This is a genomic window from Bacillus sp. Cr_A10 (assembly GCF_029222665.1).
In the GTDB taxonomy this organism is placed as follows: domain Bacteria; phylum Bacillota; class Bacilli; order Bacillales_A; family Planococcaceae; genus Psychrobacillus.
This window is the reverse complement of record NZ_JARHXR010000013.1, coordinates 1-115,343: the sequence shown is the minus strand read 5'-3', so window position 1 is coordinate 115,343 and position 115,343 is coordinate 1. Positions and strand designations below refer to the sequence as shown.

The 115,343-nt window shown below is 35.0% G+C and carries 116 protein-coding genes, 3 pseudogenes, 1 riboswitch and 1 other annotated feature (1 of these 121 running past the window's edge); of the genes and pseudogenes, 76 read left to right on the top strand and 43 right to left on the bottom strand.

Annotated elements, in window-relative coordinates:
* From P2Q73_RS14665 to P2Q73_RS14655, 3 genes are all read left to right on the top strand, one after another.
* Window positions 1-153: the 3' end of a PrkA family serine protein kinase gene (locus tag P2Q73_RS14665; RefSeq protein WP_275788571.1), read on the top strand. Its footprint begins 1,743 nt before the window's first position; the window shows 153 of its 1,896 coding nt (coding positions 1,744-1,896); the start codon falls outside the window, past its left edge; it ends in the stop codon at window positions 151-153.
* Between the two features lie 107 nt (window positions 154-260).
* Window positions 261-1,415, top strand: a complete 1,155-nt coding sequence (yhbH, locus tag P2Q73_RS14660; protein ID WP_056828590.1) for a sporulation protein YhbH — start codon at window positions 261-263, stop codon at window positions 1,413-1,415.
* A 17-nt stretch (window positions 1,416-1,432) separates the two neighbouring features.
* Entirely contained in the window at window positions 1,433-2,836 is a 1,404-nt protein-coding gene (locus tag P2Q73_RS14655; protein WP_056828588.1) for a SpoVR family protein, read from the top strand.
* A 77-nt stretch (window positions 2,837-2,913) separates the two neighbouring features.
* Here P2Q73_RS14655 and P2Q73_RS14650 read toward each other — a convergent pair whose 3' ends face one another.
* Window positions 2,914-3,543: a nitroreductase family protein gene (locus P2Q73_RS14650; protein ID WP_275788565.1), complete on the bottom strand. Its 630-nt coding sequence runs from the start codon at window positions 3,541-3,543 to the stop codon at window positions 2,914-2,916.
* Window positions 3,544-3,675: 132 nt separating this feature from the next.
* Here P2Q73_RS14650 and P2Q73_RS14645 point away from each other — a divergent pair, with 132 nt between their 5' ends.
* Window positions 3,676-4,026, top strand: coding sequence for a winged helix-turn-helix transcriptional regulator (locus P2Q73_RS14645; RefSeq protein WP_275788562.1), 351 nt, complete (start codon window positions 3,676-3,678; stop codon window positions 4,024-4,026).
* A gap of 59 nt (window positions 4,027-4,085) precedes the next feature.
* On the opposite strand, the gene P2Q73_RS14640 is transcribed toward P2Q73_RS14645, so the two are convergent.
* Window positions 4,086-4,472 carry a winged helix-turn-helix transcriptional regulator gene (locus tag P2Q73_RS14640; protein ID WP_056828582.1) on the bottom strand — a complete coding sequence of 129 codons (387 nt, stop codon included), beginning with the start codon at window positions 4,470-4,472 and terminating at the stop codon, window positions 4,086-4,088.
* Between the two features lie 190 nt (window positions 4,473-4,662).
* On the opposite strand from P2Q73_RS14640, the gene P2Q73_RS14635 reads away from it, so the two are divergent.
* Window positions 4,663-5,862, top strand: coding sequence for an MFS transporter (locus P2Q73_RS14635; protein ID WP_275788559.1), 1,200 nt, complete (start codon window positions 4,663-4,665; stop codon window positions 5,860-5,862).
* Window positions 5,863-5,931: 69 nt separating this feature from the next.
* Window positions 5,932-6,771, top strand: a complete 840-nt coding sequence (locus P2Q73_RS14630) for an aldo/keto reductase (RefSeq protein ID WP_275788556.1) — start codon at window positions 5,932-5,934, stop codon at window positions 6,769-6,771.
* Window positions 6,772-7,250: 479 nt separating this feature from the next.
* Here P2Q73_RS14630 and P2Q73_RS14625 read toward each other — a convergent pair whose 3' ends face one another.
* Window positions 7,251-8,132 (bottom strand): SDR family oxidoreductase, encoded by an 882-nt coding sequence (locus P2Q73_RS14625; RefSeq protein WP_275788553.1) that lies wholly within the window; start codon window positions 8,130-8,132, stop codon window positions 7,251-7,253.
* 160 nt (window positions 8,133-8,292) lie between these two features.
* On the opposite strand from P2Q73_RS14625, the gene P2Q73_RS14620 reads away from it, so the two are divergent.
* The 3 genes from P2Q73_RS14620 to P2Q73_RS14610 all read left to right on the top strand — a co-directional run bounded on the left by P2Q73_RS14620 (window position 8,293) and on the right by P2Q73_RS14610 (window position 10,523).
* Window positions 8,293-9,012: a gamma-glutamyl-gamma-aminobutyrate hydrolase family protein gene (locus tag P2Q73_RS14620; protein WP_275788549.1), complete on the top strand. Its 720-nt coding sequence runs from the start codon at window positions 8,293-8,295 to the stop codon at window positions 9,010-9,012.
* Window positions 9,013-9,182: 170 nt separating this feature from the next.
* Entirely contained in the window at window positions 9,183-10,292 is a 1,110-nt protein-coding gene (locus P2Q73_RS14615) for a threonine aldolase family protein (protein ID WP_275788545.1), read from the top strand.
* A 45-nt stretch (window positions 10,293-10,337) separates the two neighbouring features.
* Window positions 10,338-10,523, top strand: a complete 186-nt coding sequence (locus P2Q73_RS14610) for a hypothetical protein (RefSeq protein ID WP_053590762.1) — start codon at window positions 10,338-10,340, stop codon at window positions 10,521-10,523.
* 37 nt (window positions 10,524-10,560) lie between these two features.
* Here P2Q73_RS14610 and P2Q73_RS14605 read toward each other — a convergent pair whose 3' ends face one another.
* On the bottom strand, window positions 10,561-11,823 hold the full coding sequence (locus tag P2Q73_RS14605) for an Nramp family divalent metal transporter (RefSeq protein ID WP_275788540.1): 1,263 nt from the start codon (window positions 11,821-11,823) through the stop codon (window positions 10,561-10,563).
* A 283-nt stretch (window positions 11,824-12,106) separates the two neighbouring features.
* Between P2Q73_RS14605 and P2Q73_RS14600 the strand changes: the two genes are divergently transcribed.
* The 3 genes from P2Q73_RS14600 to P2Q73_RS14590 all read left to right on the top strand — a co-directional run bounded on the left by P2Q73_RS14600 (window position 12,107) and on the right by P2Q73_RS14590 (window position 14,374).
* The gene (locus P2Q73_RS14600) at window positions 12,107-12,979 is read left to right on the top strand and encodes a patatin-like phospholipase family protein (RefSeq protein WP_275788539.1); all 873 of its coding nucleotides are present in this window, start codon (window positions 12,107-12,109) and stop codon (window positions 12,977-12,979) included.
* A gap of 82 nt (window positions 12,980-13,061) precedes the next feature.
* Window positions 13,062-13,475, top strand: a complete 414-nt coding sequence (locus P2Q73_RS14595; protein ID WP_275788537.1) for a pyridoxamine 5'-phosphate oxidase family protein — start codon at window positions 13,062-13,064, stop codon at window positions 13,473-13,475.
* A gap of 290 nt (window positions 13,476-13,765) precedes the next feature.
* A complete protein-coding gene (locus P2Q73_RS14590; RefSeq protein WP_275788534.1) occupies window positions 13,766-14,374 on the top strand; it encodes a protein kinase family protein in 609 nt (202 codons plus the stop codon).
* Between the two features lie 24 nt (window positions 14,375-14,398).
* On the opposite strand, the gene P2Q73_RS14585 is transcribed toward P2Q73_RS14590, so the two are convergent.
* Complete coding sequence (locus tag P2Q73_RS14585; RefSeq protein ID WP_275788531.1) at window positions 14,399-15,202, bottom strand: EcsC family protein; 804 nt, start codon at window positions 15,200-15,202, stop codon at window positions 14,399-14,401.
* Window positions 15,203-15,347: 145 nt separating this feature from the next.
* On the opposite strand from P2Q73_RS14585, the gene P2Q73_RS14580 reads away from it, so the two are divergent.
* The 4 genes from P2Q73_RS14580 (at window position 15,348) to ptsP (ending at window position 20,928) form a co-directional block, all read left to right on the top strand.
* A complete protein-coding gene (locus P2Q73_RS14580; protein WP_275788529.1) occupies window positions 15,348-16,814 on the top strand; it encodes a spore germination protein in 1,467 nt (488 codons plus the stop codon).
* Between the two features lie 25 nt (window positions 16,815-16,839).
* Window positions 16,840-17,919, top strand: a complete 1,080-nt coding sequence (locus P2Q73_RS14575; protein ID WP_275788527.1) for a GerAB/ArcD/ProY family transporter — start codon at window positions 16,840-16,842, stop codon at window positions 17,917-17,919.
* Entirely contained in the window at window positions 17,916-19,028 is a 1,113-nt protein-coding gene (locus P2Q73_RS14570) for a Ger(x)C family spore germination protein (protein ID WP_275788524.1), read from the top strand. The genes P2Q73_RS14575 and P2Q73_RS14570 overlap by 4 nt, the downstream gene beginning before the upstream one ends.
* A 178-nt stretch (window positions 19,029-19,206) precedes the next feature.
* Window positions 19,207-20,928: a phosphoenolpyruvate--protein phosphotransferase gene (ptsP, locus tag P2Q73_RS14565; RefSeq protein ID WP_275788521.1), complete on the top strand. Its 1,722-nt coding sequence runs from the start codon at window positions 19,207-19,209 to the stop codon at window positions 20,926-20,928.
* A gap of 25 nt (window positions 20,929-20,953) precedes the next feature.
* Here ptsP and P2Q73_RS14560 read toward each other — a convergent pair whose 3' ends face one another.
* The 11 genes from P2Q73_RS14560 to P2Q73_RS14510 all read right to left on the bottom strand — a co-directional run bounded on the left by P2Q73_RS14560 (window position 20,954) and on the right by P2Q73_RS14510 (window position 33,686).
* Entirely contained in the window at window positions 20,954-21,118 is a 165-nt protein-coding gene (locus tag P2Q73_RS14560) for a YfhD family protein (protein WP_156316804.1), read from the bottom strand.
* 103 nt (window positions 21,119-21,221) lie between these two features.
* Window positions 21,222-22,514, bottom strand: coding sequence for a sensor histidine kinase (locus P2Q73_RS14555; RefSeq protein ID WP_275788516.1), 1,293 nt, complete (start codon window positions 22,512-22,514; stop codon window positions 21,222-21,224).
* A gap of 45 nt (window positions 22,515-22,559) precedes the next feature.
* Window positions 22,560-23,771 carry a histidine kinase dimerization/phospho-acceptor domain-containing protein gene (locus P2Q73_RS14550; RefSeq protein ID WP_275788514.1) on the bottom strand — a complete coding sequence of 404 codons (1,212 nt, stop codon included), beginning with the start codon at window positions 23,769-23,771 and terminating at the stop codon, window positions 22,560-22,562.
* A 176-nt stretch (window positions 23,772-23,947) separates the two neighbouring features.
* Complete coding sequence (locus P2Q73_RS14545; RefSeq protein ID WP_275788511.1) at window positions 23,948-24,376, bottom strand: hypothetical protein; 429 nt, start codon at window positions 24,374-24,376, stop codon at window positions 23,948-23,950.
* A gap of 210 nt (window positions 24,377-24,586) precedes the next feature.
* Window positions 24,587-25,957, bottom strand: coding sequence for a DL-endopeptidase inhibitor IseA family protein (locus P2Q73_RS14540; protein ID WP_275788508.1), 1,371 nt, complete (start codon window positions 25,955-25,957; stop codon window positions 24,587-24,589).
* 628 nt (window positions 25,958-26,585) lie between these two features.
* On the bottom strand, window positions 26,586-27,683 hold the full coding sequence (locus P2Q73_RS14535; protein WP_275788506.1) for a hypothetical protein: 1,098 nt from the start codon (window positions 27,681-27,683) through the stop codon (window positions 26,586-26,588).
* Between the two features lie 121 nt (window positions 27,684-27,804).
* Window positions 27,805-28,107: a nucleotide pyrophosphohydrolase gene (locus P2Q73_RS14530; protein WP_275788503.1), complete on the bottom strand. Its 303-nt coding sequence runs from the start codon at window positions 28,105-28,107 to the stop codon at window positions 27,805-27,807.
* Between the two features lie 180 nt (window positions 28,108-28,287).
* Complete coding sequence (locus P2Q73_RS14525) at window positions 28,288-29,166, bottom strand: DMT family transporter (RefSeq protein WP_053590750.1); 879 nt, start codon at window positions 29,164-29,166, stop codon at window positions 28,288-28,290.
* A gap of 428 nt (window positions 29,167-29,594) precedes the next feature.
* Complete coding sequence (locus P2Q73_RS14520; protein WP_275788499.1) at window positions 29,595-30,809, bottom strand: amidohydrolase; 1,215 nt, start codon at window positions 30,807-30,809, stop codon at window positions 29,595-29,597.
* Window positions 30,806-32,053 (bottom strand): amidohydrolase family protein, encoded by a 1,248-nt coding sequence (locus P2Q73_RS14515; RefSeq protein ID WP_275788496.1) that lies wholly within the window; start codon window positions 32,051-32,053, stop codon window positions 30,806-30,808. The genes P2Q73_RS14520 and P2Q73_RS14515 overlap by 4 nt, the downstream gene beginning before the upstream one ends.
* A gap of 58 nt (window positions 32,054-32,111) precedes the next feature.
* Window positions 32,112-33,686, bottom strand: a complete 1,575-nt coding sequence (locus tag P2Q73_RS14510) for a glutathione ABC transporter substrate-binding protein (RefSeq protein WP_275788494.1) — start codon at window positions 33,684-33,686, stop codon at window positions 32,112-32,114.
* Window positions 33,687-33,881: 195 nt separating this feature from the next.
* Between P2Q73_RS14510 and P2Q73_RS14505 the strand changes: the two genes are divergently transcribed.
* The 9 genes from P2Q73_RS14505 to P2Q73_RS14465 all read left to right on the top strand — a co-directional run bounded on the left by P2Q73_RS14505 (window position 33,882) and on the right by P2Q73_RS14465 (window position 42,204).
* Window positions 33,882-34,784, top strand: coding sequence for an ABC transporter permease (locus tag P2Q73_RS14505; RefSeq protein WP_275788492.1), 903 nt, complete (start codon window positions 33,882-33,884; stop codon window positions 34,782-34,784).
* A 14-nt stretch (window positions 34,785-34,798) separates the two neighbouring features.
* The gene (nikB, locus tag P2Q73_RS14500; RefSeq protein WP_053590745.1) at window positions 34,799-35,719 is read left to right on the top strand and encodes a nickel ABC transporter permease; all 921 of its coding nucleotides are present in this window, start codon (window positions 34,799-34,801) and stop codon (window positions 35,717-35,719) included.
* Window positions 35,720-35,730: 11 nt separating this feature from the next.
* Window positions 35,731-36,744 (top strand): ABC transporter ATP-binding protein, encoded by a 1,014-nt coding sequence (locus tag P2Q73_RS14495; protein WP_275788487.1) that lies wholly within the window; start codon window positions 35,731-35,733, stop codon window positions 36,742-36,744.
* Window positions 36,741-37,742 (top strand): ABC transporter ATP-binding protein, encoded by a 1,002-nt coding sequence (locus P2Q73_RS14490; RefSeq protein ID WP_275788485.1) that lies wholly within the window; start codon window positions 36,741-36,743, stop codon window positions 37,740-37,742. The genes P2Q73_RS14495 and P2Q73_RS14490 overlap by 4 nt, the downstream gene beginning before the upstream one ends.
* A gap of 82 nt (window positions 37,743-37,824) precedes the next feature.
* Window positions 37,825-38,577: a sensor histidine kinase gene (locus P2Q73_RS14485; RefSeq protein ID WP_275788482.1), complete on the top strand. Its 753-nt coding sequence runs from the start codon at window positions 37,825-37,827 to the stop codon at window positions 38,575-38,577.
* Between the two features lie 47 nt (window positions 38,578-38,624).
* A complete protein-coding gene (locus tag P2Q73_RS14480) occupies window positions 38,625-39,332 on the top strand; it encodes a response regulator transcription factor (protein WP_275788480.1) in 708 nt (235 codons plus the stop codon).
* Window positions 39,329-40,627, top strand: coding sequence for an SLC5/6 family protein (locus P2Q73_RS14475; protein ID WP_275788478.1), 1,299 nt, complete (start codon window positions 39,329-39,331; stop codon window positions 40,625-40,627). Before P2Q73_RS14480 ends, P2Q73_RS14475 begins: the two co-directional genes overlap by 4 nt.
* A gap of 49 nt (window positions 40,628-40,676) precedes the next feature.
* A complete protein-coding gene (locus P2Q73_RS14470; protein WP_275788475.1) occupies window positions 40,677-40,982 on the top strand; it encodes a monooxygenase in 306 nt (101 codons plus the stop codon).
* Between the two features lie 226 nt (window positions 40,983-41,208).
* Complete coding sequence (locus P2Q73_RS14465) at window positions 41,209-42,204, top strand: YecA family protein (protein ID WP_275788472.1); 996 nt, start codon at window positions 41,209-41,211, stop codon at window positions 42,202-42,204.
* 769 nt (window positions 42,205-42,973) lie between these two features.
* Here P2Q73_RS14465 and P2Q73_RS14460 read toward each other — a convergent pair.
* Both P2Q73_RS14460 and P2Q73_RS14455 read right to left on the bottom strand, forming a co-directional pair.
* Window positions 42,974-46,684, bottom strand: a complete 3,711-nt coding sequence (locus P2Q73_RS14460; RefSeq protein ID WP_275788898.1) for a S8 family serine peptidase — start codon at window positions 46,682-46,684, stop codon at window positions 42,974-42,976.
* A gap of 249 nt (window positions 46,685-46,933) precedes the next feature.
* A complete protein-coding gene (locus tag P2Q73_RS14455; RefSeq protein ID WP_275788469.1) occupies window positions 46,934-47,122 on the bottom strand; it encodes a hypothetical protein in 189 nt (62 codons plus the stop codon).
* A gap of 156 nt (window positions 47,123-47,278) precedes the next feature.
* On the opposite strand from P2Q73_RS14455, the gene P2Q73_RS14450 reads away from it, so the two are divergent.
* From P2Q73_RS14450 to P2Q73_RS14420, 7 genes and pseudogenes are all read left to right on the top strand, one after another.
* Window positions 47,279-47,500, top strand: coding sequence for a hypothetical protein (locus P2Q73_RS14450; protein WP_053590736.1), 222 nt, complete (start codon window positions 47,279-47,281; stop codon window positions 47,498-47,500).
* 72 nt (window positions 47,501-47,572) lie between these two features.
* Complete coding sequence (locus P2Q73_RS14445) at window positions 47,573-48,007, top strand: YusW family protein (RefSeq protein ID WP_275788466.1); 435 nt, start codon at window positions 47,573-47,575, stop codon at window positions 48,005-48,007.
* Window positions 48,008-48,340: 333 nt separating this feature from the next.
* Window positions 48,341-48,562: pseudogene (locus tag P2Q73_RS14440) on the top strand (IS5/IS1182 family transposase); the annotation flags it as partial.
* 119 nt (window positions 48,563-48,681) lie between these two features.
* Window positions 48,682-49,029: a PadR family transcriptional regulator gene (locus P2Q73_RS14435; protein WP_275788463.1), complete on the top strand. Its 348-nt coding sequence runs from the start codon at window positions 48,682-48,684 to the stop codon at window positions 49,027-49,029.
* Window positions 49,016-50,014, top strand: coding sequence for an HAAS signaling domain-containing protein (locus P2Q73_RS14430; RefSeq protein WP_275788461.1), 999 nt, complete (start codon window positions 49,016-49,018; stop codon window positions 50,012-50,014). The genes P2Q73_RS14435 and P2Q73_RS14430 overlap by 14 nt, the downstream gene beginning before the upstream one ends.
* A gap of 210 nt (window positions 50,015-50,224) precedes the next feature.
* On the top strand, window positions 50,225-51,058 hold the full coding sequence (locus tag P2Q73_RS14425; RefSeq protein ID WP_275788457.1) for a YflT domain-containing protein: 834 nt from the start codon (window positions 50,225-50,227) through the stop codon (window positions 51,056-51,058).
* A 97-nt stretch (window positions 51,059-51,155) separates the two neighbouring features.
* Window positions 51,156-52,067: an exonuclease domain-containing protein gene (locus P2Q73_RS14420; RefSeq protein ID WP_275788454.1), complete on the top strand. Its 912-nt coding sequence runs from the start codon at window positions 51,156-51,158 to the stop codon at window positions 52,065-52,067.
* A 433-nt stretch (window positions 52,068-52,500) separates the two neighbouring features.
* Here P2Q73_RS14420 and P2Q73_RS14415 read toward each other — a convergent pair whose 3' ends face one another.
* The 3 genes from P2Q73_RS14415 to argS all read right to left on the bottom strand — a co-directional run bounded on the left by P2Q73_RS14415 (window position 52,501) and on the right by argS (window position 55,484).
* Complete coding sequence (locus tag P2Q73_RS14415; protein ID WP_275788451.1) at window positions 52,501-53,079, bottom strand: collagen-like triple helix repeat-containing protein; 579 nt, start codon at window positions 53,077-53,079, stop codon at window positions 52,501-52,503.
* Window positions 52,986-53,510: a hypothetical protein gene (locus P2Q73_RS14410; RefSeq protein WP_275788448.1), complete on the bottom strand. Its 525-nt coding sequence runs from the start codon at window positions 53,508-53,510 to the stop codon at window positions 52,986-52,988. The genes P2Q73_RS14415 and P2Q73_RS14410 overlap by 94 nt, the downstream gene beginning before the upstream one ends.
* Window positions 53,511-53,819: 309 nt before the next feature.
* Entirely contained in the window at window positions 53,820-55,484 is a 1,665-nt protein-coding gene (gene argS, locus P2Q73_RS14405; RefSeq protein WP_275788446.1) for an arginine--tRNA ligase, read from the bottom strand.
* A 42-nt stretch (window positions 55,485-55,526) separates the two neighbouring features.
* Window positions 55,527-55,746, bottom strand: a binding site (T-box leader).
* A gap of 129 nt (window positions 55,747-55,875) precedes the next feature.
* Between argS and P2Q73_RS14400 the strand changes: the two genes are divergently transcribed.
* The 6 genes from P2Q73_RS14400 to P2Q73_RS14375 all read left to right on the top strand — a co-directional run bounded on the left by P2Q73_RS14400 (window position 55,876) and on the right by P2Q73_RS14375 (window position 59,806).
* The gene (locus P2Q73_RS14400) at window positions 55,876-56,721 is read left to right on the top strand and encodes an MBL fold metallo-hydrolase (protein WP_481747162.1); all 846 of its coding nucleotides are present in this window, start codon (window positions 55,876-55,878) and stop codon (window positions 56,719-56,721) included.
* 104 nt (window positions 56,722-56,825) lie between these two features.
* Window positions 56,826-57,671, top strand: coding sequence for a DUF1028 domain-containing protein (locus tag P2Q73_RS14395; RefSeq protein WP_275788441.1), 846 nt, complete (start codon window positions 56,826-56,828; stop codon window positions 57,669-57,671).
* Window positions 57,672-57,959: 288 nt separating this feature from the next.
* The gene (locus P2Q73_RS14390) at window positions 57,960-58,331 is read left to right on the top strand and encodes a VOC family protein (RefSeq protein ID WP_275788439.1); all 372 of its coding nucleotides are present in this window, start codon (window positions 57,960-57,962) and stop codon (window positions 58,329-58,331) included.
* Window positions 58,332-58,472: 141 nt separating this feature from the next.
* Entirely contained in the window at window positions 58,473-58,817 is a 345-nt protein-coding gene (locus P2Q73_RS14385; RefSeq protein ID WP_275788436.1) for a hypothetical protein, read from the top strand.
* Window positions 58,804-59,142 carry a hypothetical protein gene (locus P2Q73_RS14380; protein ID WP_275788434.1) on the top strand — a complete coding sequence of 113 codons (339 nt, stop codon included), beginning with the start codon at window positions 58,804-58,806 and terminating at the stop codon, window positions 59,140-59,142. Before P2Q73_RS14385 ends, P2Q73_RS14380 begins: the two co-directional genes overlap by 14 nt.
* 160 nt (window positions 59,143-59,302) lie before the next feature.
* Window positions 59,303-59,806 carry a HEAT repeat domain-containing protein gene (locus tag P2Q73_RS14375; RefSeq protein WP_275788431.1) on the top strand — a complete coding sequence of 168 codons (504 nt, stop codon included), beginning with the start codon at window positions 59,303-59,305 and terminating at the stop codon, window positions 59,804-59,806.
* 212 nt (window positions 59,807-60,018) lie between these two features.
* On the opposite strand, the gene P2Q73_RS14370 is transcribed toward P2Q73_RS14375, so the two are convergent.
* On the bottom strand, window positions 60,019-61,215 hold the full coding sequence (locus tag P2Q73_RS14370) for an MFS transporter (protein ID WP_275788428.1): 1,197 nt from the start codon (window positions 61,213-61,215) through the stop codon (window positions 60,019-60,021).
* A 604-nt stretch (window positions 61,216-61,819) separates the two neighbouring features.
* Here P2Q73_RS14370 and P2Q73_RS14365 point away from each other — a divergent pair.
* Window positions 61,820-61,978, top strand: a complete 159-nt coding sequence (locus P2Q73_RS14365) for a hypothetical protein (protein ID WP_275788425.1) — start codon at window positions 61,820-61,822, stop codon at window positions 61,976-61,978.
* A gap of 388 nt (window positions 61,979-62,366) precedes the next feature.
* Here P2Q73_RS14365 and P2Q73_RS14360 read toward each other — a convergent pair whose 3' ends face one another.
* A complete protein-coding gene (locus P2Q73_RS14360) occupies window positions 62,367-63,128 on the bottom strand; it encodes an MBL fold metallo-hydrolase (RefSeq protein WP_275788422.1) in 762 nt (253 codons plus the stop codon).
* A gap of 131 nt (window positions 63,129-63,259) precedes the next feature.
* Between P2Q73_RS14360 and P2Q73_RS14355 the strand changes: the two genes are divergently transcribed.
* Complete coding sequence (locus P2Q73_RS14355; RefSeq protein ID WP_275788419.1) at window positions 63,260-63,670, top strand: Lrp/AsnC family transcriptional regulator; 411 nt, start codon at window positions 63,260-63,262, stop codon at window positions 63,668-63,670.
* A gap of 99 nt (window positions 63,671-63,769) precedes the next feature.
* Here the strand turns inward: P2Q73_RS14355 and P2Q73_RS14350 are convergent, their stop codons facing one another.
* Entirely contained in the window at window positions 63,770-64,609 is an 840-nt protein-coding gene (locus P2Q73_RS14350) for a tyrosine-type recombinase/integrase (protein ID WP_275788416.1), read from the bottom strand.
* A 149-nt stretch (window positions 64,610-64,758) separates the two neighbouring features.
* On the opposite strand from P2Q73_RS14350, the gene P2Q73_RS14345 reads away from it, so the two are divergent.
* The 8 genes from P2Q73_RS14345 (at window position 64,759) to P2Q73_RS14310 (ending at window position 70,794) form a co-directional block, all read left to right on the top strand.
* Window positions 64,759-65,631, top strand: coding sequence for a hypothetical protein (locus P2Q73_RS14345; RefSeq protein ID WP_275788413.1), 873 nt, complete (start codon window positions 64,759-64,761; stop codon window positions 65,629-65,631).
* A gap of 131 nt (window positions 65,632-65,762) precedes the next feature.
* Window positions 65,763-65,927 carry a hypothetical protein gene (locus P2Q73_RS14340; protein ID WP_275788410.1) on the top strand — a complete coding sequence of 55 codons (165 nt, stop codon included), beginning with the start codon at window positions 65,763-65,765 and terminating at the stop codon, window positions 65,925-65,927.
* Between the two features lie 109 nt (window positions 65,928-66,036).
* Window positions 66,037-66,480, top strand: coding sequence for a WapI family immunity protein (locus P2Q73_RS14335; RefSeq protein WP_275788408.1), 444 nt, complete (start codon window positions 66,037-66,039; stop codon window positions 66,478-66,480).
* Between the two features lie 126 nt (window positions 66,481-66,606).
* Complete coding sequence (locus P2Q73_RS14330; RefSeq protein ID WP_275788405.1) at window positions 66,607-66,957, top strand: Imm32 family immunity protein; 351 nt, start codon at window positions 66,607-66,609, stop codon at window positions 66,955-66,957.
* Window positions 66,958-67,070: 113 nt separating this feature from the next.
* A complete protein-coding gene (locus tag P2Q73_RS14325) occupies window positions 67,071-67,403 on the top strand; it encodes a hypothetical protein (RefSeq protein WP_056831965.1) in 333 nt (110 codons plus the stop codon).
* 301 nt (window positions 67,404-67,704) lie between these two features.
* Complete coding sequence (locus P2Q73_RS14320) at window positions 67,705-68,877, top strand: PucR family transcriptional regulator (RefSeq protein WP_275788401.1); 1,173 nt, start codon at window positions 67,705-67,707, stop codon at window positions 68,875-68,877.
* A gap of 91 nt (window positions 68,878-68,968) precedes the next feature.
* A complete protein-coding gene (locus P2Q73_RS14315) occupies window positions 68,969-69,847 on the top strand; it encodes a DMT family transporter (protein ID WP_275788398.1) in 879 nt (292 codons plus the stop codon).
* A gap of 578 nt (window positions 69,848-70,425) precedes the next feature.
* Window positions 70,426-70,794, top strand: coding sequence for a hypothetical protein (locus P2Q73_RS14310; RefSeq protein ID WP_275788395.1), 369 nt, complete (start codon window positions 70,426-70,428; stop codon window positions 70,792-70,794).
* 279 nt (window positions 70,795-71,073) lie between these two features.
* Here P2Q73_RS14310 and P2Q73_RS14305 read toward each other — a convergent pair whose 3' ends face one another.
* Complete coding sequence (locus tag P2Q73_RS14305) at window positions 71,074-71,217, bottom strand: hypothetical protein (protein ID WP_275788392.1); 144 nt, start codon at window positions 71,215-71,217, stop codon at window positions 71,074-71,076.
* A 601-nt stretch (window positions 71,218-71,818) separates the two neighbouring features.
* On the opposite strand from P2Q73_RS14305, the gene P2Q73_RS14300 reads away from it, so the two are divergent.
* Both P2Q73_RS14300 and P2Q73_RS14295 read left to right on the top strand, forming a co-directional pair.
* Complete coding sequence (locus tag P2Q73_RS14300; protein ID WP_275788389.1) at window positions 71,819-72,091, top strand: hypothetical protein; 273 nt, start codon at window positions 71,819-71,821, stop codon at window positions 72,089-72,091.
* Between the two features lie 99 nt (window positions 72,092-72,190).
* Window positions 72,191-72,277, top strand: a complete 87-nt coding sequence (locus P2Q73_RS14295) for a YjcZ family sporulation protein (protein WP_082461056.1) — start codon at window positions 72,191-72,193, stop codon at window positions 72,275-72,277.
* Window positions 72,278-72,994: 717 nt separating this feature from the next.
* Here P2Q73_RS14295 and P2Q73_RS14290 read toward each other — a convergent pair.
* Window positions 72,995-73,645, bottom strand: a complete 651-nt coding sequence (locus P2Q73_RS14290; protein ID WP_275788386.1) for a DUF2268 domain-containing putative Zn-dependent protease — start codon at window positions 73,643-73,645, stop codon at window positions 72,995-72,997.
* A gap of 536 nt (window positions 73,646-74,181) precedes the next feature.
* On the opposite strand from P2Q73_RS14290, the pseudogene P2Q73_RS14285 reads away from it, so the two are divergent.
* The 7 genes and pseudogenes from P2Q73_RS14285 to P2Q73_RS14255 all read left to right on the top strand — a co-directional run.
* Window positions 74,182-74,424: pseudogene (locus P2Q73_RS14285) on the top strand (helix-turn-helix domain-containing protein); the annotation flags it as partial.
* 63 nt (window positions 74,425-74,487) lie between these two features.
* Window positions 74,488-75,450, top strand: a complete 963-nt coding sequence (locus P2Q73_RS14280) for a helix-turn-helix transcriptional regulator (protein WP_275788384.1) — start codon at window positions 74,488-74,490, stop codon at window positions 75,448-75,450.
* A 75-nt stretch (window positions 75,451-75,525) separates the two neighbouring features.
* Complete coding sequence (locus P2Q73_RS14275; RefSeq protein WP_056828476.1) at window positions 75,526-76,158, top strand: type 1 glutamine amidotransferase family protein; 633 nt, start codon at window positions 75,526-75,528, stop codon at window positions 76,156-76,158.
* A gap of 144 nt (window positions 76,159-76,302) precedes the next feature.
* Complete coding sequence (locus P2Q73_RS14270) at window positions 76,303-76,530, top strand: ClbS/DfsB family four-helix bundle protein (RefSeq protein WP_481747159.1); 228 nt, start codon at window positions 76,303-76,305, stop codon at window positions 76,528-76,530.
* 240 nt (window positions 76,531-76,770) lie between these two features.
* On the top strand, window positions 76,771-77,400 hold the full coding sequence (locus tag P2Q73_RS14265) for a pentapeptide repeat-containing protein (protein WP_275788381.1): 630 nt from the start codon (window positions 76,771-76,773) through the stop codon (window positions 77,398-77,400).
* 235 nt (window positions 77,401-77,635) lie between these two features.
* Entirely contained in the window at window positions 77,636-78,268 is a 633-nt protein-coding gene (locus P2Q73_RS14260; protein WP_082460757.1) for a CatA-like O-acetyltransferase, read from the top strand.
* A gap of 217 nt (window positions 78,269-78,485) precedes the next feature.
* Window positions 78,486-78,857 (top strand): VOC family protein, encoded by a 372-nt coding sequence (locus P2Q73_RS14255; RefSeq protein ID WP_043931838.1) that lies wholly within the window; start codon window positions 78,486-78,488, stop codon window positions 78,855-78,857.
* Between the two features lie 367 nt (window positions 78,858-79,224).
* Here the strand turns inward: P2Q73_RS14255 and P2Q73_RS14250 are convergent, their stop codons facing one another.
* Window positions 79,225-80,082, bottom strand: a complete 858-nt coding sequence (locus tag P2Q73_RS14250) for a LysR family transcriptional regulator (protein WP_275788890.1) — start codon at window positions 80,080-80,082, stop codon at window positions 79,225-79,227.
* Between the two features lie 141 nt (window positions 80,083-80,223).
* Here P2Q73_RS14250 and P2Q73_RS14245 point away from each other — a divergent pair, with 141 nt between their 5' ends.
* The 5 genes from P2Q73_RS14245 to P2Q73_RS14225 all read left to right on the top strand — a co-directional run bounded on the left by P2Q73_RS14245 (window position 80,224) and on the right by P2Q73_RS14225 (window position 83,816).
* Window positions 80,224-81,192 carry a DMT family transporter gene (locus P2Q73_RS14245; RefSeq protein WP_275788375.1) on the top strand — a complete coding sequence of 323 codons (969 nt, stop codon included), beginning with the start codon at window positions 80,224-80,226 and terminating at the stop codon, window positions 81,190-81,192.
* A gap of 368 nt (window positions 81,193-81,560) precedes the next feature.
* Window positions 81,561-81,743, top strand: a complete 183-nt coding sequence (locus P2Q73_RS14240; RefSeq protein WP_275788372.1) for a hypothetical protein — start codon at window positions 81,561-81,563, stop codon at window positions 81,741-81,743.
* A 352-nt stretch (window positions 81,744-82,095) separates the two neighbouring features.
* Complete coding sequence (locus tag P2Q73_RS14235; RefSeq protein WP_275788370.1) at window positions 82,096-82,626, top strand: RNA polymerase sigma factor; 531 nt, start codon at window positions 82,096-82,098, stop codon at window positions 82,624-82,626.
* Complete coding sequence (locus tag P2Q73_RS14230; RefSeq protein ID WP_275788367.1) at window positions 82,604-83,317, top strand: hypothetical protein; 714 nt, start codon at window positions 82,604-82,606, stop codon at window positions 83,315-83,317. Before P2Q73_RS14235 ends, P2Q73_RS14230 begins: the two co-directional genes overlap by 23 nt.
* Window positions 83,318-83,462: 145 nt before the next feature.
* On the top strand, window positions 83,463-83,816 hold the full coding sequence (locus tag P2Q73_RS14225; protein WP_275788364.1) for a YunG family protein: 354 nt from the start codon (window positions 83,463-83,465) through the stop codon (window positions 83,814-83,816).
* Between the two features lie 185 nt (window positions 83,817-84,001).
* Here the strand turns inward: P2Q73_RS14225 and P2Q73_RS14220 are convergent, their stop codons facing one another.
* From P2Q73_RS14220 to P2Q73_RS14190, 7 genes are all read right to left on the bottom strand, one after another.
* Window positions 84,002-87,733 (bottom strand): DUF6359 domain-containing protein, encoded by a 3,732-nt coding sequence (locus tag P2Q73_RS14220; RefSeq protein ID WP_275788362.1) that lies wholly within the window; start codon window positions 87,731-87,733, stop codon window positions 84,002-84,004.
* Between the two features lie 274 nt (window positions 87,734-88,007).
* The gene (locus tag P2Q73_RS14215; protein WP_275788359.1) at window positions 88,008-88,913 is read right to left on the bottom strand and encodes a hydroxymethylglutaryl-CoA lyase; all 906 of its coding nucleotides are present in this window, start codon (window positions 88,911-88,913) and stop codon (window positions 88,008-88,010) included.
* A gap of 17 nt (window positions 88,914-88,930) precedes the next feature.
* Window positions 88,931-90,286 (bottom strand): tripartite tricarboxylate transporter permease, encoded by a 1,356-nt coding sequence (locus P2Q73_RS14210; protein ID WP_053590687.1) that lies wholly within the window; start codon window positions 90,284-90,286, stop codon window positions 88,931-88,933.
* Entirely contained in the window at window positions 90,283-90,735 is a 453-nt protein-coding gene (locus P2Q73_RS14205) for a hypothetical protein (protein WP_056828464.1), read from the bottom strand. The genes P2Q73_RS14210 and P2Q73_RS14205 overlap by 4 nt, the downstream gene beginning before the upstream one ends.
* 1 nt (window position 90,736) lies before the next feature.
* On the bottom strand, window positions 90,737-92,005 hold the full coding sequence (locus P2Q73_RS14200) for a hydroxymethylglutaryl-CoA reductase, degradative (RefSeq protein WP_275788353.1): 1,269 nt from the start codon (window positions 92,003-92,005) through the stop codon (window positions 90,737-90,739).
* A gap of 223 nt (window positions 92,006-92,228) precedes the next feature.
* Window positions 92,229-92,774: a helix-turn-helix domain-containing protein gene (locus P2Q73_RS14195; RefSeq protein WP_275788887.1), complete on the bottom strand. Its 546-nt coding sequence runs from the start codon at window positions 92,772-92,774 to the stop codon at window positions 92,229-92,231.
* Window positions 92,775-92,921: 147 nt separating this feature from the next.
* A complete protein-coding gene (locus P2Q73_RS14190) occupies window positions 92,922-93,353 on the bottom strand; it encodes a hypothetical protein (RefSeq protein ID WP_275788350.1) in 432 nt (143 codons plus the stop codon).
* A gap of 155 nt (window positions 93,354-93,508) precedes the next feature.
* Here P2Q73_RS14190 and P2Q73_RS14185 point away from each other — a divergent pair, with 155 nt between their 5' ends.
* From P2Q73_RS14185 to P2Q73_RS14145, 9 genes and pseudogenes are all read left to right on the top strand, one after another.
* Entirely contained in the window at window positions 93,509-94,903 is a 1,395-nt protein-coding gene (locus P2Q73_RS14185) for a bifunctional metallophosphatase/5'-nucleotidase (RefSeq protein WP_275788348.1), read from the top strand.
* Window positions 94,900-95,946 carry a P1 family peptidase gene (locus P2Q73_RS14180; RefSeq protein WP_275788345.1) on the top strand — a complete coding sequence of 349 codons (1,047 nt, stop codon included), beginning with the start codon at window positions 94,900-94,902 and terminating at the stop codon, window positions 95,944-95,946. Before P2Q73_RS14185 ends, P2Q73_RS14180 begins: the two co-directional genes overlap by 4 nt.
* 68 nt (window positions 95,947-96,014) lie before the next feature.
* Window positions 96,015-96,119, top strand: a riboswitch (TPP riboswitch).
* 96 nt (window positions 96,120-96,215) lie between these two features.
* Window positions 96,216-97,493 (top strand): acetylornithine deacetylase, encoded by a 1,278-nt coding sequence (locus P2Q73_RS14175; RefSeq protein WP_275788342.1) that lies wholly within the window; start codon window positions 96,216-96,218, stop codon window positions 97,491-97,493.
* A 21-nt stretch (window positions 97,494-97,514) separates the two neighbouring features.
* Window positions 97,515-98,198, top strand: coding sequence for a thiaminase II (gene tenA, locus P2Q73_RS14170; RefSeq protein ID WP_275788339.1), 684 nt, complete (start codon window positions 97,515-97,517; stop codon window positions 98,196-98,198).
* Window positions 98,199-98,215: 17 nt separating this feature from the next.
* On the top strand, window positions 98,216-98,737 hold the full coding sequence (thiW, locus tag P2Q73_RS14165) for an energy coupling factor transporter S component ThiW (RefSeq protein ID WP_275788336.1): 522 nt from the start codon (window positions 98,216-98,218) through the stop codon (window positions 98,735-98,737).
* Complete coding sequence (thiD, locus tag P2Q73_RS14160) at window positions 98,706-99,512, top strand: bifunctional hydroxymethylpyrimidine kinase/phosphomethylpyrimidine kinase (protein WP_275788334.1); 807 nt, start codon at window positions 98,706-98,708, stop codon at window positions 99,510-99,512. Before thiW ends, thiD begins: the two co-directional genes overlap by 32 nt.
* 14 nt (window positions 99,513-99,526) lie before the next feature.
* A complete protein-coding gene (thiM, locus tag P2Q73_RS14155) occupies window positions 99,527-100,336 on the top strand; it encodes a hydroxyethylthiazole kinase (protein WP_275788331.1) in 810 nt (269 codons plus the stop codon).
* The gene (gene thiE, locus P2Q73_RS14150; RefSeq protein WP_082460751.1) at window positions 100,326-100,940 is read left to right on the top strand and encodes a thiamine phosphate synthase; all 615 of its coding nucleotides are present in this window, start codon (window positions 100,326-100,328) and stop codon (window positions 100,938-100,940) included. Before thiM ends, thiE begins: the two co-directional genes overlap by 11 nt.
* Before the next feature lie 208 nt (window positions 100,941-101,148).
* Window positions 101,149-101,554 (top strand): annotated as a pseudogene (locus tag P2Q73_RS14145) (GNAT family N-acetyltransferase).
* Window positions 101,555-102,457: 903 nt separating this feature from the next.
* On the opposite strand, the gene P2Q73_RS14140 reads toward P2Q73_RS14145, so the two are convergent.
* Window positions 102,458-104,605, bottom strand: coding sequence for a type IA DNA topoisomerase (locus tag P2Q73_RS14140; protein WP_275788327.1), 2,148 nt, complete (start codon window positions 104,603-104,605; stop codon window positions 102,458-102,460).
* Between the two features lie 128 nt (window positions 104,606-104,733).
* Complete coding sequence (locus tag P2Q73_RS14135) at window positions 104,734-105,054, bottom strand: YflT domain-containing protein (RefSeq protein ID WP_056828441.1); 321 nt, start codon at window positions 105,052-105,054, stop codon at window positions 104,734-104,736.
* A gap of 150 nt (window positions 105,055-105,204) precedes the next feature.
* Here P2Q73_RS14135 and P2Q73_RS14130 point away from each other — a divergent pair, with 150 nt between their 5' ends.
* Window positions 105,205-105,702 carry a flavin reductase family protein gene (locus P2Q73_RS14130; RefSeq protein ID WP_275788323.1) on the top strand — a complete coding sequence of 166 codons (498 nt, stop codon included), beginning with the start codon at window positions 105,205-105,207 and terminating at the stop codon, window positions 105,700-105,702.
* Between the two features lie 223 nt (window positions 105,703-105,925).
* Here the strand turns inward: P2Q73_RS14130 and P2Q73_RS14125 are convergent, their stop codons facing one another.
* From P2Q73_RS14125 to P2Q73_RS14110, 4 genes are all read right to left on the bottom strand, one after another.
* Window positions 105,926-106,435 (bottom strand): hypothetical protein, encoded by a 510-nt coding sequence (locus tag P2Q73_RS14125; RefSeq protein ID WP_275788319.1) that lies wholly within the window; start codon window positions 106,433-106,435, stop codon window positions 105,926-105,928.
* Window positions 106,436-106,607: 172 nt separating this feature from the next.
* Entirely contained in the window at window positions 106,608-107,345 is a 738-nt protein-coding gene (locus tag P2Q73_RS14120; protein ID WP_275788316.1) for a metallophosphoesterase family protein, read from the bottom strand.
* A gap of 134 nt (window positions 107,346-107,479) precedes the next feature.
* The gene (locus tag P2Q73_RS14115) at window positions 107,480-108,226 is read right to left on the bottom strand and encodes an SDR family NAD(P)-dependent oxidoreductase (protein WP_275788313.1); all 747 of its coding nucleotides are present in this window, start codon (window positions 108,224-108,226) and stop codon (window positions 107,480-107,482) included.
* Window positions 108,227-108,348: 122 nt separating this feature from the next.
* Window positions 108,349-109,038, bottom strand: coding sequence for a TVP38/TMEM64 family protein (locus P2Q73_RS14110; RefSeq protein WP_275788310.1), 690 nt, complete (start codon window positions 109,036-109,038; stop codon window positions 108,349-108,351).
* Between the two features lie 151 nt (window positions 109,039-109,189).
* Here P2Q73_RS14110 and P2Q73_RS14105 point away from each other — a divergent pair, with 151 nt between their 5' ends.
* Together P2Q73_RS14105 and P2Q73_RS14100 are read left to right on the top strand one after the other, a co-directional pair.
* Entirely contained in the window at window positions 109,190-109,840 is a 651-nt protein-coding gene (locus P2Q73_RS14105; protein WP_275788307.1) for a YdeI/OmpD-associated family protein, read from the top strand.
* Window positions 109,840-110,571, top strand: a complete 732-nt coding sequence (locus P2Q73_RS14100; protein WP_275788305.1) for a class I SAM-dependent methyltransferase — start codon at window positions 109,840-109,842, stop codon at window positions 110,569-110,571. The genes P2Q73_RS14105 and P2Q73_RS14100 overlap by 1 nt, the downstream gene beginning before the upstream one ends.
* A 42-nt stretch (window positions 110,572-110,613) precedes the next feature.
* Here P2Q73_RS14100 and P2Q73_RS14095 read toward each other — a convergent pair whose 3' ends face one another.
* Window positions 110,614-111,099, bottom strand: a complete 486-nt coding sequence (locus P2Q73_RS14095; RefSeq protein WP_275788302.1) for a hypothetical protein — start codon at window positions 111,097-111,099, stop codon at window positions 110,614-110,616.
* A 131-nt stretch (window positions 111,100-111,230) separates the two neighbouring features.
* Between P2Q73_RS14095 and P2Q73_RS14090 the strand changes: the two genes are divergently transcribed.
* Window positions 111,231-112,511 carry an erythromycin esterase family protein gene (locus tag P2Q73_RS14090; RefSeq protein ID WP_275788299.1) on the top strand — a complete coding sequence of 427 codons (1,281 nt, stop codon included), beginning with the start codon at window positions 111,231-111,233 and terminating at the stop codon, window positions 112,509-112,511.
* 16 nt (window positions 112,512-112,527) lie between these two features.
* Here P2Q73_RS14090 and P2Q73_RS14085 read toward each other — a convergent pair whose 3' ends face one another.
* Complete coding sequence (locus tag P2Q73_RS14085) at window positions 112,528-113,193, bottom strand: DUF1129 family protein (protein ID WP_275788297.1); 666 nt, start codon at window positions 113,191-113,193, stop codon at window positions 112,528-112,530.
* The gene (locus P2Q73_RS14080) at window positions 113,180-113,524 is read right to left on the bottom strand and encodes a PadR family transcriptional regulator (RefSeq protein WP_275788295.1); all 345 of its coding nucleotides are present in this window, start codon (window positions 113,522-113,524) and stop codon (window positions 113,180-113,182) included. Before P2Q73_RS14080 ends, P2Q73_RS14085 begins: the two co-directional genes overlap by 14 nt.
* Window positions 113,525-113,834: 310 nt before the next feature.
* Between P2Q73_RS14080 and dacB the strand changes: the two genes are divergently transcribed.
* Window positions 113,835-115,322: a D-alanyl-D-alanine carboxypeptidase/D-alanyl-D-alanine endopeptidase gene (gene dacB, locus P2Q73_RS14075; protein WP_275788292.1), complete on the top strand. Its 1,488-nt coding sequence runs from the start codon at window positions 113,835-113,837 to the stop codon at window positions 115,320-115,322.
* Window positions 115,323-115,343 lie beyond the last annotated feature (21 nt).

Sequence of the window (115,343 nt, the reverse complement as noted above, 5' to 3'; positions counted from 1 at the left end):
GTTGTGAAAATAACCACTTCTTCTAAAACCCCAGATGAGACTCAGCTGAAGAAAGTAAATGAGGTTGTTGCAAGACTAATAGATGAACATGGCTATAATTCCACTTCAGCAAACGAGTTATTGCGGTATGTAGGTAGTCTACTCAACAGGTAATAAAGAAGAACAAGACTGATTTTTATATTGGTCTTGTTTTTTTATATACATTGGCAATAACTTTGAGTAGCTGGCATATGATAAACAATAGGTAGGTGTTGATGAAAATGAATGAAAAACAAGAGAATCATTACGTCATCTCACAGGAAAACTGGTCATTGCACCGTAAAGGTTACCAAGATCAGCAACGTCATATGGATAAAGTGAAAGAAGCTATTAAAGACAATTTACCAGACTTGATCAGTGAAGAAAGCATTATTATGTCAAATGGACGAGAAGTAATTAAAATACCAATTCGTTCATTGGATGAATATAAGATTCGTTACAACTATGATAAAACCAAACATGTCGGCCAAGGGGATGGCGACAGTCAGGTAGGAGATGTGATTGCTCGTGATTCCGGTGAAGGAGAACAGGCTTCCGGTCAAGGAAAACAAGCTGGAGATAAAGCAGGAAAAGACTATTACGAGGCAGAAGTGACTATAGCAGAATTAGAAAGCGTACTTTTTAAAGAGATGGAATTACCGAATTTACAGCAAAAAGAACAGGCAAACATTATAACGGATAAAGTCGAATTTAATGATATACGTAAAAAAGGACTTATGGGAAATATCGATAAGAAGCGTACAATAATGACTGCTATTAAAAGAAATGCGATGAAAGGGAAAGCAGAAATTTCACCACTTCATAATGATGATTTACGTTTTAAAACATGGGATGAAGTGACAAAACCAGAGTCAAAAGCAGTTGTCCTTGCGATGATGGACACGAGTGGATCGATGGGTGCTTTTGAGAAGTATTGTGCAAGAAGTTTCTTTTTTTGGATGGCCCGATTTTTAAGATCGAAATATAAATCCGTAGATATTGAATTTATAGCACATCATACGGAAGCTAAAGTTGTAACGGAAGAGGCGTTTTTCTCGAAAGGTGAAAGCGGTGGAACAATTTGTTCATCTGCATATTACCAGGCACTAGCACTGATAGAAGAAAAGTATAGTCCTAATCAATTTAATATTTATCCTGTTCACTTTTCAGACGGTGAAAATATGACAAGTGACAATGAAAAATGTATGAAGCTTGTAACCCAACTAATGGAAGTATCTAGTATGTTTGGGTATGGAGAAGTGAATCCCCATAGCCGATATTCTACGTTAATGAATACGTATAAAACAATTAATGACCCAAAGTTCCGCCATTATGTATTAAAGGATAAAAAAGATGTATATGAAGCTTTGAAAAGTCTTTTTAAAGTGCCAAAATAACAGAAAGGAGACAATGAATGGATACGAAGCTTCATCATGCAATTGCGGAGATTACGGAAATTGCCTCTGGATTTGGCCTTGATTTTTATCCGATGCGCTATGAAATCTGTCCTGCTGATATTATCTATACATTTGGAGCATACGGCATGCCAACTCGCTTTACGCATTGGAGCTTTGGAAAGCAATTTCACAAAATGAAGATCCAATACGATTTTGGATTAAGCCAAATTTATGAGCTAGTTATTAATTCGAATCCTTGTTATGCATTTTTGCTTGATACGAATAGTTTAATACAAAATAAACTTATTATCGCCCATGTGCTAGCGCATTGTGACTTTTTTAAAAATAATGTTCGTTTTTCTAACACAAGAAGAGATATGGTTGAAAGTATGACAGCAACAGCAGAAAGAATTGCGAATTACGAAATGATTTATGGGAAAGAAGAAGTAGAAAGCTTTCTTGATGCAGTATTGGCTATACAAGAACATATTGATCCATCCATTATTAGACCTAAACTGCCGGAATATGATTTGCAAGAAGAAGAGGAAGAAAAAGAAGACCTACGCAGAACACCTTATGATGATTTATGGAATATAGATCAATCATCCGTTAATAAAAAACCTTTAAATATTAAGAGAAAAAAGTTTCCCCCTAATCCTGAAAAAGATTTATTGTTGTTTATTCAAGAGTACAGTCGAGAATTGGAGGATTGGCAAAGGGATATTTTAACAATGATGCGAGAAGAAATGCTTTATTTCTGGCCGCAATTAGAAACGAAAATTATGAACGAGGGTTGGGCTTCTTATTGGCATCAACGAATTTTAAGAGAAATGAATTTAACTACAGATGAAACGATAGAGTTTGCTAAATTAAATGCAAACGTAGTCCAGCCATCAGCGACGACTATTAATCCATACTATTTAGGGTTGAAAATTTTTGAAGACATTGAAAAGAGATATAATCAGCCATCAGAGGAAATGAAAAGATTGGGGATTAAGCCTGATTCGGGGAGAGAAAAGATTTTTGAAGTAAGAGAAATCGAATCGGATATTTCGTTTATACGAAATTACTTAACGAAGGATTTAATGAAGCAGGAAGATTTATATTTGTTTGAGAAAAAGAATGGGAACTATCAAATTACGGATAAAGATTATGAACATGTACGAGATCAACTAGTTTCCATGCGAGTTAATGGAGGCTTTCCATACATTGTGGTGGAAGATGGTGATTATTCACGAACTGGAGAACTGTACTTAAAGCATGGATATGAGGGGATGGAGCTAGACCCTCACTATTTAGAAAATGTATTACCTTATATTTATCAACTATGGGGGCGTGCTGTATTTTTGGAAACATATGTAGAGGAAAAGCCAACCCTCTATTCATATGATGGAAAAAAGGTTTCTAGAAGTACTATATAAATTAAAAACAAAATAATCATTTAAAAACGAGATTCCATTAATTTGGAATCTCGATTATTGTTGCATAAATGCTTTTCTTAAATGAATTGAACAAACTCATTTAGTGGTAGACGGGATGAACCATATGCTGGTGCAGCTGCCTTACCTATTGCAATAAGAACAACAGGAAAAATGTGCTCGGGTAAATCGAATCTTTCTACAAATTTTGTTTTATCAAATCCACCCATAGTAACGGTGTCATATCCTTTTTCTTTTGCGACTAACATTAGCTGCATGGAAATGAGACCTGCGTCAAAGGTTGCTATATTTTTTCTGACTTCGAGTGAAGCATATGGATAAGATCGATTTGTGCTAGTGATCATTATATCCTTCGTAGTCACATCCATATGACCTTCAGCTACATTTTGGGAATATATTTGTTCCACGTTTTTGTACATTTCAGCATTCCCTAGTACTGCTATAACTGCAGAAGAAGTTTCAACTTGTTCTTGGTTATTCGCTATCGCACGAAGCTCTACTTTTGTTTTGTCATCTTGAATGACAAGGAATTTCCATGGCTGGAGGTTACTAGAAGAAGGAGCGGTTGTCGCCTCTTTAATAATTTCTTCAAGTGTTTTCTGTGGAATTTTATGAGTGGGATCGTACACTCTAACTGATTTTCTTGCATGCATAATTGTATACAAATTTGAATCTTTTACTGTAGACATATTGTTTCCTCCTGAAACTTACTATTAGTAAGTTTATTCGAAAGTAAGCTTACCATTAGTAAGTTTATGCGTCAACTATAAAATCTTATATGATACAATAAAGTAAAAGTGATAATAATGGAGGGTTTTTCATTGGATAAACCTAAAGATATATGTAGCAACTATTGTAGCAACTATCATCAGGCGATTGAATTTATGGGCAAGCGTTGGATGGGGATGATTATTTACACATTATTATCAGGCTCCAAACGCTACAACGAAATTCTCGCTAATATTCCAGGCATTTCTGATCGATTACTTACAGAAAGACTAAATGATTTAGTGGAGGCCAAGTTAGTAAATAAAAAATTTCTCGAATCCTCAACCAAAAAAGTGGAATATGAGCTAACTGCAAGCGGTATTGCCTTTAAAGAAGTGATTGGATCATTACAGAAATGGATTGAAATTTGTGAAATTGAAAAGCAAACTCAAAATTCAAAGTAAAAGTACTAAACCAGTGTAGCTTATTACTTTGGACAATTCGGATAAAAAACGAGATTCCATTAAGTTGGAATCTCGTTTTTAAGTTTGTCATTTAATATACTGTCCTCCAAGACAGAAAATTTATCTCCATATACTTTTGTAATATGAACCTCTCCCCAGGCACATAATGCATCTAAAATACTCCCAAGGCTTTGACCATACTCACTCAATTCATACTCTACCTTTGGTGGTACTTGATTGTAAGCAATACGATTAATTACCCCATCGGCTTCAAGTTCTCTTAACTGCTGCGTTAGCATTTTCTGTGTAATGTCAGGCATAAGACGTTTCAATTCACTTGTCCTTTTCTTCCCATGAGTAAGATGGCAGAGAATAACACATTTCCACTTCCCTCCGATTACTTCTAATGTTGCTTCAACGGATATATTATATTTCTTTTTTTTCATTCAATACCTCTTTCTAAAGGAACTAAAAAGTACCTATATAACTTTTGGGTGTCTATATTACTTGAAAGTGCGTACTTTTCTTTTGAATCTCTATGAACCATAATAACATCTGCTGGTGTATTTACACTATGTTTATATTTTGTTCTCCGGAGATTTATTCATACAGCACACTCAAGAAAGGAAGAGAGAAATGAGTTTAGATAAAAAAAGAAGTATGTTTGCACTTCTAGCACTTGCAATTAGTGCATTTGCGATAGGGACAACAGAGTTTGTTAGCGTTGGACTCTTGCCTCTTATTTCTAAGGACTTGGATATATCACTTACAACAGCAGGTTTGACTGTTTCGCTTTATGCATTAGGTGTAATGATAGGAGCTCCAGTTTTAACATCCCTAACTTCAAAAATTCCTCGCAAATCGTTACTGCTATGGATTATGATAGTCTTTATCATAGGGAACAGTATTGCGGCAAGTGCAACAAGTGTTACGGTCTTATTAGTTGCCCGAGTAATTTCGGCGTTATCACATGGAATATTTATGTCGATAGGTTCAACTATTGCCGCAGATTTGGTTCCTGAAAATCGTAGGGCAAGTGCAATTTCCATCATGTTTACGGGACTAACCGTTGCTACGATAACCGGAGTTCCGTTTGGTACATTTATCGGTCAACAGCTTGGCTGGCGTTTTGCATTTGTCCTAATCATTGTCATTGGTGTAATTGGTTTTATCGCAAATAGCGTTCTTGTTCCGTCCGATTTACGACAAGGTACTGTAACAACAATACGAGATCAGTTTAAGCTCATAACAAACGGACGTTTATTATTAGTATTATTTATTACAGCCTTAGGGTATGGTGGAACATTTGTTGTATTCACCTACCTAACTCCATTACTACAAGCTGTAACCGGATTTAAACAAGGCACAATAGCAATTATTTTGCTTGTATATGGTATTGCAATTGCAATAGGAAATATGGTTGGAGGGAAGCTCTCGAATAAAAATCCAATTGGTTCTTTATTTTATATGTTTGTAGCACAAGCAATCGTGCTTCTAATTCTAACTATTACTGCACCATTTAAAATTGCTGGATTAATAACAATTATATTAATGGGCTTGTTTGCATTTATGAACGTGCCTGGACTTCAAGTATACGTTGTAATACTAGCAGAACGTTTTGTACCAAGTGCTGTTGACGTTGCTTCAGCAATGAACATAGCTGCTTTTAATGCAGGGATAGCAATTGGTTCGTATATAGGGGGAGTAGTGACAGATTCAATAGGGTTAATCCATACTGCTTGGATTGGAGCAATAATGGTTATAATAGCTGCAATTTTAACTGCTGTTAGTCGATTGCTGGAAACAAAAGATAAAAAACGACTAAACATATTGTAATAAGGGTAACTTTATATAGGTTTGAATGAACTTTGGCTGAAAACAAAAAATATCGGAGGTAATAATACAATGAAAAATTTACAATCTACTACGACTTTGAATAACGGTGTGGAAATGCCTTGGTTAGGACTGGGAGTATTTAAAGTAGAAGAGGGACAAGAGCTAGTAAATGCAGTAAAAACTGCAATTACTCATGGCTATCGTAGTATTGATACTGCTGCTGTATATGGTAATGAAGTCGGGGTTGGACAAGGTATCCGTAAAGCAATAGAAGAAGAGGGTGTTGCAAGAGAAGACCTTTTTGTTACTTCGAAAGTTTGGAACTCGGAGCTAGGATATGAAAAAACAATTGAAGCCTATGAAGAGAGCTTAACTAAACTAGGCTTAGATTACTTAGATTTATACCTTATTCATTGGCCGGTAGAAGGCAAATATAAAGATGCATGGAGAGCATTAGAAAAGCTTTATAAAGATGGACGAGTTAAAGCGATCGGTGTAAGTAACTTCCATATACATCATTTGAAGGATTTATTAACAGACGCAGAAATCAAACCTATGGTGAACCAAATAGAATATCATCCACGATTGACTCAAAAAGATTTACAAGTATTCTGTGAGCAACAAAATATTCAGTTAGAAGCATGGTCGCCGCTTATGCAGGGACAATTACTCGACAATGATGATTTGAAAAACATAGCGGCTAAATATGAAAAATCGGTGGCACAGGTTATTTTACGGTGGGACTTACAAAATGGAGTTGTTACAATTCCAAAGTCAACGAAGGAACATCGAATTGTTGAAAATGCAAACGTTTTTGATTTTGTATTAACAACAGAAGACATGGAGCGCATTAATCGTTTAAACCAAAATCATAGAGTAGGACCAGATCCTGATAATTTTGATTTTTAGGAAGCAATAGAAAGAAGTCTTTTCTTAGTAAAAAGACTTCTGAGGTTTTCGACCAATGGATAAATGAAGGAGAAATCAATCGTCAGCATCTCTATCTGTTCATGTTCATTAATTTGGTTTTTAATCATCATGATATTCAACACTTCAACGTTTTATAAGATTTAGAAACTCAACACTTTATAAATTTGCCAACACTAGTCGATTGGAGTGGAAGGCGCGAAGACTCCTACGGGAACAGCACGAGTCGAAGCACCCGGACTGAGCGTAGCGAAATTAATTTTTGCGACGAGCTTGCGCAGGAGCAAGGGAGAAGGCTGAGGCCGTGCCCGTGGAAAGCGTAGCGCCTAAAACGGAAATCGACGATTTCTTACTATGTATTGTAAATAAAAAAAGACTATAGACAATTTCAAATTTCTTTGAGTTTGTCTACAGTCTGAGAAGTCTTTTCCATAGGAAAAGACTTCTTTTTGTTCTTATTCTTATGAGCCGACAAAGTCACCGCCATCTACATGGATGGTCTGTCCAGTCATATAGCTGGAGTCGGAGGAGGCTAAAAATACATATGCTGGCGCGTTTTCAGCTGGTTGACCTCGTCTGCCTATCGGGGTATTGTCCCCATGCTCTTCCACTTTCTTTTTATCAAAAGTTGCTGGAATAAGCGGCGTCCAAATTGGTCCTGGAGCAACAGCATTTACACGTATTCCTTTCTCGACTAAGTTAAGTGCAAGTGACCGTGTGAAGGAAGTAATAGCCCCTTTTGTCGCTGAATAGTCAATAAGTTCCGGAGAACCATTATATGCAGTGATAGAAGAGGTGTTGACAATAGTATCTCCCTTTGTCATATGAGGGAGTGCAGCCTGTGTTAAATAAAACATGGCATAAATATTTGTAGAAAACGTTTCTTGTAATTGATCTGGCGTTATCTGTAAAAAGTCTTTTGTAGGAAACTGTTTTCCAGCGTTATTTACTAAGACATTTATCTGTCCAAATTTTTGAATCACTTGATCTACAACATTTTGACAATTCTCATCATCACTTAAATCTGTTTGTATTCTAAATGCTTTTACTCCGTATTCCTCTATATGCTTTATGGTTGTTTCAGCGTCATCTTGTTCATTTTCATCCAAATAAACAATGGCGACATTAGCTCCTTCTTTAGCAAAGGCTATAGAAACTGCTCGTCCAATCCCGCTATCACCACCTGTAACGAGCGCGACTTTCCCTTTTAATTTACCGGAACCTTTATAGCTTTTGTCGTCAAAAATAGGAGCAGGAGTCATTTCTTCCTCTACACCAGGTTGTTGCTTCTGAGTTTGTCCAGGGACTTCTTCATGAATTTTTTCATATTTATCCTTAGTCATTGGAATCCTCCTTCTAAATGTTATCTATCATATTCTTCCCTTAAAGCACTAAAACAAACTTATAATCAGCAAATAATTGGAAGGTAAATTTCGTTTTTATTAAATAAATAGGGGGTATATTAAATTAATGTAGTACATATGAAAGAACGGAGAATATTATATGAAACCAATCATTGGTATAACGGTAGAAGTAAAAGAGGATGGAAATTATTTTATGCCCTCAGTATATGGTCAAGCGATTTCACAAGCTGGAGGTATACCCGTATTAATTCCTCTAATTCCAGATATGGATATAGATGAGCTTTGTGAAAAAATCGATGGACTTTTTCTTACGGGGGGAGAAGATATAGACCCATCCTATTATGGTGCGGAACCAATAGTTCATCTAGGTAGAATCACACCCAAACTCGATGCAATGGAGTTTGCAACGGTACAGAAAATACTGGAGCTAAATAAACCTTATATAGGAGTTTGTCGGGGATTACATATGCTGAATATAGTTTCTGGAGGAACTCTATACCAGTCGATTCACTCGCAGCGAAAGGAACCTGTTATTCAGCATTTACAAAAGGCTGAGCGAACACATAGATCGCATACTGTAAATGTAGAAAAAGATAGTCGTTTATATGAATTAGTGCAAGAAGAGGAATTTAAGGTGAATTCTTTTCACCACCAAGCAGTAAATGAAATAGGAAAAGATTTACGAGTAGTTGCAAAAGCAACGGATGGGATTATTGAATGCGTGGAAAGCACGAAGCACAATTTTGTATTCGGCTTTCAATGGCATCCCGAGGAATTTGCAATGGATGGGGACGAAGCCTCAAAAAGAATTTTCGAAGCATATATTCAAGCTGCATTAAAACGACAAGGCGAAAAGTAAACCTTTGAAAGAGAGATATCACTTAAAAAAGTGATATCTCTCTTTATTTTCTTATATGATAAAACTAGCAACAAGATAGAGAATTAGTGACAAACTAATGGTTTGATGATTTTTACAATATATTTATATAGAATTGTATGAATAAATAAAATAAAAGGGTGGAATTTAAAATGACGAAAATAAATAATCTGTTTGAATCATTCAGACAAACACAGTATCAGATAAATGGACATGGAAAAAGAAATATACACGTTTTAAAAGAAGCGTTCCAAGAGGTAGACGACCATTTAGAGAGTGATATTTATGGGAATGGAAAGATTATTATAGATTTTCAAGAAAAGATGGCATCTTATTTAGGGAAAGAAACGGCTGTATTTTTCCCCAGTGGTACAATGGCCCAACAAATTGCATTACGTATATGGTGTGATGAAAAAGAATTGAAAAAAGTTGCCTATCATCCTTTATGCCATTTAGAGATTCATGAGGAAAACGGCTTAAAGGAATTACATCATATTGAACCTATTTTGTTAGCGGATAAAAATAGACTAATCAAATTAGATGATGTAGTAGATATGCAGCAGGATATTGCTTGCTTATTATTAGAACTGCCACAACGAGAAATCGGCGGTCAATTACCTGATTTCGAAACACTTGAAGAAATTTCTAACTATTGTCGTAAAAAAGGGATTAAGCTACATTTAGATGGAGCAAGACTTTTTGAGGTTCTTCCTTTTTATAATAAAACAGCTGCTGAAATTTGTAGTCTTTTTGATAGTGTGTACGTTTCTTTTTACAAAGGTATCGGGGGTATTGCTGGAGCTATTCTTGCTGGGGAAAAGGACTTTACAGATGAATCTAAGATTTGGAAAAGACGACATGGTGGTGATTTAATAAGCTTGTATCCTTATATTATAAGTGCGGATTATTATTTCAAAGAAAAATGTCCAAAAATGGAGCAGTATTACGAAGATGCAAAGGAGTTAGCTTCTTTTTTTAACTCATGTCAAGCAATTTCTACAATTCCAAGAGAGCCTGTGTCTAATATGTTCCATGTCTACTTCCAGGCACCTAAAGTGGATATGGAAAAGGTTTTAATAAATGTATATGAACAAACGGGCATTGGTTTAACTGGGTATGTAAATAAAAAAACGAATAAAACTTGCTATTTCGAAGTGAATATAGGGGATCAATATGCAATGCTTCCAAAAGAAAAAGTGAAAAAAGTAATTCAAATGATCGATGAGCAGATAATACGTTCTACATTCACTGAGATGGAATAAAAACCTGTCATTTGCACAAGTTATTCTTCATGGAGGTGAAAATTCATGACAAACAATAACAAAAACAAAAATAAACTTAAGAAAAGTAATACATTAGATCGGGAAGAATATGGATACGGGTACGATTTAAGTCCGGATGATTTAGATGTAAGAGGCATTAATGATGAGGCAGAGACAATTGCAGACAGTGAAAACAAAGTAAAGCCAACGAATAATAATCGTCATAAATAAAAGAAAACCCGTTTATATACAATAAACGGGTTTTCCGTTACATAAATTTAGAGAATAGCTTAACTAACTCTTGTATTCCAAGATAGCCAAACATAATTAAACAACCAGTTAACACAGCATTTGGTACCCATTTGTTTCTAGACTCTATTGCTATTGTTTTTGAATTTAATAGGAGCAGTAAAGAAAGTGCTAAAAATGGCATGAATATAGCTCCAAGTGCTCCATAAAGAATGATCAGCTCAACTGGCTTCCCAAAGTAGAATAAAATCATCGGTGGGAAAGTAAGCCAGAATAGATAAAAGCGGTATGCTGGATCTTTAACAGATACTTCTTGTTTATTTTTTCGGATTGTTTTGATGAAATCCGCAAACAGATAGGGAACTCCATTCCATACTCCAAGCAGTGACGAATAGGCAGCGGACCAGAAAGCCACTAAGAACATCCATCTCATTGGTGTACCAAACTCAGCTCCTAGCATTTCGGAAAGTTTTATTAATCCTTCGTCATCTCGAATACTTACACCCGTTCCAGCTAAAAATTGTGCACCAATAATGAGACCTGCAAGAGTAAATAAACCAGTTAGAAAATATGCAATTTTTGCATCTGTACGCATTGCTGCGATCCACTGTTTACCGTTCCAACCTTTTTCACGTAACCAATATCCATAGGAAGCCATCGTGATAGTTCCACCTACACCACCAATCAATCCAAGCATTAGGATGAAAGAACCTTGTGGAACTCGTGGCACGAAGCCAAATGCAAAGTCACCGAAGCTTGGTAAAAATAAAGCTGCTGTACCGATAATCGTGACAAACATAACAGCGATTAGAGCCGTCATAACTTTTTCAAAAAGAAGATATTTTCCTACCCAAATTAAAATAAATCCTACAATTGCATGAATGATAGACCAGGCCCAAACTGGCATAATAGGAAACATTGCGTGCATTGCCATGCCTGAAGTGGATGCGGCAGCAGCACCATAAACAAAGCCCCAAATGATTGAGTAGACTCCGAAATATCCTGTAGCCCACTTACCTAACTGTTGCCAGCCGTCTAAGATTGTCTGACCTGTTGCTAAATACCATCTTCCTACGCCTTCATTTAGAAAGTATTTTAAAACAGATCCAACAATAATTGCCCATACAAATGTCATACCAAATTGAGTGCCGAGTACAAGAGAAGTGATTAGATCTGCTGTTCCGGCTCCTGTAGCGGCAACGACAATTCCTGGGCCAATGTTTTTTAATTTTTCACCAAAAGTTCTAGGTGGAATTAGCTGTTGATTAATTTCCATTGTCATGTATGTTCCCCCTTTAGTTCATGTAACCCCTTACATTTCTCTAATGACAAAAACATTTGCATTAAAAAGTAGATTCATATTTTGTACGTATATCGTACAAAAGTACGCTTTTCGATAATAGATTTATTATAACGAAGCAAATAAATAATATCAATTAAAATTTTTAAATTAGTTAGATTTATCTAAAAGTGATGGAGTTGCAGATGTTTCAACAATTTTAGTTCTATTATTCCTATTTTTCTCTTAAAGTGTAACAACACCAAGAAAAAAGGGGGATAAAGATATGTTAATAGATGGGGTGTTTTCAGGAGGTGGATTAAAGGGTTTTGCCCTAGTCGGCGCATATCAAGTGTTAGAAGAGAAAGGTTACCGTTTCAAACGAGTTGCTGGAACAAGTGCGGGATCAATTCTAGCTGCTTTTATCGCTGCTGGTTTTTCAAGTAAAGAAATAGAAAATTTACTAGATGAGCTGGATACAAACACTCTACTGGATCCTCGAAAAACACTTCTTCCTATTCCGTTTATGAAATGGTTAAACTTGTATTGGCGTATGGGATTATATCAAGGAAAAGCATTAGAAAACTGGTTTTTAGAAAAACTTGCAATAAAAGGTGTTTATACATTTTCTGATTTACAACCAGGTTCACTAAAAGTAGTTGCCTCGGATCTGACGAATGGCAAAATGATTGTGATTCCTGACGACTTAGGAGATTATGGAATATCTGCTGACAGTTTTCCTGTTGCTCGAGCTATACGAATGAGCTGCGGGATTCCATTTTTCTTTGAACCGATCAAATTAAAGACAGGAACTGGAGATACAATAGTAGTGGATGGTGGAGTGTTAAGTAACTTTCCCATGTGGATATATGATAATGGTAATAAGGAACGACCGGTCCTTGGTTTAAAGCTAAGTGGAAACTCTGAGGACGTTCCGGGACATACAATAAACAATGGTCTACAGTTGTTCGAAGCTCTATTTTCAACAATGAAAAATGCACATGATGAAAGATACATTTCAAGAAAAATTGAAAAGAATATAATTTTTATTCCAGTGGAGGATTATAGTGCTACGCAATTTGATATGACGGAAGAAATGAAAAAGGATTTATTGGAAAAGGGACGTCAACGAGCTATTCAATTTCTGAAAATATGGTAATATTTCATTTCAAAATCAATGTTTAATTAAGATTATTTAAGGAATAATAAAAAGGAGATGAGTGGAAGGAGACGATTTATTTATGGCAAAAGAATTAGCACTTAAAATCTTAAACGATAGCAAAATTGGTACAATGGCGACTATACAGCAAAATAAACCACACTCCCGCTATATGACTTTCTTTAACGATGAATTTATCCTGTACACTGCGACTAGTAAAAAGACACACAAAGTGGAAGAGGTTCAAAAAAATCCGAACACGCATATTCTAATTGGGTATGAGGGTAAAGGACTAGGAGATTCTTTTTTAGAAATTGAAGGTACTGTAGAGGAATCCGATGAAGAAAATGTAAAGGAAAAAGTGTGGAATGCTGATTTAAAAGGTTGGTTTACAGGTCCGGATGATCCTGATCTGACTATCTTAAAAATAACTCCTACACAAGTTAGGGTAATGAACACAAAAGGGGAAGAGCCCCAGGTAGTCGAATTCAAATGATTGACTCTCCATTTGGAAACGCATATACTAAGCCTACAAAATAAAAATATCTTCCGTTAAGGGGAGTAGCTATACGGCAAAGTCGTCAATACAGGAATAGATTCCTCGGCTTTGTTGGCAACGAAAGTTGTTAGCGAGACCTTACCAATTATTTGGTTAAGGTTTGTCTAAGAGACGATATGACCAAATATTGGTTATGTCGTTTTTTTTTTTACGATTAGAAGCTACTTCCTCAGGTTGAGGAGATGAAGGAGTATTATTCCTTTTTAATATTTATTGGGGGTCACAGCTTGAATAATTATTATGTACTCGCGAGTTCAGTTATTATAAACGAAGAAAATCGACTTATTTCATATGATCAATCCTTAGAGCTTGTAGGGGTAGGAAGAAGTGCATTTGTTTTCAGAATAATATCAACAAAAATTGCAATTAAAGTGTACTATCCAAACTTAATATTTGTTGCACAAGAGGAAGCAGAAATTTATCAACTGCTTCAAGGAATTGACTATTACCCTATTCTTTATGATTCAGGGGTCAATTATATAGTAATTGATTTCATTGAAGGTGATACGATATTTGAGAATGTTACCCTTGGAAATGAAATAACCGCAGCCCAAGTAAAAGAAATTGATCTAGCACTATCGTTAGCTTCGAATAAAGGATTGAATCCCTCTGATATTCACTTACGTAACATTATTATTACACCAAATGGGGACATTAAGATTATTGATGTTGCTCGTTATAGACAATCAAAAGAATGTATGCGTTGGAATCATCTAAAAAAATTCCATAGACAGTTTTATAGAAAACGTTATTTTCCAAAGAAATTATCTGCTAGATTACTAGATGGTATTGGTATTTTATATAAAAAAGGACTTATACCATTTTATAGAGATTAAATGGCATAAGTCTTTGACTAGTTATTATAAATGATCGTTATTGTTTAGCCTCTCGCTGATTCTTCTTTTACGGTAAAGCATAATGCCGGCTTCTGCAATATCCTTGACAGCGGAACGGTTGATAAAGGCACCAAAGACTAGTCCGGCTATTGGAATCATTTGAAATAACTTTTTCCAACCGAATTGATCTCTATAAGCAAAAACTACCTCACGCCAACCTTGCATCTCTGAAACAACCTCTCTTTTGATGGTCTCATCGTGATGATCAAACTTCGATAATTGTGAAATAATAGTTTGTTTTCCAACAATATCAGCGGACACAAATTGTAAGCATTTTATAATAAATAAACGTTCTTTTTTGTCATTAGGATCGTAACCATAGCTAATGGCTATGTCCTGTAAAGTTTTTAACTGTAAACCTAATAGGAGCGGAATATCCAATGTAAGTGTAAAAATTCCTCCAATGCCGGTTCCAGCACCTTGAATGGTTGCGATGTTTTTTCTATTTTTCGTAAGATTGGCTACTGATTTGTCCATTAGAGAGACAGATAGTTTTTGTACATCTTCTAATGTTTCAACTCCTAAATCAGGATAATAAGATGGGACCTTAGATACAGAACTTAAATAGTTACCACCAGTTTGAACGTACTGACCAAGCTCGTCCAAAAGTACCCCTATTTTGTTTTGTATAAATTTAGGTGTCCATTTATCAATCATTTTAAAAGGGATACGTCCGAGCTTTTCCCAAAACCATAAATCACTTTGATCTTTCTCCCAAGCCTCTACCTTTGTTAGTTCTTCTGTTAACCATTCTTTCGAATCTTTCACTTGACCGCTCGCCTCTTTCTTTTCTTATTTACTTGAACGAAATTCGTATGAAAAAGTTCTCAATTCACTTTTAGATATTATGGAATACTATTATTTAAAATGGATAAACTAGTCATTAAAGCTTGTAGAAGGGTATGTGGTACGAATGAAAAATCGTAAGTTGGTACGTACCACAATAGGTCGTCCATCTCAAAAAAGAGAAGAAAATAAAACTAAAGCTCAATCGGAACCGGAACAACCGATTGAAATAATCAAGCAGTATACCAGTCAAATTAATGATGTTATATATAAAAAAATACCTACCGATGAGGGATTAGTTACAGTTATTTATAGCAAATCACTTGTAGAGAAAATGACGTTACAAGCAATGGTTTTGATTCCGCTTGCCAATCATTTAAATCAAATTCATCAAGTATCTGAAAAGTTGGATGCATCCAATGCCTCTGAGGTCACGTCTAAACTCACTTCAGGTTATACACTTTTGTATTTTCACGAAACAAAATTGTTGGTAAATATAGATACTTATAGTGCACCTACTCGGGCTATTACAAATACCGAGACAGAATCAACTGTTATAGGGCCACAAGATGCGTTTACGGAATCATTGGAAACAAATATATCATTAGTAAGAAGACGTATTCGTAATCCAATGTTAAAGAATGAAGATAGAACGATTGGATCGGAAACGAATACAAAGATTTCTATTCTATATATGGAGGACATCGTAAATAAAGAAAATCTTGAAAAGGTAAGAGGCAGAATTGATAAAATAAACCATCCTTCTTTCACTGATATTTCTATATTAAAACAGCTTATAGAGGATAATCCATTTTCACCTTTTCCACAGTTCTATATGTCGGTTAGGCCTGATAGCATAACACATTATTTGGTCGATGGAAGAATTGCGATATTTATGGATAATAGCCAATCGGCACTTATTTGTCCTACATCCTTTTTAGAGATGTTTGTTTCCATTGAAGACTATTATAATCGTTGGACAACAGCTACTTTACTTCGTTTCCTTCGATTTTTTGGTTTTTTCTTAACCATAATGATAACTCCTATGTATGTATCGATATTAACGTTTCACCCAGAAATTTTTCCCTATGAACTTTTATTGAATTTACAGGAGTCTAGGGCAAAAGTTCCTTTTCCTCCTCTTTTTGAAGTTTTGTTTCTCGAGTTAATTATAGAAGTACTAAGGGAGGCTGGATCTAGAATGCCTGCAAAAGTTGGACAAACGATAGGTATCGTAGGAGGTATTGTTATTGGTACAGCTGCAGTGGAGGCAGGACTAATAAGTAATATTCTAATTGTATTAGTAGCAATCTCCGCATTACTATCATTTCTTCCTCCTATCTTTTTAATGAGTAATACAAGTAGATTTGTTCGATATATCTTTATTATTTCGGCAGGGATGTTTGGGTTAATGGGTCAAATGCTTGCGTTTGCTTGGTTATTCGCTCATCTACTAAGGTTAAATTCCTTAGGAACTCCTTTTATGTCACCGATTATACCAAGAAAAGCAGGGGACTTAAAGGATGGCATTTTTAGGTTTCCAATAGCTTTCCTTAAAAATAAAACAGGAATAGCAAGATCACAGAAAAAGTAAAATCAATTTGGAGAGGTAGGTTAGGGTGAGTACAAACAAACGAAAGCTTTTGAATGATTATCATGTAGTTTTCTTGGCGCAAAGTGCAATGTTTGGTACTGGAATCCTTTCACTTCCTCAACGGCTAAGTTCTTTAGGTTACAGTGAGGCATTTTTTCCATTAGTGCTAGGTATAATTGCAAGTTTAACATTATGGCCAATGATATGGATTATGTCTAAATTTCCAAATGAAAATTTGTTTCGAATAAACGAGCTTTTGCTAAGTAAATGGATTGGCAAAAGTATAAATATATTTTTTGTTCTACAATTTACTTTGTTTCTAGCTGCAATCATCAGTAACTATATGCAGCTTATTCAAACTACTGCCCTGCCGGAACAAAAAATTACTGCCCCTATATTTTTATTAATTTTGATTCTAATATACATTGTTAAAGGTGGTATAAAATCTATTGCACGATTTTGTATGATGGCATTTTTTTTAACATTACCTTTGCTATATTTTTTACGATGGTCAATTGAAAAAGGAGATGTAAGTCACATTTTCCCTTTATTTAATTACAATTTCAAAGAAATGTTTGAAGCTTTACGAAAAGGATATTTATCTATTCTTGGGTATGAAACAATCTTGTTTTATTATCCCTATATTGTGAATCAAAAAAAGGCATTTAAACATGTATCTATTGGAATATGGATAAGTATAATTCTATGTCTCATAACAACATTTGTAAGTGTTATGTATTATTCAGAATGGCAATTAAAGAATGTCGAGTTTTCCGTGTTGCAATTGTTTAAAGCAGGTGAGCTTACTTTTATAGAAAGAATAGATATTATTGGAATGACGATGTGGGTATTTTTAGTTTTGTCGACAATGGCAATATACCTTTGGAGTGCGAAGAAAGGATTGGATTCCATTCGATCAAAAAAAAATAAACTTCATGTATATATCATTGCAACCGTTGTTTTTTTGATCATTATCTTCCCTTATTCTAATGAAATGAAGCAAAAACTATATGAGGTAAGCTTTTATGCAGGTTATCTGCTGGTAGTTTGGCCAATATTTTTGAGTATTGTACATGTACTTAGAAAAAAGAAGGTGCAACAATGAAAGGAAAATTAAAATTGCTTGCAATTACTTTCTGCTTTATATTCTTAGCAGGTTGTACAGAAAAAGAATTAAAAATACCTCTTGAAGATGTAGGCATGGTAGGAGTCTTAGCATTTGACTATATAGATGATGAGCAAACACAGATAACGGTAGCCATTCCGCAATACGATCCAGAAGCGAAGGAGCACACACAAATCTTCAGCGTTTCCACTGATTTGATATCAAAAGGAATAGTGGAAATAGAAGCACTTTCTGATAAAAAGATAGTACTAAATCAATTACGGGTTGTTCTTGTTAATGAGCAATTTGCACTTCAAGGGGATGTTCGTAATGCAATTCAACAGCTATATAGAAACGCTGAAGTTGGTAACAAAGTACTCATTGCAGTAGTTAAAGAAAGTGCAGAAGATATGCTGAAACAAGAATATCCAGATAAACCTAGCGTAATAATGTATTTAAACGATTTATTACAACCTAGTGTTAATACAGCATTTAATCCAAATACGAATATTCATGATTTTATGTATACACAAACCAACCCTAATTTTGACTCTATCGTTCCATTCCTAAAAACTAAAGACGGGAAAATAGATATTGATGGCATTGCTTTATTTAAAGAAAAAAGCATGCTCAAAAGTTTATCTACAAATGAAGGGTTAATCATACAGGCGTTGCAAGGAAGAAAAAAACTGGCACCACTAAATATCGAGCTTAACAATGAAAACCAAAAAGAAAAATTATTGATTGACTTGATTGATAGCAAAATAAAAATTAGAAGTAATAAAGATTTAAAAGCACCCAAATTGAACATTGTGCTAAAAATGTCAGGTACTTTAATAGAATATAGAGGCGAGAGAGAAAACAAGTTAAAAAGTATAGATAACATCGTTGACCTGGAAAAAGATGTGAATAAAAAAGTAGAACAAGACATTAGTAATTTTTTGGAGGAAATTAAAAAACTAGAAGTGGACCCAATAGGTTTAACTGAAAATTTTCGAATGCACTACAAAGGAAATTGGGATAAGGAATTAACAAATGAAACCATTAGTAAGTTAGAGTGGGATATTCAAGTGGATACTTCTATTTTGAGTACTGGAATTTTAAGATAATTTGTAAGAGAAGTACTAAATATCAACAGTAGGAAAAGTTCGGTTAAAACAATCCGGGCTTTTTTCTTTTTTAAGAATAAGTATTGTATTGCTTTACTATGATGGTAATAGATTTTATAGCAAGAAGGGGACGATCGATGTTTAGAACAATCAATATAATAATTCTCAGGACTACTACATGGTGAATTTAAAAGGGATAGCTGCATCCACTGGAATTGCCATTGGGAAGGCTTTTTTGCTAGTGGAACCTAATCTTACAGTCATTAAAAAAGCCATTACTAGCATGGAGGAAGAAATTACTCGTTTTCACTCCGCTTTACAAGAGGCAAAAAGAGAGATACAAAAAATCAGAGATCGTACCGCAGATGGTATAGGAGAAGAACATGGTGCAATTTTTGATGCTCATTTGCTAATTCTGAGTGATCCAGAGCTATTGGGAACAATTGAGAATAAAGTAAAAGTAGATAATGTAAATGTAGAGTTTGCATTGCAAGAAACTACGGATGCTTTAATCGAGATGTTTGAGCAATTGGATAACGAATATATGCAGGAGCGTGCCGCAGATATTAGAGATGTCACAAAAAGACTATTAGCAAAGCTATTGAAGTTAGAAATCCCTAACATAGCAATGATTGATGAAGAGGTAATAATAGTTGCAAAAGATTTAGCTCCTTCTGACACTGCACAACTAAATAAGAAATACGCTAAGGGATTTACAACTGACATGGGGGGACGAACATCCCATTCTGCTATTATGGCCCGATCTTTGGAGATTCCCTCCGTTGTAGGTACATCAAAGGCAACCTCATCTATAAAAAATGGGGATTTACTAATTATTGATGGAGATAATGGAGAAGTTTTTATAAATCCATCTAAAGAAAAGATTGATTTATATATAGAGAGACGAAACATGCTAGAACTTCAAAAGAAAACATTAACATTACTTAAAAATAAACGAACGATCACGTTAGATGGTAAACAAGTTGAAGTTGCTGCTAATATTGGTTCGCCACGGGACATCGAAAGTGTCATTGCACATGGAGGGGAGGGAGTAGGCCTTTACAGAACTGAATTTCTTTATATGGAAAGAGATACTTTTCCTACAGAGGAAGAACAATTTCAAGCATATAAACAAGTCCTAGAAAAGATGGAAGATATGCCAGTGGTCGTTAGAACATTGGATATTGGGGGAGACAAAAAGCTTCCTTATTTGAACTTATCTAAGGAGTTAAACCCATTTTTAGGTTTCCGTGCAATTCGTCTTTGTTTAGCAGAACAAGAATTATTCCGAGTTCAATTACGTGCTTTGCTCCGAGCAAGTAATTTTGGAAATCTTAAAATAATGTTCCCAATGATTGCAACTCTAGAAGAATTCCGAGAAGCCAAGCGGCTTTTGTTAGATGAAAAAGCAGTTCTTTTAAAGGAAGGATTCGAGGTAGCTAATCATATCGAAATTGGAATAATGGTAGAAATCCCTTCTACAGCAATAGTGGCTGATCAATTTGCAAATGAAGTTGATTTTTTTAGTATAGGAACGAATGATTTAATCCAATATACAATGGCAGCGGATAGAATGAACGAGCATGTATCTTATTTGTACCAACCATATCATCCTGCAATCTTAAGATTAGTCAAAATGGTCATCGACGCTGCACATGCAAAAGGAAAGTGGGTAGGGATGTGCGGAGAAATGGCTGGGGATTCCATAGCGATTCCATTATTGCTAGGGCTAGGATTAGATGAGTTTTCTATGAGCGCACCATCCATGTTAAAAGCTAGAAATCAAATCAATCAGTTGAAGGAAAGTGAAATGAAGGAACTTGTAGATAAAGCCTTGTTTTTGCAGACATCTGAACAAGTAATGCAATATGTTAAAGAAAGGATAAATCCCACTAGTTGAAATTCTAGTGGGATTGTTTTCACAATTAGCTCTTCTTATTATTTAACTTGTTTGTTCCATTTTCTCTGAGTTCAGCAAATTCACGTGAAAACTCTTCTTGAATTTCATTTGGCTTTATCTTTTGGTTTTTTGGGGTCTGTGGTAGCGAATCTTTATTTTTACTTTTTCCTTGCTTATTGTCTCTTCCCAAGTGAATTCTCCTTTCTCCTATTAACGTTCTTTACTAATATGGCTTATTAAACTCAATTTAATCATAAAAAAGCACTGAGCTATTAGCTCAGTGCGTGACATGTTTAACTTAAAACATATTCCTTCTTATTTTCGAGGATTTCTATTTGTTCTAAAGACTGAGATAATAAGGGGAACGTAAACTTAAAGGTCGTACCCGAATTTATTTCACTTTCCACATGGATTGTTCCATTCATAGCACTTACGATACTATAGACTACCATCAGACCGAGGCCTGTCCCTTTATTTCCCTTTGTGGAATAATAAGGCTCTCCTAAACGTACCAATTGATCAGGTGTCATGCCTGTTCCTGTATCTTTAATTAGAATGTTAACTGCTGAAGAGGTAGACTCTGTTTCAATGGTCAATGTTCCTCCTCTAGGCATTGCTTCGATTCCATTCTTCATAATGTTTATGAAGCATTGATGAAACTTTTGCTTGTCACCAATTATCACTAAATCATTTGAGAAGAATGTTTTGATCTTGATGGACTTTTTCTTTGCAGTTAATTGCAGTGCTTGAACAGCTTGCATGAGCTGATCATGAACATGAATAGTTTCTGTTAAAAAGTCTTCCGTTTTAGAAAAAGTTAGATAATCTTGAATAACCCTTTCTGCTGATTTTAGTTCTTTTTTTATAATCGAGAGATACTGAGCACGACTCTCCATAGAAATATTCTCACTCTGCAAAAGTTGAACAAAACCAATCGCTGCAGTCAATGGATTGCGAATTTCATGCGAAATAGAAGCCCCCATTTGTTCAACTGCTTCCAGCCTTTTTGAATTTAAAAGATGCTGTCGCAACAGGATGGTTCTAGTAATTTCTTCTATAAAATATGCAATCATTCCAACTCCTAAAGGCTGTATAAATAAAACAGCAAAATACAAATCATATTTAGGATATGGTAGATGCAAAAATTCCAATACTGTTTGTATTAAACTGAAGAGAAAAGTTAGTCCGACAGAAAAATATATGCGTTGATTAGAAGATAGTTTTAAAAAAACTGGAGAAAGTCGCCATAGCGAAATTGTTATTACACCATAAAGTGTAAAAGTCACCCAAAAAGAATCGTTAATTCCATAAAATGCTTTAATGCAGATGGTTAGTAACCCTAATAAAGGTCCTAGCCCCATATAGAGACCGCTTATAATGAGGGGAATATTTTTTAAGTCAAACAGAAAGCCATCATGTATTGGATAGCTAAATGCAAAACATAGGAAGAAGCTAACAACAAAATATAGAATGGCAATCTGTTGAATTTGTAGTAAATTATTTAACCGTTCAACCCATAATACACAAAAAAACATTAATACAATCAATAAAGATAAATTGAAAAAAAAGTGCTCTGTTAAATCCAAAGAAATACCTCTCTTCAACAACGGTTTAGGTAGAGAATTTTATAATTAATATTTTATTGATTTAAAGGAAAATCTGAAAATAGTATCCTTTCCATTTCGACTCCTAATATCTATTGCTCCTTTCAAATCACGTACAATATTGAAGGCGGCTGTCATTCTGCAAGTCAAAGTAGATAGTTGTTCTCCATTTAACACACCATCATTTGTAATTGAGATTAAAATACTCGTTTTGGTATCAACAGTTTCTATTAATAAGGTGCCACCGTGTGGCATGCAATCGATATAGTTTTTAATAATATTGATAAATGCTTGTTGAAATTTCGAACGATCAGCTTCGATAAATTGAGTTGATGAGAAATGGGTAATAATTTTCACAGAATGAAGATTTGCTAAAGGCTTAAGCAACTTTAAAGTATGAGTAAGTTCAGTATCGATTTGCAGTTTTTCATCTGATTCAACTATTGGTTTAGAAAAGGTTAGATAGTCTTGGATAATTCCTTCTGCTGCATCCAATTCTTCTTTTAAAATAGAAAGATATTGAACTCTTTTATTATCCTTTAGTGAGTTATTGGAAAGCAGTTCCACAAAACCAATTGCAGTTGTTAATGGATTTCGTATTTCATGGGAAATTGCTGCTCCCATTTGTTCTACTGCTTCTAATTTCTCTGCTTTTATTATTTGTTGATGCAATTGAATATTTTTTTCTGTTGCCTCGATGATATATGCAATCATTGCAACACCAAGTGGAGGAACAATAATATAGGCAAATATCAAATCCCATGTATGACCAGCCGATGATTCATATAAAACTACTATTAATATACCTACACTTATGAATATAGATATTCCCATCAATAAAAGAATTCGATGTTTGGACGCTAGCTTTAGAAACCATGGGGAAATAAACCATAATATAGGGCTAATAATAGAATAAATTAATAGTCCGAAAAAGAATCCGAAATCAATTCCGTATAACCCACGACTGACAATAATTACTACAAAAAGTATATGGCTTACTCTCAAGTAAAGCGATCCTATTAAAAAAGGAACAATTCTCAGATCTAAAACAGCTTCATCGCCTAATTGATAGGAATAGAGGAAACAGAGTATTAAAGAAATAACACAATAAAGTAAACCTGTTCGCTTGAAGTTAAAAATACTTTTACTACTCATTGTACGAATAATGGTCAAACTAACGAAAAGTAAAAGGATTAATAAGGAAAGATTAAACAGAAAATGCATGGTTATATTTTCCAATGTTGTACCTCTTCTAATCTACTTTTATAAATTAATAGTAACTAGTAAGAAAGAAATATACAATGCCTTTTATAAAATATTTTGAACATTCTTTTAATATAATATTTTTTTAAGACAATGAAAAAAGCACTTAAATCTCTAACCGATGGATAGAAGATTTAAGTGCTTCTTTACTTTTATTTATTGAAAAATGAAATCAACTGTTTATTAGATGGAGCTTGAATTTTATACATCAATGATCGATCTTCACTATTTACAATTTTTGGTACAATAGATTCAATTACATTGAACTTCCAAAAGGAAGGCTTACTCTTTGTGCTTTTTTCCGTTTCCATAGTCATCATTTTTCTTTGAAAAGGATGAAGTTTTGCCATAAGGAACTTATCTTTAATACGAATAAGCAAGTATCCTTCAACTTTATCAGGATTGTATTTTTTCATAAGCGAGTCACCCAGTTCAAACGAATTTGATTTGTTTTGAACAGAGGGAGAAATGATAAAAAAATGTTCTTTTTGAAATATGGAAGTATTGGATACTTGACGAAAACCTAAATCATTTATAAGAAAATCAAGATTTACTTGTGAAGCGGCACTAGCGACTGACATATACATACCTCCTATACGTAATAAAACACATCACATATTTTAAGTATACCCTAATTCGTCTAAAATCACTTCAAAATTAGGAATATTTTCTTAATTCATGTTTGTAGAAGTTATAAAAGCCATCGCCAATTAAACGCTGTAAAACAAAAGGTAATATTAATAACCTTAGCTTTTAAAACTTTACCATTTTCTCAGGAGAAACTAGTGTAACTAATACATGTTTACAATGCCGACTTGGTCGATTTTAAATTCCATGTAACCGGACGGTTGCACGGTAAATAACATTTTATTTAATCCGTTTGTTAAAGGACCATTATAATTATTTTCTACTTCCACTTTTATCGTAACTAGAAATTCAACTTGAGAATTGTTTCTTTCTGTTTCTTTTAGATTTACGAACTCAAGTTTTTTGATGCCTTTTTTAAATTCGGTCACATCAAAAGTAGAATGAGGTAGGAACTGATTTTGAGCAACTTTAGAATCAATTAGTAAATAATTGAAGAGAACATAAATAGGGTTTACATTTCCCGGAATATCTAATTCCCAATAAGGCTTTTTGCTAACTCGCCAACCAACATTATTTACATTTTGATATTCTACAATATACACTTGTTTTTCATTCGTGTTTCCAATAGGAACAATCACTTTATAATACGTGGAGTTTTTATCCTTTTTGATTAGCTCCGCAGTTGCTTTATTCCATTGTGCTAAAGTACCACCATCTGCTTCAATTTGTGCGAGTTTTCCTTTGTAATCGATGATTCCAAGGTCTTTTATAAACTGCTCAGCAGCAACTTGTGTCATGGATTGCATTAAGTAGCTCAGTAACTTAGCTTTTGTGTCAATTTTGCTTGAAAGGTAACGATAGGTAGAACCGTTATGAAGAAATGTTTTGTATTCTCCTGGACTATATTCTCCGCCAGCCTGCACATAGAGTGTAGCCTGTGCAAATTTAGCTGCTAGTTCAACTGCTACTTTATCCGTAAGATCAGTATTCTTTTCTTGAATTGGTTCTTTACTGATTTTCCATCCAGCTTTGTTGTTTACAAATTGATATTCAATGAGAAAGTTTTGTTTTTCGTTTGTATTCCAGACAGGTACAGTTAGACGGTATTGAAGATTATTTTTATTTTTCTTTACAAACTGAGCAGTTGCCTTTTCCCATTGTAATAAGGAACCACCATCTGCTTCTACTTGTGCTAATTTTCCTTTATATTCAATAATTTCTCTACTTTTTATAAATTGCTCTGCTTCAGCAGGTACTAAAACCTTTTCTAAGTATGCTTTTAGTTCTTTTTTAGTATCGATAGAACTCGATAAATAGCGATAGGTTTTTTTGTTGTAAGTAAAGGTTTTATATTCCCCTTTCTTATAATCTCCTCCGCGTTGAATATAACTAGCTATTGTGTTAAATTCCTTTGCTAAATCTATCACTTTTTTTGTAGACAGTTCATTTTGTTTCGCTTTTTGGTCGACTTTTGTTTGTTCTTTTGCAAGGACGTTAGTATTTTGTGAAAATGGTACAGATAATAGTCCGATGGTTAAACCTGTGATTAGTAGCTTTTTTGCACTTCTAGTCATTTCATAACCCCCAAAAAATGTTTTATTTTCTAACATTTGATTAGACGTCGCATACTATCATGCTGTTACATCTAAAAAAATTGCTCCATCTTATTTATAGTAGAAGTTAATTGTATTTATTCATAAAACCCTTTTAAATTTCATTGTTCATATGAAAATCGTATGGTAATAGCCCTTTTCCCATGTTGAAATAGGAGTTTATTAGGTTTTAGGTCATATGAAATACTACTTATCTATATGCATTCGCGCTGGCCGCACGTCCGCATGAGCCGCTGTATGCGCTAGGCGCATCCAACTGTCTCATACGGCGCGTCTTGCGGCTGGGAAGGCGCGAATGCAGGGGTGTTAGTCATAAGGTTTTCTATTAAAATGTGCTCCATAGTATTGGAAATCCTAAATACTGTTATTAATGATTTATAAATGGGATTTTTTTTATCGACAGTGGTGAATAGGAGAGACAAAGGGGCGACTCATCCTGAGGAGGGTCATGATTTGCGTGCGGTAAGCGCATATCCGTGTCTATTCTAAGCAGTGAAACACACGTATAGATCATCCGTAATAACAGAGCCATACATAAAAAAACTGCAGCACTCATATTTCTACAAGTATCACTGCAGTTGGTAATATATTATTCTACTTCTTCAAAATCAGATTCATCAAATGAATCGAGGTATTTCCAGTTACCAGCTTCATCTTTTTCTAAAATGTAATAAGCGGTATATTCAAATGAATCATTTTCATCCATAGTTACTTTTTGATCATGAATAACGAATGCAGTACCTTCTAAAATATATTGAACTTCCAAACCTAACGTCTCGTATTTTATGTCATAGTCTTGGAAGGTAGAGCCAATTAATTCACTTAGAGTTTCATAGCCAGGGTATTCTTCGCTATATAAACTAAGTGTTGCTTCAAGGTTTTCTTCATTTGCGTATTCATCGGATTTTTTGAAGAACTCAATAATCTCGCTCTCTTGTGCTAGAAAGCTGGAATCATTTCTTATCATTTCATAATAAGTTTCATAAAGTTCGTTTATGATAGCTTCATCTTCAATTGCATCGAGTAAGTCAAAGAATCCAATAACTTGTGTTTCAACTGTTTGTTGATCAGCGTTTTCAGCAATCATTCTATCTAATGCATCCAAATGCATTTTTGTAGAAATAACATATTTAGATGTCTGAAGTGCCTTTTCACCTGGAGTTTTGTATTTAACTAATATTGCATCTCTTGTTGACTTTCCATAAACACGATAAAGTAAAATCGCTTGTTTGCGTATCTCACTAGATAATTCATGGTAACTTTTTTCAGTAGCATCAGCTGTTGGATTGGCTGCAAATAAAGTATTAAATTTATTTGTTTTATCCACTATTTTCTTACCAGAAGTAATTGCATCAATATATCCCGTTGCACGGGTATAGTGAATACCAACGTTATTTTCTAAACGCTTCTTTAAATCCTCTTTCTTTTGACCACTTAATTGATCTAGTTCCTTCTTAGCGTTTAAATATGCATTTTTTGTGTCGTTAAAGATTTTCATATCAGGATTTTTAATTTCTTTTGTAAGTTCATAAGAAATTTGCCATTTTAAAGCTCCGGCATGTTGTTCTGCAATTTTCACTAATGATTCAGCTTTTGAAAGTGAAGCGGCTTCGACAGAAGTGGGGGGAGCAACAAAACATGCAACCACTAAAAATGCAGTTAATAATATTGATAATAATTTCTTCATAGGTATTCTCCTAAATTTATTAGTCTTACAAAATTTTGGTCAAGTAAGCCATATATAGGATATTTCATTGTAATTGTTTATTCTAGTGAATAACGATGGTAATAGAACCATATAAAGTAAATTACAAGTTTGTTGGGATAGGATATTTTACTGCATTTTTCTTTAATTTTTGTTGCGCTGCTTCTTTTAGGTCAATGTCTAACACGTTCGCCAGTTGTAAGAGGTAAATAAAAACGTCTGCTGCCTCTTCAACTATTGCCTGCTTGTCCTTTTGAATAGCTTCCTCTGAGGAGACCCATTGAAAATGCTCTAATAATTCACTTGCTTCTAAGGAAACAGATATTGCTAGGCTACGCGCATCATGATTTCCACCCCAACCCCGATCATCACGAAATTTTAGTATCTCTTCGGTAAGTTCTTTCATTTTAATTCCTCACTTTGCTAAAAAATATAAGTAAACAATGATTTAACATCGTTTTGAATACTTGCGACTTTCACGATATCTTCCATTATTTAAGTATTCATTTTGACCGACCCTTATAGAAGTATTTTATAACGACAAGAAAATTTTTTCACCACTATCTGTAAAAAGATGGGCTTCGGATTAATAATTTGCGTTGGGCTTCAGTGAAATAGATACACCTATGATAATAACAATTGCACCAATCATTTGAAGTGCTTGAATATTAATATCTAATAGAAAGAATCCAAAGATCATTGCAACAAAAGGTTCCAGGTTCAATAAAAGTGCAGCTTTAGAAGCTCCAACTTTATGGATGGAGCTATTCCATAAATACGTACAAAGACCATGCATAATAATCGCCGTTATAATAAGTAACAACCAATAGGAAAGGGGAACAGACAATACTAGATAGGCTTTATTCCAAGGGACAAAAGGAAGTAATCCAACTAATCCAAAGAGATTGCTTAATAGAGTAATAGTAGAAGGATGAATAGACTTGGAAAGATGTTGAACAAAAATTAGGAAAACAGAAAAGGTTAACATGGTTAGACTGATTAATAGCTCGCCTTTTCCGAAATTAGGTACAAGCAATGATCCATTAGTTATTACAAGCCAAACTCCTAACAAAGCAACTAAGGAGCCCAGCCAAAATTGTAATGTCTTTCTCTCTTTAAAATAGTAAGATGAAAGTATGGCCGTAACTATTGGCGACAAAGCGAGGATGAGTGATGCTGTAACTGGTTCTGTATATTGAAGGCTCGCATAGAAGCTCCATTGATTTAACGATACTCCTATAAATCCAGCTACTCCTAACCAAATGTAATTATGTAAGGTTAGTTCCTGTATTTTAATAGTTCGATAGGTCATGAAGAAAAGAAAAATAACGATAAATATTAAACGAAAAAATGCTATTATACTCGGATCAAATACGTCCACCAAAATAGATCCAAAGACGAAATTACTTCCCCAAGCAATAACGCATCCTAAAAGAACTAAATAAGTAAACCATTCTTTATTCATGAAAAGTACTATTCCTCCTTTGGGTTTCAAAAGTTAAGCTCTGTTTATTTTCAATGAAGTTGCACTGAACTAAGAGTTGTTTTTTGTGAATGTCAGTGTATTTCTCTTAATAAGAAATTAAAGTAGACTCTTTTAGATGAAGTGATATTGAGAACTGGGTAGGCTTACTTCTATATTTAATAGTTTTCATTTACATCAGATGTTTCAGGGCGGTACGCTTTACACGCAGCAAGAATGCGAAGAATGAGACCCCGTAAAGGGTGGGGGAGCGACAAGACGATGGAGCGATTCATCCTGCGGAGGTTCATCCGTGATCTTCCCTTTAGTTGCGCAAGAACATATTCTATTAAGCACTTCAAATCATTCATTATAAATATAAAAACCAAAAGTTAAAAGAGAAAGAGGTACCTCTTTCTCTTTTAGGTCCATTATAATAATTCGCCTTTTACCATCACTAAACGATTTTTAGGTTTTCTAGCTACAACTTCTGCGGAAGAAGCGGCGTCAAAAAATATAAAATTTGCGTCATCTTGAATATTTGGCCAAACCTTTTGACCTTCTTTATTTAAAGGTAATATTCCACCAGTTACCCATTTTAGTGCATTTTTTAATGATTTTTCATCCTTTTTATTTGTAAGCTCGCAAAAACGTGTCGCTTTCTCTAATACATCACCATTCCCATATGGACTCCAAGAATCATAAAAACCATCACAACCAAAGTGTACTTTTACTCCATGATTATCTAACAGGTCGATCGGCGGAATCACTCGATTTAAATTGATAGGAATTGTCGACATAATGGCTACATCTGCCTCTACAAGACGGTTTGCAACAACGATTTGTTGTGGAATTGGGATGTCCCCAAGACAGAAGGAATGACTTAAAGCAGTTCGTCCACGATAGTTTGCTTCCAGTACAATATCTATCCATTTATCTGTCGTATAATAGCCGACATGTCCACCATCATGTAAATGAATGTCGACATCAGCATCAAATTCAGTTGCAATATCCATTACTTCATATAAAGATTTTTCAATAGCACGATCTATCCCTGCTGGGTCTAAACCACCAACCATTGTTGCTCCACTTCTCATAGCTTCTCTCATAAGTTGAGGAACTGATTCACGTAATAGGCCATGTTGTGGAAATGCAATAATATCAGCGGTTACTTTGCCTTTGAATGTTTCAAGAGCAGCTACTACACCTTCTAAATTTTTCAGTCCAATATATGGATCAATATTTACGTGGGTACGAATATGAGTTGAACCAGATTGAAGTAATGTTTCAATCATTTTCGTTGCTCTTTGCTGTGCGCTTCCTGCTAGGATAGATAATTCTTGAGCTTCAAGATCCAAACGCTCTTTTAAGTTTGCTACAGGGGTACAGGCTTTCCAGTCCAATGTCATATATGTTTTGTCTAAATGATTATGCATTTCTTTAAAAGTGGGTAATGCTAGTTTTTGTTTCATATCAATAATGTCATAACCTGCAGGTACATTTTCATCTGCTGTTAACTGATCAACAATTTTCCCATCTTCTACTTTAAGATGAAATAACCCGGTTTCAGTTTCTATTGTTCCATTGTGTAGTAATTTCTCTCCAACTTCTAATTTAACATTTGTAAGCCATTTAACTTTTCTCATTGTGTTACCTCCTTAGCCAGAACCTCGTCATTTATATAAGCAATGTTTCCATTTGATATGACATGCGTTATCGGACGTCTTCTAGCAACGGCTTGAGCGGAGCATACAGCATCTAGAAGAAGTACATTTGCTCTATCTCCTACTTTTGGCCATACTCTGTCTCCTGAATCAGTAAGAGGAGTAATACCACCTGAGGCATATTTCCAACAACGATTTAAGGAGTATTCATCGATAAACTTAAATCTCTCGGCTAAAATGCTTAATTTTTCAATTGTATCACCAGTCCCAAATGGAGACCAATGATCAGTCAGGCTATCATGACCAAGGGAAACGAGCACTCCATTCTCATGTAAATAAGGAATAGGTATAGTGGATCGGCCGATAGGGACAGTTGATGTGACATCAATTTTTGACTCAGCTAAAACTGCCGCTAATTCTTCTAATTCTTTACCTTGAAGATCTCCTAAAGCCATTGCATGGCTAATCGTAACTTGCCCATCTTTTTTTGCTTTCTTTGTTAGTTCTGCAAGCTTATAAAATTCAAATGCACCAAGTGAATTTGGATCGTGAATATGAATGTCTACGCCTTTTCCGGATTCAACTGCAATGTCCATAGTTAAGTTCAAAGAACGATCGATATCTCGATCAATAGTAGCTGGGTCAACTCCACCGACAAGTGTTGCACCCAATTTCATGGCTTCACGCATTAAAGGTTCAACTTTTGAACGTAATAACCCATGTTGTGGAAAAGCAACAATGTCATATGTGACTTGGTTTTCAAACTTTTTAAATGCTTCTTTAGTAATCTCAATATGTTTTGTCCCTATTTGTGGGTCAACATTACAGTGGGAGCGAATATGTGTATGTCCTTGAGAAATGAGCCACTCTATCATTTTTTCAGCTCGGTTTAAGGCAAATGGAAGTTGGGCAGGTAATAATTCTTGTTCTTCTTCAATTCTTGTCAAAATCCCATTTGTAATCGGTGTACATGCTTTCCAAGGACCACTGAAGTAAGTTTTGTCCACGTGTATATGCATCTCTCTAAAAGAAGGCATTAACAGCCTTCCGTGTGCCTCAATTACCTCATAGTCAGAGCCAGTGGTTTGTATATGGTTTTCAATTTCCGTAATTTTCCCATCTTGAATAAGTACATCGAAAAGATCCGTATTTGTTTGTACAACACGTCCATTTTCAAAAGCAAAACCAGTTTCAAGCAGAGCATTTTTAATAAGAAGAGTTTTCATGTTTTATCCTCCCGATATATTCAAAGAGACTGGTTAACCAGTCTCTTTGAAGTGTGTATTATTTTACTGTCACTTCATTTAGAATCAGGTAATTTGAAGCGTCTAACCAAAAGTTTTCAACATCATTATTATAGACAGCTAAATGTTCGTAGTTTCTAATAGGGATATATACAGCATCGTCCATTTCAATTTGCATAGCTTGTTTGTAAATTTCTTCTCGTTTATTAGGATCTACTTCTACTCGACCTTGTTCAATTAGTTTGTCTACCTCTGGATTTTGGTAATAGAAATGGTTACCTGGAGAACCTATAGATGCCGAATGGAATAGATTGTACTGGTTGTAGTCTCCGTCACCTGTTGCATTACCCCAACCCCCTATAAACATTTGATGTTTTCCACTGTCGATCTGCTCGATATATGAACCATATTCCATCACTTGTATTTCTACTTCTACTCCAATGCCTTTTAGCTGAGATTGAATAACTTCTGCCATATTAATTCGTTCTTTTCTGTCACTAGTTAAAAGAGTAGCTTTAATTCCTTTTTCGTGGCCAGCTTCTTTTAAAAGTGATTTTGCTTTGTTTACATCATAAGGGTACGCTTCAATATCTTTGCTATAACCAAAAACTTTTGGACTCATTGCAACGTTTGCAAGTGTTCCGATGTTATTATAAACGCCATCGATAATTGCTTGTCTTTCAACTGCATAGCTAACTGCTTGTCGAACTTTAACATCGTCAAACGGAGCTTGTGTTGTATTAAATCCTACATACTCTACAGCTAAACCATCTGTTCTAAAAAGATTTAGACTATCGGAATTTTCAATTCGATCAATTTCAGTAACAGGAACTTGATCAGAAATATGTGCTTCGCCACTTTCAACCATCGCTAGTCGTGTTGCATCCTCTGGAACTACTTTGAATTCTACACTATCAACTTTAACTTTTTCACCCCAGTAGTCATTGTTCTTATTTAGGGTAATTTGTTGTCCGGATTTCCAAGAACCGAACACGAATGGACCTGTACCAACGGGTGTTGTTGCTAATTGATCAGGTGTTTCAGTAATAGATTTTGGACTTAAGATACTTCCTTCATTGCTTGCCAAAATGGAAAGCAAAGGAGCATAAGGCTCGGATAATTTAAGCGTTACATGTGTTTCGTCTTTTACAATTACTTCTGAAATCATCCCTAATTTATCTTTTTGTGGAGACCCGGTCGCAGGGTCAAGTAATCTTTCTAGAGTTACTTTTACAGCTTCTGCATTAAATGGTGTTCCATCATGGAATTTTACACCCTCTCTTAATGTGAAGTCCCAAGTTAAATCATCCACTTGATTCCATTCAGTAGCAAGTAGTGGGACAATTTTTCTGTCTTTATCAAAAGCAACAAGCGTTTCATACACTTTTCCGTGAACAACGTTCGCAGAAGGTATATCTGTAATAAAGTGTGGATCGAGTCCAGTTGCATCCGATAAGCGAACGACAACAAGGTTTCCTCCTGATTTATCTCCACTTTCAGATTCTTTACTTTCTGAATTTTCTTTTTCTCCTGAAGATCCTGTTGAGCATCCTTGTAAAAGGAGTACTAAAACAGATAAAAATGCAATAATGTGTAACCATTTAAATTTCTTCATTTGTTTCCCCCCTAATGTTTTTTTGTGCTGCTAGTTTTCAATTATAAATAAAAGAATTAATAATATTTTTAAAATATTTACTATTTTTTAAAATATTTTGACTATTGTTTTCAACTCTATTTACTTTCTTTCTTTTCTTATATATCGTGATGTTACCTTATTACGAAAAGGATGCAGAACAAGGGGGTTTTAAAAATGACGATTAATAGTACAGAAGTAGATGTTGGAGCGTTAATCATTGCAAGAAAGAAAGTTCGGAAAGAAAAATGGAAGTCATTTTTTTGGACGATAGGTCAAAATAAGGCGGCAATGGTAGGAGGAGTAATCATTTTCCTATATATATCCCTCACTTTTTTAGCTCCAATTCTTGCACCTTATGATCCATATGAAATTAATCTACAAGACAAGTTGCAATCACCGTCTCTGTCTCATTGGATGGGAACCGATGATAAGGGAAGGGACATATTAAGTCGTATCTTATATGGCTCTAGGTTATCGTTAGGTGTTGGTTTTTCATCTGTGTTTTTTGGAGCATTTTTTGGGATAATTCTTGGTCTGATTGCTGGTTACTACGGTAAATGGTTAGACACTATTATAAGCCGTTGCTTAGACGTAATGCTTGCCTTTCCAGGGATTTTATTGGCACTTGCAATTATTAGTGCACTTGGACCAAGTCTTATAAATGTAACAATTGCTGTAGGGGTTTTTTCCATTCCTTTATTTGCAAGAATTGTTCGTGGATCAACGATGGAAGTAAAGAAACTAGAATATATAGATGCGATTCGTACGTTAGGAGCAAACGATTTAATCATCATTTTCCGGCACATTTTGCCTAATATTTTGTCTCCAATTATTGTTCAAGGTTCTTTAAGGCTTGCTACTGCTATTTTGTCAGCAGCAGGGTTATCCTTTTTAGGTTTAGGTGCTCAGCCACCATCACCAGAATGGGGGGCAATGCTGTCTAGTGGTAGGGATTTTATTTTTAGTGCACCTTATATGGCCGTCTTTCCGGGGCTTATGATATCTGTTTTAGTATTAGGCTTTAACTTATTTGGAGACGGATTGCGCGATGCTTTAGATCCTAGAATGAAAAAATAAAAGGGGGATTCATAATGTTTTTATTTATAATGAAACGCTTGGTGCAGATTGTTCCTGTCATATTAGGTGTCACCTTAGTTGTGTTTTTAATTATGCAAATGGTTCCCGGAGATCCGGCCGTTATTATGGCAGGAGAGGGAGCTTCGAAAGAAACTATTAATGAATTAAGAGAAGACTTAGGTTTAAACAAACCACTTCACGAACAATATCTTTCGTATGTAGGTAATGTATTTCAAGGAGATTTAGGAAATTCGCTCAAAAATAATCAACCTGTGTTAGATGAAATTATGATTAGACTACCTATTACAATGGAGCTTGCTTTTTTTAGTATTACTATAACAATAGTACTCGGACTAATTGCTGGAATTATTTCAGCAGTGAGACCATACTCATTTTCTGATATTACAGTAATGGTTATAGCGTTGCTTGGAATATCACTGCCAAGCTTTTGGTTAGGTCTATTACTGATGTACGTGTTCTCGGTTAAGTTGCAGTGGCTGCCAGTAGCTGGGTGGGATAGTTTAGCACATATAATTTTACCGGCTATTACGCTTGGGGCAGGAGGAGCAGCTATTGTAGCGCGTATGACGCGTTCCAGTATGCTCGAGGTTGTTGGGCAAGACTATATACGTACCGCAAAAGCAAAAGGACTTAAAGGTCAAGTGATTATTTATAAACATGCTTTACGAAACGCATTGATTCCTGTTATTACAGTCGTTGGGTTACAGTTTGGTAGTTTACTAGGGGGAACTGTCTTAGTAGAATCAGTATTTGCCATAAATGGTTTAGGTCGAATGATAGTAGATGCAATACGTACACGTGATATTCCAATGGTACAAGGTGGAGTACTTGTAGCTTCTTTAGTTTTTGTATTCGTAAATCTATTAGTAGACGTTATGTATAGAGTGTTCAATAAACGAATCGATTTAAACTAGGGGGGAAAACAATGGAAAGAGAAATTGTATTAGAAGTAAAGAATTTAAAAACACATTTTATTTCTAATAAAGGCATTTCAAAAGCCGTGGATGGCATAGATTTTACTTTGAGAAAGGGTGAAACACTGGGGATTGTTGGAGAATCAGGTTGCGGAAAATCCATGACTTCTTTATCGATCCTTCGGTTAATCCCTTCGCCGCCTGGGAAAATAGTGGATGGTCAAGTTTTATTGAAGGGACAGGACTTAGTAAAAATGTCCGATGAGGAAATACGGAAAATTAGAGGGAATCGTATTTCGATGATTTTTCAAGAACCTATGACTAGCTTAAACCCTGTTATCCCCGTAGGGGAGCAAATTGCTGAAGCATTAAGGTTGCATCAGGGATTAACTAAAAAACAAGCGTGGGATAAATCAGTTGAAATGATTGGTCTCGTTGGTATTCCTTCTCCTGAAAAAAGAGCAAAGCAGGAACCATTTCAGCTTAGTGGTGGTATGAGACAAAGAATAATGATTGCTATGGCATTAGCCTGTACTCCAGAAGTTCTGATTGCCGATGAGCCAACTACTGCGTTAGATGTTACTATTCAAGCGCAAATTTTAGAAATTATGAAAGATTTACAAAAGAAAATTGGAATGGGCATTATCTTTATCACACATGATTTGGGTGTAGTAGCTGAAATGTGTGATCAAGTTGGGGTCATGTATGCAGGACAAATTGTAGAACACCAAGTTGCGAAAGATTTATTTAAAAATCCTTTACATCCTTATACACAAGGGCTGATTGGCTCTCTACCTAAACTATATGAAGATCAAGAAGAGCTACAAATTATTGAAGGTGCTGTTCCGAGTCCTTATGACTATCCAGTCGGTTGTAGATTTGCAGAAAGATGTCCATTTGCACAAGATATATGTGTTCAAAAGCAACCGAATTTAACCCAAGTGGATGAATTAAGTAAAGTTAGGTGTTGGAAGTATTCAGAAGAATGGCAAGAGAGTTTTACAAAAGAGGTGGTTGCGCCATGAATAATACCCTAAAAGAAAAAGTGCCATTATTAAAGATTTCTGATTTAAAGCAGCATTTTGTGTTGAAAAGAGAAGTTATGTTCCAGCCTAAACAGGTAGTAAAGGCTGTTGATGGTATAAACTTTAGTCTATTTCCTGGAGAAACATTAAGTATCGTAGGAGAGTCGGGGTGCGGCAAATCGACAACTGGACGTTCTATTCTACGTCTTGATGAACCTACTGAAGGGGATGTAGTGTTTAAAGGCAAATCTCTTCTTAGAATGAGTAAAAAAGAGCTTCGAGATATAAGAGGTAACATACAAGTAATATTCCAAGACCCCTATGCTTCTTTAAATCCTAGAAGAACAATACGTCAAATGTTAGAGGAAGCAATGGCGATTCAAAAGGTACTCCCTCCTAATAAGCGAGAGGTGAGAATGTTAGAGTTGATGAAACATGTTGGGCTACGCCCCGAATACTTAGAAAGATATCCACATGAATTTTCTGGAGGTCAAAGACAGCGTATTGGTATAGCTAGAGCACTAGCTGTAAATCCAGAGATAATTATTTGTGACGAAGCTGTTTCAGCTTTAGATGTATCGATTCAAGCGCAAATATTAAACTTATTAAAGAAATTACAAAAAGAGTTCGATCTTACATTTTTATTTATTTCTCATGATTTAAGTGTGGTGCGACATATTTCGAATCGAGTAATGGTTATGTATTTAGGGAAAGTAGTAGAAATTGCAGATAAATCTTCTTTATTTAATAAGCCTATGCATCCATATACGAAGGCCCTTTTATCAGCTATACCTGTAATCGACGAAACAAAAAGGAGAGAAAGAATCATTTTAAAGGGAGATGTTCCTTCTCCCATAAATCCTCCTACAGGTTGTAGATTCCATACGCGTTGTCCCTTTGCAACAGAGCGCTGTTTCCAGGAAGAACCTATTTTAAGGGAAATAGAGACAAATCATTCGGTCGCTTGTCATTTTGCTGAGGAATTATTTACAAGATAAAATATTCCTTAAGGTGATTTACTATTCTTAATAATGAGGATACGATAGTGGAATAAGATATTTAAGAAAGGACGTATACAAAATGATGCCTTTAGAGTCTTTTTCCTTATACGTCTTGATATGTGTATTAGCTCCTCTAGTAGGAGCTTTTACTCTTTCGTTTGTAATGATTTTTGAAAGACAGATTGATAATCTTCAGAAAGAAGCATCTAAGCTTGCTCTAGAAAAAGAATTACAACATGCAAATTACGACCAGTTGAATCAACAAATACAGCCACACTTTTTTTTTAACACATTAAATACAATGTTGAGTTTGGCGCGCTTAGATCGAAAAGAAGAATTGATAAAAGGTTTAGAGGTTATGGCTAAATTCTTTAAGTTTAAATATATTACACATGCTTCTTTAATCAAAGTGGAGGATGAAATAGCATATGTAAATAATTACTTGGAAATTCAGAGCTTACGTTTTGGAGAAAGGCTAGAGGTTAGTATACATGTAGAAGAACAATGTGAAAAAGCACTTTTACCGCCATTCATGATTCAAACGATTGTTGAAAATGCCTTTAAACATGGTTTTGAGAAAAATATGGGTCCTGCAAGATTGAAAATAATTGTTTACCATTCGGATGGATTTTTGTTTTTGGAAGTTTGGAATACATATTTAATTGAACCTATAAATGAAAAGAAAGAATATAAACCAGAAGAGAGTGGATATGGAGTACGGAATATTCAAAAAAGATTAGATTTGTTATTTCCGAAACAGGTCCACTATTTACAAATGAACTATATCGGAAATGAAACACTCGTAAAAGTAAAGTTTCCATTAACTAAATAAGAAGGATCACCATTCGATAAAAATATTTAAAAGAAAGGGGGAAAGAAATGAATATCTTACTAGTTGATGATGAAGCTCTGGAATTAGAGCAATTGGAATATATTATGAAGCCGCAATTTCCTAATTGGACATTTTATAAAGCACAAGATGCGTCTATTGCGCTTCAAATAGTTGGAAAAGTTACTATATCTTTGGCTTTTTTAGATATACAGATGCCTGGTAAGAGTGGCTTAGAGCTTGCAAAAGAATTAAAGAAAAACTATGAAATCGATATTATTATGGTCACGGCTTATCAATCTTTTGAGTATGCACAGACATCTTTACGAATAGGTGTAAACGATTATTTAACTAAACCTATTGTAGAGGATGAATTGTTAAGTCTTCTAGAGAAGTATAGAAAATGGAGTTCCCAAAATGACTCCATTCAAGAGGTACTACGTATTATTCGAGAGGAATTTAATGAAAAGTTGAGCTTAAGTATTGTTGCCAATCGCATACACTTGAATGCTACTTATTTAAGTCGTAAATTTTTTGAAGAGGTTGGAATAGGTTTTGCAGATTATTTAAATGCTTATCGATTAGAAATGGCTAAAAAACTATTAGTGGATCACAAAGAGATGAGTATTGCAGTTATTTCAGAAAAAGCAGGATTTAATAGTCAGCATTATTTTAGTGCAATGTTTAAGAAACAGTTTGGAATAACACCATCCGAATATAGGATTAATCCAAAAAAAGCTGTAGGATATGGAATATGAAAACGTATCGTCACTATATAACAGGTTCTTTGATTTTTGGTATTTCATCCGGAATGATTAGTCTATTGGCAAGATGGATTACAGGGAACACGATTCTTTCTTCCCCTGAATCTCTTGTGAAATATGGATTACTCGGAGGAATTGGTTATTCATTAGTTGGGGCTTTCTCGATATTTATGTTTGGAAATCTAGCAGGAAAGATTAGAAATAGATTTCCTCAAATTGAAACACTGGGAGATGTGTTTCAGAAACGTTTACGAAAAGATGGCTATTGGTTAATGACAAGTATAATTCTTTTTCTAGGATTAGATTCTCTGTTTATGCAAGCAATAGGAGCAGCTGTTTTATTTGATTTAATATTTCACATTCCATATACAATATCGTTATTTTTCTTTTTCCTCTATTGTTTTGTTATAGCGGGATTAGGAGGGATGAAATGGATTTCTCGATTAGAAGGTGTTGCCATTTTTTTTATATTTGCTGCTGTCATTTTTATCCCACTGTATTTCTTCATTCAAGAAGGGGCATTTAGAGTGTATGATGGCATACGCTTATATCATCCATATTTATTGTTTGCTAAAAACCAAGAAGCTTTTGTATTTATTTTAACTTTTATGTTAGTAGGCTTTGGACAGGTACTTACCGATCGATCTACTTGGCAAAGACTCTATATGATGGAGCAAAGAAAGGTCCGAATCACTTTTTGGTCCACAGCATTTGTTTGGAGTACGATTCCTATTGCACTATCTGCCATGCTCATGATTGTAATCTTTGAAGGATCTTTTGGAGAAACCTACACGCTCTTATTTCAATTAATAACTAAAATAGACCCGCTTTTTCTTTCGATTTTATTCTTTTTATTTTGTTTTGGTGCTATTTCAACAACGATAAATGCAGAAATACATGCTACGACCATTCATTATATTAAACACATACGGTTACCGATTAAAAAGACTATGTCGGATAAGCAGCTGAAAAAAGAATCGTATATTTTTTCAGGTATACTATTATTTTTTCTCTTAGTGGTAACCCATTTTGTAGAATTTAGTTTGCTGGACTTTTTATTTTTCTATGGACACTTATACGCTGCTTCTATTCCTGTAATGTTAATCATCATTTTTTCAAAGCGTGAGATTTCTAGATTACTACCCTATTCAATTGTCATTGGTTGGCTCTTAAGTGTGACACTTTTTACAGAGTTCACATCCCTGCAAACGATTTGGATTAGCTTTGTTCTTTCTTCCATTTTTTCTTATATATCGATGTTATTTGCAAGGATAGAAATGTCCGTGTAAAGCCAAACTACAAATTATAAAATAGAAGTAGATAAAAGGAGATCAACAAATGCCATATATTTTACAAGTAGATTTTAAACAAAATGGTCCTTACGGAAAAGAAATGTATGAAGCATATGCAGATTTGGCAAAAAGTATAAATGAAGAAAAAGGGTTTAAATGGAAAATATGGACAGAGAACGAAGAGACGAAAGAAGTAGGTGGAATTTATCTTTTTGAATCAAAAGTAGATGCCGAAAACTACTTGACCATGCACTCCAAACGCTTAGAAAGTTATGGGATAACCGAAGTGAATGGAAAAATTTTTAAGGCGAATGAAGCATTAACAACGATTAACGGTGGACCAGTGAAATAAAGTAAAAAAAAATAGGGAAACACTAGCCTTGAATAAGAGCTTGGTGTTTTCCTTTTTTATATCCTATAGGCGAATTGCTGCATCCATTCTTTTCATTACATATCAACAATGAAATTTAACAGAGCTTTATACTAAGAAATATGCACCAAGTCGTTAGTTCCTTAATTGTCTACCAATATTATGATAGACTAAAACGATATGTTAATTAGTAAAAGGAAGTGTTTAGATGGTAGGACGTAATGATCCCTGTCCATGTGGGAGCGGGAAGAAATATAAAAAATGTTGCGAGTCGAAAGAGACTATTACAATAGAAGAAGTTCAGTCAGAAGAGTTGGAACGAATATTACAGACGTTTTACGAGGAATATCCAGAAAGAAAAGATTTACCTAATTACGTAGAGCTTGTAAAAACATGGAGTGAGCCATTAAAAAAATATTTGGACCAAGAAATGATTGAAGCGATTGTACTAGATGAATTCTTTTTCCATCATCAACCAGAAATTTGGAGAGATTATTTAGAAAAGCAGCAAAAGAAAGTAGTGCGACCTTCGACATTAGAAGTGTTAAAGATGTGGGAAGAACCTCGAGTGTACATTGGTGAAGTAGAAGAGGTGGAAGAATATTATTTAACTGTAAGGAACATTTTTACAAAAGAAAACATTAAACTGAAACGAGAAAGTGAAAAACCAGTACCGGTAGGAATGCATACGTATTGCTTTGTATTACCAGATGGAACGGAAGAAAACCATTTTTTAGCTATTTCCAGCTTAATCTTCTTTCCGACAGATCACAAATGCGTATTTGAGAATCTAACGAAACAATACGAGGATCAGCAGGAGGTATCACCATCAGATTTTCTTAAAGAAAACGGCCCAATATTTTGGAGTTTACTTGGAGAAAATGGCTATGAGGGTGGGGAATATACACACTTTGAAGCAGGGGTACTACAAGTCGCTATTAATTTTTTGAAGAACAATGATAGAGAGTATGAAAAATTATTAGAAATAGTGGAAGACTATTTATTTGAACAGCAACCGAATGCTCGTAAAGAAGTAGCTATTGCGGCAGGAGCTATTCGATTCGGACAAGAAAACGGTCTTTTTGAACCGTTAAATTTGACGGTGAAGGAAATCGCTGAGAATTTTCAAGTATCGACTTCATCTTTAAATAAGTACTATCATGAGTTAAACAGTTATTATGAATCTTTGAAAGTATCGAAATAAGTAAAAATGAAGAAGGGGGCTGTTCTGAAAGTCATAAAAAATGACTTTTAAGGGCAGCCTCTTTCCGCAGGCAAGCGAGGAGCCTCCTTCTTCGCACTGAAAAAGTCTATAGAGTTTGACTTTACTAAATAATGTCTTCCGATAAATAAGAAAATCGTTGAAACGGCTCCCTTTCCGCGGGCGTTGCCTTAGCCTCCTCGCTGCGCTGCGGGGTCTTCGGCTAACGCTATTCCCGCAGGAGTGTCACCTTTTTCAACGATTTTCTATCAATACTAATTGAAAAAACTTAAGTGATAAAAACTTGCTCTATTAACGGCAGGATGGTTTTCTAATTAAAAAGCGGATAATAGTTGATTTTCGTTTCAGGCGGCGACTCCAGCCGGAATAGCAAATGTTTTCTGTACCGAAAGCGAAGCGGCAGGTACATGAGCTGAAGACCCTGGACTGAGCTTAGCGAGGGAAGCGGCTGAAGCCATGCCGGCGGAAAGCGTCCGCCTGGAATGGAAATTAACGAGTCCAAAATACAAGTTAAGTATGTGAATAACTTGTCGTTCACATGCTGTTATGAAATCTCATTAAGGACTTTTTCGGTGCCCGCGCTACGCTACGTGTGGGGTCTCGGACTGTCTCACTTTCCCGAAGGAGTCGCGCGTTTCACTCCAATGAATTACTTCACTCAATGGAAACACAAAAGCAGATGGTGAAAAACGAGTTGTTTTTCTCCATCTGCTTTATTTTAGGGACTTATTGGTCAGCTCCCTTTTCTTATTTAATTTTTATCTTTTCCTTTTGGTGGTTTTGTTTCTTTTACTTCTTGCTTCGTAACGGTAATATTTTGTACTGATTCGTTACCGGCTAAGTCCACCACTTTTAGTTCAAAGTTATTATTACCTGGTTCTAATGGAAGTTCTACATCTACAGTATGATTGTAGCCTTTCATTGCGTATGGCTCAGAAAGTGGATTATAGAATACTTCACTTCCATTCAAGTACAGACGAACCTCATCAAAGTTATCACCAACTTGAACTTGTATTGTTGGATTAGGATCTTCTGCTTTAACATTTTTAGGTAATGATTTTTTCACTGCTTGTACAGTTGGTTTTTCTGTGTCTACAATAATTTTACGAGTGATAGCCATTTTATTATCAAATTCATCGATTGCTTCCACATTTACATCGTGTACACCACTATTGAATGTTAAAGTGTGTGAGAAAGCTTTACCGTCGAATGATTTTGCAGCTACACCATTTATTTTAAGTGATTTGATAGCAGAATCATCTTCGACAGTTCCTTCTACCAATATATTAGAAGTATTATATGTTCCTAATGCCTCTGGTGATTGAATAAAGATAACAGGTTCTTTTGTTTCGGTTGCATTTCCTATTGAAGCCTCTTCTGTAGTCACATTACCTGCGATATCCCAAACTTTAACAGACAGCTTATCTCCTGGCTGAGCTTGTTCCACCACATAAGACTCAAGAGTAGCAGCTTCTGTTACTTCCTGATCATTTACATAAACTTCTACACGATCAATTCCAACACCGTCATCACTTGCATTAGCAATTGCTAATGTTTTTGTAGATGGATCAAATGTAACATCAGCAGAAGGGGCTTTAGTGTCAACAATGATTGGATATTCAATCGATTGCCATTGTGCACCTTCAAAATCAATAACTCCTCTAAGTTGGATTTTATATTGTCCATCAGCAGCTGGTTTACCGTTTATTAAACCGTCCCATCCATAGGCTGAATTATAAGTGTATGGAGCTCTAGTTGGTGAATCAATATAATGTTTCGTCAAATATCTTTCCGTACGAATGGTTCGTAACTTTTTACCATTTGCATCTAGAATATTAACTTCAAAGTTTTTTGCGTTACGTAATAAAGAATAAACAGGAATAGCTTTATCTAAAGTTCCATCTCCATTTGGAGAAAATGCGAATTTAGTAGGATCGAAATCATCGCTTAGAGATGAACCATTTATAAAGTTTCCTTGTTCATCAGCTAGAGCTTGGAAACCCCAGTAAGTTAAATCTTCCCATGCAAATTGGTCGAAGATTGGTGCATCATCCCATGAACCATTAAATCCAAAGAAAGGTACTGTTAATGGTACATTTCCAGAAGTCTCTTCATTAGGGTCCACTAGCTTAACAAATCCATCAATGAAGTAACCATTTGTGAAATACTCACGTAACCATTCAGAGCCGGAAGCGTCTACAGCTACATTAATTGTTGACTCCCCGTTAGCTGGAATAGTCACAGTTGCAGGTACAGAAATTGTTGCATCCGTTTCGTCCAATACATATGATCCATAAGCTGCATTGTTTGGAATAGTAACAAAATTAGCCCCAGCATTTACTGGGCGATCCACTTGCAACTGAACATTCACATCATATGTTTTTTGTTCATTACTAAAGTTTTTAGCCTTTAATGCGAAGTTGAATTGTCCACCATTAATTTCTTTTAAAGCTACTTTTGCTTCGCCAGTTGAAGCATTTGTTACCATTACATCCGTTTCTAAAGCATTAGCTAGCTGCATAATCCCAGCACCTTGGCGACGTGGTGATACATATTCACCTGCTTTAAGTTCTACTGGTTTAGCAGTGTTCATCATTAAGTTTTTGGCAAATTGAACACGAGCAGCTCCAGTAAGTCCGAATTCCTCATTAACTCTTTCTAACACTAGTGCAGTTCCGCCTGCTACGTGTGGAGCAGCCATGGATGTACCACTCATTAACCCATATTCGTTGTCATTTAATGTAGAGAAAATATTTCCACCTGGTGCAGTGATTTCAGGTTTGAAATCTAAGTTGGGAGTTGGACCCCATGATGTAAAGGAACTCATTTTACCTTTTTCAGGGTTTGGCGTATCCAAATATTTTCCATCAAACGCAACAGTTACTACTTTTCCTGCATCTAATCCAGCTTTCATAGCAAGACCATCTGCTTGAAGTGTAGACATATATGGAATTTTAATAGCTGGATCAGATGCCATATTAATCGTGCCAGCTGCATTATTGTAAACAATAACACCTGCAGCACCAGCAGCTTGAGCATTTAAACCTTTTTCAACAAAAGAAATGCTTCCACGAGAGACTAAAGCAAATTTACCTTTTAAATCTTTGCCAGCGAAATCTTGAGGTGTACCAAATCCAGCAAATACAACTTCATAGGAATCTTGTGGAAGTTCGCTAGGATCTTGGTCGTTAGCTAATAAAAATAAGGAACGACCAGATTCGGTACCATCCAATGAATATTTGAAGCTCGATGCTGTAATGGAATCGTTCTCAAAGGAAGCAACTCCAAAAGAATCTTCCGAAACAGAAGGGGAGCCAGTTAATCCATAGTCTTGGTTATCTGCATATGGATACCAAGTACCTGATCCGAACATATCAGAGTTACCTGCAGAGATCGCTACTAACAATCCATTTTCTTGTGCTCGTGTCACTGCTTGTTGTTCTGGACTGCTATTATCTACATAGCCAGCTGTAGAACCTAGAGACATATTTAATACGTCCGCTCCTAACTTGATCGCATCATCCATTGCTTTTACATATATATCCCCATATGTAGAAGGGAATAATGGGTCATTTCCAAAAACTTTCAAAGCAAGTAATTGTGCTTCGGGAGCAACTCCTTTAATTCCACCGTTTTCCTCATCACCATTTGCTCCAACAGTACCAGAAACGTGCATACCATGCATGGAAGCATCTGGGCCAAGGTCACGAATCTCAGTATTTCCATCCATATAGTTATAACCAAAAGGAACTTTAGATGTGAAATATTGTCCTGGTTCAATAGAACCTTCTGCTAAAAGTGAACTAACTTCCGAGGAAGTAATGTCCCCTGAGGAATTGTCGGATAAAATCATATCCCTGTGACTTGGATCGATACCAGTATCGATAACTCCAACAACCATACCTTCCCCTTTGAAGGAGTATTTTTCCCATGCTAATTGAGCTTGTACCAATTCTTTTGAATGAACCATTTGTGGCTCGATGCTTGGTCGTTCGTATTCTGTCGTTTCATAGACAGCTTTGACCCCTTCCAATAAACCGATACTTGCAATATCTCTTGCTTCTACTTCAGCAGAGAAACCATTGAACACAGCAGTAAACTCTTCTTTAAATTGTATATTAGTAGAAACCTTTTTTACTTTTTCTTTAACATTCTTTTGATTGTTTTCAATTGCCGATTCTACAGATTTGCGTTGGGATTTTGGTAGGTCCTTGTAAAGCACCCCTTTGTTCGTTGCAGTTTCTATAGCAGGTGCTTGTTCGAGTTCGACAATAATCCTAACCATTTCCTTAGGATTTTCAGGAGCTAAAAGTCGTTGTGGTACTTTAGGCGTTGATTTTTGTACTTGAATAGATGTGAGCTGTTTTTCTAGCTGTTTAGCTGCTACTGGAGCTGGTGCGCCAAATGATGCAGTGCTAAGTGCCAAAGTAGTAGCAAGTGCAATGATTGTCCCTTTTCTCATTTTCCCCAATGTTATTTCCTCCCCCAATGTGGTTCATTAATTAGACAAAGTTCTTAATAAAAACTCGTCCTATTAATATGACAATAGAAATTTACCATATATTCAGAAGATTTAAAATCCTACTTAAGAATGACAAAAAATAGAATTAGAGGGAAAATAGACATATATAAATAATGAATTAGGAGTTAAAATCCAATTTTTCTACATAAAAAGACACTGATATCTTTTTTAGATACCAGTGCTTTAACATTACTGACCTAATATACTATTGAACAAACCCTTTTTTGAATTCGAAGTAGAGTTATTTTTTGTTCCTCTAATAGGAGTGTTTGTAAAACTATTGAATTGCTTTGATAGCTTATTACGAGATTCTTTGTTTCTCATTAAAAACGCTGCACCTAAGCCTAGTGCCGTCAATGCCATCGTATTTTTTTTCATATGAATTACCCCTTTCAAAAAAATGTTTTGTTAATTAAATAGATTCCCCCAATTTAAAATTTGTAAACTACAAATCTTGTTTTTAGAAAATGTTTAGTGTAGGTAAAAAAGGTTATACAATTAATAACAAATTTATATATAAAGGGAGCGAAAAATATGACGAAGAAATCATCTGAAGATCGTGAACGCAAAGAAGGTCGTCGATTGGATAATCCTGATTTAGTCGATACTGAAAAGGAAAGTCTATTCGATATAGATGAAGATATGCAAACAGTTGATCCGATACCTGTGGAAGAATTAAATGAAAAGGTAAAGGATGAAAAAGATCATCGTGCAACAAAGTCTACTTCATCCAGCGAAAAGCGTTATCCAGATTAAACGTTTATCCTTCTATACTTATGGATAACCTAAGTTTAGAAAATCATTTATGTATAAGAGGGAGATTTGGCTATGAAGAAAAGGTATGCATTATATGGGAGTTCGTTATTATCTATTGCACTGTTTCTAGGAGCATGTGGGGATAATGAAGAAATGGAAAATGCTCCATCTTCAGACGATGCCCAGAGCGAATTTGGATTCCAAGCATTTGATTTAGATGTTGATACTGCAGAACATAAGGATGCAATAGATGCCTCGTTTGATATTGATATTTCGGAAACAGAAGCAGAATATGAAAATAAATTAGAGTCAAAAAAATTAGTTGGTGATGAGGCTTACGAGGCGTTAAAACCGATTTTTAAAGATCTTGCCTTAACAAAAGATATGAACAAAGAAGAAACAATTGAGAAAGTATCGAAAGCATTCGGGGTAGAAGACTATACAGAATTTGAATTAGAAATCGAATTTTCGGATGGAGACACACAAGAATTTACGGATAGAAAATAAGAAAAAACCAATTCTTATGATGAATTGGGTTCAGACTGTAGACAAACTCAAAGAAATTTGAAATTGTCTATAGTCTTTTTTTATTTACAATACATAGTAAGAAATCGTCGATTTCCATTTCAGGCGCTACGCTTTCCACGGGCACGGCCTCAGCCTTCTCCCTCACTACGCTCAGTCCGGGTGCTTCGGCTCGTGCTGTTCCCGTAGGAGTCTTCGCGCCTTCCACTCCAATCGACTAGTGTTGGCTAATTTAAAAAGTGTTGAGTTTCTAAATCTTCTAAGACGTTAAGGTGTTGAATATCATGATGACTAAAAACCAAATCAATGAACGTGATCTTAAAAGAGATTATGGAACGTGGTCTCTAATCAGAAGACCATGTATTCATTGATTCAACTCATTTGAAGGCGAGTGCCAATAAACGCAAGTATGGCAAGAAGCTCGTAAGAAAAGAAACACGTGCCTACGTGGAAAAGCTTCAAGAAGAGCTGAATCTAGATCGTGAAGAAAACGGAAAAACCCGTTGCCCCCGGATTTGTCTAGAGTCTGACCAATTCATATGATGAATTGGTTTTTTTAATTGTAAAAAAATCATTGTTGTATGTATCACAATAGTGTATGATGCATAGTATAAGTATATAGTGTACGACACACAGTATAAGAGGTGATATTAAGATTGAGCAATTTACTAAATTCTTTCATTACAGAATTAAGAAGAGGAACACTGACTTTAGCTGTATTAAGTCAACTACGTGTTCCACAGTACGGGTACTCACTTGTCCAATTATTGGAGAAGTCAAACATTGTAATAGATCAAAGTACTCTCTATCCATTACTTCGTCGCTTAGAAAAACAAGATTTAGTAGTCAGCAGCTGGGACACTACCGAAAGTAGACCTCGTAAGTATTACGTATTGAGTGAATATGGTAAGGAAATTTTAGAACAGATAAAGGAAGAATGGGAAAAAACGTCAAGGGAACTTTATACATTATTGAAAGGGGAAGATGGGGATGCATCTAATTGATATTTATATCCAAGAAGTAACGCGCAGACTTCCTGAGAAAAACCGGGAGGATATTGCACTTGAGCTACGTTCGACAATTGAGGATATGTTACCTGAAAACTTTACAGAGGTAGATGTAAAGGAAGCCTTAACAAAGCTAGGTAATCCAGTTACTCTTGCTAGTGGTTATTTAGATCGACCTATGCATTTGATTGGTCCGATATATTTTGATGCGTATGTAACTTTATTGAAAATGATTTTACCGATTATGGCTGTTATTGTTCTTGTAATCGTGAGTATTGAAAATATTTTATCCTTTAATGGGGAAGAAGCGGTAATTGGTATACTTCTCGATATTATGGGAGAGGGAATTTGGGGAGTTATTAATGCGGCAATTCAAACTTTCTTTTGGATAACATTAGTATTTGCGGTATTAGAGAGAACCGATATATCAAAAGAGAGTGTATCGCTAAACACAGGGTTTAAAAAATGGACCCCAGATGACTTAAAAGAAATTCCTGTTATTTCAAAGAAAAGGAAAATTCCCAATGTAGAGATATTTGGAAGTATCGTTATGATTGCAATTTTTACAGCTGTATATTTCAATGCCGTTCATTTAGTTGGGGTGTATGAAAATGTTCAAGGTGAGCTACGATTTGTAACGCCCGTTTTTAATCAGGAGGTATTACAATCTTATTGGTTAATTGTAGTTGTGGCAATTGTAGTTGAAATGTTTTTAGTATTTTACAAGTTTATGGTTGGTCAATGGACTAAAAAGGTTGCAATACTGAATTTAATTAGGAATTTAGTATCAACCATTGTTTGTATTATTATCTTCACAAACACTCAGTTAATAAATGAGGATTACATCATCTATTTTGAGGAATTGTTTAATATTACAATGAATGTCAAGGGCACTTTCATGGTAGGAATTATTCTATTGTTTGTCGTCTTTGCAGTCATTGATGTTATACAAGGATTTCGAAAAGCTTATACGAAGGGATAAGAAGATGGAAGAGGTGCAAATTTGCAGCTCTTCTTTTTTTTTAATAAATGGCTATGCTGTTGATTTCCTTTATAGGCGGACGCTCTCCGCGGTCGTCGCTTACGCTTTTCTTTATGCCAAATATTACAGGTCTATTAAATTATACATTGTAGGTTTTTTTGAATGATGAGGGGGTAAAGGATACATAAGACAAAAAAAGGAGGAAACACAATGAACATTGAATCAAATCGACGAATTGAAGTAGCTCGTTCAGAAGAAGAGATGTATGAAAAGTTGGAACTCCTACAAGAACAAGGATACGCAGAAAATGACATTCATGTAATTTCTCGAGAAAGTGCACACCTTAACACACTTAATCGTCATTCGGATGTCTCTACTCATGAAGCGGGTACGTTTGTGGACAAATTTAAGTCGTGGTTCACTGGAGAAGATGCTGTGACAGAGGGATTAAGAAAATTGGACTTGGATGAATATGAAACAGAACGCTACGCAAAAGAAGTGTCAGGAGGAAGCATCGTTCTATATACCGACGTTTTAACTCATGCAGATGATGCGAATTTTGAAAATCGACAAGATGATACTGTATATACAGATACAGTTGGAACAAGCGTTGTTCAATCTCGTTTTACAGAAACAGAGGAACCAATAAGTGATTATTCGAAAGAGCAAGGTTTTACACCATCTACCAATCAATTTGTAAATAAAACAGATGGACGTTATGATGAACCTCAAGATCGATTTGTACGAGGTGAAACATTTGCAACAGATCCCTATTTAGCAAAAGAAGAAGATCATATTGGACATTCTATGCAAGAGGATAGAATCGTGCGTGAAAAACGACCAAGCTTTAATGAAAGTCTGACTAATGAAGAAAAAAATTATGGAAACCAATCCCCAGGTGCGGATCCAAATTTAGGGCCAGCAGCATTTGGAGATGAATCAATAGAGGAAGAAGAAAATCGTCACACTCCTGAACAATATGAGGAAAAATTGGAGAGAGAAAGACGTCTCGATGAAATGCCTCCAATGAATAGATTATATTAAAGAAAACAGTTTTCCCCTTGCAGTTAATTGCAAGGGGTTTTAAGTGTTTAGTAGTTTATGAGATAATAATAAACAAAGCGTTAAAAGGAGTGATGGAATGGACTTCGTAGCAATAGATTTTGAAACTGCAAATAGTTTACGTACAAGCGTGTGCTCTATTGGGATTGTGCAAGTAAAAAATGGGGAAATCAAAGAAGAAATACATACTCTCATCAATCCATTAAGCGAGTTTCATTACTACAATACAAAAATTCATGGAATAACAGAAGATATGGTCATTAGTGCACCAACATTTGAAGAATTTTGGCCGAATTTTAAAGGATTCATAGATAATCAAATGATTATTGCTCATAATGCTAGCTTTGATATTAGTGTTTTGAGGGCATCATTAAATAACTTTCATGAGACATATCCTAACTTTCAGTACGGCTGTTCCTATCAAATTGCTAAAAAGGTTTGGCCAAATCTTTATAATCATAAATTATCTACAGTATCAAATTATCTCGGTATTAGCCTAAGACATCATGATGCTTTGGAAGATGCACGGGCCGCAGCGTTAATAACACTTGAGGCACTTCAGAAAACGCAGACAAACTCTATTCAAGACCTTTCAAAATTACACAAATTAAAAATAGGTACTCCAATACCTCCAAAGAAAAAGGTATCTCGTCTGAAAAGTAATGCAGATGTATTTATTCAATCACTTGAAACTGAATTTAGTTCTCCAAATAGGAAGCACCCACTTTATGGAGCTAACATTGTTTTTACAGGTAGAATGATTTCGATGACAAGGGTGCAAGCTGCCCAACTCGCAGTTAATTGTGGTGCCAACTGTAAAGGTAGTGTCGATAGCAATACAAATGTTTTAGTCGTTGGCGACAACGATTTAGTAAAGTATGTACAAGGGGTTAAAAGTACTAAAATGAAAAAGTCAGAAGAGATGATTCGTCAAGGCATGCCAATTGAAATTGTTGGGGAACAAGATTTTTTAAGGTTAGTAAAAGTATAATTTTTTAGAATGGTTCAGACAAAAATAATTATGACTGAACTGTTTTTTAAAAATAAAATAATACTTGTAATAGTATAATAGAAAGATTTATTAAAAAATTCTTAAAAGCTTTTTATAAATAATTATTGTATGGGAGTTGTTCTTTAAAGAGCAACTCTTTTTAAAGGTTCTGTTATTTATTACGGTAGACTTTTAAATAGTAAAGCGCTCATTAGAGTGGTTACAATACCTTAAAGCAAAGGGGTACCAAGATGTGGTCATACAGCACGTTTTTGTGAGTCTATAGCAACTCATACGGACATGGTGCCAGCGTGAATGGCTATAAATTTACGCATCTTTACATATAAAAAAGAAAGTTTAAACGAGAGTACCTAACTAAATGAAAAGAAGCTGACCTTTAGTTTTTTTCACTAAGGGCAGCCTTATAAAGTGACTATGAAGAAATTTTCTTGAGAGTGATGGCAGCATTGATACCGATTTGTGAACCGCCTCCATCCAACCGTAAGTCAAGATAACTCGGTAGGGACGTATGATTACGGAGAGTTAAATCAGTATTATCCTTTAAACGAAGAATTTGAATACCTACATTTTGGTTATTTCCACTTTCATCACTAAAGGATGTACCTTCAATCTCTATACCATTTGCAAATAGAGTTAACTGGTTTGGATGTCTTCCTGATAAGTGATAAATAATTTCGTAAACTCCACCATGTTTTATGTGGATAATTGCTTCTCCTTCTTTATGGGTAATTCCTGCTGTCATAATACCATTCTTATTAAATTTGATATCTTCTTCTTGAAAAGTCCGTTGCTTATCGGTATTAAAAATATAAGCATATTCTGAAATCCCTACAGATGGTCCAGGAGGTCCCGCCACTCCAGGGGGACCTTTAGCTCCAGTTGGTCCAGTCGGCCCTGCTACCCCAGGAGGTCCTTGTTTTCCACGAGGACCGGTTTCACCTTTATCTCCCTTATCTCCTTTTGAACCAGGTATCCCCGGAGCTCCTGCCACTCCAGGAGGCCCCTGTTCACCAGGAACTCCTGGAGGTCCTTGTTTCCCAGGAGGACCGGTTTCACCTTTATCTCCCTTATCTCCTTTTGAACCAGGTATCCCAGGAGCTCCTGCCACTCCAGGAGGCCCCTGTTCACCAGGAACTCCTGGAGGTCCTTGTTTCCCAGGAGGACCGGTTTCACCTTTATCTCCCTTATCTCCTTTTGGACCAGGTATCCCAGGAGGACCTTGCTCTCCTTGGAGTCCAGGCCTGCCTCGCGAACCCTCATAACCCATTGCCCCCCGAGGTCCCCTTGCTCCAGGAGGACCTTGCTCGCCAGGAGGACCTTGCTCACCAGAAGGCCCCTCCAAACCTCGTGGTCCTCGCCTGCCCCTAGGGGGATGAATCTTTCCACACTTGCTGCATGGTTCTCTTTTTTCCAATTGTTCACTTCCTCTCTCTATTAAAGTATTCAAAAGGGGTGAGGGGGGTTGGACTTTAGTCAGAGGTGGAATTCTAATATTATTCCAGTGAATGAGTATTTAGGAGATGTATTGCATGGCATTTGATTATAGTTGGGACTTTGGCTAATTCTAGAGTTGCATCGCATAGGAAGAGGAGAGCAGGGAGACTTTTATAGTCAGGAATAAAGGATACAAGACTAAAGCGGTAAAGGAATGATTAATCATTTGTTTGAGATTCAAATGAAAAGGGGGAACAAAGGAACTGAACTAAGAAATGGACAGTTCCTTTGTTATGTTTACATTTTGCTTGGCGCTTTCATACCTAACAATCTTAAAGATTCTCCTAACACAGTTACTACAGAGTGAACAATCGCTAAACGATAAGGTAAGTGAGTAGGGTCTTTTAAGATCTGCACGTTACCATAAAATGAATTAAATACTTGTGACAGATCTAATGCGTATTTTGCTATTAAGGATGGGTCATACTCAGAAGCAGCTCGCTGAGTGATGGATGGAAATTGTTGAAGTGATTTAATAACTTCCCATTCATAATCATTGACTTCTGTTACTAGGTAAGTTTCTACTTCTTGAGCTTTTCTTAAAATAGAGCAAGCACGTGCGTACGTATATTGTATATACGGTCCTGTTTCACCCTCGGTTTGAAGCATTTTCTTTATATCGAATTCTATGTCATGCTTTCGATGTTGTTTTAAATCACTAAAGATAATAGCTCCAACACCTACTTCTTTTGCAACCTCTTTTTTATTTCTTAGCTGAGGATTTTTTTCTTCTATTGTTTTCTCGGCTAATTGAATAGCCTCATTTAATACTTCTTCTAACAGAATTATTTTACCTTTTCGTGTTGATAATTTTTTTCCGTTTTTCAAAATCAATCCAAAAGAAATATGGTGAATTGCTTCGGACCACTCCAATCCCATTTTGTTTAACACAATTTTTAACTGTGAAAAGTGTAGGCTTTGTTCGTTTCCAACAACATACAAAGACTTCGAGAAATGATAACTCTTTTTTCGATGAATGGCAGCTGTTATATCTCTTGTCGCATACAAGGTTGCACCATCTGACTTTTTTATTAAACATGGTGGTACATTTTCTCCAACATCTACTACAAGTGCCCCATCAGACTCTATTAATAGCTTTTTTTGTTGTAATTCATCCACTATTGAATCCATTTTGTCATTGTAAAAAGCTTCCCCTTGATAGGAGTCAAAAGTAACCCCAAGTAGGTCATAAATCTTTTGAAATTCCTTTAATGATTCTGTTCGAAACCATTCCCATAGAGCCAATGCAGATGGCTCGCCGTCCTCTAATGATTTAAAAGCTGCTCTTCCTTTATCATTAAGGGTTTCGTCTATTTCCGCTTCTTTATGAAAATGAATATACAGTTCTAGTAAAGTTTGAATAGGGGCTTTTTCCACCTTCTTTTTGTCTCCCCACAAATGATAAGCTACGAGTAATTTTCCGAACTGCGTGCCCCAATCACCTAGGTGGTTGATCTTAATTGGTTTATAACCACTTTTTTCTAGTAATAAAGCAATTGAATTTCCTATAACTGTTGAACGTAAATGTCCCATGGAAAATGGTTTTGCAATATTTGGAGAGGACATATCAATTGTAACTATTTCTCCAGCTCCATGATAAGAAGAACCATATTGTACACCTTCTGTATGAATGGAACTTAAAACGGAATTTGTAAATGGTGCACGTTTCAAGAATATATTTACGTAACCGTTTACCGCTTCTGCATTTTCAATATTTTCGTCCTCCAAACGTGTAGCTAATTCTTCTGCAATTACATGAGGCGACTTCCTTTGTTTTTTGGCAAATGAAAAACAAGGTAGGGCATAGTCGCCTAAATGTGCATACGCAGGTACCTCAATCATATTCTCCTCGATTATTTCGGATGTGAAATTTTGAAGAATGTCTACAACTAGCTGTTTCATCTAAACTCCTCCTAAATAAAAAAAGCCCTCGTCTCATCATAAAAATGAGACGAAAGCTTGAACTTCCGCGGTACCACTCAATTTGCCTTTAATAGGCCACTTTCTCCTAACGGTGAGTCTCCGGCTAAAAAGAAAAAGGGCGCTTGCGTTTTTCTTTTAAGCATCTCCAAAGTGCGGTTCACAACTCATCATAACTAGGCTAACACCATCCCTAGCTCGCTTGGTATTCCGATGTTGTTACTCTCTTTATCTCAGATATTAAAAATGAATTTACCAAATAAGAGAGAAGATGTCAACTTGTTTAGTGAAGTAAATAGCGTGGTATAAATATATACAGTAGTGAGAAACTAAATGTAAGGAAAATGAAAAGAGGGATATTGTGGATCATACTATTTCATATGGTGATGATTATAAATTTATACCTGCAACATCAGTTGGAAGTGGTGTAGGATTTGAGGTGCTCCCAGATATTTTTTGCCATACAATTCAAATTGTCAATATTTGTTTAGTTGGACACCCTCAGTCTAATGATTTTGTTCTAGTGGATGCTGGTATGCCACATTCATCAAAGGAGATTATCTCCATTATAGAGGAACGGTTTGGTGAAAATAAAAAACCTAATGCCATTATTTTAACTCACGGACACTTTGATCATGTAGGTGCAATTATTGAGTTAGTGGAGAAATGGGATATACCAGTTTATGCACATAGTTTGGAACTGCCTTTTTTAACAGGAAGGGAAAGTTATCAAAATCCAGATCCTACAGTAGAAGGCGGTATGGTAGCCAAAATGTCTGCTATGTTTCCAAAGGATCCAATTAATTTAGGAAATCTTGTGAAGGAATTGCCATCAGATGGAACAGTTCCTCATATGCCTGGTTTTAAATGGATTCATACTCCTGGACATACACCAGGTCATGTATCACTGTTTAGAAACGAAGATAAAGTTTTAATAGTTGGAGATGCATTTGTTACTGTAAAACAAGAATATTTATATAAAGTAATCACTCAGGAGCAGGAAATTAGTGGCCCTCCAAGATATTTTACAACAGATTGGGAGGCAGCGAGGGAATCAGTGGAAAGGTTAGCCGAATTAAAACCCAAAGTAGCTGTTACAGGGCATGGCTTACCAATGACTGGTGATTTATTAGCTAGTAACCTACATCTATTAGTAAAAGATTTTGAACAGATCGCGATGCCTAGTTATGGAAAATATGTTGATGAAATAAAAAATTAGCTTTAAACCCACCCTTTTAAGTTAGGGTGGGTTCTTTTAATTGACAGAATATAAAGTTAAAATAGAAGTATACAAGGGTGTGGAAAATGAGAGGGGTACAATAAATGACATTTTCAATTATTGGATATGATCCGCAAACGAAAGAGTTAGGTGTAGCAGTAGCGTCCAAATTTTTAAGCGTAGGAGCAGTCGTTCCTTTTGCAAAATCCGGTGTAGGCGCTATCGCAACCCAATCCTGGGCAAATTTAGATTATGGTAAATATGGACTTGAGTTGCTTGAAAAAGGACTGGAACCTAAGGAAGTTTTAAAGAAACTTGTTGAAAATGATGATAGGTCTGCACTTAGGCAGGTAGGCATAGTAGATGCACAGGGAAAAAGTATTACCTTTACAGGCGAGGATTGTTATGATTGGGCAGGTGGTTATGCTGGAGAAAATTTTGCTATACAAGGAAATATTTTAGTGGACCATCACACTGTAGAAGCAATGCAAAATTCATTTGAGCAAGCAGAGGGTTATTCCTTGGCTGAACGCTTATTAGCTGCTTTGTATGCGGGAGATCTTGCAGGTGGTGACAGCCGTGGAAAACAATCTGCAGCTTTGTTAGTTGTAAAAGAAAATAGCAGCTATGGAGGATTTAATGATCGCTATATTGACCTTCGAGTAGATGATCATGAAGAGCCTGTTAAAGAGTTAGCGCGTTTATTAAAATTACATCGGCTCTATTTTGAAGCTACTCTGCCAGAAGATGTTTTAAAAATAGAAGGTGAACTACAAGAAGAGATTCAAAATTTACTCTATGAAAATGGTCATTTGGATCGAGATCTTGAAGAACGTGAGGATTTATTAGATGCAGTGCAATCTTACCACCTCATGGAAAACTTTGATGAGCGAGTTCAACAGAGGGGATTTATAGATCAAAAAGTCTTGGATTATATGCGGATTAAATAAATGAGGAGAATCATAGAAAAATAGGGTTCCTCCTTTTGTTAATAAATTATCGGGACAGAATAAATATTTTAGTAAAAATAGTTAACTTTGCGGAAGCCGATTCTTTTCGCGAAGTGGATCGGTATAACCATCAAAATGGGTCGTTTTAAGAGAATCTCTTCTATGAGTTGCGATGCTAAACTTGATTTTAATATAAAGAACAAACTGAAAGGTGTTTTTCAAAGTAATAGTGTATACTTAATTTATGAAATAAATTTTCTAAATTATTAATTTTTTATTGGAGGAATTATGAAACTAGGCGCATTCTCTGTAAGTTTAAGTGTAAAGGACATTAACAAATCAAAATCATTTTATGAAAACCTAGGATTTCAAGCATTCGGAGGGGATATTACCGAAAAATGGCTCATTATGAAAAATGACAGTTGCGTAATTGGTCTATTCCAAGGAATGTTTGAAAAGAACATGCTGACTTTTAATCCAGGATGGAATGAAAATGCCGAAAATTTAAATTCGTTTACGGACATTCGAGACATCCAAAATCAGCTTAAAGAAAATGGAATTAAACTACTATCTGAAGCAGATGAAACAAGCAAAGGGCCAGCACATTTCACAATTGAAGATCCTGATGGAAATACCATTCTTTTAGATCAACACAGATGAAATGAAGGGAGCGATTCTTTATAAGAATCGCTTTTTTTTATAGAACAAACGGGTGTTTTAGTTGAAGAGTTCATTGAGTTGCAATACAGCCCTTTTTTCTTTTTCAACTAACGAAGCAGTTTAGTTGAAGGAGGAATCTATATGGAAAAGTTAAGTAATAGTTATTTAAGGAGGGCACTGCATTTGGGATTTGATGTGGTCTTATATGATCAAGAAGGTAGAGAGATTGGATTATACGAATTGAGAAGTCTACATAATAAAATATTTAATTCTAAGAAACTGTGGCGTAGCTATTTGGAACTTAGAAGACTAAGCGATTTTTATCTTACTAATGAAACATTTTCAGGAGAGAGACTTTCCAACCTAATAACAGACCTTAATAATTACAAAGTATATATTTCGATAAATAAACTTAACGAATTTGAAGAATTTATAAAACAATTGTCCAGTTCGGAAATAGGCAGGGTACATATTGCTGGAGACTAAACGATATCTTGTTCTCGTTGAACACACGGGTGCTTTAGTTGAAGATTATGGGTTGCATAGGCAACTCTTTTTTCTTTTTGAATTAACGTACAGATTAGTTGAAGAAGACATATCTATTAACGAAATACTATCAGTAGATAAACAAGGAGGTTATAGTTATATGACACATCCATATGAAATATTTGAAGGAACAAATTTATGGGACATTATTAATAAAGGAATTAATGACCTTGTAGAAAATAATGACATTGAAGAAACGACTCAAAGAGAATATATCGTTGGCTATCTTTGCAAGTTAATAAATGAATTAGAAACAAAAAAATAAGTAGTCCATATTCAACTAATGGGTTCTTTTGTTGAAGAACACATGGTTACTTAGGTAACTCTTTTTTCTTTTTGAACTAACGGGGGAGTTTAGTTGAAGAATAACAGTATTTTAATCTAATTTTAATTACGGTAAATGACAAGGAGTTTGGATAATTATTATGGACAATAATTCATTAAGGTTGGCAATAGAAAATGAAAAGTTTGATGATGCAGAAATCATTTTAGAGGAAATTAGCAGAAGTAAGGACATTCAAGCAATTCCTCTACTTATTGAATACTTACAAAGTACAGAAAATGCTTTATTTAGAAACTCCATTGCATTAACGTTAAGTGATATTGGGGACGAAGAAGTGGTACAACCGTTAATAGATGTTATTAATGACCCAAAAACTTTAGGTTTTAGAGGAACACTATTATACGCACTAGAACCATTCAATTGTTCAGCACATTTAGAAACACTAATTTACCATTTGATAAATGGAAACTTTGAAGTACAAGCACAAGCATATAAATTGATAGAATCAATTAAAGGTGAAATATCAGATGAAGTTTTATTGAACTGTATTATTGAGGTAAAAGAAGAGTTAAATGAAATAGAACGACGAAAGGATATATTATCAGATACTTTAGAAACGATGTTTGCTTTTAAGAAAAATAATTAAGTCTTGTTCTTTATTTGGGCTTTACATGAAGAATGTTGAAATGCTTTGGCGTCTTCTTTTTCTTCAACTAACGGGGCAGGTTAGTTGATAAAGAAGACGCTCTACTCTCTCATATTTTGTTTTACTTTCACTAACAGTGTAAATCTTATCGCTTACCTCTGGTATCAAATAAAAAAAGTACTTGATGCTCAGTCGCACCAAGTACTGAAAAATTATGAAAGAACCATTTTTCGCTTCATTCGCCACAAGAAATAAAGAACGGGTAAAATCAGGAATGCAGATGCCGAGATGCCTCCTGCAATTGTTGTATATAATGCTAACAACCCTACTAATGGACCCCCAACAATTTGGCCAAAAGCATCAAGTTGCCCGAACATGGAAAGTGTGGTTGCTCGACCTTTTGATTCAATTTGTTCATTTGTAATGATGCTCATTAACGGGTAGTTTACGTTTCTCAGTGCACTTGTCACCCAGTACATCACCACAGCTACCCAGAAATGACCGGTCCATGCGAAAATAAGCATCGTTCCTGTCAACACTGCATTTGTCAGTAATAGCGCATCTGCGTAACGACCTTTCGCATTTTTCTCAACAAAACGTAGTACGACAATATTAAGTAAAAATGCAACCGCATAAAAAGCACCGAACCAATAGATGGACTCATTTTCTGACAAATTATAGTCAGTAATGAAATGGGCACCATATAAACGGTCGAATCCTTCGCTGGCAAGCCCCCATAATAACGTAACCATTGCTATACTAATTAGCACAGTATTCCCGCGAATCTGTGATAGGCCAACCTTAATGGTGGTAACCATATGAGTGACACCCGAGACACCTTTTTCACGTGTTACTTTGACAAATTTGGTTTCGGGTAGCTTAATGAATGCCCAGACTGCAAGGGCAATCAGCATGACACCTGCAAATATAATCGCCGTTTGCACCGACCAAAAGGTCGCAATCGCCACACTGGCCACAATTCCTGCAAAACGTGCAAAAGATGAAAATTGTGAACCACGAAGGAACGTGGTGTCTAAGTTTTCGCCTTCTAACTCATCCGCAATCCATGCTTGTTCAGCCCCACTTATGAAGGTCCAGCCTATTCCCCACATCGCAGAAGCTAAAGCAATCGCCCAAAATTCTGGCGTACTCCCTTCAAGTACATGTGCCAACCCAATAATAACTGTGCCCAGTGCGAGAGAATGTTTTCGTCCATAGTGATCTGCATACAAGCCTGTTGGCATTTCAAACAATAGAACGGAAACTTCCATGATTGTGCCGATTAGAACCAGTTGTAATGCATTTAAATCTGCTTGCGTTACATAATAAATAGCATTTAATGTGAATACCATTTGAATAAAAAATGATCTAGAACTTGTGATTGTGTAATAAAAACTTTGAATGCTCACTATAATTCCTCCGATTTAGTTGATTCTGGTCTGAATCAAATCGGAGATCATATTATTAAACCAACATGCCCTCCAATTTGAATGAAGAAATCAGTGTTTTTCTTTGCATATGTATCTCTCCTTTACTATTAATCAACTCAGAGTAATGATTATTCTGAATATTGTCAAGAATTATTTAGGGAGTGAATTAAGTCAATTTGTAGTCATCCATACTAATACGGATATTCAAAAAAGATATAACCAAAGTTACCTTTCAAAAAAAACTTTTGGAACTAACGGGTGCTTTAGTTAAGCATGTGGCTGCCTGTAAGGGTAGCTTTTACTTATTGAACTAACGCAGCAGTTTAGTTGAACAGTGGAGTAACAAAACTACTGTCAAAACGACTTATTGAAAAGGGGGTTGTGTTTTTGAAAGCGAAACATGTCTGGTTTTTTATGCTAATCTTTATTTCACTCTTTGTCACGGCTTGTACAAAAAATGAAGTAGAAGGTAACGAATTGAAAAAATGATATAGATACCAAGGTCAGAAATGTGGTAGTAGAATATTTCAAACAAAAGAATTCGAATCAACTTAACTCGGTAAATGAATGGGAAAACGCATCTGTGAAAAAAATTACGGCTGATGAAACATATAAAAATTTAGATGAATCATATATAGGGAAAGAAATATTTGTAGTTACGAAAGTAGATGCACTTGCTGCACCACTTGTATTTGTTGACCCGAACACATTAGAAGTGATAGGGATTATTCCGGGGGAATAATAGTTCTGTTCTTCAACTAACGGATGCTTTAGTTAAACAAGACCATCATTTTGATGGTCTATTTTTATCTTTAGATTATCAAGTGGTTTTTGACGATTGTTTGTGAAATGTTACACTTAAATTAACGCAGCAGGTTAGTTGAAGAAGGTTTTTACAGAAAAATGAAGAATTACATAGATATGCAGTAATAGATGGTTTTCAACAGGCATTTTTCTAGTTAGGTATAGTAGCATTTATTGGTGCCTTGTTAGTGCTGTTATTTGCCCGATCAGCGAAATAAAGAGAGCAGATTCAATAAGTAAAGCCCGGTATTTAATTCCAGGGCTTTAATATGTTTTAAGACTATGATATAGTTGCCAGTAGTTACTTTTCGGTCTTAATGATACCTCTAAAATGTATAGGATTCACCGTCATTCGGTACCAATACATTGGACGAGATTCCTTTTTCTTTAATGAAGTATCTTAATTCTTCTCTAGATAGTGTCCAATGATTTACAGCTTCCATATGGACAGCAATAATTTTTGCGTTTGGAACAGCCTTAACAACCTCATAGACATCATCTTTCCCCATCACAAGAGAACCGCCTTGAAGGAATTGATTATCTCCAGCGTTTACCACGACGATTTCTGGTTTCTGTGAGTCAATTACTTCCTGAACTGCATCGTACCATACTGTATCCCCAGCAACATATAGTGTTTTCTCTTTGGGATGTTTGAGGACAATTCCACATACTAGACCAGCAAGTTTTAAAATTTCGCCTCTTCCATGCTCGCCTTTTGTTTTAATTAATTGTATACCTTCAAATACCGTATCCTCACGTAAAACCTCTACATTTACGAAACCAGCGTTTCGAATTTCTCTTGCATCTTCTTCATTTTGGATAAATAGTTTGATGTTTTTTGGCAATGCCTTTTTTGCATCCTCATCCCAATGGTCTAAATGCAAATGAGTGACAATTACAGCATCAATATCGGATATAATCTTGTCAATGGATGTTGGTAAGTCCATTAAAGGATTGTTTTGATCTTGTCTTGGTGAGTTTGGAAAGGGGGGATAAGTTCCTTTTTCCGCCAACATAGGATCAATTAGAAACTTTTTACCTGCATATTCAATGATAATTGTTGCATTACGAATTAGTTGTATATTCATATTTATTAACTCCCTTATCTTTTAAATTTTCTTGGTACAATGTATAGTCTATACTATGACTCATAGGCGGATACATAGATAAAATAAAGTCTTTTATTCATTTGACTTTATTAATGAAAGGAGTTAAATGAATGCTAGATAATACGGACATGCGGATATTAAATGAGTTATCCATGAACAGTCGGCTCACGATGAAAGAATTAGGCGAGAAAGTCCACTTGACTGGACCTGCTGTTTCAGCAAGAGTGGCGAAATTAGAAGATCAAGTAGTGATTGAGGGTTACTCAATTAAAGTCAATCGAGTTAAATTGGGGTGTTTTATACATGCTTATATTACAATCATTACACAAAGTACTTATCATCAGCCTTATTTGTCCTTTATAAAAAACCAAGAAAAACACATAATAAATAACTATAAAATTAGTGGTGAAGGTTGTTACCTTCTCGAATGCAAATTCCCTTCTAATGAAATATTAAATGATTTTTTGACAGCCTTAAATGAGCATGCAAACTACAAATTATCTATTGTTATTGATAAATAGTGGATTAATTCAAATGAGAGTTTATGAATAAATGTACTTAAACTAACGGGTGCTTTAGTAAAAAAGAGCAACGTCTATATAGACTTTGCTCTTTTATATTTAAAAGTATTTCTGATAATACTCTTTCCTTAACCTTCCACTCAACTGAGCATAGATCTTGGTGGTTTCACTCTTCTCATGCCCCATAAGACTTTGTATAACTTCAATCGGAGCTCCATTATTCATTAAATGAGTTGCGTAACTGTGTCTAAGTTGGTATGGATGAATTTCTTTATTAATTTCAGCTCGATTAGATATCCGCTTGATGATGTATCTCATTTGGGCGACACTCATTTTATGTGTCTGTCTTGCTGTCACAAAGATGGCTGAGTTATGGTCATTACGGCTTTCCATATAGCGTTTTAGCCATATGTCACAACGTGTATTAAAATAAACCTCCCTTTCCTTATCGCCTTTTCCTCTCACGATCGCAGATTGATTGGACCAATTAATATGGTTCTTTTCTAACGCAACTATTTCTCCAATTCGACAACCCGTAGAAAACATGAATTCAAAAATCGCTTTTTCTATTGGGGAATGACAGGATTCACGAAGGTGTTCAATCTCCCGTTCGGTTAAATACTTGGGTATCCGCTTTCCTACTTTGGGTTCTTTAATTTTAGAAGTTGGATTCTTACTCAGGAAGCCTTCTTCATGAGACCAACGAAAAAATGATTTCATAAAGCGGATACGATGTGCAAGACTGGCCGGTTTTAAATGCTTGCCGGATATAGCGAGATATTCCTTCAGTTGATTTGTATCCAGTAATGCCATCTCTACATCCTTAAAATAACCAATTAGTAGCAAAGACTGTAACTGGTAGGCCCTCAACGTTTGTGGCGAGAAGCCCTCTATTCGTTTATCAGCTTCAAACGAAGACCATGCTTTTGACAGTAACAATTCCATTCCCCCTAAAATGTAATATTAAAAGGATTATTGCCAACTTAATAGAATAATAGACATAAAGAGTTTTTTTACTGACGATGAATGTTAGTTTGAATAAGACGTTATTATACGCATAATTAACTCATAAGGAGCGCGATAAATGGATGAAAAAAATAAATGAAATCCTTGATATTCTTATTAATAAAGGTTTGATAATAAATGATGGTCTGGAATTAAAGCAATTAAGAAGTGGTACAACCGATGGTGTTCTATATACTCTCTCTGTGAAAAAAATGCCCACCTATGTGATAAAAATTGATAACCCTAAGATAATAAATTCAACTCAGGATTTTCTTTTGACATATAATGATGTGAAATTGATGCCTGATGTTCTTTACACAGACGATAAAAAAGAATTTATTGCCTACTCTTATATTGCAGGAGAGACACACTATAATAGGGGATCTAAGATGGAATGGATGACCATTTTAATAAATGACCTATTCAATAAATACAAAAAGGTTGACAGTGACATTCCATGGGGAAGAGTTAATGGCATACATAGAAACTCATGGTCAGACTTTAATCAAAGTAGTTTGGAGTCTGCCCAAAATAACATAGGAGACCTTTTGACAAGTGAGGACCATAATAGAGTGGAGTTTTTGGTAGATAAATTGAATACTTATCATTTTCAACACGAGAAGTATTATCTACATGGAGATACTGGTGTTCATAATTTTGTATATATGGAAAAACAATTAAAAGGAGTTATTGACCCATCTCCATTAATCGGTCCAAAAGTTTATGATTTTACATATGCTTTCTGTTCTTCTCCTGATAGTTTAGATTTAAAAACGCTTTTGTCAGCATTTTCCCTGTGGAATAATAATTCTTCCTTTACTAGTGAACAGCTTTTAAATGAAGTTCTTTTTCAGTTATATACACGAATTGGAGTTTGTATTAAAGTTCATCCGCACGATCTAAATGATTATTTGGAAGCGTGGAAAGAATGGAGAAAGTACCTTCCCGCTTTCTGATGACGGCATACTTCTTCAACTAAGGAGGGCTTTATTTCGAGAAGGTGTAAAGCTATTTTCTCTTATTGAACTAACGGGGCAGGTTAGTTTAAGAAGAATATTATCTATACATTCAGGGGGGATACAGTTATATGGCACATCCATATGAATTATTTGAAGGAACACCTTTATGGGAAGTTATTAATAAAGGAATTGATGATCTTGTTGAAAATAATGACATTGAAGAAACGACTCAAAGAGAATATATAGTTGGCTATCTTTGCAAGTTAATAAAAGAATTAGAAATAGAAAAATGAGTAGTCCTTCTTCAACTAACGCAGCAGGTTAGTTGAAGAAAGAACTGTTAAGTTTTTGATGACTTTGCTATTCTTATTTTAATGTTTCCAAAAGAAAGAGTTGAATAAGGTGAATGAGTTTAAAATAGTTGGTAAACAAGGGTTCATTCGAATTGAATTAAATGAAGTCTATGGTTTCCCTAATCAAACAAGCTATTTAGGTGGTTACGATGTAAAAGGGAAAATTGAAATTAGAAGTGGCAATTATTACGTTAAAGATGCTGAACTATGGTTTTCAACTGGACAAGTATACGAGTTCTTCATTCAGTTGCAAAAATGTAATAACAACTTAAAAGGAAATGCTACCTTTTCAGAATCAGAAAATATTCTCAAACTTGACCTTAGCTTTAATAGGTTGGGTCAGATAAACATTCAAGGGCATTTTCAAGAATTAGCACACCAAGAAAATATTTTGCAATTTGAGATTGAAAGTGACCAAAGTTATTTGGAATCAACAATACAACAGTTGAAAAATATTGTTGACCATTATGGTAACTTAAAAGGTAAAAAATAAGTCATTTCTTATTCACTAAACGGGTGCTTTAGTTAAGCAAGTGGCTGCCTGTAAGGGTAGCTTTTTCTTATTGAATTAACGGGTTAGGGGAAATTAATCTTATATTAGAACGGATGTGGGGTAATTATGTCTGAATACATTATTGATTTAGATAACGATTTTGATAAAGAAGAAGCTTTTGAAATAACAGGAGACAACATTGCATTAGTATCCGTTATGGATACTAGCGGAAATGATATAACGCCGAATTGTAGAGTACAAATTACTCTAAGTAAAAATGCTTTACTCGGATTAGGTACTGAGTTAATTCGTTTAGCACACGATTATGGTAATGGAAAGCACTTCCATATAGAACCGATAAACAAAGAATATGTAATGCAATCTAAAGGAATTATGCTTCACCCAGAGAGTTGTGAACTTATATTAGGTTGTGGCGATTTCGATTCATTTACTGAATATACAAAAGAAGAGGTTTAATTGAGATTGTGAAACAGTGTACTTAAACTAACGGATGCTTTACTTCAAGAAGGAGTAAAGCCTTTTTTTCTTATTGAACTAATGACGCAGGATAGTGAAGGAAGGGGAATTTTATGAAGAGTAAAAGAATTTTATTGTCGGCTATAACAATTTCTGTTGCCTTTTTGATTGTTTTTTTAATTTATAATTCTTTTTCGTCTGTGTTAACTGTAACTGATTTTACTGTCACTGAAAAAGGGTATTCTAACGATAACAATGAAGCATGGATAAAGGGATTTAACCCCAATGCCCCAGTGGGACATCAAGAAGAGATTAAAGTAATTGTTAGGGAACCAATGGTAATGAATTTAATTCAGAAAGATAAGACATACTTCGTAAGATACACGATAAAAAGAAATGGTTTAATTTTTCTTAGTGATATTGAAACTATTGAGGATCACAAATAAGCTTAGTTATTCACTAACGGGTGCTTTACTTCAAGAAGGAGTGAAGCCTTTTTTCTTATTATTATATTGGTTTTTTTCAAAGAAGAAAAAAGAAAGTTAATTGTAACTTAGGTATTATAATCTCTAACTAATGTAGGTTAGAATTTCAGGTTCTTATTAAACTAACGGGTGCTTTACTTCATGATGGGGTAAAGCATTTTTTCTTATTGAACTAACGCAGCAGGTTAGTTCAAAAAGTATGTTTTAATAATTAAGATGCTCTATAATCAGGTTATCTATATTATCAAGAAGGATGATTTTTATGATGATCGTACAGGACTTATTTCAACTTTCCGTTTTTAAAAATTTTTCAGTTGTGGCAGGCTACAATGGCTTACATAAAAAAATCATAAATGTAGGTATTTTGGATTATGAATTTTCTGATGGTGTTCAGCCAATGGGAGAAGATACTTTTGATCCTCATAGCCTTGTACTAAGCAGCTTGTTATTTGCTAACCAAAAACCGGAAATATTAATCGAGTCAATTGAGCAGCTCATTAAGTTCAAGGTGAGTGCCTTAGCCTATAAGGCGGTTTTTTTCAAAGATTTACCGGACGAGGTCCTACATTTCGCAAATGAGCAAGATTTTCCGATTTTACGTTTTGGTGGAAATGAATTTTTTGAGGATGTCATTTTTGAAGTGAAGAATTCTATTAAAAATAGGGAAGATGACCTCATTATACAAAATATCATGCGATGTTTGATCGAAAATGAGATATCCGAGCTACAACTACAGTCCTTCTTAAAACAGATGAATAAACCATTTGAAAAATATGTATTTACCGCAAATATTCAAATGATCCAATCCAAGAATCCTCAGTGGATGGGCTCCTTCCTTCAATTCCAGTCATTTTTGAAGTCAGGTATCGTCTGCCCCTATAAAAATAGTATTCAAATCCTGTTGACCGACAAATCAGAGCAGCTCCAATTTACAAAAATATTAAAGGAATGGATGGACCTATATAGAATTCCAACCGATGGGCTTACAATTGGTTACGGTAAAGTCCACGAGACACATACAGAACTTCATCTAGCTGTCAGAGAAGCTTACTATGCAAGGATAATGGCTGACATTGAAACGAAGTCTGTTTGTAATTATGCAGATTTGGCATCAGAACGGCTTCTAATAGAGCTATATCGAAAGGATGCACATTTCACGAGTAGCTATGTGAAAGAATATTTGGGACCACTTCTTACTGAAAATACAGATAAGGATTTACTACAAACCGCGATTACATTTGTGTTAAAGAATGGCAATGTGAAAGAAATAGCGGAGGCACATCATTGTCATCCCAATACTATCCGTTATCGCATGACGAAAATACGTCATGCGATTGAGCCTTTTGGTAACGAGTTTGTTTTTTATGAGAATCTATCCGCTACAGTAAAATTGTACTTACTCCATAAAACAATCGAAGGAACCCCTTTGGATTGAGTACAAAAATAAGCTGAAAATTTTAGAATCACTATCAAATTATTGTTTTTTCTCTTGTGGTATTCTTGGTTCTAGTCAAGGAGGGAAAGAGATGAAACAATATATAGGTGATGGAATGCTATTGGTTACAGCGATTATTTGGGGCAGCGGATTTGTTGTAACCGATATTGCATTGCAATATTTAACTCCATATCAGGTAATGTCTGGAAGGTTTGTTTTAGCTACACTTTTACTTATAATGCTATTTGGATTCAAACTCAAAACACTTAACAAATCCGTCGTGTTGAAAGGAACCATACTTGGCATATTTTTATTTCTGGCCTTCGCTTTACAAACGATCGGTTTGCAATATACGACACCTTCTAAGAATGCATTTTTAACTGCCGTCAATGTTGTGATTGTACCTATAATTGCATACCTACTGTATAAGCGAAAAATTGATCGATATGAAATGGTCGGATCAGTCATCGCTATTGTAGGGATTGGCTTATTATCCATTCAGAGTTCTATGACCGTAAACATAGGAGATGTATTATCGCTTGCGTGTGCAGTAGCTTTTGCTTTCGATATTTTTTATACAAATCGCTTTGTCAAAAAGGAAGATCCTATATCACTTACCATAGTACAGTTCCTATCGGCTTCCCTATTAAGTGTAGTTGCTGTCCTAATTACAGGAGATATACCTACATCTTTGGAAAGTAAAGGCGTTTATTCGATTTTGTATTTAGCAGTCTTTTCAACGATGATTGCCTATCTTTTTCAAAATAAAGCACATCAATATACCACAGCTACAAAAGCAGCCATTATTTTATCAACAGAATCTTTTTTCGGGATGTTGTTGTCAGTATTATTTTTACACGAAGTACTGACCGGTCGTATGATTATGGGAGCGGTATTAATTATGATAGCAATCTTAATTGCTGAGCTGAAGCCATCCATCAATAAAAAAAAATCTGTTAAAAACGTCTAGGAGAGCAATAAACTATATTAAGAGTATCGTAAGTAACCCTTTATTGGATTCTTACCTGAGCATATAGTGAAACATTTTACTTAAACTAACGGGTGCTTTACTTAAATAAGGAGTAGAGCATTTTTTTATATTCTTAATTCAAGATAAACACCAATTTAATGAAAAAATAATATTATCTAATACATCAACGACTGTACCGACAGGAATCTCAATTAGAGGTTTTTTCCAGAGTACTAAAAATTGATTTTATAGGTGTTCCATTATAGTTTTAAGCACCAAACAGAGTTGCGATAATATCTTTCGTTTGGTAGAAAATGCGAAATAGCTGGGACAAAAAAATGAGGATTGTGTTATCGGGCATATAGCTTACAAAAATTAATTATTGGGTCCTGATTAGGAACCTAATGCGTCACAAAAGAAAAAATACTACGAGAACCTCTATTGGTCTTTCCACAGATGTATCTTTTATCCCTAACGATATTATTCTTTATACCTATAAAATAGGAATTAATTAAATCTATTAATAATTATTTGCTTATACCGATAGTTATATTATATATAATTTAAAGGAGACCCTAATGGATATAAGTGAGATTATGAAAAAAATTAATGAAAACATGGAAAAAATGGATTTAGTAGCTGCCAGAAGATTGATAGAGCATAATTTAGATTTAATAAATGAAAACAGACATCTTCTTCGAAGAAACGCAAGATCCTTATTTGAAATACTTCATAATACGGAATCAGTAATCAATACATTAAATCGTAGAGAGATGAATGTTATTTACTCAATTAATGCTCATGCTTCTAACTTTGATATTCGGGCATTAAAGCTTGCAATTAAAAATAATAGTGAACTTTTAGTTAGAAGAGGTATAAAACACTACTTAAATGAAGATGCAAAAACTTTATTAGCTGGTATGAATGTCATTAACGCTGATGAATAAATGATTGTTTAGAACGTCCACACGGGCGTTCTTTTTATTTGTATTAGATAGAGAAAGGGGGATATGTGAATGACATCGGAGGGGAAAACAATGCTTAATCTAACGGGCAGTTTAGTTTGAATAAGAGAAGTGGAGATGGAATTTCGCATTTGACAAAAAAATTGAACCAATTGAAAATGACGCTAATGGATTGTTAAATGAAGTATCACATATTTTAATTATAGATGATTCATTGCTTTAAAGCTATTACGTCCCTAAAGGTTACTTGGATTAAAAATTTTAAGTTTCATTCTCGTCTTTTAAAAGAGCCAGTGCTTCACGAAGGAGAATTATATCTTGAAGAATTTGTTTTTTTACTGATTCATTAGGACACTTGTCATAGTCAAATAACAATTGTTTGAGTTCCTTTGTTAAGAGTTCCATAAGCTTATTCTCCTTCAAGACAGGTCTTAGTTAGTAGTATGAACTATTTTCCTTAAAAGAAAAAGTAAAAAGGTATTTTACATACTTCTTTTTAATGTAAAGGCGATTCAAATATAGATAACTGGATTGGAAATGGAAATACAAATAAAAAAGACCTTCCTCTTATACCTAAAGTTGATAATCAGTTTTAGATGGAATAGTGAAAAAAAGAGTAGCTTTAGCTACTCTTTTTTCAAATAAATTTTAAGAAATAGATTCCATATTTTCCAGGTTCCATTTAAAAGTTTCGAATTAGATTATTTGTTTTTTATCAAGAATACGTATTTCTACTTTTGTCTTTAACACAATTCTCATAGGAATTATATTTGAAATAGTGAACTACACATGAATGTTACATATAATTTATTAATTTTATTATGTACAAGTAAGGTCATACGTACAGTTAGTGGGAGAAATTCTAAATATAATGAGTAAGTGAAACCAAACTAACACCTATATTCTATGTACCTCATCACAAAGAATATTCTCTATCTTAAACAATTTCCTAACGCTATTTGACTATTTATATATTTTATTACTATTAAGCAAAGGAGGGGAGAAAATGGGTAATGACAGTAAACATAATAAACATAATAAACATGAAACACTAAATGCATTAGATAAAAGAGTATCAACACTGGAAGAGTTATATGAGAATATGGAAAAGCAACAAGAACTATTGAATGAAATTCTATTGGAAATTAGAAAAGGTCCTCGACCATCAGAATCACTTTTTAATATTATGAAAGATTTAGACTTGGATATGGAGAAAATTATAAAGGTTGCTACATTTATTTGGCGTATATATACCGATAGTAATGAAGAGAAAATTTAATTATTTTTGTTCGGCAAGATAGTTGTCCATATTATTTCTGTTTAACAAGAATAGTTTAATAAAGTAAGCTTACAAAATTTATTTTAAGGAGTGTGAATTATGACTAATAGCGGCGGATACGGTTCTAGCTTTGTATTGATCGTTGTATTGTTTATTTTGTTAATTATTGTTGGAGCATCATTTTAATAAACATTAATAAATATAAGTTGTTAGAAATGAGAAAGAAGCTGATTTATAAATCAGCTTCTTTCTATGGAAATTGTGAAGATTTATACTTAAACTAGCCTACTATACGAACAGGAAAATAAGGTGTTCTTTTAGGAAACTTCCAAGTTGTAAATAATGCTTCGCATTGTACTTACAAAGGCAATATAAAAAAAAGAACAAGTGCGAAGAATTAATCGAAACCGGAGATTAGAAAGTAGTGTTCTTCGCACTTGTCATATTCAACAGTAGCCCCTTATATCAAATAAATGAAAGGAAATTTGAAGCTTAGCTATAGGAGTAAATATTACTTAATACTTCTTTGCAAATACCTTGTATATATTTATCTTTGAAATTTTTGGGACTTACCAACTTGTCATATGTACGATCTTGAAACAATTGATACGCCATAAGTTGTTCATAAACTTTAAAAACTCAAAAAACGGGTCATCCATTAGGTGATGATGTATTAAATGCTTTTTATAATTTTTCATCTCTTTTAAATGGCTGATTTTATAAAATTATTTACATTGTTATTCAACTAACGGGTGCTTTACTTCAAGAAGGAGTAAAGCCTTTTTCTTATTGAACTAAAGCAGCAGGTTAGTGAAAGAAGAGTATCTTGGATAAAATAAAAAATCCTTTTCTACATGTTAGAAAAGGACACATAAAGATTTTTAGGAGCATTAATAAAGAAAACTAATCGTAGTTAGCCATGTAATTACCTTCTTCAAATAATTCTTTCGGACTTTTGGATGTCCATTCCTCTACTGTCGTATTTGGATGCAATTTTAAGTAAGATCTAATCATTTTATAACCTTCACTATAGCCATGATAGTCAGGTAAACCACTAGAGCCACCTATTACAAACTCAGTGGAATTAATACTCTCAAGATATGTTTCAATCCTGCTCCAATATTCTTTGTTATATGTCTCGTCAAGCACATAAGTGGTACTATTTATATCGGGATACACTAAGGTTTCAAACATCACGGCCTCTCCTTCCATTATTAATTGATCTAAAACTGTCATAAAATAATCCTCCGAATAATGTTTTTCGGTCCAAACACTATGATGATATTCATGAGAAATACCTGATTTAAAATAATTATCAAAGTTCGTGAAAAATACTGTGATTTTTCCTGATCCGGCTGCCATCATGTCAGAAGGAAATCTTTCATTTTTAGGAAACACACATACGGTTGTTTTTTTATCTGTTGGAAGTATGTCTGAGGACTTATTAAGGGATTCCTCAATTAATTTATTTAAATTATCTTTATTAATATATTTAATTATATTCTTGATACTATTAAATTCACTTTCATCCGGTGTCCATTCAAATTTACTCAATTTTAAGTACTCAGCATCTTTAAAACAAGCATCAAATATAGGTTCGATAATCACCTGTTGATACAACTGGTATGGTGATTCATCTGGATGGATCCTTTACTATTTCAAAATAGTTTTCATACAGCAAGTAAGCATGAATTATATTAAATTCTTGCCATGTATTTGGGTTTTTAAAAGAATAAGATATATTTTGTTGTCCATTTTCCATAATTATATTCTCGTGAGATTGTTCAGTTTGCTTACAGGCTGATAAAATAAAGATTAGAAACATACAAAATGAAATAAAAAATTTATTTGTGATATTCATAAACTTCATCTACTCTTTCAGTTTTGACCTAATTCCTATACATTCCATTTCGCCTAAAAGTTTCATTATTTAATAGCATAAAACAAAACATACTTTTAAGATAATAGGTTGGTTTGGAAAAGTTGTATGGAAGAACTTGAAGAGGGAGACTACCTTTCCAATCATAAATAAGGTCTTTGTGAAATAATGTACTTAAACTAACGGGTGCTTTAGTTAAACAAGTGGCTGCCTGGCTGGTGTTAACCAATTAGAACGAGATCTTATTCATATGCGTCAACGTGAAGGGATTGATCTGGCCAAGAAAGAAGGAAAATTTAAAGACCGATTAAAGAAATATCATAAAAATCATGCTGGAATGAATTATGCAGTGAAGCTATATAAAGAAGGAAATATGACTGTAAATCAAATTTGTGAAATTACAAATGTGTCTAGTGCCTCATTATATAGAAAGCTATCAGAAGGGAACAGTTGATGGGTTATACTAAAAATCGGAAATATATAATAGAAAATAAATTTCATATAGAGGTGAAATTTTATGCCTAAAATTGACAATATGTTAGCAATTCTATGGATGCTTCGTTCAGGTGAAAAAATTACTGCAAAACAAATTTCAGAAAAGTTAGAGATGAATATAAGGACTGTGTATCGTTATATTGATACAATTTCAACAAGTGGCGTACCTATAATTTCAGAACCAGGACATAACGGTGGATACACTTTATTGAACAATTTTATTGAGGCTCCTCTTTTTTTTGATTTTGAGGAGCAAACTTCACTATTTCACGCTGCCGTTTTTGCAGAAGAAGCCGGATATTATGGAGGTGAAGCACTAAATAGGGCCATTTCAAAACTAAGTAAATACTCAAATCAAGAGCAGGAAACAAAGATAAACCAACATTTAACTAGTCTTGAAGTAATAAGTCGATTAAGTTCACTCTCTATGGAACCTTTTTTGAAGGAGTTGGAGCAGGCCGTAGCTGACGGGTACTCAGTAAAAATTCTTTACCATAAAAGTGGCGAAAAGCAATTAAATTATAGATTGGTCGATCCGTACAGAATTATCTATTGGAATAATAAGTGGTATGTGATTGGATTTTGTCATCTTAGGAATGATATCCGTAGTTTTAGAGTAGATCGAATTGAAAGTCTAATGCTAACCGAAAATAAGTTTAACCGGCCAGAAAATTTTTCAGCAAGTGACTTTTTTATAAAAAGTCTTCTTCCAACTATAGAAGATAAGGAAGGGATTATTTCTTTGGTTATTAATGGGGATAAAAGTGTATTGGCTGATATTTGCCAACATTGGTTTTTAGGACATTATTTACAAGAACGGACTTCAAATCAAGCAGTTTTTCTTCTTGAAAAAGATATAATACATACATATGTACCTTATTTACTTTTACCGTACGGTAAATCTATTCAAGTTATTGAGCCAATAAGTCTTAAGAAAAGACTTGTTGAAGTTCTGTCGGAACTAATAAAATTTTATCAAGTATGATAACTTCCCTGACGTTAGCTGTCAGGGAAGTTATTTTATAATAGGCTATATCAATTGTGATTGGAGTGTTATTGTATGCAAACAAAAAAAGTTTATCTTTATGTATTTAATACAATGTCAGACTGGGAATATGGATATTTAATTGCTGAATTAAACTCAGGAAGATATTTCAAAAAGGATTTAGCACCTTTAAAAGTAATTACAGTGGGAGCTAATAAAGGAATTATTACTACCATGGGAGGACTGAGCATAAAACCAGATATTTCCCTTGATGAATGTACTCTTGAGAGTAAAGATCTTTTAATTTTACCAGGAGGGACTACTTGGAGAGAAGATATTCATCAACCTATCTTGGAAAGAATTGGCCAAGCTTTAAAGCTTGGCACTATTGTTGCTGCAATTTGTGGTGCAACTGAGGCCCTCGCGAATATGGGATACCTAGATTCTAGAAAGCATACAAGTAATAACTTAGAGTATATTAATATGGTATGTCCTAATTATAAAGGAGAAAGGTTTTATGAGTTGGGACCTGCGGTATCTGATGCGAATTTAGTTACTGCATCAGGAGTAGCTCCTCTGGAATTTGCAATGGAAGTACTCAAAAAAATAGATGTATTTACACCAGATACATTACATTCATGGTATAACCTAAATAAGACTCATAAACCTGAATACTTCTTCCAGTTAATGAATTCAATAAATAAATGAAGTAACTGAAAAGCTCAATTTCTCTATTTTGATTTGCAGAGAAGCTGGGCTTTTTAATTTGGAATTTCCTTATCGTTGTAAATCCGCATTTTCCTGACGCTACCCCTTAATAAGCAAATTTGGGAAAACTATCAACACGTCACATTGAACCAAGCTAGAAAAAAACTGAAGTTAAGCCATGAAAGAGTAATGGACCTGATTAAATTACATACCAATGAAGAAATCATGACAAAAAAATACTATAAGTGGACAAAAACAAGTAATTTATACAGCTATTTTGCAGCAAACACTTCCAACCATTATATTTGGGCTATAAAAAAATGTGAAGTTATTGCAAATTCTATTATAGAAGAAAAAAAGACAAGTTTGTGAAATAATGTACTTAAACTAAAGGGTGCTTTAGTTCAACACGTGACTGCCTATAAGGGTAGCTTTTTCTTATTAAACTAAAGCAGCAGGTTAGTGAGTAAATTATTTATAAATGTAACAATGAATCCTTTGTATCAGAAAATGCATAAAAGTCAAGTCTTGAAAAGAACATGCGTTCCTTTATATTTGTATCTAGAGACCTTATAAATGAATTAAATTCGTTTGAAAGTAGGTAGGTATATAGTGATGATTGACACACCCAAGATCCCGGAAAATCTAACGGAGAGAAGATTTACAGATATTTTTTACGAAGAAGTTCCTGAATTTGAAATGTGTATGGTTACCGATTCAGAATTTACCGACGAAGCACTTGATCGGCTGCGACTATATAAAACAGTGATTAGGAATTGTAATTTCACAAATACGGATTTTAGCCGAATTGATCTTACCGATGTGCGCTTTGAGAATTGTGATTTATCCAATGCTAATTTAGGTAATGCCTCCATGAATCGAGTTGAGTTTAATTGTAAGTTGCTAGGCAGCAGCCTTACAGAGTCTTATATCGGTAATACAAGATTTGCGGAATCAATTCTTAATATGGTTATGTTCGGTAACTCAAAACTTGAAAAGGTGATTTTTGATGATGCTACGTTAGAAAGCGCTGACCTTTTTGGCTGTAAGCTCAAAAAAGTAGAATTTCTTTCATGCAATCTTAATGGCGCGAGCTTTGAAGAGACACCATTAAAAGGAATTGATATAAGCTCATCCGATTTTGATTCTTTAACGGTTTCAATAGAGAGCTTAAAAGGATGTATAGTATCAACGTCTCAAGCGATACAATTTGCTTCGTTATTAGGACTAAAAATTCAATAGTATTGATACCGTTTAATCCCCTTAACTTCGTACTTTAATTTTAAATGGCTTAAAATGACGTATGAAGGCTTAAAATATTTTGTTTATTATAGGGTAAAAAATAAAATTTTGATGATATTTATGCAAAGTTTTATACATGCTCTAGCAGGTAAGACAGCGCTAAAATACTGTCTTACCATCAATAAATGTAGTGATATTGTAATAATTGAATATATTAAATGAGAGGTTGAAATAGATGACAACTTATCAAGTCATTGATTTAGAAAGTTTTCCAAGAAGAAACTATTATGATTATTTTATGGCGACAGACACAACGTTTGAAATGACAGTAAAAATTGATGTTACTCGAGCAGTTAAAAAATGCAAAGACGAATCTATAAGTTTTTATGCTTACTCTATTTTTAATTTGACTAAATCGGTTAACATGATTCCGAATTTGAGGTATGCACACATAGATAAGCAATTAGTAGAATGGCAAGAATTAGTGCCAACGTTTACGAACTTTAATCAAGAAACAGAGTTATTTTATAGTTTATGGTTGGAAGGATTAACAGATTATAAATCAGTTGACCGTGAGTACAAAAAGCTTATAAAAGATTATGCAAACACAAAAGACATCGCACCAATGGGAGTTGTTCCACCCAACGTGGTGAATATTTCATCAATTCCTTGGATGCATTTTGAACATTTTTCATCTCAAACAGGAGCTATCAAAAATAATTTAACACCAATGATTACCAGCGGGAAGTACGAAAAAGTTGGTTCACAATTACTAATGCCAGTGAATATTAAGGTTCATCATGCAACAGTAGATGGCTATCATGTGACGTTATTTTTTGAGATACTGCAACGTGAAATGAACAGTTAACTTTTAGGAGAAATAGGGAATAGACATTATGCTTTACACGGATAAGGTACTGAACATTTTTATACACTTCAACTAACGGGTGCTTTAGCAGAAGAATCGATATGATTTTTATAAAAGTAGCTGGGTTTTAATTTAGAAAGGGATTTTAATCGGAAGGAAAAAGGTATATAGAAAGGGAACTATTTGATATACCAGATTAAATAAAGGAGAGAAAGCTATGAGTAAATCATTTATTGAACAAGTACATTATATTAGAATTCCTGTAAAAGATTTAGAACTGTCTGCACAATGGTATAGAGATGTATTAGGGCTCCAGTTACTAAACATTACTGAGGAACTTGCGATTTTAAAAGTAAATGAAGGACCTTTCTTACTTATCTTAGTTCCTACCGAAGATGAAACATTTGCACATTTTACAATTGATAATGAACAAGAATTTAGCATTGGCTTTACAAGTCCAGAATTATCTAAATTTCATCAACACTTAATTGATAATCAAGTTAAGGTCGAGGATATAAAAGAAGATAATGGTCATGCCTTTTTCCACTTTTATGACCCAAATGGTAATAAACTTCAAGTACACTGGTAAGATTATAATAAATAAATTACCTTATTTCATTAAAAGGTGCTTTAACGGAATAAGAACGGGAACGTCCAAATCAGACGTTCCCATATTTTTTGCCTGAAAAACAACAATACTATTTAACAAAGCATATTTTTAAAGGAGATTGTGAAGGATTCTACTTCAACTAACGGTTGCTTTAGTGAAAGATGTTGGAGTGGAGAATTTGAAACAAATTGTGAAGCAGTTAGTCCAAACAGAGTTTGGCATCGGGGCAAGGGCGCATAATTTACTAAAACGGAAACAGGTGGAGAAAAACAATTTGTTTTTCTCCACCTGTTTAAATTTAGGGACTTATTAGATAGCATGATTTTCATTAGCTCAGGGGTTCGATTTATATTTGTTTATTCGTTTCGATCGTTTCGATAAATTTTTTGATTGTTGAAGTTAAGTAACTATCGGCTCTTCTTATAAAAACGGTTTTAATCTTACTATATTGATCTGGAAGTGTATGACATTGGATGAGTCCACTTTGTTCCATATGAATGACTGCTGACTTTGGAACGAATGTAACGCCGAGTCCCACGACAATACTACGCAAGATTGTTTCTAATGTACCGAATTCCATCACTTTTTGTGGTGTGATGTTTTGGTCTTTATACCAAGCTTCCAGACGTGCTCGGTATCCACAGCCTTCACTAAAGCATATTAACGGTTCCTCTTTTAACTCTTCTAGTGTGGAGGCGCGCATATCTGAAATTAAAACAAGCTCCTCTTGAAACACTTCATGCGATATAAGATCGGGATGAAAGTCTGACTCTGTAACGAACGCTCCGTCCAACTTATGATTTAATACTTCTTCTTCTAATGTTTCTGTGACGCCAGTAAATAACGATAAATCGACATTTTTATATTTTTTAATATAGGTAGATAATATTTTTGGTAAATGAATTACGGTTTCAACTGTTCCGATTTCTAATTTTCCAGACGGTTCATTTTTACTTTGAACGGCTTTTTTCATTTCATCTGTTAACAATAATATTTTTTTACTATATATTAATAGTTTTTTTCCTTCAGGTGTCAAACTCATACCACGACGATGTCGGTTAAACAAAGGGGTATTCAGTTCAGTTTCGAGCTTTTGAATTCTCGCTGTAATATTCGATTGCACGTAACTAAACTCTTTTGCCGCATTAGAGATGGTTCCTTTTTCCGCCACCATCTGAAAAATCTCTAAGTCCTTAAATTCCACTATTTTTCCACCCTTTAATGTTTTCATATTTATATCTATGATATCAGTAAAATTGATAATAATCATTATTATTATTCACTTTACAAGATACTCAAATAGATAGATGATGAAATATGTCAGTTTAGAAGGAGGTAGAAGGAATTGAGAAATAGTGTATTGTTAGGAACTATTTTATGTTTTATTGCTGCAGTTTCGTGGGGAGCGATGTTTCCTGTAGCGCATGCGGCTTTCAAACATATTAATCCTTTCTATTTTACAATCATTCGTTATGGATTTGTTACGATAATTTTAGTAGCGATGCTATTATGGAAAGAAGGAAAGCGTGCTTTTCGATTTGAAGGAAAAGGCCTCCGTTTATGGTTTTTCGGTACAATGGCATTTACTGTCTATAATCTATTCATCTTCTGGGGAGAAGATTTATTAGGTGAATCAGGAGTGATGGTAGCATCAATTATGGAGTCACTAATGCCGATGATTTCTATTGTGATTGTATGGACGATTTATAAAAAACGGCCCCATCTATTCACATTAGTTTGTGTGCTTGTGTCATTTATCGGTGCTGCGTTAGTAATCACAAAAGGTGATATTAAAGCATTTCTTGGTGCGACGGATCATTTAATACCTTCAATGCTCATATTAATTGCAGTTGTTGGATGGGTCATTTACACGATTGGTGGTAGTGAGTTTAGTGGTTGGTCAGCTTTACGGTATTCAACGTTAAGCTGTCTACTTGGAACAATCACAGCTGTTGTTATTACTGTAGGAGCAACGCTGTTTGGATATATATCCATCCCATCAGTAGATGGCATCAAAGAAGTAAGTCCGCATTTATTGTTTATGATTATATTCCCTGGCGTCATTGCTTTACTTGGTTGGAACATCGGAGTGAGTTTATTAACACCATTAAATGCACTGTTGTTCATTAACTTTGTTCCCGTTACAACACTCTTAATTTCGATTTTTCAAGGGAATCATGTAACGATGTTCGATTTTCTTGGTACTGTCCTAATCATCGTTTCACTTTTATTTAATAATATTTTTGTAAGGATGTTACAAAAGAAAGAATTATTTCAGCATGTTCAAGCAAATTTGAGTGAAAGTATATCCTAACCAAAAATGCGTCTTTTTCTATAATTATGTTCCTGCCGACAAAACATGGATACAATCAAGTAAATTTAAGACTAAAAAAGTCGATTTCTTTTCTTTTTAGGAAATCGACTTTTTAATTATTCTTCTTTAACTAAATTTCAATATTTAGTTTAAGTAAATTTCTTCACAACCACTTTTACACAGAGATCTAGTTAAGACGTCTTACTTCACAAAATGGCCCTTTAGTTGAACAAGATGCTGATTTTAAGGATATTAATTAAAGAAGGAAAAAAGAATTAATGTGTCGAAATAATATGGTATTAAGACTGGGAAATATCAAAAAAAATACATATTATCTTAAGTGGTTGTAGATTTTAGGAGGATTTTAGATGGAGCCTATTGTTCTATATATTATTTCGTTGTTAGTTCTCTATATAGTTATAGAAGCTGCTGTCAGAAAGGGTATTAATAATTCTGTTATTGGTCAGTTTCTTGAAAAGAAGCACGGATTTAAAGAAGATAAAAAGTCATTGCAGGAATTACTTGAAAATGATTTAGATAGAGATAAATAAAAAGGAATACTACAAACTTGATCTTTACTTTAAGAACGTTGAGCTCCTTAAATGGCTCTTTTTTCTTATATAACTAACGGTCAGTTTAGTTCAACAAGAAATAGCGGTGGTTCTCAAATCTTTTAAAATATAAAATTTTCCTAATGAAGAGACAATAAAGATGCAGTCCAATATCAGAGAGGTCGTATAAATCGTATTTAAGAGAGTGTCTCTCTTAAATACGATTATTTTGTTTTAGTGATGAAGATATTTATAGCTAATGTATTGTTCATATAAATAAGGATTTTAATTTTAAAGAAAACGATACTTTTCATATTGTCCATCGTCTATTCTTTGTAAGAAGGGGTTGAAAATGATGAAAGAGGATGTAGAACGCTTGTATATCGATAATAGTGATGCAGTTTATCGATTTATTTATTTTCTCGTACGTCATAAAGAAACAGCTGAAGATTTAACGCAAGAAACTTTTTATAAAGCTATAAAAAACATCAACAATTTTAACAACCAAGCTTCTGTCTTAACGTGGCTGTTGAAAATAGCACGAAATGTAGCTTATGACTACTTTAGAAGGAAAAGACTTATTAAGTTTTTCACATGGGGAAATGAAAATGATGTAGATTCTAAAAATCCATCACCAACAGTTCTAGCAGAAAAGAAAGAGGATTTATCTAGATTGTATGCCGCTTTAGGTAGAATGAAAAAGGACTATAGAGATGTAATAATACTTAGAAAAGTGAATGAGTGTTCCATTAAAGAAACTGCATATATATTAGGTTGGACTGAAGCAAAGGTGAAAACAAAAATGGCAAGGGGATTAGAAGCTTTAAAAAAAGAATATTATGGAAAGGAAGGTTTGATAGATGGATTCATCAAAAGAGCTTGATAAACTTTTCCAAGAAATGCAGCATGTCGACCGTTCCCATGAAGCACGTAGAAACAGTCTAATAAAAATTAATAATAAACTCAGCAAAAAGAAGCAACGTATAACACCAATTTTCATATCAATAGTTATGATAGTTGGTTGCTTTTTTCTAGTATTTTCGTTAATCAACCAAACTTTAAATAATAATGAAGCTGGCATTATTGGGAAAGAGAATAATAATAGTGTGAAAGCTATCCAAACTGTCATTGAAAAAGAATTCACAGCTCCTGATAAAGAGTATATTAAATTATGGGAAGAAGTGTCAAAAAAAGAACTAAAGGACCGTAATAAGTTGGCAACAAAGGAAAGAGATGCAGTATATCGGTATGCCGAAGAAAAGTATAAAGCGTATTTTACTGAAAATGGTTTTATAAATTTTTTAAATTCTACTTCAGCTTTCTTCTATCAAAGAGAAGATATAAATTATAAACTACATGTGGAGAATCTAAAAATTAATCAAGAAAAAGACCATCCGACTATATATCGATTTACATTTCGAGTAAAACTTGAAGAGGCAAATGGAGATGTTACATCTTATGATTTTAAAGGGGAAGCAATATGCCCGGAAGACGGAAAAATTGGTAAAATTATGTTTAGCGATGGCACAGGTGCTCTGTCATCTAAGTTAATGGAGATAGCTAATGGAAAATGAGGAAAAGAAGAAGCTTTTCATATTAAACTAACGGGTGGTTTAGTCGAAGATTCTTTAAATAGGCAGTCGGTGACTAATAGGAGTAAAGGGAGAGGTTAGTTTTATGAACTAGGAGCTTCTAAGTTTTTGAAAAGGTGTGATTTGATTGAGTAAGGATATAACACAAATAGAAATAATACTAGATGCTTTAGCGTGCTCCTGGTCAGTTATTTCAAGTTCAAAATGGAGTATAGATAATCCTGCAAGAGGTCAATGCGGTGTAACAGCATTAGTAGTAAATGACATATTGGGAGGAAGCATACGAAAAACAAATTTATCTGAAGGCTGGCATTTTTATAATGAAATTAATGGTAAACGTTATGATTTAACTGCTTCTCAATTTAAAGGTGATATAGAATATATGGATATTCCTTCAAATAGAGAAGAGGCTTATTCAGATACAAATCAAAAACAATACGATTATTTAAAGCAAAGTGTTTTAAATTATATGATGAAATAAAGAAAGCTGAAATAAAACAACTATCCCTTTACTTAATTGCGACAGAAGATGATAGTAAATATCAAAAGAAATATGCGACAGTATGGAGAAATATGATAAAGAAGTATTTTGTATACAGCATGCCAATTAAACTTAAATGAAATTAAAAAATCTAACCAGATATTTCTGGCTAGATCTTTTTTTGATTATTTCAGATTCTTGAATTTCCATTTTTTAGACTTGCTATCGTAGTAGGCGCCTTCAACTGTTTGTTTTTTGCCGTCTCCACTAACAATTACAAAATAATCTTTAAAACCATTTGTTATTTGTTTGTCGTTAACGTCTAGGAAAGAAATATTTTTAAGTTTTAGATTGTCTTTAATTTTATGTTTATTCTTCTCTTTTAATAATCCAGGTGGTACATGATAGTTTAGGTGTAATGTAAATTCACCACTATCTGCAAGGGTATCAAAGTTTTGAGCAGTGATTGTGAATGACCCAGTAACTAGATTAATCACTACGTCTTTATTGGCAGCATCAATTTTGCTTACTGCACCTTCAGTGAAACGAATATAAACATTTCCTGCGTCATGTAGTACTGAGCCGTCGACAGTAATTTTAGCTTTTGAAGTATCTACTTCATCTGGAGTAATAATCGCTTCTCCATTTTTAGGAGCTTCAACCGTAACTTCTATTGAAACTTTGTTGCTACCATAAGTTGCTGTGATAACTGTTTTTCCTGCTGATTTTGCAGTGATGATGCCTTTATCAACTGAAATCACTTTTGGATCGAAGCCACCATATGTAGCTTCCGCCGTTACGTCTTTCGTAGACTTAGAGCCATCATGTTTTGTAGTTGTTTCCGTTAAAATCACTTTACTAGTTTGACCTTTTTCTAATTCAAAAGCTGTTTGATTAGCTGAAAGTGTATAAGTGTCTGGTTGGTTGAATTCAACTTGAACAAGAACAGGGTCGTGGTCAGATGCACGGCCGTGAATGTCCATATAGTTAGCATTGATATGAATCATGTCTACAGCTGTTTTATCAGCCAGGTTGTTTGTTACTAAAATATGGTCTAATACTTGGTTGTTTCCTTGGTAGTAATAAGAGAAACGTTCACCAGCTGGTACTTTTTCAACCATATTCGTTAAGATTCCACCTTTAAGAGCTGCGAGTGTTGGTGTGAATTCGAAATCATTCATATCACCAGCAACAATTACTTTTAGGTCAGGATCTTTTGCTTGGCCCGCTTTAATAAAGTTATTTATCATCGTTGCAAGTTCAATACGTTCTGCTTCAGAGCCTAATAATGGCGGCTGGTTTTTACCGAATAACGGTTGGTCTCCACCTTTAGAATTTAAGTGTGCTCCAATAACAACCACTTTTTCTCCTTGGAAATCAAATTGAACTGCTAGCGGTTTACGTGTGTTTTCTTGTGGTAAGTCAAGAACACGACCTGGATTTAATGTTAAGTTTCCATTTTCATCCCATGCTACTTTTTCAGTAGAACCACCTTTTGTTCCTTCTGCAAGTGTTACCCGTTCAGGATTGTATAAGTAACCAACTCGGATATTCCCTCCAGGTTGTCCACCATCCTTATTATATTCAGGAGCAATATCAGTCCATTTATATGCAGGGCCACCTGCTGCCGTAATAGCTGCGATTAATCGTTCATAACTAGCGGATGCATCCGTGTTTCCTGATGCTGTTGGTCCGTCATTATCTTGCACTTCTACTAATGTAATAATGTCAGGAGATTTCATGTTCTCTACAAATGATTTGGCGATTTTTGCAACCTTATCATCTGGAGTATTTTCTATATTCGTTGAGAAGTTCTCCACATTATAAGAAGCTACAGTCAGCTTATCTTCTGAAGGTTTGATATCTGTTACTACAACTGGCTTTTCGACGCGAGTAATTGGTGGAAGAGATGATTCTTCAGACCATAATTTAAAGTTACCGAAACCAAAGCCCATTACTCCAACGATATTGCCAGTATAGTAGTCTCCTGATTTTGCATCGTACTTTTCGTTATCGATATCTACTGTAATTCTTTCAGGGTTATAGTCATTTGCAGAAATATTAATTCCGCCTAATACATTAAAAGTTGTATTTGCAGAATTGCCTGCCACTACGACAACTTCACCGTATTCTTGAGGTCCAACCACTTTTGCATTTGGTACTGCAAGACGCATTAATTCAACAGATTCCCAAAAGTCGATTCCATCTTCTTGTGGATCAAACGTGGTTAACCCATCGTTATCAATGTTTTCTGTTGGCGGAATAATATCTTGTCCGATTACTAAAGGAGCAGGTAATTCAGCTGTTCCAGATTTTGTAGTAGTAGTTGCACGAATACGTGTTATTGGTAAGTCGTTCGCTTTCATATCTGAATAGCCTTCGTAGTACCATTCTTCTACCGTTCCGGCAACAGTAACAAGGTCACCAACTTTAAGTCCATTGGAAGCCTTATTTACGATGATTGCCTCAGAAGTTGAGTTATTATTATCTGGATTCGTATCCTGGATTACAAAATTTGCTGAGTTATATAGATGCGTTACAACTCCAGTGATATTTTGTACAGTCGCCCCTTCGTAATCGGAGAAGTGACCTTGTCCTTGGATGTCACGGATTACAAGATTGTCTGATTTTAATACGTTATAAGTAAACGAGAATACTTCAGAAGTAGTATCGCTTACTGCAATTGCTTTAATAGTCGTATCTTTTGTTAATGTAATTGGTGCTGTGTATTCTGTGCTATTTGAAGTTGGTGTAGAACCATCTAATGTGTAATATATTGTCGCACCTTCTATTGGTGAGATTAGTTGAATGGCTGTGCCTTCTGCTACCGTTCCAGGTAAAATATCCGTGTACACTGCTGGTTTGTTTACTAAATCAAAGCTTTCTAAACCAAGTGTCTTCACTTGAAAGGTTGTATTGAATTTAGAGGCAATTCCAGATACATGAACTAAATCACCAACTTTATATTGCTTCAAAAATGTATCATAATCTAATCCGTTTCGATTGTCGTTACGAATAACGACAGATTCTCCATTTTCATGTGTTGCTGTAAATTCAAATGTTCCAAAGTCGTTTGACTTTACTAGATTAGTAATAGTTACATTGTTTAATTGAATTCTTTCGCCTTGAGTTTCTTCGTTTACTCCAGCTGGTGTAATATCTTGCGCTGATGGAAGTTCATTTCCAGAAGAAATTTTAGTAATTTTGGTCGGTTGAATCTGAAGCTCACCAATATAAGGGCTAACTTTTCCTTCCAATTCTACGATATCTCCAGGATTTACATCTGATGTAGAAGTAAATGCATAAATTCCTGCAGTTTCATCTTGGATGTAAAACGCTTTTCCACCCCAGAAACCAGTGCCTGTTGTGACAGTTCCGGTTACCTTAATTAATTTGTTCGGGTCCGTTACTGCACGAGCAGCAGCGATATTTTCCATAACTTCCGCTTCAGGTGAAGGAGGGGGAGTTTCACCTTCGGAAATAATAGTATATGCGGTTGCACTTCTTAAGCCTGGTACAGAGAAATAGGCTGAAAGAGTGCCAGTGATTGTTACTTCACCTTTAAATAGGTTAGGATTATCAACTAAATTTAATCCAGCTCGTACCGCTCCGGTTGGTAACTGAACTGGTAAAATTTTTGACGGATCTGTTTCATTAGGAGAGTCAGCTAGACCCACGTTGGTCGCTACTGTAAACGGTGGTTCTTGATCGTAAGAAGTACCTGAACTTGCGGTACCAACGAGGAATCCTTTTACCGTTGCCGTTCCAGTGTTGTTCGCAATAGCCTCTGTTACAGTAATAGGCTCAGCTGCTTGTACATTTGGAACAGTGATGAATGGTAAAAATAATGATAGAACTAATAAGAGAGATAGGGCTACCTTACTGAAAGCATTATTCCAAAAGCTTTCCTTTGACATCTACAATCCACTCCTCATAATTTGTTTGGTATTGCCCATCGATTATAGCAAAAGAAAATTACCGTTTTAATAAGATATTGTAAAATTTTTAAAATTAAAATAAAAACAGGTGAGAAGTAGCTAAGAGACTAATAGTTTCTATGAAAAATAGATTATAGTGGAGTGATTAGAAAGTTTTATACAAGTAGGGAAATAATGTTAAAGGCTAATGAGGGATAATAAAAACTACCCAGCCAGGATAGGATGACTGAGTAGTTTCTCTTTGCTATGTTTGTTAGGATGAACTAAATTTCATTGTATGGCTTTCTAATGGTTTTTGTAGCTTATTTTGTATAAAGAGTGCTGCTGTATTAAGTTTGTCTGAATCTATATTTGTTTGGATACCCATATTTGTAAGCATGTAATTTAGGTCGTCCGTTGCTAAGTTACCAGAAGCTCCTGGAGCATACGGACAACCACCTAAACCTCCAAGTGAACTATCAAATTTAGAAATACCCATTTCTAGAGACGCCAACACATTTGCCAAAGCAGTGCCACGAGTATTGTGAAAGTGCATAGCAATGCTATCACTTGGATAGCGTTTTAGTAACGTTTCTAATACATATTTAACTTGAAGAGGGGTGGCAATACCAATCGTGTCTCCTAACGATAATTCATTAATACCCATTTCAAAGAGGGAATCTGCCAATCTTGTTATTTGATCGATTTCTACATTACCTTCATAGGGACATCCAAAAACAGTTGAAATATACCCTCTAACGGTCTTCTGATTGGACAAGCTTTCTTTTACAACTTCTGATAATACAATTTCAGTTTCCGAGATAGTTTTATTAATATTTTTTTTGTTATGTGTTTCACTTGCGGAAATGAAAACAGAGATTTCATCGATTTCGTTCTCTATTGCTCTATTTAGACCCTTCATATTTGGTACAAGGGCAGCATAAGTCACTTCTGGAGATTTGCTGATTTGTTTCGCTACAGACTCTCCATCTGATAGAGAAGGAATCCACGAAGGATTTACAAAAGAAGTAACTTCTATATATTTAAGTCCGGTATCAGATAAAAGGTTTATCCATTCAATTTTATCTTTTGTTTGTATAAAGCTACTTTCATTTTGCAGGCCATCTCTTGGTCCTACTTCTCTAATGTGTACTTTTTTAGGATATCCTTGTTCTATCATATAGAAACTCCTTTCTCTTACATTCCAAATAGAGTCATCATAATCCAAGTCGATGCGTAGAAAATCATAAATTGTACACCAGCACCAATTCCAAGAATTCGATTTAAGAGACCGCCTACTGCTGCTACTGTGAATGTAAGTACAATACCAACAAGTTGCGCTTCATGGAATGCAAGTAGACAAGCAAGACCTATGAACATAGCAACAATTGCTTCTTGACTTACAAATTTCATAACTAGAACGGAAGCCTTTCTTGCATAGTTCATAGAGAAAGGGTAAGCGATCAAAGAGGCTACAATAAGACCGATTGCACCGTAAAGGAAAAACTCCCAAGATGTTAAATAGGTGTGTAGATTATTTATAGGATCTACTGAGAAAACTGGTGGAGCGTTAAATAATGGCGATCCAGGTCCTAATGCAACTGGACTTAAAGGAATTCCAAAAGCAATTAATGGAATAATTACTTCAGCAATGTATGTAGACTCTGTTACACCATTCATTACTGCCAAACTTGTAGTAGATTTTTTATACGTACCTTTTGTACGCGAACCGACAATTTCACCCATTAGAGATGTCATACCTACTGGGCTAAAAACGAAAGTAAGAGATGAAATAAAAGTAGTGATGGAAGTAAATATCTGTTGTCTTCCCGTTAAAATTTTAAGTGGATTAGGGAAGTAACCTTTCCATGACTTTGTTTCAGGAGCCAAATGATATTCTTTGGGATTATCTCTTTCTATTGTTTTTTTAGCACTTGAGGAAGTAGCAAAGAGAAGATCACAAAAAATAGGTCCTATTGCTATTCCTAAGAAGAAACTGATAGATAAATGCTTGTCCAATATACTAAAACTCATCAAATCTAAGCTTTTAATAAAGAAAGCGAATGGAATAATCATCAAAACACTAACCCATTTACCTTTAGAGAAAAAGGCGATTAAAATTGCCGCCAGTGTAAAAATGATTCCTGTGGATGACTTGAAAAAGTCAGCGAATTGTCCTAAAAATTGTCCTAAAAGTACAGCTGTCGGTAGTGCGATAAAAGCACCAATAATTCCACCAGAAATCATCTTTCTAAGAGCAATATGTGGCATACCCATTCTTCTTAAAGTAGTTGCATGGTCGATTAATGGTACCGCAGTAGTGTCTCCAGGAATACCCATTAATGCAGTTGGAACTGCATGTGTAAGGTGTTTTGCTAGAACTGCAGCCATGAAAAATGAAAATACAGCAGCTGGAGGTGCACCTAAAAGGATTACTAATAAAGTAAGTGGTACCATAATAGCTGTCTCATCCGTACCCGATATTAATCCGATTAAAGAGAATACGATTGCACCAATTAATGCAAATAAAATTGCTGTAACTAGTAAACTCATTTTTTCTGCTCACCTCCAAGTGCTCGAAAGCTATTCAAAACTCCTAATTCTTCTAATTCTTTTTTAGTAACAGGATCATTTTCGATGAGATTCAATTCTTCTATTGGATCTAATTGTAGATCCTCAAAAACTTGTTTCATACTCTCTGATGAGGTTTCCTCTTCGATTAATAATCTTTTTGGCTTAAAAATAATTGAGCATATAACAAGTGATATGACACTTCCAGAAATTCCAATAAGAAGGGAATAGGAAGCTACCATATTCTCACTAGCGAAAGAGGGGAGCAACCAAAGACCAATATTGTATCCTCCTAAACTAACACCTACACTTAACAAAATTGCTAGAAGTAATTGGTTAGGTAAAATAGTATCCCCAAGAATCTCTAAATATGTTTTAGTATTATTATTTTCGTTCAATTCAGTTGTGGATGTTTCGTGTTTATTTGACATCTTATTCACCTCTTTGAATTGCTTTTGTTATCTCTAAAATACGATCGTATCTAAGGTCTTTCTCTTTTATAGCTTGAGCTACGATTCTATCAATATCGGACTTTTCCGCACCTGCCATTACTGCTAAATTTCTAGCATGTAGAGACATGTGACCTCTTTGAATACCTTCAGCAGATAAGGCACGTAAAGCAGCAGCATTTTGTGCCAAACCTGCAGCGGCTATGCTGCCTGCAAGTTCTTCAGCTGAATTTACATCCATAATTTTTATGGCAGCCTGTGCTACTGGATGTGTTTTCGTAGCTCCTCCTACAATACCAACTGCCATAGGAAGTTCAATAGATCCAGATAAATTACCATCTGCATTTATTTCCCATTTAGTTAGTGATTTATAGTGACCTGATATAGATGCATATGCATGTGCGCCTGCTTCTACTGCTCGAGTATCATTTCCTGTTGCTAAAACCACTGCTGATATACCATTCATTATTCCTTTGTTATGGGTAGCTGCACGATATGGGTCAAAGTCTGCAAATTCGAAAGCGCTTACAATGTTTTCAACGATTTCCTTACCACCAAGTGCCTCAGTAGAGAATACAGCTCTAGCACGAACTAACCTGCGATCTGCCAAATTCGAAATTATTCTAAGTACCACTTTACCACCTGTAATTGTTTCGATAGTAGGTGAAACTGCCTCTGCCATAGTGTTAACCGCATTCGCGCCCATTGCATCTTTCGTATCAACAATTAGATGGATTACTAACATTATTTGAGAAGTAGTAGGAACAATATGTACTTCTAAATCTTTAGCTCCTCCACCTAAAGAGACTAAAGTAGGATCTTTTTCGTTACAATAATTTAAAATTTCCTCTTTATGCTCAAAAATCTTTGCTCTTGCAGCATAGGGATCCGCAACATGTAATACTTGAATTTGTCCACGCATAATTGTTCCGCTCATGGATGTGAAAAATCCTCCAAGATCATAAGCAGCTTTTGCTGCATTGCTAGCTGCAGCTACAACAGAAGGTTCTTCCGTTGCCATAGGAATAAACATATCTTTTCCATTAATTTTAAAGTTAGTTGCAATCCCTAGAGGGATTCCTATTTGTCCAATAACATTTTCAATCATTGAATCTGCTAAATCCATAGATAAAGCGTGGTCTCCAGAAAGATATTTTAATTGATTTTCTGTTAAATCTCGTCCCTTGGTAACAATATCAAATCTTTCTTTAGTTGATAGACGATAAAAACCTGGAACTCTTGAATTTGTCATTACATACACCCCTTGTATTTGTGTAATAGGATTCAACTTAGTTGAATCCTATTACACAAAAGTACATTAATAATTATTAATTGTAAATACTAAATTTAAATTTTATTCTGAAAATATTTATGGGATAACAAAAAATAATTATTAATGAGGATCTTGCGAATACAGGGGAACGAAAAGAAAGATACGAGTGTTTTCAATGGCGAGAATATGTTTAAAAAGATTATTATAGTGGATTCGTTTGAATGAATAATGTTAATACTTTCGCCTCGCTATTTTTATCTGCTGAAAGAAAGATATGAGGCACATTTCCTTCAAAATAAGCACTATCTCCTTGTTCTAAATAATGTAATTCGCCATCATAATAAAGATTAATAGATCCAGAAAGAATATAAATAAACTCATCTTCTATATGTGTAAAGGGTTCTACATATTCTGCTTCTGGTAGGACGGTGACAATTACTGGTTCTACTTTGCTAAAACGAGAACGATTTGCAAGAGCTTCGTAAGTATAGCCTATTTCTTTATTTCCGACCTTTACTGTCTTCTCATTACTTTTTACGATAGATAATTTATTGTGGAGATTTGATTCTAAAAACCATGATAAGGGTGTGTCTAACTCCTGAGCTATTTTTGAAAGTGTTGCTACAGCAGGGGCAGCTTGTCCATTTTCTATTTTTGAAATATGACTCTTAGTCAAACTACATCTCTCAGCTAGTTCCTGTTGAGTGAATGACTTACTTAATCTAGCCTCTTTAACTTTTTTTCCAATATTGTGTTGAAGATAAATTGTACTCTCCTCCTAGATAATGCTCTCCATTAATAATCAGTCCATTTAATAAACAAAGTATAATACATGTACTCATATAATCGACTTTGTGTTTTAATCATACGCGTCATTTATTATAGGTAAAGTGGTTTAAATCGTAGCGGCAGAAATTATATGAATAAATTTTAAGGAACTTTCATTCGTCTCTTCTTGAATAACCCAGTTAATGGACAGAAGTTGCTTTAAGGAAGCTAGCTGTTGTTCATCCATTTGTAATTGTTTTATTCCGTTCTCTAGTAATTGGTAATCTCTCTCCGCAATTTTATTGAACTTTAATTTCAATAGGTTTATAAGGCCGTTTCTTGTTACGAACTTAACAGTATAACCATCATGAAGGATGGAAGCAAACTTCGTTTTATCTTCTTCATATAAGGAGATTAACGAAGTGATTTCAGTGTTTCTATCAAATAAGTGAGTCTCTTTTTCCTCAAGTTTTTGTAGTATTTCATCATTGGAAATGCCTTTATTACGAATTGTCTCAAGTAAAATAGCATCCATCATTGAAAGTTTATTGTTTTTCATTTTAAGCCCCCTAATAGCTTTTATCCTATATTACCAAAATTATATACATGCAAGAAGGGAATTTCATAGTTGAAAACAAAATATTTGTTAGAGCGTTTTTATAGAATTATCAGAATATGGTAGAATATGTACAGACATATAAATCGGAGGAACCTATGAAATTAAAAATTCTACATACAAATGATGTTCACAGCAACTTTGAAAATTTTGCTAAAGTAGTAACGCTTATTAATGAGTATAAAGATGAAAACACGTTATTATTGGATGCTGGAGACTTTGCCGACTTTAAAAGTATCGAGTTGCAAGGCACAAGAGGATTAGCTGCTATTGAATTATTAGAAGCAGTAGGCTACGATGCGCTTACGATAGGTAATAACGAAATGTTTAATGGGGTGGATACACTTGAGTATATGGCGAGTAATAGTTCTTTCCCTTTTATAAGCAATAATTTATTTAAAAAAGATAAAAGTATTATAAATGGTGTTTATAAAAGTATCATCATAGAGAAAAGTGGTGTACGAATTCTATTAACTGGGTCTTCTCCTAATATGGGAGAATTTAATGATGGTCTTGGTATTTACATGACCGAATATAAAGAAGCGATACATAATGAGATAAAAAACTATGAAGGAAAATTTGATATTTGTATTCTCCTAAGTCATATTGGCACATTTGCGGATGAACCACTTGCATTGGAAATACCGGAAATTGATATTATTATTTCTGCCCATGACCATAAACTTTTCCCTCAAGCTAAAGTTATAAACAATATTATTATGAACAGTGCTGGGAACTATGGCGAACATTTAGGAATACTAGAACTAGAAATCAATGAAGGTAAGGTGACACTACTTCACTCTGCTACCATTTCTTCAATAGATGTGGAAAAGAATGAAGGAGTGCTTTCTATATTAAAATTGAATAAAGAAAAAGCAATTGAAGTATTGAGTCAGCCTCTTTATCCATTAGAAAAAGCTTTATGGCATGATGTTGTGGAAGAAAACCCTTTAACTAATTTAATAGCAGATGGGCTAAAGGATATGCTACATTGTGACATTGGTTTAATCAATAGTGGTATTTGTAACGCTGGAATATTCCATAAAATGACGAATAAGAAACTGATCGAAGTATGCCCGTCTCCATTAAATCCAACTTCTTTTGAAATACAAGGGAAATATATTAAAGAGGCTTTGGAACAATCACTTGATGTTCAAGCTTGCTTAGCGGATGGACGTGGACCTGGTTTTAGAGGGAGATTTGTAGGGCGATTACATATAGCAGGAGCTGAAATTGAATATAAAGAAGGAAAGATTGATACAGTTTTTGTAAATAACAGACCACTTGAAGATGAAACCTGGTACACAGTGGCTAGCTCAGATTATTTACAAAGAGGTTCTGGATATCCTTGTCTTGTAAACAATCGAAACGAAAAATATCGGCCCGAGGAAATAAAAGATGTCATTCGTGTTTATGCAGATCAGAGTGGTTTTATTGAAAAAGCATACAAGAACAGATGGAAGGACTTATCAAAAGAAAGGGTATTCCAATGAAAATAAGAGAAAGAGGAATTGTAATTGGTCGTCTTCCAGTAGGAGAAAAAAATTGTATTACAGATGTTAAAGGTGTAAAAGTGGGTCATGTAACACTTGATATTCCTTTAGGTGAAGGGGAGCATGCTTGCACTGGAGTGACAGCAATACTGCCGCACGAAAAAAATTTATTTAAACAAAAAGTGGTAGGAGCTAGTTATGTATTAAATGGATTTGGAAAAACAACAGGTCTTGTACAAGTAGATGAATTAGGACTTATTGAATCACCTATTATGTTAACCAATACGTTTGCTGTACCAGCAGTTACCCAAGGAACATTGGAACATATGCTAGAGGGCAATCCGGAAATAGGGGATACTACCGGAACGATTAATATCGTTGTGGGGGAGTGCAATGATAGTAGATTAAACTCCATTCGCAAATTACCGATTCAGCCGAAGCACGCAGTAGAGTGTATTAAAAAAGCTTCATCAAATGTCTCTCTAGAAGGTGCTGTTGGGGCAGGAAAAGGCATGATATGCTTTGGCTATAAAGGTGGAATAGGTTCTTCTTCTCGACTTGTAAAAGAAGAAAATAGCAACTTAACCTATACACTTGGTTGTATCGTTCTAAGTAATTTTGGGAGTAAGGATGATTTTCAAAGTGACAACTATAAAGTTGTAAAACAGAAAGAAATTACCGATTTTCTTAAACCAGCTGATGGATCGATTATGATTGTTCTGGCTACAGATGCTCCGCTGAGTAGTAGACAGTTAAAGCGATTGGCGAAAAGATGTGGTATCGGGCTTGGTAGAACAGGTAGTCATTTTAGTAATGGAAGCGGGGATATTGTTATTGCTTTTTCTACCGCACATAAGATTCCTCATTTTTCATCAGAAAATATGGAAACAAGAGAGCAATTGAGAGATGATCAACCTATAATGAATAGTCTTTTTCAAGGTGCAGCGGAAGTTACAGAAGAGGCAATATTAAATTCTTTGTCACAGGCTGAAACAACTGCTGGGCGTATGGGGAATACCGCATATGCTTTTCCTTTTGATTAAGTTTAAGAAAACAATCTTGTAATTTTTAAGTCCTATGGTAAGATTTAAATGCAATTAATAACTAAATAAATGACTGCTAGGGGAGCCTTTGTTAGGCTGAGACACATCATTGATGTAAACCCTTTGAACCTGATCTAGTTAATACTAGCGGAGGGAAGCAGCTGGGACCCCTACTGTCGTATGTTTGGTTAATTATGTAGAAAACAGCCGCTTTCCGTTTATGGAGAGCGGTTTTTTGTTTTCAAAAATAATTGATGGAGGGAAGAAGGATGACGCAAATACTGGAACTACAAATTTCTAAAGTAGTAGATGAACAGAAAGAGCAGCTTTTACAAATACTTGCGGATTTAATTGGTTTTCAGACCGTTAGTCCGCCAGCGAGAAATACGGTGGATGCACAAATGTATATTGCTCGCTTTTTAGAGGAACAAGGATTCCAGACTGATAGCTGGGAGGTTTATCCGAACGATCCTAATGTAGTAGCCACCAAAAAAGGAAGCGATGACCAAAATTTTAATAGCTTAATTATTAACGGTCATATTGATGTTGCAGAAGTGGGTGATATCAGTGAGTGGACGGTGCCAGTATTTAATCTTACAAATAAAGACGGAAATGTTTATGGCAGGGGAACTTCGGACATGAAGGGTGCGATAGCTGCAACATTATTTGTCACTAAACTATTAAAAGAGATGGATATTAATCTAAAAGGGAGCTTACAAATACAATCTGTTATTGGGGAAGAAGCAGGAGAGGCTGGTACTCTTTCGTGTGTTGAAAAGGGCTATACAGCTGATTTTGCACTAGTAGTAGATGGAAGCAATCGTCAAATCCATGGACAAGGTGGCGTAATAACTGGATGGATAACAATAAAAAGCAAAGAGGTTTTCCATGATGCGATGAGGATGAAAATGCTTCATGCAGGAGGTCTAGTTAAGGGTGCTAGCGCAATTGAAAAAATGATGAAAGTAGTTGTTGGTCTTCAGGAGCTTGAACGTCATTGGGCAGTAACGAAAGAATATCCAGGGTTTTCACCTGGAACCACTACCATTAATCCTGCGGTTATTGAGGGAGGGAGACACGCTGCTTTTGTGGCCGATGAATGTCGACTATGGATCACCGTTCATTTTTATCCAAATGAAACGTATCAATCAGTAGTACAAGAAATAGAAGAGCATTTAAATAATGTCGCAATGGCGGATCCTTGGTTACGAGAAAATCCACTACAATATCGTTGGGGTGGCAAATCGATGATAGAAGAACGTGGCGAAATATTTCCCGCATTAAAAATGAACGCTGAACATTCAGCAGTTCAATTGCTTGGGCAATGCCATGAAGAGATAGAGAAAGTGCCGGTCGAAATTGGAATGTCTAAATCTGTGACGGATGCAGGATGGTTAGGTGAAGCAGGTATTCCCACTGTTATATATGGACCAGGTAAATTGGAAGAAGCGCATTCTGTAGATGAAAAATTAAATGTAGAGGAGTTACTAACATTTACAAAAACACTCTTATTATTTATTTATCGATGGTGTAATACAAAAAAATAATTATTACCGGAGGGCAATTTTATGATATTTACAAAGAAATTTAGTGACCGATTATTTGAGAACGCTAAACCTATTTGGGAAAAAAATCATCAGCATCCTTTTGTACAAGAGTTGGGAAAAGGAACATTGTCTGAAGAGAAATTTATTCATTATATGAAACAAGATTACGTCTATTTACTCGACTATTCTAAATTGTTTGCGGTAGGAGTTCAAAAATCACTTGATTTAGAGATGATGTCAAACTTTTCTAAAACTCTTCATGACACCCTGCATTTTGAGATGGATTTACATCGTGCGTTTGCGGCAGAGTTTGGTATTACTCCGGAAGAACTGGAATCTACGAAACCTGCACCTACCAATTTAGCTTATACGCGTTATATGTTAAATGTTTCTCAAAATGGCTCGCTAGTAGAATTAGTTTCCTGTTTACTTCCATGTGCTTGGGATTACTGGGAAATAGGGAAACTATTGCGCAAACAGTATGGGGACACTCTGTCCGTCAACAAGTATGCAAAATGGATAGAAACGTATGATTCAGAGGAATTTGCAGAAGGTGCCAAGTGGTTAATACAGTTGATGGATCAGTTAACAGAAGGGAAACCGGAAAGAGAACTGGCTCGCATAGAAGAACATTTTCAAATGACCTCTAAGTTTGAGTATTTATTTTGGGAGATGAATTATCAATTAGAAAAGTGGCCGATTTAAAGGAGAAGCAGGGAAAAATGAACAAAACTAGGAAACTAACATTAACATCACTAATTATCGCTATAACGACGATATCAAGCCATCTCATATTTATACCAGTAGGTTTTGCAAAAATCTTTCCAATCCAACATTTTGCAAATGTACTCTTATCGGTTTTACTAGGACCATGGTACGCGCTTGCAGGTGCATTAATTGTATCCACTCTACGAAATTTGTTAGGAACAGGATCTATTTTTGCGTATCCTGGGAGTGTTTTTGGGGCGCTATTAGCAGGTCTTTTATACATGAAAACGAAAAATATTGGATCAGCATTATTAGGAGAGGTAATTGGCACAGGTATTATCGGCGCTGTTGCTACTTATCCAATAGGAGTTCTTTTATTTGGAAAAGAGCTAACATTATTTGGTTTCGTTCCAGCTTTTATGTTTAGTTCGTTTACAGGTGCATTACTAGCGTTTGGTTTATTGAAGGTGATGATGAAAAACAGAGTTATGGAGGGATTGATAAATGAAAACAGCGCTAACAATAGCCGGTTCTGATTCGGGTGGAGGTGCAGGTATTCAAGCGGATATTAAAGCTTTTTCTGCAAATGGAGTATTTGGCATGTCCACTATTACCGCAATTACAGCTCAAAATACTAATGAGGTTCGTTCTGTTCAGTATGTTGATTTGAAAATGATCCAAGAACAAATAGAGTCGGTTTTTGATGATATCCAAGTGGACGCAGTGAAAATCGGTATGCTTGGGAATGCACAAATTACTCAAGTTGTAGCAAATACCTTAAAGAAATATTCCCCTAAATTTATTGTTGTTGATCCAGTAATGGTCTCGAAAGGTGGGCACTATCTATTAGAACAATCTGCTGTAGAAGCTTTAAAAAGAGAAATATTTCCCCTAGCGTCTATTTTGACACCGAACATTCCAGAAGCAGAAGTATTAATAGGGTCAACATTGCATTCGGAAGATGAGATGTATTTAGCGTGTGAACAAATTAGAAGTATGGGAGTTACAGCTGTTTTATTAAAAGGAGGTCATTTGAGTGGTCCATCAAACGATCTTTTTTACGACGGTAAGGATTTTCATTGGTTAAAAGCGGATAGAATTGAGACGAAAAACACCCATGGAACTGGATGTACATTATCATCAGCGATTACTGCAAATCTCGCCAAAGGGTCAACCTTATTAGAAGCGGTTACCTTAGCCAAATGTTATATAACTACAGCGATAACACATAGTTTTCCATTAGGTTCTGGTCATGGGCCAACAAATCACTTTTATGATCTTTACAAAAAATCAAATATGATAGCTCGGTGAGGGGGGAATTGAAAATGATTAAAAGTGTAGTAAGCAATCTTTTTTCCCGCTTAAGAGAAAAAAATCCACTCGTACACCATATTACAAATATCGTAACTGTAAACGATTGTGCAAATGTGACGCTTGCTATAGGTGCTTCTCCTGTAATGGCAAACAGTGTAGAAGAGGTAGAGGAAATGGTTCAGTTAGCTAATGCACTAGTGATTAATATAGGAACAATACAGGCTGAGATATTTACAGCTATGATTTTAGCCGGAAAAGTAGCAAACGAGAAAGGGATTCCAGTCATTTTTGATCCAGTTGGTGTTGGAGCAACCGCTTATCGAAGAAGATTAGCAAAAGAACTAATACAAAAAGTAAAAATAAGTGTTATTAGAGGAAATGCGAGTGAGATGTACTCTCTCATTAGAGAAAATGGAAGAACTAGAGGTGTAGATTCTACTGATATTTCTTTAGATAGAAAAATACTTGCCGAAAAAGTAGCGAATTTATTTTCTTGCATAGCAGTAATAAGTGGTGAAACAGATATAGTATCCAATGGCTTAGAAACGGTGCAAATTACAAACGGGGACCACTGGTTAACCAAAGTGACTGGTACTGGATGCATGACTACTTCTTTAATAGCATCTTTCACTGGAACGACAGCCGACTATTTTTCGGCAAGCATAGCTGGCATGTCTGTAATGAGTTTAGCTGGGGAGAGAGCGAAAAAGAGTATGTCTGAGGAAGATGGGATTGGTCATTTTAAAGCTCAATTGATGGATGAAATTTTTCATATGAATGAAGAAGTATGGGGAAAAGAGGTTTCTATAATTGAAACATAATATGACATTATATTTAGTGACAGAAGAATCGATTTCTATAGATTCATTGCTAACAGTTGTGGAACAGGCTATTAAAGGTGGGGTAACAATTGTTCAACTCCGGGAAAAAAATAGCTCTAGAAGAGACTTTTATGAAAAAGCAAAGGCATTAAAGAGATTACTAGATTATTATCAAATACCCCTTATCATTAATGACCGTATAGATATAGCAATTGCAGTGAAAGCGGCTGGGGTCCATGTAGGTCAGACAGACTTACCGATTTGGATAGTGAAAGAAATTGTACCTTCTTCGTTTATAATTGGAGTTTCCGTGGCAACGCTCGAAGAAGCAAAAAATGCTGAGCTTGAAGGCGCTAATTATATAGGCGTCGGCTCTGCTTTTCCTACTGGTACAAAAAGTGATGCAAAGCTTTTAAGTAAGGGTATCCTAGAAGAAATAACGAAAACTGTTTCCATTCCTGTAGTTGCAATAGGGGGTATAACACTTGAAAATGTATCCTCGTTGCAAGATAGAGGAATTGCTGGAGTCGCTGTAGTTTCAGCGATAATGAAAGCGGCGGATCCCTTTTATGCTGCTCAGCAGTTTAGGCTGAAACTAAAATAAGAATCTCCATTGAAGTTAAGTAGATCAGGTTTCGTTGAGAAACAATAGAATTACTAAATAAATTGTTATAAATGAAAGGAATTCTATACTTTAAGTAGAATAACATATAAGTATTTCTTATAAAGCTTGGAAGTAATACTTTTGTTACTTTACTTTTGATATATATCATCTGTCTAATAATTTAATTTAAATTAGGAGCTGATATATAATGATTTACAAGAATTCGCTCGAGGGGTATCTCATCTGATATGTTAAAGGGTTTTTTTGTAGATTGGCCGAATCCACCAAATCCACAAACTCACTTAAAGCTGTTAAAAAAGAGCAGTAAAGTGATTATTGCTATTGATGAAAATACTAATCAAGTAGTTGGATTTGTTACCGCGATAAGCGATGGGGTTCTTTCTGCCTACATTCCTTTTCTTGAAGTTTTACCAGAGTATAAAAGTATAGGTATAGGTAAGGAATTAGTAAATCAAATGCTCATAGAGCTTGAAGACATATATATGATTGATTTATGCTGTGACGATGACTTAGTTCCTTATTACGAAAAGTTCGGAATGACGAAGACAAATGGAATGATTTTGAGGAACTATAAAATGCAATCTGGAAGTTAAAATAATTTATGCAAGAAAAAGCGCTTGGCTATTTGTCCAAGCGTCAGACTTTAGGTAGACTCTGGATTTTGAGTTTATCTATAGTCTTTTTTCTTTTAAGATAAAAATATGATAAATAGAATTAGGATTCCGCTTCCGGCGGACGCTTTCCGCGGGCGGGGCCGAGCCGCTTCCTTCGCAAAGCTCTAGGGCACTGAAAAAGTCCTCCATGAGATTTTATAACGGTATGTGAACGACAAATTGTTCACATAATCGTTTTTATTTTGGATCCGTTAATTTACGTTCTAGGCGGACGCGTTCCGCCGGCATGGCTTCAGCCGCTTCCCTCGCTATGCTCAGTCCAGGGTCTTCAGCTCATGCTCTTCCGGCTGGAGTCGCCGCCTTCCACTCCAATTAACTATTATCCGCTTTTCAATTAGGAAATCATCATGCCATTAATAGAGCAAGTTTTTATCACTTACATTTTTTCAATTAGTATTTATAGAAAATCGTTGAAAAAGGCGACACTCCTGTGGGAATAGCGTTAGCTGAAGACCCCGCAGCGCAGCGAGGAGGCTAAGGCAACGCCCGCGGAAAGGGAGCCGTTTCAACGATTTCCTTATTTATCGGACGACATTATTTAGTAAAGTCAAAATTCTATGGACTTTTCAGTGCCCTCCAAAGCTCAATCCAGGGTCTCGACAGTCCCGCTTTTGCCGTTGGAGTTGCCTCCTCCGCTCCGATTAATATATTGAATAATTACATATATGATATAAGTTAAGATTTCCCCCGGTAAAATATTATAATGACAAAAGGTATCGAGAGGACGACCTCTTGATAACTTTTGTCGACAATCTGGGCTTGGATATTTGTCCAAGCGTTTTGAAAATTGTATTATATAAAAAAATGGCCACTCTTAACCATTTATTCCTTGAAGTCTAGTTTTAACTTGCCTTCGACTAGCATAAGGCTAGCATTAAAGGTTTGCCCGTTTTCTGCAACAAATCCTTTGATAATATTTGTTTTTCCTTTTGTACAGAGCAGTTTAATCTGACTTGGCGTAATCTTCTTTTTTAAAAAGAATCCATTAAAGGTTTGGGTGCAACCTTGTTTATAATTGGTACAGCCGTAAAAACCTTTTCGTGCAACGATAGAACCTTCTTTACATTTTGGGCATGGAGCAATCGGTTCTTGTTTATATTTAGTATATTTAGAACTTGATGTTTTAGACGGAATGAGTTTGATATCAATATTTTTAGATTTTAGTTGATTAGGGACTTCTTGTAATAAACTATTTATGAACTTTCCAATGCTATTTAGGAAACGTTCCTGAGAACCTTCTCCATTACCAATCTTCCGCAAATAGGTTTCCCACTTTGCAGTCATGGATGGGCTTGCTAGAAGATTTCCTTCAATTGCTTGGCATAGAACTCGTCCTTTATTTGTGATAGAAACGATATTTTTTGTAACATCAATATATCCGTGTTTCTTAATTGTTTCAATGATTCCACTTCGGGTTGCTTCTGTTCCCAGTCCTTCTACTTCTTTTAATATTTCAGTTTCCCCTTTGTCTTCTACCAATTTTCCACAGGTTTTCATCATAGCAATAAGTTGACCTTCTGTATAAGGTTTGGGAGGCATTGTTTTTCCTTCTTTAATACTAATATCACTTTCTACTTTTTCCTGATTATATAGAGGGGGGAGTGTTGGTTCTTCTTTTTCACTTTCTTTATCAGAACGAATAAATAACGCTTTCCAGCCTTTGTCTCTTTCCGTTTTTCCAGTTGTGAAAAAGGAAAGCCCATTAACATCTGTCGTCACTTTAGTTTCTGTATACAAATAATCACTATGAAACATCGCAAGGGTTGTACGGACAATTTCCTCATAAAGATTTCTTTCCATACTAGACATGCCAGCAAGTACAGCCTGAGAAGGGATTTTCTTCGTCGGTATAATTGCGTAGTGCTCCTGTACTTTTGAACTGTCCACATATCGCTTTTTAGGAGCGAGTGAAGTAACAGGGAAGGAATGTCCAATTAGCTGTTGATATTCTGATACTTTAGATGATAAATAAGAGAATTCACTTGGTGTAATATAACGCGAATCCGTACGAGGATAGGTAACAAGTTTTTTCTCATACAATCCCTGCATTGTCTTTAAAGCATTAGCAGGACTCATTTTCCATAATCGATTCGCTGTAGCTTGTAGCGTCGACAATGAATGGAGTTGGGGTGGAGGAATACGTTTTTCCTGCTTTTCTACAGAAGTTATTTCTCCAGGTGAATTCCGTTGAATAGCATGTTTAGCAAGAAGCTCCTGAATGATTTCTCGTTTTGGCTCCTTTACTTTTGCTTTTCCCTTATAGTTCCCGTTTGTTGCAGTGAATATTGCTTCTACTTCAAAAAATGGTTCAGATACAAAGTTTTCAATTTCCAATTGACGTTGATAAATTAAGTAAATAGTTGGTGATTGAACACGGCCGATAGGAAAGACTTCTCGAATACCTTGTGATTGTAATAAAAGAGAATACAGCCTAGATCCATTCATTCCAACAAGCCAATCACTAATTTGGCGTGCCTTTGCTTCATCATATAAAAGTAAATCTTTTCGGTTATCCTGTAAGTTAGCAAAACCTTTACGAACTTCTTCAGTTTCTAATGAATTAATCCATAATCGTTTAATAGTCTTTCCTTTTGCTCCAGTATGATTGTAAATACTATAGAATATATTTGATCCTTCACGGTCAACATCACATGCGTTTATGATTGTATCCGTTGTTTTCATAAGTTTTTTCACGATGGTGAACTGCTTGTATTTCCCCTTTGCCACTTGGAATTCATAATGATCTGGTAATATGGGAAGACTATTCAAAGACCATTTATCCCATTTTGGATCGTATGCTTTCGGTTCCTTTAGTTCAACAAGATGACCTACTCCCCAGGTTATATAGGCTCCTTCGGGGAAAATAGGGCATGGGTTGATTTCTAAGAAGCCCTCATGTTTTTTGACTGAAAAAGCATCAGCATATGCTTTTGCCTGACTAGGTTTTTCAGCTAGAATAACTGGTTTCAAACAAGTACACCTCACAGTTGTAAAAAAATAAAACACTCGTTCTTATAATTGTGCATCAAATTTTTAAAAAATACAAATAAAAATCCCATTCGCCCAATGAAGGGGAATGGGATTTACATATACATGAATCAATTATGAGCAACTATTACTAATTTACCTTCATCGAGCTCTTTTTCAGCAGCCGCAGCTTCTTCTTTTGATAAGCCAGTTGCTTCCATTTTATTTCGTAACTCATCACCACGAGAAGTAAATAGGTTCTTCATCGACTCTAAAATGCCTTGTTCTTTTATTCCGACATCACTTGTATCTAAAGCGTCGTTAATATTGTCTGCTCTTTCTTTAAAATGAGCGAAAATATGAATATTATCTCGTGAATATCCTTGTGTTTCAAATTTTTCAATTTCTTGTTTGGCTTGAACGGCATTTTCTACAGAAACTTTAATTGTCATATTAAATTCCTCCATTGTTGTATTATTTGCTATATCTATCTTTACCCTTCATTAGGGTTGTTTAAACAAAGAGTCGGGTAGAAATCTAAATGTGTGAAAGAAAAGGTTGATTTTGATATTCTAAAAAGAAAAGAGAATGGAAGTTGCTTAATGGAAAATAAATTGGAACAAATAGCTAGTTTTAAAGCTGCTATGGGAAATTACCCGACAGGTGTTACGGTTGTGACTGCATTTAATCCAGAAGGTAAACCAATGGGATTGACGGTTAATTCCTTTGCATCGGTTTCTTTAGAACCCTTGCTAATTTTATGGTCTATAGATAAGAGAGTAAACTCGTATAACGATTTTCTCAAAGTAGATAAATTTAGTGTAAATATTTTAGCTGAGAATCAAAGTGATTTATGTAATTTATTTTCAAGTAAAGTAGAGGACCGATTTGGTCAATGTGACTGGCAGGAGTCTGATTTAAAATTACCTATACTCATCGATGTGCTAGCAGTATTGCAATGTAAGGTATTTAAGCAAGTGGAGGCTGGCGATCATACAATTATGATTGGAGAAGTAATTGATATTCAAAATTATAATAAAGAACCGCTACTATATCATCGAAGAACTATTGGACCTATTCCAAAAGAGTTTTATAAATAAGAAAAAGGATATCTAAAGAGATATCCTTTTTTCATGTTTAATTTATAGTCACCGAGTTTGCGTGAGAATGTATCGAAAAGACCGATGTTAAAGGCAATTAGAAGTGTACTAAAAATGTACTCTACATAATAGTACAGTACCTAATTGTAAAAAGGATTTCAAAAAGATGTTATCTATCTGTACTTATATCAATAAAATGTCTCTCTGATTAACAAGTGGAGGATCAGTCTGGCATCCTATACCCGTATGGCCAATCAGTCTGACCTTGCTGATTCTGAGGACTTTGCTCCCAAGGGTAACCCTGCTGATCTTGTTGACCTTGCCCCCAAGGATACCCTTGCTGATCTTGTTGACCTTGCCCCATAGGATAACTTTGCTGATCATACTGGCCTTGCCCCATAGGATAACCTTGCTGATCATACTGGCCTTGCCCCATAGGATAACCTTGCTGATCATACTGGCCTTGCCCCATAGGGTACCCTTGCTGACCATACTGGCCTTGCCCCATAGGATAACCTTGCTGACCATACTGGCCTTGCCCCATAGGATAACCTTGCTGATCATACTGGCCTTGCCCCCAAGGGTAACCTTGCTGGTCATACTGACCCTGCATCCATGGATAACCTTGCTGACCATACTGGCCTTGCATCCATGGATACCCTTGCTGACCATACTGGCCTTGCATCCAAGGATAGCCTTGTTGCATTCGTCCTCTTCGAAACTTCCCAAACATTCAATTTTCCTCCTTTTTATTCTTCAAATTAGCATATGTAGAGATAAAAGGAGGGGTTGGGAACTACTTCGTTTTTGTTTTCAATTTGTTGTTCTAAAGGCACATTTTGTTTCATCTTTGAACTGTTTAAATACTTGAGAACAAAAGGGCAGAAAAAGAGAGAAATTGTAATCTAGTTGTCTAAGTAAAAAAGCTTAAACAGTATCTCTCTTTGAGGAACTTTTAGTGTTTTAAACTTTGTAATAAACGCTTCTTTATCATAAGTTGCTTTATGAATTCGAACAGTAGGTTTACTGTCAGAGAAATCAATTATTGCATAAGGAGCAATATTTCCTTTTGAAACCCCAAGTGCCCCAGGATTTAAATAGATTTGGCGTTCATTTTGAAAAAAATGTTCAGGATGATGGTGGCCAAAACAAATAATATCAGCTGGATAATTTTCGTACATCTTCTCCATATTCTCTAAGTTTGGCTCTAATATACTGTAAAAAGGGTCATCTTTAATATGTGCGTGTTGCTTATTAAATTCAATATGATAATGTATACCAATGACCTTGATGCCATTAATTTCTTTTTCTATTATTCGGGGAAGTTGGTTTAGCTTTTCGATATGGTAAGAAGATAATTGGTTTGCAATCCACTCGTGATGTTCACGTGTATGTTTATAACTTTCTGGATGACCTTCACCAGCCAATAGGGACAAAATAGCTTCATCATGGTTTCCAGTAATCATACGAACATCGTTACGAGCAAACAGTAAATCTAATACTTCGTTAGTTTCTGGCCCCATTGCAATCATATCTCCAAGACACCAAATTTCTTCTATATCTCCATTTAGGTCAATTTCTTTTAGAACTTCCTTTAATGCCATTTCATTGCCATGAACATCTGTTATGATTGCAAGCTTCAAATGTATTCGCTCCTTTTTTATATCTATATGTATAAAAAAGGTTGTCCTTTTATAGGACAACCTCAGACTATTGACAAATGCTTTCGTTCTTCATTGCGTGCTCGTCTAATACAAGTATCTTCAACCTACTAATTTTATTTAAAGCTTAAGAATCCATCGTCCACAGGAACTGTTTGACCGTTAATCGCGCTTGCTGCATCGGAAAACAAGAAGGCAACAACTTCTGCTACTTGTTGTGGTTTAATTAATCGATTGTGCATATGTTGCGCAGCTAAATAGTCTTTCATTTCCTTATCTTCGCCAAGAATAGGAGTGTCGATAAATCCAGGTGCAACTCCGTTTACACGGATACCATATTCAGCTAGTTCTAAAGCTGCTGATTTAGACATCATCACTACTGCCGCTTTTGCAGCATTATAGTTGAAACTACCTTTAGCAGCCATTGTACCATAAATAGAAGCAGTGTTAACAAATACTCCTTTTGCACCGATTTCTACCATTTTTTTCGCTGCATAGTACATACCATAATATACGCTATGTTGATCGACATCTATTACTTTATGATAAGATGCAGGGTCCATTTCTAAAAATGGTTTTACTAAACCAATACCTGCGTTGTTGAATATTCCATTTAATGTACCGTATGTCTCTACTGTGAAATTGATTAGCGCTTCTACTTCTTCGGCTTTCGAAACATCTAGTTTGTAGGATGTAGCTTTACCACCACTTTTTTCAATTTGAGCCACTGTTTCTTTTGCACCAGCTTCATTAAAATCAGCAAGTACAATTGTGTTACCTGCTTCTGACAATTTGTACGCTGATTCTCGTCCAATTCCACTACCGCCACCTGTAACAATAATTACTTTACTTTCTGTTGCCATTTAATGTTCCTCCTTAAATGAAATTTTGACATTTTCTTTACATATTTAGTATAACGCTTTAATGTCTCGAATTCAAAATATCTGTTTTGCTATGAAAACATACAATTGTAATATGGATGAAGTTAATCGATATTATCCTTTTCTAAAGAAACTGCTTTTCTTTTATTTCGAACTATTTTAATGAAATAATATAGCGCAATCGTAGCTATAATAACGATCCAAATGACATATTCATCCCATTCTGCAGACAATATCCCCGCAGGTATTAAAGCTAAAACGAAGAAGTAAAGAAAATTTCCAATGGAGGTTGCTAATAAATATGGGAATAACCGTATAGTACTCAGCCCTGCTAAAATATTTATGATACTTGTTGGAACGAAGGGGAAAATTCTTGCTTGGAATACATATGTAAAACCATTTGCGTCAACTTTTTCAATTAACTTCGGGTTAAATTTTTTCATAATTATATCTTGGAAAATATAGCGAACAGAGCAATAGACAATTACTGAGGCAACGACACTTGTAAACCAGCTCCATAAAAAACCCTTCATAAATCCAAATAAAGTAATATTTATTGTAATGACAAGGACTAAGGGGAATACTGTAAAAGAGTTTTGTATGAGCATAACGATGAATAGGAAGAATAGGGCAAATCCTAAATTTTTATTTAAGAAGCTGCGAATACCTTCGACATCTCCATCTAAGAGCAATGAGATTAAATCTTTATTTAATATAAAAAACAGGATTAATAGAAGTAGCCCGATCCATATGATCCATTGTTTTTTTAGGAGTTTGTTTATAATTGTCTTCATAGGTCACCTGTTCTTTCGATAAAGGTCGTTAATTTTATCCTACCATGCTTTAGTCTTTGTAAAAAATTTTGGGCATTGTTATTCTTAAAAGAGTGCAAGACTTTTTTCGTAATAGGAGTAGTTATATGCCGACTAAATCAATTGTAGAAAAATGAACGTAAGAAAATACTTAAATAAATTAATCCTCCATTTGCCAACAGGTATGAAGGATTTTGATGAAATTGACTTTGATACTTCTATAAAAGAAAGTAAATATGATTTTGTATTTGTATTTGTTTATAACTTAGAGGATTATACGAACTATTTAAATGTAATGGTAGAAAAGAAGTTAATTGAGAATAATGGCTACTTATTCTTTGCTTATCCCAAAAAGAATAATCCGACGTTTAGGGAATATATTGATCGTGACGATATGATCAATTCGATTTCACCAGATGAGGATGGATACGTTACAGGTAGTGATTTGAAATTTTCAAGAATGGTCAGTATGAACGAAACATTTACTGTTGTGGGTTTAAAATCAGTGCCAAAGAAAAAGAAAAAAAGTACTACAACCCCAAACAGTCAATGTGTAGACGATTATATTCAGAATGTTAAATATATTATAAAGTATTTAGAGAGGAATGAGAAATTACTCGATTTTTATAATCAATTAAAACCTGGTTATCAAAAGGATTGGGCTCGTTATGTTTATAGTGCAAAGCGTAAAGAAACACAAGAAAAAAGACTGCTTGAAATGGAGAAAATCCTTGGGGAAGGTTATAAGTCAAAGGATTTATATAGAAGAAATGAGGGAATATAATGAACTATCGAGGCTCTAGTGCTTACGATCAATCGGAATTCTTCTCAAACTATTTGAAAAGAAGAGGTAGAAAGGACAGTCCCAATAACGCGATTGAAGGACCAATTATATATGAACTAATTGGAGATTTTACTAATAGAACGGTACTTGACCTAGGTTGTGGAGATGCTAGGTTTGGAAAAGAACTATTGGAAAATGGAGCAAAGCAATACACTGGCTTAGAAGGTTCCAAACAAATGGCGGCAACTGCTATTCAACAAATTTCAGGCATGAATGGGGAAATCCATTTGGAATCAATGGAGTCTTTTCATTATCCACTAAATGAATATGATCTAGTAACTTCAAGATTTGCCATACATTATGTAGATAATATTCAAAAACTGTTTAATAACGTGCATCATGCATTGAAAGAGAATGGAAAGTTTGTGTTTAGCGTTCAACATCCACTTACCACGTCATCCTTTGAAAGTAAAAAGATAGGAGATAGACGGGAGAACTGGATTGTGGATGACTATTTTATCTTGGGGGAACGAAAAGAACCATGGATGGATGAAGTGGTTATCAAATTTCACCGAACAATTGAGCAATACTTTCAAGCGTTAGTTAGAGCTGGCTTTCAAATAGTCGACTTACGAGAAGGTGAACCAAAGATTGAACATTTTAGCAACGAAGAGGAATTTAAAAGAAGATTAAGAATTCCTGTTGTGTTGGCTTTTTCTTGTTTGAAATAAGGAAAGGGGATGGATTAGAATAATCTTTCCCCTAGTTAAATTTTATTCGGTCAAAGTTACATTATGTTCTTTTGCCAAATCTTCTATTTCATTTAAAGCTTGGCGCATTAATGCTCTTCCTTCATTAAGCATTTGGTTGGCTTCGTTGATTTTATCGTAATCTTGGGCTTCAATTGCGGCTAAAACGGTTACTATACCATTAAATTGTGAGTTGCTTGCTTCTATATAAAGTTCATGTATCTCTCTCACTTCTTTAGTCTCTGGTCTAATTTCCTCTAATTCTTCAATAAGCTTTCTGTATTTCGGTATGACAACATCTTGTATATGGATGTATGTTGTTTCATCATTCACAAAATTTTCACCAATGACACTTTCATATTCTGAGATAGCTTCAGTCTCTAGTTCTTCTAATGCCTTTATCTCATTGTTTATATAGTGAAGTAGATCATCTTGAACAGGGTCACCACACGCACTTAGAACAAATATAGGAATAAAAGCTAAAATTACAAAAAGAAGTCGCTTTATCATTGTACCTCCTACGGCAAGATTGGATTCAAACACTAAAATCAGCATATGCAAGTCAATAAGAATACGGTACGGATAGTTATGAATGAAAATAGGTGAAATGACTCAAGCTTTAATAGAAGGGAGTGAATTCGTTGGTTTCTCTTGAAGAATCTATAAAAAAATATGCATTGCGTTATGAAACAAAAAACGATTTAACTCCAATAATTGATGCCATTGGTGATGCGAAAATAGTCCTTCTAGGGGAAGCTAGTCACGGTACATCAGAATTTTATACCGTCCGAGCTGAATTGACTAAACGATTATTAGAAGAGAAAGGGTTCTCTTTGATTGCAATTGAAGGAAATTGGCCATCCACTCAGCGTATAAATAGGTTTATAAAGGGCTATACGAAGGAACCGAGTAATGTAATGGAAGCTCTTCAGGCATTTGAACGCTGGCCAACTTGGATGTGGGCAAATGAAGAAACTGCTGAATTTGTTAGTTGGTTAAAGGAGTACAACGAGCAAAAAGAGCATAAGGTTGGTTTTTATGGAATTGATATATATAGTTTGTGGGAGTCATTAGATGAAGTAGTGAAGTATTTAAGTCAAACGAATCCCGAAGGAACGGATTTAGCATTTGCCAAAAAAGCACTCTCATGTTTCCAACCCTTTAATCGCCATCCCGAAACCTATGCATTTTCATCTTTAAATATTTCGGATGCATGTATAGAGGAAGTTGCCAAATTAGTTTCTTCCATACGTGCTCATGAGGACAATTATAAGGATGAAGTAGAGTCTGACTTAAATTTAAAAATAAATGCAATGGTTGCTAAAAATGCGGAGGAATACTACCGCGCAATGGTTCGTAGTGATGAATTGTCATGGAATGTTCGTGATGAGCATATGGTCGAGTCAATCAATGAAATAATGGACTATCATGGGAAAGATGCAAAAATAATCGTCTGGGAGCATAATACCCATATCGGAGATGCATCTGCTACGGACATGAAAAATTCCGATATGATCAATGTCGGACAGCTCCTCCGCCTGCAAAATAGAAAGGAAAACGTTTTTGCAGTAGGTTTTGGTACTCATAGAGGAACTGTTATTGCAGCAGATGAATGGGGACTTCCTTATAAAATTATGGATGTTCCACAAGCACGAAAAGACTCTTGGGAAGATGCATTGCATGACGCAGGAGCATTTGATAAGGTATTGATTTTTAATGAAGAAAACAGGTCTTTATTTAATGATTGGATAGGTCATCGAGCAATAGGGGTTGAATACAATCCTGATTATGATGCATATGCCAATTACGTACCATCCAAAATAGGGGAAAGGTATGATGCATTTATTTATATCGACAAAACAAAGGCGCTTTCTCCTTTAGATAGAGAGCAACATAAGACTAAGGCTGCTCAAAGATTTTGAGCAGCGATTTTTAATTTTAATTGCCTGCTTTTTTCATTAACCATGAAGTTAGCAATAAAATTGCACCAATTCCAAGTGAAACAGTCCATGGAAGCACAAAGGAAGGACCGAAATCCTTGATAAAATAGCTAGCTATAAAAATAAATAAGAAGCTTCCAGCACCATATAAACCTGCTTGCAACATCATTTTCTTATCACTTGAATTTTGATCGAAAGCTGTTTTATGAATTAAACCAAAAATTACTTTTACTCCAATAGCAATCAATAGTGCAATTAATAAGAAAAATAGAAGAGAGGGGACAATATAAACTCTAGAAACACTCTCTTGCCCTACTAATAGAGTAGCAACGCTTCGGATGACTAAAAACCATCCAAGCAAATTCACTCCTATTCGGCTAAGAAATTTAGACGTGCTTTTTCTTTCTTCCTTTGGTAAATGGTTAATTATTTCGTCTGCATAACCTCTCGGGTCATCGCCAAATATTTCTCTCGCTGTTTTGCCATCTTGTTGACCTTCTATTAAATGATCTAACATCTCCATTAATACTTCTTCCGATTGTTGTTCAGATAGACTTAGTTTAGTGCGTATATAAAGAAGCATTCCGGAATAATATTTTTCGTTATCTTCTGTCAGCAATTCTCTTTTTTGATTGTTTTGCTCTATTAATTCACTTGCTTTCATTCGTATTTCCTCCTTTTGACAATAGGGTGTTAATCGGTACTGATAATTGATTCCATTCCTCTGAAATGATTTCAAGAGCTTCTTTGCCTGCTGCTGTTAAAGAGTAATACTTTCGATTTGGACCAAAATCGGAAGGTCTCATTTCACCTATAATAAGTTTGTTTTTTTGAAGTCTTAATAAAACAGGGTAAATTGTGCCTTCACTAACATCCGATAAACCGATTTCTTGCAGTTTTCGGGATAGTTCATATCCATAAACAGCTTCCTTCTCTATTACAGCAAGCACGCATCCATCTAGAATTCCTTTCAAGAGTTGACTTCTAATTGACATAGGTGAGCCTCCATAAAGCTATCTTGTAAAACATAATAGCTAGATAAAAATTAACTACCTTGTTTTGCAAAGTAGTTAATTAGAGTATATAAAAGCGTGGAGTAATTGTCTACTAGGAAAATATGCCGTATTTTGTCTCTTTTGAAAAAAATAAGGTATTATCTGATAATTTGGTGTTAGAATAGTTATATCATTTTGAGCCTTATTCAGTGGGTGCAATAAGCACAGCTGAATAGTTAATTGGGTTGAACAAACTCTTTTAAAGTTACACGCTAAAGCGCATTTCATATTAAAATTTGGGAGGTATAAGGTGAATATTTGGCGAAAATTCTTAGTTAGTGTCGTTACTGTTTTTATGGTAGCTGGATCAGTAATTATTCCAGTAATAGATAATTCTAGCGTTGAAGCTGCTACTACTTATTCAAAATTAACAAGTACGCTTAATAATATTATGTTAGATAGTAGGATGAAAAACGCAAATACCAGTGTGACAGTAAGAAAAGCTTCCACTGGAGAAGTGATTTATCATCATAATCCGGACAAAGGAATAACACCAGCCTCCTCGTTGAAATTGTTAACTGGTGCAGCTGCACTAGATACGCTAGGTGAAAATTATCGTTTTTCTACAGCAGTTTTAACTGATGGTACCGTAAAAAAGGGAACGTTAAATGGCAACTTGTATTTACGAGGTCAAGGAGATCCGACTTTATTAAAAACACATCTTGATAAATTTGCAGATGGATTAGCGAAACAAGGGATTAAAAAAGTTTCGGGTAATTTAATTGGTGATGATACTTGGTTTGATTCTGTTCGATTATCTGCAGGAATTTTAGCAGAGGACGAGCCCTATTATTATGCAGCTCCGATTTCGGCTTTAACACTTTCACCAAATGGAGATTTTGATGCAGGATCAGTCATAGTGGAAGCGAAGCCGGGAGTGAATGGTAAAGCTACGAAAGTAACATTATCACCTGTAACAAGTGTGCTACAAGTAGTCAATAGATCAAAAACAGTTCCGAAGGGGTATAAAAATACACTGAAAATTACTCGTCAAGTCGGTTCTAATAAGGTAATTATTACAGGGAATTCACCAGTAGGCACTTCTGGGAAAAAAGAATGGATTTCAGTGACAAATCCAGCCTTATATACATTGGATGTTTTTAAAAGTTCATTAAAAGCAAAAGGTATTACATTTGTATCTACCTCCAAAGTAGCCCAAGGAAAGGCGCCAAAAAATGCTAAAGCGCTCGTATCAAGAAAATCGATGCCATTAAAAGAATTAATCATTCCATTTATGAAGTTAAGTAATAATACACATGCGGAAATGTTAGCCAAAGAGATGGGGAAAGTAAAATACGGGGTAGGTAGTTGGGATGCAGGTCTAAAAGTTATGCGTGATTACGCAAGTTCTATCGGTCTCGATGGTAGACAGTGGAAATTCGAGGATGCGTCAGGCATGTCTTATTCCAATAAAATTACTTCCGAACAATTATCTCAATTACTTTATGTTGTGCGTTCTGAACCATGGTATAACACGTATATAAAGAGCCTTCCAATAGCGGGATCATCAGATCGATTTATTGGGGGAACACTTCGAAATCGTTTGAAAGGATTCCCTGCAAAAGGGAATATAATGGCAAAAACAGGAAGCCTAGAAAATATTAAATCACTTGCCGGCTATGCAAAGACCCAAAATGGTGAAACGTTGATCTTTACAATACTAACCGAAGACACAAAGACGAGCACAATACCTGTCATCGACCAATTCGCAACAGCCATCACAAACTTCAAACACTAACAATTAAAATCAAGAGATAAT

Coding starts and splice junctions, on each gene's coding strand:
- P2Q73_RS14190 (WP_275788350.1), bottom strand. CDS start 93,353: ATGAAAAACAATAAACTTTCAATGATGGATGCTATTTTACTTGAGACA.
- P2Q73_RS14395 (WP_275788441.1), top strand. CDS start 56,826: ATGACATTTTCAATTATTGGATATGATCCGCAAACGAAAGAGTTAGGT.
- P2Q73_RS14115 (WP_275788313.1), bottom strand. CDS start 108,226: ATGGCAACAGAAAGTAAAGTAATTATTGTTACAGGTGGCGGTAGTGGA.
- P2Q73_RS14600 (WP_275788539.1), top strand. CDS start 12,107: ATGTTAATAGATGGGGTGTTTTCAGGAGGTGGATTAAAGGGTTTTGCC.
- thiM (WP_275788331.1), top strand. CDS start 99,527: ATGATTAAAAGTGTAGTAAGCAATCTTTTTTCCCGCTTAAGAGAAAAA.
- P2Q73_RS14475 (WP_275788478.1), top strand. CDS start 39,329: ATGAAAACGTATCGTCACTATATAACAGGTTCTTTGATTTTTGGTATT.
- P2Q73_RS14085 (WP_275788297.1), bottom strand. CDS start 113,193: ATGAAAGCAAGTGAATTAATAGAGCAAAACAATCAAAAAAGAGAATTG.
- P2Q73_RS14320 (WP_275788401.1), top strand. CDS start 67,705: ATGATGATCGTACAGGACTTATTTCAACTTTCCGTTTTTAAAAATTTT.
- P2Q73_RS14595 (WP_275788537.1), top strand. CDS start 13,062: ATGGCAAAAGAATTAGCACTTAAAATCTTAAACGATAGCAAAATTGGT.
- P2Q73_RS14385 (WP_275788436.1), top strand. CDS start 58,473: ATGGAAAAGTTAAGTAATAGTTATTTAAGGAGGGCACTGCATTTGGGA.
- P2Q73_RS14330 (WP_275788405.1), top strand. CDS start 66,607: ATGTCTGAATACATTATTGATTTAGATAACGATTTTGATAAAGAAGAA.
- P2Q73_RS14570 (WP_275788524.1), top strand. CDS start 17,916: ATGAAAGGAAAATTAAAATTGCTTGCAATTACTTTCTGCTTTATATTC.
- P2Q73_RS14515 (WP_275788496.1), bottom strand. CDS start 32,053: ATGAAAACTCTTCTTATTAAAAATGCTCTGCTTGAAACTGGTTTTGCT.
- P2Q73_RS14275 (WP_056828476.1), top strand. CDS start 75,526: ATGCAAACAAAAAAAGTTTATCTTTATGTATTTAATACAATGTCAGAC.
- P2Q73_RS14480 (WP_275788480.1), top strand. CDS start 38,625: ATGAATATCTTACTAGTTGATGATGAAGCTCTGGAATTAGAGCAATTG.
- P2Q73_RS14135 (WP_056828441.1), bottom strand. CDS start 105,054: ATGACAATTAAAGTTTCTGTAGAAAATGCCGTTCAAGCCAAACAAGAA.
- P2Q73_RS14535 (WP_275788506.1), bottom strand. CDS start 27,683: ATGAAGAAATTATTATCAATATTATTAACTGCATTTTTAGTGGTTGCA.
- P2Q73_RS14355 (WP_275788419.1), top strand. CDS start 63,260: ATGCTAGATAATACGGACATGCGGATATTAAATGAGTTATCCATGAAC.
- P2Q73_RS14230 (WP_275788367.1), top strand. CDS start 82,604: ATGGATTCATCAAAAGAGCTTGATAAACTTTTCCAAGAAATGCAGCAT.
- P2Q73_RS14175 (WP_275788342.1), top strand. CDS start 96,216: ATGACGCAAATACTGGAACTACAAATTTCTAAAGTAGTAGATGAACAG.
- P2Q73_RS14300 (WP_275788389.1), top strand. CDS start 71,819: ATGGGTAATGACAGTAAACATAATAAACATAATAAACATGAAACACTA.
- P2Q73_RS14580 (WP_275788529.1), top strand. CDS start 15,348: ATGAAAAATCGTAAGTTGGTACGTACCACAATAGGTCGTCCATCTCAA.
- P2Q73_RS14540 (WP_275788508.1), bottom strand. CDS start 25,957: ATGACTAGAAGTGCAAAAAAGCTACTAATCACAGGTTTAACCATCGGA.
- P2Q73_RS14325 (WP_056831965.1), top strand. CDS start 67,071: ATGAAGAGTAAAAGAATTTTATTGTCGGCTATAACAATTTCTGTTGCC.
- P2Q73_RS14315 (WP_275788398.1), top strand. CDS start 68,969: ATGAAACAATATATAGGTGATGGAATGCTATTGGTTACAGCGATTATT.
- P2Q73_RS14185 (WP_275788348.1), top strand. CDS start 93,509: ATGAAATTAAAAATTCTACATACAAATGATGTTCACAGCAACTTTGAA.
- P2Q73_RS14605 (WP_275788540.1), bottom strand. CDS start 11,823: ATGACAATGGAAATTAATCAACAGCTAATTCCACCTAGAACTTTTGGT.
- P2Q73_RS14125 (WP_275788319.1), bottom strand. CDS start 106,435: ATGTTTGGGAAGTTTCGAAGAGGACGAATGCAACAAGGCTATCCTTGG.
- P2Q73_RS14390 (WP_275788439.1), top strand. CDS start 57,960: ATGAAACTAGGCGCATTCTCTGTAAGTTTAAGTGTAAAGGACATTAAC.
- P2Q73_RS14110 (WP_275788310.1), bottom strand. CDS start 109,038: ATGAAGACAATTATAAACAAACTCCTAAAAAAACAATGGATCATATGG.
- P2Q73_RS14510 (WP_275788494.1), bottom strand. CDS start 33,686: ATGAAGAAATTTAAATGGTTACACATTATTGCATTTTTATCTGTTTTA.
- P2Q73_RS14495 (WP_275788487.1), top strand. CDS start 35,731: ATGGAAAGAGAAATTGTATTAGAAGTAAAGAATTTAAAAACACATTTT.
- thiD (WP_275788334.1), top strand. CDS start 98,706: ATGAAAACAGCGCTAACAATAGCCGGTTCTGATTCGGGTGGAGGTGCA.
- P2Q73_RS14640 (WP_056828582.1), bottom strand. CDS start 4,472: ATGAAAAAAAAGAAATATAATATATCCGTTGAAGCAACATTAGAAGTA.
- P2Q73_RS14460 (WP_275788898.1), bottom strand. CDS start 46,684: ATGAGAAAAGGGACAATCATTGCACTTGCTACTACTTTGGCACTTAGC.
- P2Q73_RS14220 (WP_275788362.1), bottom strand. CDS start 87,733: ATGTCAAAGGAAAGCTTTTGGAATAATGCTTTCAGTAAGGTAGCCCTA.
- P2Q73_RS14525 (WP_053590750.1), bottom strand. CDS start 29,166: ATGAATAAAGAATGGTTTACTTATTTAGTTCTTTTAGGATGCGTTATT.
- P2Q73_RS14240 (WP_275788372.1), top strand. CDS start 81,561: ATGGAGCCTATTGTTCTATATATTATTTCGTTGTTAGTTCTCTATATA.
- P2Q73_RS14200 (WP_275788353.1), bottom strand. CDS start 92,005: ATGACAAATTCAAGAGTTCCAGGTTTTTATCGTCTATCAACTAAAGAA.
- P2Q73_RS14530 (WP_275788503.1), bottom strand. CDS start 28,107: ATGAAAGAACTTACCGAAGAGATACTAAAATTTCGTGATGATCGGGGT.
- P2Q73_RS14450 (WP_053590736.1), top strand. CDS start 47,279: ATGACGAAGAAATCATCTGAAGATCGTGAACGCAAAGAAGGTCGTCGA.
- P2Q73_RS14295 (WP_082461056.1), top strand. CDS start 72,191: ATGACTAATAGCGGCGGATACGGTTCTAGCTTTGTATTGATCGTTGTA.
- P2Q73_RS14100 (WP_275788305.1), top strand. CDS start 109,840: ATGAACTATCGAGGCTCTAGTGCTTACGATCAATCGGAATTCTTCTCA.
- P2Q73_RS14625 (WP_275788553.1), bottom strand. CDS start 8,132: ATGACTAAGGATAAATATGAAAAAATTCATGAAGAAGTCCCTGGACAA.
- P2Q73_RS14080 (WP_275788295.1), bottom strand. CDS start 113,524: ATGTCAATTAGAAGTCAACTCTTGAAAGGAATTCTAGATGGATGCGTG.
- P2Q73_RS14620 (WP_275788549.1), top strand. CDS start 8,293: ATGAAACCAATCATTGGTATAACGGTAGAAGTAAAAGAGGATGGAAAT.
- P2Q73_RS14280 (WP_275788384.1), top strand. CDS start 74,488: ATGCCTAAAATTGACAATATGTTAGCAATTCTATGGATGCTTCGTTCA.
- P2Q73_RS14360 (WP_275788422.1), bottom strand. CDS start 63,128: ATGAATATACAACTAATTCGTAATGCAACAATTATCATTGAATATGCA.
- P2Q73_RS14420 (WP_275788454.1), top strand. CDS start 51,156: ATGGACTTCGTAGCAATAGATTTTGAAACTGCAAATAGTTTACGTACA.
- P2Q73_RS14650 (WP_275788565.1), bottom strand. CDS start 3,543: ATGTCTACAGTAAAAGATTCAAATTTGTATACAATTATGCATGCAAGA.
- argS (WP_275788446.1), bottom strand. CDS start 55,484: ATGAAACAGCTAGTTGTAGACATTCTTCAAAATTTCACATCCGAAATA.
- P2Q73_RS14520 (WP_275788499.1), bottom strand. CDS start 30,809: ATGAGAAAAGTTAAATGGCTTACAAATGTTAAATTAGAAGTTGGAGAG.
- P2Q73_RS14470 (WP_275788475.1), top strand. CDS start 40,677: ATGCCATATATTTTACAAGTAGATTTTAAACAAAATGGTCCTTACGGA.
- P2Q73_RS14630 (WP_275788556.1), top strand. CDS start 5,932: ATGAAAAATTTACAATCTACTACGACTTTGAATAACGGTGTGGAAATG.
- P2Q73_RS14095 (WP_275788302.1), bottom strand. CDS start 111,099: ATGATAAAGCGACTTCTTTTTGTAATTTTAGCTTTTATTCCTATATTT.
- P2Q73_RS14430 (WP_275788461.1), top strand. CDS start 49,016: ATGCATCTAATTGATATTTATATCCAAGAAGTAACGCGCAGACTTCCT.
- P2Q73_RS14505 (WP_275788492.1), top strand. CDS start 33,882: ATGACGATTAATAGTACAGAAGTAGATGTTGGAGCGTTAATCATTGCA.
- P2Q73_RS14635 (WP_275788559.1), top strand. CDS start 4,663: ATGAGTTTAGATAAAAAAAGAAGTATGTTTGCACTTCTAGCACTTGCA.
- P2Q73_RS14610 (WP_053590762.1), top strand. CDS start 10,338: ATGACAAACAATAACAAAAACAAAAATAAACTTAAGAAAAGTAATACA.
- P2Q73_RS14305 (WP_275788392.1), bottom strand. CDS start 71,217: ATGGAACTCTTAACAAAGGAACTCAAACAATTGTTATTTGACTATGAC.
- P2Q73_RS14455 (WP_275788469.1), bottom strand. CDS start 47,122: ATGAAAAAAAATACGATGGCATTGACGGCACTAGGCTTAGGTGCAGCG.
- ptsP (WP_275788521.1), top strand. CDS start 19,207: ATGGTGAATTTAAAAGGGATAGCTGCATCCACTGGAATTGCCATTGGG.
- P2Q73_RS14210 (WP_053590687.1), bottom strand. CDS start 90,286: ATGAGTTTACTAGTTACAGCAATTTTATTTGCATTAATTGGTGCAATC.
- P2Q73_RS14615 (WP_275788545.1), top strand. CDS start 9,183: ATGACGAAAATAAATAATCTGTTTGAATCATTCAGACAAACACAGTAT.
- tenA (WP_275788339.1), top strand. CDS start 97,515: ATGATATTTACAAAGAAATTTAGTGACCGATTATTTGAGAACGCTAAA.
- P2Q73_RS14545 (WP_275788511.1), bottom strand. CDS start 24,376: ATGTCAGTCGCTAGTGCCGCTTCACAAGTAAATCTTGATTTTCTTATA.
- thiW (WP_275788336.1), top strand. CDS start 98,216: ATGAACAAAACTAGGAAACTAACATTAACATCACTAATTATCGCTATA.
- P2Q73_RS14215 (WP_275788359.1), bottom strand. CDS start 88,913: ATGATAGAACAAGGATATCCTAAAAAAGTACACATTAGAGAAGTAGGA.
- P2Q73_RS14465 (WP_275788472.1), top strand. CDS start 41,209: ATGGTAGGACGTAATGATCCCTGTCCATGTGGGAGCGGGAAGAAATAT.
- P2Q73_RS14255 (WP_043931838.1), top strand. CDS start 78,486: ATGAGTAAATCATTTATTGAACAAGTACATTATATTAGAATTCCTGTA.
- P2Q73_RS14490 (WP_275788485.1), top strand. CDS start 36,741: ATGAATAATACCCTAAAAGAAAAAGTGCCATTATTAAAGATTTCTGAT.
- P2Q73_RS14260 (WP_082460757.1), top strand. CDS start 77,636: ATGACAACTTATCAAGTCATTGATTTAGAAAGTTTTCCAAGAAGAAAC.
- nikB (WP_053590745.1), top strand. CDS start 34,799: ATGTTTTTATTTATAATGAAACGCTTGGTGCAGATTGTTCCTGTCATA.
- P2Q73_RS14235 (WP_275788370.1), top strand. CDS start 82,096: ATGATGAAAGAGGATGTAGAACGCTTGTATATCGATAATAGTGATGCA.
- yhbH (WP_056828590.1), top strand. CDS start 261: ATGAATGAAAAACAAGAGAATCATTACGTCATCTCACAGGAAAACTGG.
- P2Q73_RS14130 (WP_275788323.1), top strand. CDS start 105,205: ATGGAAAATAAATTGGAACAAATAGCTAGTTTTAAAGCTGCTATGGGA.
- P2Q73_RS14105 (WP_275788307.1), top strand. CDS start 109,190: ATGAACGTAAGAAAATACTTAAATAAATTAATCCTCCATTTGCCAACA.
- P2Q73_RS14375 (WP_275788431.1), top strand. CDS start 59,303: ATGGACAATAATTCATTAAGGTTGGCAATAGAAAATGAAAAGTTTGAT.
- P2Q73_RS14425 (WP_275788457.1), top strand. CDS start 50,225: ATGAACATTGAATCAAATCGACGAATTGAAGTAGCTCGTTCAGAAGAA.
- P2Q73_RS14310 (WP_275788395.1), top strand. CDS start 70,426: ATGGATATAAGTGAGATTATGAAAAAAATTAATGAAAACATGGAAAAA.
- P2Q73_RS14655 (WP_056828588.1), top strand. CDS start 1,433: ATGGATACGAAGCTTCATCATGCAATTGCGGAGATTACGGAAATTGCC.
- P2Q73_RS14345 (WP_275788413.1), top strand. CDS start 64,759: ATGAAAAAAATAAATGAAATCCTTGATATTCTTATTAATAAAGGTTTG.
- P2Q73_RS14445 (WP_275788466.1), top strand. CDS start 47,573: ATGAAGAAAAGGTATGCATTATATGGGAGTTCGTTATTATCTATTGCA.
- P2Q73_RS14180 (WP_275788345.1), top strand. CDS start 94,900: ATGAAAATAAGAGAAAGAGGAATTGTAATTGGTCGTCTTCCAGTAGGA.
- P2Q73_RS14205 (WP_056828464.1), bottom strand. CDS start 90,735: ATGTCAAATAAACACGAAACATCCACAACTGAATTGAACGAAAATAAT.
- P2Q73_RS14340 (WP_275788410.1), top strand. CDS start 65,763: ATGGCACATCCATATGAATTATTTGAAGGAACACCTTTATGGGAAGTT.
- P2Q73_RS14485 (WP_275788482.1), top strand. CDS start 37,825: ATGATGCCTTTAGAGTCTTTTTCCTTATACGTCTTGATATGTGTATTA.